Origin of the sequence: Paenibacillus barengoltzii G22, from assembly GCF_000403375.2 — a bacterium.
GTDB lineage: Bacteria > Bacillota > Bacilli > Paenibacillales > Paenibacillaceae > Fontibacillus > Fontibacillus barengoltzii.
In genome coordinates, this window is record NZ_KE159652.1 from 1,170,505 (window position 1) to 1,284,398 (window position 113,894).

General features: G+C 51.8%; 120 protein-coding genes, 1 riboswitch and 1 other annotated feature (1 of these 122 running past the window's edge). Of the genes, 108 read left to right on the top strand and 12 right to left on the bottom strand.

What is annotated here, in order from left to right:
• The 25 genes from C812_RS05430 to C812_RS05545 all read left to right on the top strand — a co-directional run.
• Window positions 1-902, top strand: the 3' portion of a protein-coding gene (locus C812_RS05430; RefSeq protein WP_016311669.1) for an ABC transporter substrate-binding protein. 484 nt of this gene lie to the left of the window's left edge; 902 of the gene's 1,386 nt are visible here — the last part of the coding sequence; the start codon falls outside the window, past its left edge; it ends in the stop codon at window positions 900-902.
• Between the two features lie 92 nt (window positions 903-994).
• Complete coding sequence (locus C812_RS05435) at window positions 995-1,879, top strand: carbohydrate ABC transporter permease (RefSeq protein WP_009225312.1); 885 nt, start codon at window positions 995-997, stop codon at window positions 1,877-1,879.
• The gene (locus C812_RS05440; protein WP_016311670.1) at window positions 1,879-2,706 is read left to right on the top strand and encodes a carbohydrate ABC transporter permease; all 828 of its coding nucleotides are present in this window, start codon (window positions 1,879-1,881) and stop codon (window positions 2,704-2,706) included. The genes C812_RS05435 and C812_RS05440 overlap by 1 nt, the downstream gene beginning before the upstream one ends.
• A gap of 51 nt (window positions 2,707-2,757) precedes the next feature.
• Window positions 2,758-4,608, top strand: a complete 1,851-nt coding sequence (locus C812_RS05445) for a cache domain-containing sensor histidine kinase (protein WP_016311671.1) — start codon at window positions 2,758-2,760, stop codon at window positions 4,606-4,608.
• Entirely contained in the window at window positions 4,583-6,190 is a 1,608-nt protein-coding gene (locus C812_RS22930) for a response regulator (RefSeq protein ID WP_016311672.1), read from the top strand. Before C812_RS05445 ends, C812_RS22930 begins: the two co-directional genes overlap by 26 nt.
• Before the next feature lie 34 nt (window positions 6,191-6,224).
• Complete coding sequence (gene nagZ / locus C812_RS05455) at window positions 6,225-7,832, top strand: beta-N-acetylhexosaminidase (protein ID WP_016311673.1); 1,608 nt, start codon at window positions 6,225-6,227, stop codon at window positions 7,830-7,832.
• 326 nt (window positions 7,833-8,158) lie between these two features.
• The gene (locus C812_RS05460; RefSeq protein WP_016311674.1) at window positions 8,159-10,348 is read left to right on the top strand and encodes a stalk domain-containing protein; all 2,190 of its coding nucleotides are present in this window, start codon (window positions 8,159-8,161) and stop codon (window positions 10,346-10,348) included.
• Between the two features lie 154 nt (window positions 10,349-10,502).
• A complete protein-coding gene (locus tag C812_RS05465) occupies window positions 10,503-12,098 on the top strand; it encodes a response regulator transcription factor (protein ID WP_016311675.1) in 1,596 nt (531 codons plus the stop codon).
• Window positions 12,091-13,854: a sensor histidine kinase gene (locus C812_RS05470; RefSeq protein WP_016311676.1), complete on the top strand. Its 1,764-nt coding sequence runs from the start codon at window positions 12,091-12,093 to the stop codon at window positions 13,852-13,854. The genes C812_RS05465 and C812_RS05470 overlap by 8 nt, the downstream gene beginning before the upstream one ends.
• 74 nt (window positions 13,855-13,928) lie before the next feature.
• Window positions 13,929-15,323 (top strand): extracellular solute-binding protein, encoded by a 1,395-nt coding sequence (locus C812_RS05475; protein WP_016311677.1) that lies wholly within the window; start codon window positions 13,929-13,931, stop codon window positions 15,321-15,323.
• Window positions 15,324-15,397: 74 nt separating this feature from the next.
• Complete coding sequence (locus C812_RS05480) at window positions 15,398-16,333, top strand: carbohydrate ABC transporter permease (RefSeq protein WP_016311678.1); 936 nt, start codon at window positions 15,398-15,400, stop codon at window positions 16,331-16,333.
• Entirely contained in the window at window positions 16,330-17,133 is an 804-nt protein-coding gene (locus C812_RS05485) for a carbohydrate ABC transporter permease (RefSeq protein WP_016311679.1), read from the top strand. Before C812_RS05480 ends, C812_RS05485 begins: the two co-directional genes overlap by 4 nt.
• 62 nt (window positions 17,134-17,195) lie before the next feature.
• Window positions 17,196-18,479: a cellulase-like family protein gene (locus C812_RS05490; RefSeq protein WP_016311680.1), complete on the top strand. Its 1,284-nt coding sequence runs from the start codon at window positions 17,196-17,198 to the stop codon at window positions 18,477-18,479.
• 148 nt (window positions 18,480-18,627) lie between these two features.
• Window positions 18,628-19,089, top strand: coding sequence for a Fur family transcriptional regulator (locus C812_RS05495; RefSeq protein ID WP_016311681.1), 462 nt, complete (start codon window positions 18,628-18,630; stop codon window positions 19,087-19,089).
• Between the two features lie 2 nt (window positions 19,090-19,091).
• Window positions 19,092-19,373 carry a membrane protein insertion efficiency factor YidD gene (yidD, locus tag C812_RS05500; protein ID WP_016311682.1) on the top strand — a complete coding sequence of 94 codons (282 nt, stop codon included), beginning with the start codon at window positions 19,092-19,094 and terminating at the stop codon, window positions 19,371-19,373.
• Window positions 19,374-19,484: 111 nt separating this feature from the next.
• The gene (locus C812_RS22935) at window positions 19,485-19,619 is read left to right on the top strand and encodes a hypothetical protein (RefSeq protein ID WP_279626208.1); all 135 of its coding nucleotides are present in this window, start codon (window positions 19,485-19,487) and stop codon (window positions 19,617-19,619) included.
• Between the two features lie 164 nt (window positions 19,620-19,783).
• A complete protein-coding gene (metG, locus tag C812_RS05505; RefSeq protein WP_016311683.1) occupies window positions 19,784-21,793 on the top strand; it encodes a methionine--tRNA ligase in 2,010 nt (669 codons plus the stop codon).
• A gap of 185 nt (window positions 21,794-21,978) precedes the next feature.
• The gene (locus C812_RS05510; RefSeq protein ID WP_016311684.1) at window positions 21,979-22,974 is read left to right on the top strand and encodes a metal ABC transporter substrate-binding protein; all 996 of its coding nucleotides are present in this window, start codon (window positions 21,979-21,981) and stop codon (window positions 22,972-22,974) included.
• 35 nt (window positions 22,975-23,009) lie between these two features.
• On the top strand, window positions 23,010-23,771 hold the full coding sequence (locus tag C812_RS05515) for a metal ABC transporter ATP-binding protein (protein WP_016311685.1): 762 nt from the start codon (window positions 23,010-23,012) through the stop codon (window positions 23,769-23,771).
• Window positions 23,772-23,783: 12 nt separating this feature from the next.
• Complete coding sequence (locus tag C812_RS05520) at window positions 23,784-24,587, top strand: metal ABC transporter permease (protein ID WP_016311686.1); 804 nt, start codon at window positions 23,784-23,786, stop codon at window positions 24,585-24,587.
• Window positions 24,588-24,613: 26 nt separating this feature from the next.
• A complete protein-coding gene (locus tag C812_RS05525; RefSeq protein WP_016311687.1) occupies window positions 24,614-25,327 on the top strand; it encodes a cytochrome c biogenesis CcdA family protein in 714 nt (237 codons plus the stop codon).
• Window positions 25,328-25,458: 131 nt separating this feature from the next.
• Complete coding sequence (mntR, locus tag C812_RS05530) at window positions 25,459-25,884, top strand: transcriptional regulator MntR (protein ID WP_016311688.1); 426 nt, start codon at window positions 25,459-25,461, stop codon at window positions 25,882-25,884.
• Window positions 25,885-26,018: 134 nt separating this feature from the next.
• Entirely contained in the window at window positions 26,019-27,656 is a 1,638-nt protein-coding gene (locus C812_RS05535) for a family 10 glycosylhydrolase (RefSeq protein WP_016311689.1), read from the top strand.
• Window positions 27,657-27,988: 332 nt separating this feature from the next.
• Window positions 27,989-29,695, top strand: a complete 1,707-nt coding sequence (locus tag C812_RS05540) for a proline--tRNA ligase (protein ID WP_016311690.1) — start codon at window positions 27,989-27,991, stop codon at window positions 29,693-29,695.
• A gap of 76 nt (window positions 29,696-29,771) precedes the next feature.
• Complete coding sequence (locus tag C812_RS05545) at window positions 29,772-30,746, top strand: patatin-like phospholipase family protein (protein ID WP_016311691.1); 975 nt, start codon at window positions 29,772-29,774, stop codon at window positions 30,744-30,746.
• Window positions 30,747-30,787: 41 nt separating this feature from the next.
• Here C812_RS05545 and C812_RS05550 read toward each other — a convergent pair whose 3' ends face one another.
• On the bottom strand, window positions 30,788-31,114 hold the full coding sequence (locus tag C812_RS05550; protein ID WP_016311692.1) for a hypothetical protein: 327 nt from the start codon (window positions 31,112-31,114) through the stop codon (window positions 30,788-30,790).
• Between the two features lie 5 nt (window positions 31,115-31,119).
• Window positions 31,120-32,118: a DUF1385 domain-containing protein gene (locus C812_RS05555; RefSeq protein ID WP_016311693.1), complete on the bottom strand. Its 999-nt coding sequence runs from the start codon at window positions 32,116-32,118 to the stop codon at window positions 31,120-31,122.
• Between the two features lie 187 nt (window positions 32,119-32,305).
• Between C812_RS05555 and C812_RS05560 the strand changes: the two genes are divergently transcribed.
• The 34 genes from C812_RS05560 to C812_RS05725 all read left to right on the top strand — a co-directional run bounded on the left by C812_RS05560 (window position 32,306) and on the right by C812_RS05725 (window position 61,023).
• Window positions 32,306-32,866: a YqhR family membrane protein gene (locus C812_RS05560; protein ID WP_016311694.1), complete on the top strand. Its 561-nt coding sequence runs from the start codon at window positions 32,306-32,308 to the stop codon at window positions 32,864-32,866.
• 68 nt (window positions 32,867-32,934) lie between these two features.
• A complete protein-coding gene (gene aroQ, locus C812_RS05565; protein WP_016311695.1) occupies window positions 32,935-33,378 on the top strand; it encodes a type II 3-dehydroquinate dehydratase in 444 nt (147 codons plus the stop codon).
• A gap of 50 nt (window positions 33,379-33,428) precedes the next feature.
• Window positions 33,429-34,502 (top strand): M24 family metallopeptidase, encoded by a 1,074-nt coding sequence (locus C812_RS05570; RefSeq protein WP_016311696.1) that lies wholly within the window; start codon window positions 33,429-33,431, stop codon window positions 34,500-34,502.
• Window positions 34,503-34,666: 164 nt separating this feature from the next.
• Window positions 34,667-35,224: an elongation factor P gene (efp, locus tag C812_RS05575; RefSeq protein WP_016311697.1), complete on the top strand. Its 558-nt coding sequence runs from the start codon at window positions 34,667-34,669 to the stop codon at window positions 35,222-35,224.
• A gap of 209 nt (window positions 35,225-35,433) precedes the next feature.
• On the top strand, window positions 35,434-36,687 hold the full coding sequence (locus tag C812_RS05580) for an aspartate kinase (protein WP_016311698.1): 1,254 nt from the start codon (window positions 35,434-35,436) through the stop codon (window positions 36,685-36,687).
• 133 nt (window positions 36,688-36,820) lie between these two features.
• Window positions 36,821-37,087: a YqhV family protein gene (locus C812_RS05585; RefSeq protein ID WP_009225772.1), complete on the top strand. Its 267-nt coding sequence runs from the start codon at window positions 36,821-36,823 to the stop codon at window positions 37,085-37,087.
• 129 nt (window positions 37,088-37,216) lie between these two features.
• Window positions 37,217-38,215, top strand: coding sequence for a stage III sporulation protein AA (spoIIIAA, locus tag C812_RS05590; protein WP_016311699.1), 999 nt, complete (start codon window positions 37,217-37,219; stop codon window positions 38,213-38,215).
• Window positions 38,208-38,726, top strand: coding sequence for a stage III sporulation protein SpoIIIAB (gene spoIIIAB / locus C812_RS05595; protein WP_016311700.1), 519 nt, complete (start codon window positions 38,208-38,210; stop codon window positions 38,724-38,726). The genes spoIIIAA and spoIIIAB overlap by 8 nt, the downstream gene beginning before the upstream one ends.
• 60 nt (window positions 38,727-38,786) lie before the next feature.
• Complete coding sequence (gene spoIIIAC, locus C812_RS05600; protein ID WP_009225775.1) at window positions 38,787-38,990, top strand: stage III sporulation protein AC; 204 nt, start codon at window positions 38,787-38,789, stop codon at window positions 38,988-38,990.
• 11 nt (window positions 38,991-39,001) lie between these two features.
• The gene (gene spoIIIAD / locus C812_RS05605) at window positions 39,002-39,391 is read left to right on the top strand and encodes a stage III sporulation protein AD (protein WP_016311701.1); all 390 of its coding nucleotides are present in this window, start codon (window positions 39,002-39,004) and stop codon (window positions 39,389-39,391) included.
• 32 nt (window positions 39,392-39,423) lie between these two features.
• Window positions 39,424-40,620, top strand: a complete 1,197-nt coding sequence (gene spoIIIAE, locus C812_RS05610) for a stage III sporulation protein AE (protein ID WP_016311702.1) — start codon at window positions 39,424-39,426, stop codon at window positions 40,618-40,620.
• A gap of 47 nt (window positions 40,621-40,667) precedes the next feature.
• A complete protein-coding gene (gene spoIIIAF, locus C812_RS05615) occupies window positions 40,668-41,498 on the top strand; it encodes a stage III sporulation protein AF (protein ID WP_016311703.1) in 831 nt (276 codons plus the stop codon).
• A 20-nt stretch (window positions 41,499-41,518) separates the two neighbouring features.
• Window positions 41,519-42,166 (top strand): stage III sporulation protein AG, encoded by a 648-nt coding sequence (gene spoIIIAG / locus C812_RS05620; RefSeq protein ID WP_016311704.1) that lies wholly within the window; start codon window positions 41,519-41,521, stop codon window positions 42,164-42,166.
• Window positions 42,167-42,228: 62 nt separating this feature from the next.
• Window positions 42,229-43,017 (top strand): SpoIIIAH-like family protein, encoded by a 789-nt coding sequence (locus C812_RS05625; protein ID WP_016311705.1) that lies wholly within the window; start codon window positions 42,229-42,231, stop codon window positions 43,015-43,017.
• A gap of 168 nt (window positions 43,018-43,185) precedes the next feature.
• Window positions 43,186-43,683, top strand: coding sequence for an acetyl-CoA carboxylase biotin carboxyl carrier protein (gene accB / locus C812_RS05630; protein WP_016311706.1), 498 nt, complete (start codon window positions 43,186-43,188; stop codon window positions 43,681-43,683).
• An 87-nt stretch (window positions 43,684-43,770) separates the two neighbouring features.
• On the top strand, window positions 43,771-45,114 hold the full coding sequence (gene accC / locus C812_RS05635) for an acetyl-CoA carboxylase biotin carboxylase subunit (RefSeq protein WP_016311707.1): 1,344 nt from the start codon (window positions 43,771-43,773) through the stop codon (window positions 45,112-45,114).
• A 112-nt stretch (window positions 45,115-45,226) separates the two neighbouring features.
• Window positions 45,227-45,634, top strand: a complete 408-nt coding sequence (locus tag C812_RS05640; RefSeq protein WP_009225783.1) for an Asp23/Gls24 family envelope stress response protein — start codon at window positions 45,227-45,229, stop codon at window positions 45,632-45,634.
• A gap of 105 nt (window positions 45,635-45,739) precedes the next feature.
• A complete protein-coding gene (gene amaP / locus C812_RS05645; RefSeq protein ID WP_016311708.1) occupies window positions 45,740-46,279 on the top strand; it encodes an alkaline shock response membrane anchor protein AmaP in 540 nt (179 codons plus the stop codon).
• Window positions 46,280-46,293: 14 nt separating this feature from the next.
• A complete protein-coding gene (locus tag C812_RS05650) occupies window positions 46,294-46,527 on the top strand; it encodes a DUF2273 domain-containing protein (RefSeq protein ID WP_009225785.1) in 234 nt (77 codons plus the stop codon).
• 276 nt (window positions 46,528-46,803) lie between these two features.
• A complete protein-coding gene (nusB, locus tag C812_RS05655; protein ID WP_016311709.1) occupies window positions 46,804-47,253 on the top strand; it encodes a transcription antitermination factor NusB in 450 nt (149 codons plus the stop codon).
• Window positions 47,254-47,297: 44 nt separating this feature from the next.
• Window positions 47,298-48,155 (top strand): bifunctional methylenetetrahydrofolate dehydrogenase/methenyltetrahydrofolate cyclohydrolase FolD, encoded by an 858-nt coding sequence (gene folD, locus C812_RS05660; protein ID WP_016311710.1) that lies wholly within the window; start codon window positions 47,298-47,300, stop codon window positions 48,153-48,155.
• Between the two features lie 140 nt (window positions 48,156-48,295).
• Complete coding sequence (xseA, locus tag C812_RS05665; protein WP_016311711.1) at window positions 48,296-49,678, top strand: exodeoxyribonuclease VII large subunit; 1,383 nt, start codon at window positions 48,296-48,298, stop codon at window positions 49,676-49,678.
• Window positions 49,653-49,937: an exodeoxyribonuclease VII small subunit gene (xseB, locus tag C812_RS05670; RefSeq protein ID WP_016311712.1), complete on the top strand. Its 285-nt coding sequence runs from the start codon at window positions 49,653-49,655 to the stop codon at window positions 49,935-49,937. The genes xseA and xseB overlap by 26 nt, the downstream gene beginning before the upstream one ends.
• Before the next feature lie 47 nt (window positions 49,938-49,984).
• Window positions 49,985-50,860, top strand: a complete 876-nt coding sequence (locus C812_RS05675) for a polyprenyl synthetase family protein (protein WP_016311713.1) — start codon at window positions 49,985-49,987, stop codon at window positions 50,858-50,860.
• A 177-nt stretch (window positions 50,861-51,037) separates the two neighbouring features.
• On the top strand, window positions 51,038-52,948 hold the full coding sequence (gene dxs, locus C812_RS05680) for a 1-deoxy-D-xylulose-5-phosphate synthase (protein ID WP_410055542.1): 1,911 nt from the start codon (window positions 51,038-51,040) through the stop codon (window positions 52,946-52,948).
• A gap of 12 nt (window positions 52,949-52,960) precedes the next feature.
• Window positions 52,961-53,824: a TlyA family RNA methyltransferase gene (locus C812_RS05685; RefSeq protein ID WP_016311715.1), complete on the top strand. Its 864-nt coding sequence runs from the start codon at window positions 52,961-52,963 to the stop codon at window positions 53,822-53,824.
• A gap of 155 nt (window positions 53,825-53,979) precedes the next feature.
• The gene (locus C812_RS05690; protein ID WP_084770650.1) at window positions 53,980-54,459 is read left to right on the top strand and encodes a hypothetical protein; all 480 of its coding nucleotides are present in this window, start codon (window positions 53,980-53,982) and stop codon (window positions 54,457-54,459) included.
• A gap of 57 nt (window positions 54,460-54,516) precedes the next feature.
• Window positions 54,517-54,966, top strand: a complete 450-nt coding sequence (gene ahrC, locus C812_RS05695; RefSeq protein WP_016311717.1) for a transcriptional regulator AhrC/ArgR — start codon at window positions 54,517-54,519, stop codon at window positions 54,964-54,966.
• A gap of 30 nt (window positions 54,967-54,996) precedes the next feature.
• Window positions 54,997-56,736 carry a DNA repair protein RecN gene (gene recN / locus C812_RS05700; RefSeq protein ID WP_016311718.1) on the top strand — a complete coding sequence of 580 codons (1,740 nt, stop codon included), beginning with the start codon at window positions 54,997-54,999 and terminating at the stop codon, window positions 56,734-56,736.
• A 99-nt stretch (window positions 56,737-56,835) separates the two neighbouring features.
• Window positions 56,836-58,167 carry a SpoIVB peptidase gene (gene spoIVB / locus C812_RS05705; protein WP_036624358.1) on the top strand — a complete coding sequence of 444 codons (1,332 nt, stop codon included), beginning with the start codon at window positions 56,836-56,838 and terminating at the stop codon, window positions 58,165-58,167.
• A gap of 302 nt (window positions 58,168-58,469) precedes the next feature.
• A complete protein-coding gene (gene spo0A, locus C812_RS05710; protein ID WP_009225798.1) occupies window positions 58,470-59,273 on the top strand; it encodes a sporulation transcription factor Spo0A in 804 nt (267 codons plus the stop codon).
• Window positions 59,274-59,516: 243 nt separating this feature from the next.
• Window positions 59,517-59,825: an ArsR/SmtB family transcription factor gene (locus C812_RS05715; protein ID WP_016311720.1), complete on the top strand. Its 309-nt coding sequence runs from the start codon at window positions 59,517-59,519 to the stop codon at window positions 59,823-59,825.
• An 11-nt stretch (window positions 59,826-59,836) separates the two neighbouring features.
• On the top strand, window positions 59,837-60,784 hold the full coding sequence (locus tag C812_RS05720) for a cation diffusion facilitator family transporter (protein WP_016311721.1): 948 nt from the start codon (window positions 59,837-59,839) through the stop codon (window positions 60,782-60,784).
• Window positions 60,785-60,813: 29 nt separating this feature from the next.
• Window positions 60,814-61,023 (top strand): hypothetical protein, encoded by a 210-nt coding sequence (locus tag C812_RS05725; RefSeq protein WP_036624710.1) that lies wholly within the window; start codon window positions 60,814-60,816, stop codon window positions 61,021-61,023.
• Window positions 61,024-61,084: 61 nt separating this feature from the next.
• Here the strand turns inward: C812_RS05725 and C812_RS05730 are convergent, their stop codons facing one another.
• A complete protein-coding gene (locus C812_RS05730; protein ID WP_016311723.1) occupies window positions 61,085-61,411 on the bottom strand; it encodes a DUF2627 domain-containing protein in 327 nt (108 codons plus the stop codon).
• A gap of 162 nt (window positions 61,412-61,573) precedes the next feature.
• Between C812_RS05730 and lpdA the strand changes: the two genes are divergently transcribed.
• The 5 genes from lpdA to lipB all read left to right on the top strand — a co-directional run bounded on the left by lpdA (window position 61,574) and on the right by lipB (window position 67,268).
• Window positions 61,574-62,995, top strand: coding sequence for a dihydrolipoyl dehydrogenase (lpdA, locus tag C812_RS05735; RefSeq protein WP_016311724.1), 1,422 nt, complete (start codon window positions 61,574-61,576; stop codon window positions 62,993-62,995).
• Window positions 62,996-63,122: 127 nt separating this feature from the next.
• The gene (locus C812_RS05740; RefSeq protein ID WP_016311725.1) at window positions 63,123-64,148 is read left to right on the top strand and encodes a thiamine pyrophosphate-dependent dehydrogenase E1 component subunit alpha; all 1,026 of its coding nucleotides are present in this window, start codon (window positions 63,123-63,125) and stop codon (window positions 64,146-64,148) included.
• Between the two features lie 2 nt (window positions 64,149-64,150).
• On the top strand, window positions 64,151-65,137 hold the full coding sequence (locus C812_RS05745; protein ID WP_016311726.1) for an alpha-ketoacid dehydrogenase subunit beta: 987 nt from the start codon (window positions 64,151-64,153) through the stop codon (window positions 65,135-65,137).
• An 18-nt stretch (window positions 65,138-65,155) separates the two neighbouring features.
• Entirely contained in the window at window positions 65,156-66,556 is a 1,401-nt protein-coding gene (locus C812_RS05750; RefSeq protein ID WP_016311727.1) for a dihydrolipoamide acetyltransferase family protein, read from the top strand.
• A 25-nt stretch (window positions 66,557-66,581) separates the two neighbouring features.
• The gene (gene lipB, locus C812_RS05755; RefSeq protein ID WP_016311728.1) at window positions 66,582-67,268 is read left to right on the top strand and encodes a lipoyl(octanoyl) transferase LipB; all 687 of its coding nucleotides are present in this window, start codon (window positions 66,582-66,584) and stop codon (window positions 67,266-67,268) included.
• Window positions 67,269-67,289: 21 nt separating this feature from the next.
• On the opposite strand, the gene prli42 is transcribed toward lipB, so the two are convergent.
• The gene (gene prli42, locus C812_RS22210; protein WP_127575074.1) at window positions 67,290-67,388 is read right to left on the bottom strand and encodes a stressosome-associated protein Prli42; all 99 of its coding nucleotides are present in this window, start codon (window positions 67,386-67,388) and stop codon (window positions 67,290-67,292) included.
• Window positions 67,389-67,463: 75 nt separating this feature from the next.
• Here prli42 and C812_RS05760 point away from each other — a divergent pair, with 75 nt between their 5' ends.
• Window positions 67,464-68,594, top strand: a complete 1,131-nt coding sequence (locus C812_RS05760) for a M20/M25/M40 family metallo-hydrolase (protein ID WP_016311730.1) — start codon at window positions 67,464-67,466, stop codon at window positions 68,592-68,594.
• Between the two features lie 197 nt (window positions 68,595-68,791).
• Window positions 68,792-69,265, top strand: coding sequence for an IS200/IS605 family transposase (tnpA, locus tag C812_RS05765; protein ID WP_016311435.1), 474 nt, complete (start codon window positions 68,792-68,794; stop codon window positions 69,263-69,265).
• A 178-nt stretch (window positions 69,266-69,443) separates the two neighbouring features.
• On the opposite strand, the gene C812_RS05770 is transcribed toward tnpA, so the two are convergent.
• Both C812_RS05770 and mciZ read right to left on the bottom strand, forming a co-directional pair.
• Window positions 69,444-70,007 carry a tetratricopeptide repeat protein gene (locus tag C812_RS05770; RefSeq protein WP_016311731.1) on the bottom strand — a complete coding sequence of 188 codons (564 nt, stop codon included), beginning with the start codon at window positions 70,005-70,007 and terminating at the stop codon, window positions 69,444-69,446.
• Between the two features lie 2 nt (window positions 70,008-70,009).
• The gene (mciZ, locus tag C812_RS05775; protein WP_016311732.1) at window positions 70,010-70,189 is read right to left on the bottom strand and encodes a Z-ring formation inhibitor MciZ; all 180 of its coding nucleotides are present in this window, start codon (window positions 70,187-70,189) and stop codon (window positions 70,010-70,012) included.
• 107 nt (window positions 70,190-70,296) lie between these two features.
• On the opposite strand from mciZ, the gene C812_RS05780 reads away from it, so the two are divergent.
• The 13 genes from C812_RS05780 to sigF all read left to right on the top strand — a co-directional run bounded on the left by C812_RS05780 (window position 70,297) and on the right by sigF (window position 81,607).
• Window positions 70,297-70,863 (top strand): NUDIX hydrolase, encoded by a 567-nt coding sequence (locus tag C812_RS05780; protein ID WP_016311733.1) that lies wholly within the window; start codon window positions 70,297-70,299, stop codon window positions 70,861-70,863.
• A complete protein-coding gene (locus C812_RS05785; protein WP_016311734.1) occupies window positions 70,860-72,068 on the top strand; it encodes an endonuclease Q family protein in 1,209 nt (402 codons plus the stop codon). The genes C812_RS05780 and C812_RS05785 overlap by 4 nt, the downstream gene beginning before the upstream one ends.
• A 100-nt stretch (window positions 72,069-72,168) precedes the next feature.
• Complete coding sequence (gene spoIIM / locus C812_RS05790; RefSeq protein ID WP_016311735.1) at window positions 72,169-72,795, top strand: stage II sporulation protein M; 627 nt, start codon at window positions 72,169-72,171, stop codon at window positions 72,793-72,795.
• A 228-nt stretch (window positions 72,796-73,023) separates the two neighbouring features.
• The gene (gene fur, locus C812_RS05795; protein WP_009225814.1) at window positions 73,024-73,497 is read left to right on the top strand and encodes a ferric iron uptake transcriptional regulator; all 474 of its coding nucleotides are present in this window, start codon (window positions 73,024-73,026) and stop codon (window positions 73,495-73,497) included.
• Window positions 73,498-73,672: 175 nt separating this feature from the next.
• Window positions 73,673-73,930, top strand: a complete 258-nt coding sequence (locus C812_RS05800; RefSeq protein ID WP_016311736.1) for a DUF4227 family protein — start codon at window positions 73,673-73,675, stop codon at window positions 73,928-73,930.
• 105 nt (window positions 73,931-74,035) lie between these two features.
• A complete protein-coding gene (gene xerD / locus C812_RS05805; RefSeq protein WP_016311737.1) occupies window positions 74,036-74,980 on the top strand; it encodes a site-specific tyrosine recombinase XerD in 945 nt (314 codons plus the stop codon).
• A 60-nt stretch (window positions 74,981-75,040) separates the two neighbouring features.
• Window positions 75,041-76,228, top strand: coding sequence for a phosphopentomutase (gene deoB / locus C812_RS05810; RefSeq protein WP_016311738.1), 1,188 nt, complete (start codon window positions 75,041-75,043; stop codon window positions 76,226-76,228).
• Window positions 76,229-76,279: 51 nt separating this feature from the next.
• On the top strand, window positions 76,280-77,116 hold the full coding sequence (locus C812_RS05815) for a purine-nucleoside phosphorylase (protein WP_016311739.1): 837 nt from the start codon (window positions 76,280-76,282) through the stop codon (window positions 77,114-77,116).
• A gap of 21 nt (window positions 77,117-77,137) precedes the next feature.
• Window positions 77,138-78,469, top strand: coding sequence for a pyrimidine-nucleoside phosphorylase (locus C812_RS05820; RefSeq protein WP_016311740.1), 1,332 nt, complete (start codon window positions 77,138-77,140; stop codon window positions 78,467-78,469).
• Between the two features lie 278 nt (window positions 78,470-78,747).
• Window positions 78,748-79,938: a D-alanyl-D-alanine carboxypeptidase family protein gene (locus tag C812_RS05825; RefSeq protein ID WP_016311741.1), complete on the top strand. Its 1,191-nt coding sequence runs from the start codon at window positions 78,748-78,750 to the stop codon at window positions 79,936-79,938.
• Between the two features lie 90 nt (window positions 79,939-80,028).
• Window positions 80,029-80,382, top strand: a complete 354-nt coding sequence (gene spoIIAA / locus C812_RS05830; protein ID WP_009225821.1) for an anti-sigma F factor antagonist — start codon at window positions 80,029-80,031, stop codon at window positions 80,380-80,382.
• Window positions 80,383-80,411: 29 nt separating this feature from the next.
• A complete protein-coding gene (gene spoIIAB, locus C812_RS05835) occupies window positions 80,412-80,840 on the top strand; it encodes an anti-sigma F factor (RefSeq protein WP_036624713.1) in 429 nt (142 codons plus the stop codon).
• Window positions 80,841-80,851: 11 nt separating this feature from the next.
• The gene (sigF, locus tag C812_RS05840; RefSeq protein ID WP_016311742.1) at window positions 80,852-81,607 is read left to right on the top strand and encodes an RNA polymerase sporulation sigma factor SigF; all 756 of its coding nucleotides are present in this window, start codon (window positions 80,852-80,854) and stop codon (window positions 81,605-81,607) included.
• Window positions 81,608-81,685: 78 nt separating this feature from the next.
• Here the strand turns inward: sigF and chrA are convergent, their stop codons facing one another.
• Window positions 81,686-82,228 (bottom strand): chromate efflux transporter ChrA, encoded by a 543-nt coding sequence (chrA, locus tag C812_RS05845; protein ID WP_016311743.1) that lies wholly within the window; start codon window positions 82,226-82,228, stop codon window positions 81,686-81,688.
• On the bottom strand, window positions 82,225-82,803 hold the full coding sequence (gene chrB / locus C812_RS05850; protein WP_036624716.1) for a chromate efflux transporter ChrB: 579 nt from the start codon (window positions 82,801-82,803) through the stop codon (window positions 82,225-82,227). Before chrB ends, chrA begins: the two co-directional genes overlap by 4 nt.
• Window positions 82,804-83,049: 246 nt before the next feature.
• Here chrB and deoD point away from each other — a divergent pair, with 246 nt between their 5' ends.
• From deoD to C812_RS05880, 6 genes are all read left to right on the top strand, one after another.
• A complete protein-coding gene (deoD, locus tag C812_RS05855; protein ID WP_009225826.1) occupies window positions 83,050-83,757 on the top strand; it encodes a purine-nucleoside phosphorylase in 708 nt (235 codons plus the stop codon).
• 137 nt (window positions 83,758-83,894) lie between these two features.
• On the top strand, window positions 83,895-84,536 hold the full coding sequence (locus C812_RS05860; protein WP_016311745.1) for a stage V sporulation protein AA: 642 nt from the start codon (window positions 83,895-83,897) through the stop codon (window positions 84,534-84,536).
• The gene (locus C812_RS05865; RefSeq protein WP_016311746.1) at window positions 84,536-84,958 is read left to right on the top strand and encodes a stage V sporulation protein AB; all 423 of its coding nucleotides are present in this window, start codon (window positions 84,536-84,538) and stop codon (window positions 84,956-84,958) included. The genes C812_RS05860 and C812_RS05865 overlap by 1 nt, the downstream gene beginning before the upstream one ends.
• A gap of 46 nt (window positions 84,959-85,004) precedes the next feature.
• The gene (locus tag C812_RS05870) at window positions 85,005-86,630 is read left to right on the top strand and encodes a spore germination protein (protein ID WP_425270074.1); all 1,626 of its coding nucleotides are present in this window, start codon (window positions 85,005-85,007) and stop codon (window positions 86,628-86,630) included.
• Between the two features lie 111 nt (window positions 86,631-86,741).
• Window positions 86,742-88,070 carry a diaminopimelate decarboxylase gene (gene lysA / locus C812_RS05875; protein ID WP_016311748.1) on the top strand — a complete coding sequence of 443 codons (1,329 nt, stop codon included), beginning with the start codon at window positions 86,742-86,744 and terminating at the stop codon, window positions 88,068-88,070.
• A 141-nt stretch (window positions 88,071-88,211) separates the two neighbouring features.
• Window positions 88,212-88,649 (top strand): peptidylprolyl isomerase, encoded by a 438-nt coding sequence (locus tag C812_RS05880; protein WP_016311749.1) that lies wholly within the window; start codon window positions 88,212-88,214, stop codon window positions 88,647-88,649.
• A 70-nt stretch (window positions 88,650-88,719) separates the two neighbouring features.
• On the opposite strand, the gene tlp is transcribed toward C812_RS05880, so the two are convergent.
• Entirely contained in the window at window positions 88,720-88,947 is a 228-nt protein-coding gene (gene tlp / locus C812_RS05885; protein WP_016311750.1) for a small acid-soluble spore protein Tlp, read from the bottom strand.
• 187 nt (window positions 88,948-89,134) lie between these two features.
• Window positions 89,135-89,297, top strand: a riboswitch (FMN riboswitch).
• Between the two features lie 294 nt (window positions 89,298-89,591).
• Here tlp and ribD point away from each other — a divergent pair.
• The 17 genes from ribD (at window position 89,592) to C812_RS05970 (ending at window position 105,860) form a co-directional block, all read left to right on the top strand.
• On the top strand, window positions 89,592-90,713 hold the full coding sequence (ribD, locus tag C812_RS05890; protein WP_016311751.1) for a bifunctional diaminohydroxyphosphoribosylaminopyrimidine deaminase/5-amino-6-(5-phosphoribosylamino)uracil reductase RibD: 1,122 nt from the start codon (window positions 89,592-89,594) through the stop codon (window positions 90,711-90,713).
• Window positions 90,713-91,387, top strand: coding sequence for a riboflavin synthase (gene ribE, locus C812_RS05895; RefSeq protein WP_016311752.1), 675 nt, complete (start codon window positions 90,713-90,715; stop codon window positions 91,385-91,387). The genes ribD and ribE overlap by 1 nt, the downstream gene beginning before the upstream one ends.
• Before the next feature lie 70 nt (window positions 91,388-91,457).
• Entirely contained in the window at window positions 91,458-92,699 is a 1,242-nt protein-coding gene (locus C812_RS05900) for a bifunctional 3,4-dihydroxy-2-butanone-4-phosphate synthase/GTP cyclohydrolase II (RefSeq protein ID WP_016311753.1), read from the top strand.
• A 60-nt stretch (window positions 92,700-92,759) separates the two neighbouring features.
• Entirely contained in the window at window positions 92,760-93,227 is a 468-nt protein-coding gene (ribH, locus tag C812_RS05905) for a 6,7-dimethyl-8-ribityllumazine synthase (RefSeq protein ID WP_009225836.1), read from the top strand.
• Window positions 93,228-93,345: 118 nt separating this feature from the next.
• Window positions 93,346-94,143, top strand: a complete 798-nt coding sequence (locus tag C812_RS05910; protein WP_016311754.1) for a segregation and condensation protein A — start codon at window positions 93,346-93,348, stop codon at window positions 94,141-94,143.
• Entirely contained in the window at window positions 94,112-94,777 is a 666-nt protein-coding gene (gene scpB / locus C812_RS05915; protein WP_016311755.1) for an SMC-Scp complex subunit ScpB, read from the top strand. The genes C812_RS05910 and scpB overlap by 32 nt, the downstream gene beginning before the upstream one ends.
• A gap of 361 nt (window positions 94,778-95,138) precedes the next feature.
• Complete coding sequence (locus C812_RS05920) at window positions 95,139-95,822, top strand: DUF2953 domain-containing protein (protein ID WP_016311756.1); 684 nt, start codon at window positions 95,139-95,141, stop codon at window positions 95,820-95,822.
• Complete coding sequence (ytfJ, locus tag C812_RS05925; protein WP_016311757.1) at window positions 95,795-96,286, top strand: GerW family sporulation protein; 492 nt, start codon at window positions 95,795-95,797, stop codon at window positions 96,284-96,286. The genes C812_RS05920 and ytfJ overlap by 28 nt, the downstream gene beginning before the upstream one ends.
• Before the next feature lie 139 nt (window positions 96,287-96,425).
• Complete coding sequence (locus tag C812_RS05930; RefSeq protein WP_016311758.1) at window positions 96,426-97,625, top strand: D-alanyl-D-alanine carboxypeptidase family protein; 1,200 nt, start codon at window positions 96,426-96,428, stop codon at window positions 97,623-97,625.
• 50 nt (window positions 97,626-97,675) lie between these two features.
• Window positions 97,676-98,305 carry a nucleoside recognition domain-containing protein gene (locus C812_RS05935; RefSeq protein WP_016311759.1) on the top strand — a complete coding sequence of 210 codons (630 nt, stop codon included), beginning with the start codon at window positions 97,676-97,678 and terminating at the stop codon, window positions 98,303-98,305.
• A 6-nt stretch (window positions 98,306-98,311) separates the two neighbouring features.
• Entirely contained in the window at window positions 98,312-98,845 is a 534-nt protein-coding gene (locus C812_RS05940; protein WP_009225843.1) for a spore maturation protein, read from the top strand.
• Between the two features lie 136 nt (window positions 98,846-98,981).
• The gene (locus C812_RS05945) at window positions 98,982-99,728 is read left to right on the top strand and encodes a pseudouridine synthase (protein WP_036624368.1); all 747 of its coding nucleotides are present in this window, start codon (window positions 98,982-98,984) and stop codon (window positions 99,726-99,728) included.
• Window positions 99,729-100,150: 422 nt separating this feature from the next.
• Entirely contained in the window at window positions 100,151-100,678 is a 528-nt protein-coding gene (locus tag C812_RS05950; protein WP_016311761.1) for a peroxiredoxin family protein, read from the top strand.
• 22 nt (window positions 100,679-100,700) lie between these two features.
• A complete protein-coding gene (resB, locus tag C812_RS05955) occupies window positions 100,701-102,374 on the top strand; it encodes a cytochrome c biogenesis protein ResB (RefSeq protein WP_016311762.1) in 1,674 nt (557 codons plus the stop codon).
• Window positions 102,371-103,636: a cytochrome c biogenesis protein CcsA gene (gene ccsA, locus C812_RS05960; protein WP_016311763.1), complete on the top strand. Its 1,266-nt coding sequence runs from the start codon at window positions 102,371-102,373 to the stop codon at window positions 103,634-103,636. Before resB ends, ccsA begins: the two co-directional genes overlap by 4 nt.
• A gap of 67 nt (window positions 103,637-103,703) precedes the next feature.
• The gene (locus C812_RS05965) at window positions 103,704-104,420 is read left to right on the top strand and encodes a response regulator transcription factor (protein WP_009225848.1); all 717 of its coding nucleotides are present in this window, start codon (window positions 103,704-103,706) and stop codon (window positions 104,418-104,420) included.
• Entirely contained in the window at window positions 104,421-105,860 is a 1,440-nt protein-coding gene (locus C812_RS05970) for an ATP-binding protein (protein ID WP_016311764.1), read from the top strand.
• Window positions 105,861-105,988: 128 nt separating this feature from the next.
• Here C812_RS05970 and serA read toward each other — a convergent pair whose 3' ends face one another.
• Both serA and C812_RS05980 read right to left on the bottom strand, forming a co-directional pair.
• A complete protein-coding gene (serA, locus tag C812_RS05975; protein ID WP_016311765.1) occupies window positions 105,989-107,578 on the bottom strand; it encodes a phosphoglycerate dehydrogenase in 1,590 nt (529 codons plus the stop codon).
• Window positions 107,579-107,797: 219 nt separating this feature from the next.
• Window positions 107,798-108,025: a binding site (T-box leader), on the bottom strand.
• Between the two features lie 181 nt (window positions 108,026-108,206).
• Window positions 108,207-109,124, bottom strand: coding sequence for a hypothetical protein (locus C812_RS05980; RefSeq protein ID WP_016311766.1), 918 nt, complete (start codon window positions 109,122-109,124; stop codon window positions 108,207-108,209).
• A 69-nt stretch (window positions 109,125-109,193) separates the two neighbouring features.
• On the opposite strand from C812_RS05980, the gene C812_RS05985 reads away from it, so the two are divergent.
• Window positions 109,194-109,787: a CPBP family intramembrane glutamic endopeptidase gene (locus tag C812_RS05985; protein ID WP_036624372.1), complete on the top strand. Its 594-nt coding sequence runs from the start codon at window positions 109,194-109,196 to the stop codon at window positions 109,785-109,787.
• Window positions 109,784-110,488: a hypothetical protein gene (locus C812_RS05990; RefSeq protein WP_016311768.1), complete on the top strand. Its 705-nt coding sequence runs from the start codon at window positions 109,784-109,786 to the stop codon at window positions 110,486-110,488. Before C812_RS05985 ends, C812_RS05990 begins: the two co-directional genes overlap by 4 nt.
• A gap of 58 nt (window positions 110,489-110,546) precedes the next feature.
• Here the strand turns inward: C812_RS05990 and C812_RS05995 are convergent, their stop codons facing one another.
• Window positions 110,547-111,371, bottom strand: coding sequence for a polysaccharide deacetylase family protein (locus C812_RS05995; protein ID WP_036624375.1), 825 nt, complete (start codon window positions 111,369-111,371; stop codon window positions 110,547-110,549).
• Window positions 111,372-111,542: 171 nt separating this feature from the next.
• Here C812_RS05995 and C812_RS06000 point away from each other — a divergent pair, with 171 nt between their 5' ends.
• From C812_RS06000 to C812_RS22500, 4 genes are all read left to right on the top strand, one after another.
• Complete coding sequence (locus C812_RS06000; RefSeq protein WP_016311770.1) at window positions 111,543-111,938, top strand: hypothetical protein; 396 nt, start codon at window positions 111,543-111,545, stop codon at window positions 111,936-111,938.
• 200 nt (window positions 111,939-112,138) lie between these two features.
• Window positions 112,139-112,759 carry a genetic competence negative regulator gene (locus tag C812_RS06005; protein ID WP_016311771.1) on the top strand — a complete coding sequence of 207 codons (621 nt, stop codon included), beginning with the start codon at window positions 112,139-112,141 and terminating at the stop codon, window positions 112,757-112,759.
• A gap of 85 nt (window positions 112,760-112,844) precedes the next feature.
• Window positions 112,845-113,537, top strand: a complete 693-nt coding sequence (gene prsW / locus C812_RS06010) for a glutamic-type intramembrane protease PrsW (RefSeq protein ID WP_016311772.1) — start codon at window positions 112,845-112,847, stop codon at window positions 113,535-113,537.
• Window positions 113,538-113,626: 89 nt separating this feature from the next.
• Window positions 113,627-113,779, top strand: coding sequence for a hypothetical protein (locus C812_RS22500; RefSeq protein ID WP_009225858.1), 153 nt, complete (start codon window positions 113,627-113,629; stop codon window positions 113,777-113,779).
• Window positions 113,780-113,894: the final 115 nt, after the last annotated feature.

Here is a 113,894-nt window from a genome sequence, read left to right on the forward strand (position 1 = left end):
GCAAAGTATACGGCTTGCCAATCGGGGGTTCTATCGAAGGGTATTTCTACAATAAAGAGTATTTTGAATCCAAAGGGCTGACGGTACCGAAGACGCTTGGGGAACTGGAGCAAATCGCCGAGAAAATTAAGGCGGACGGCAAAATTCCGTTTGCACAATCCTCGAAGGATGCTTGGATTCCGCTGATGACGACCAATAACCTGTGGTCCTATTATGCCGGTCCGGAGATCACTTACGGCTTCAAGACAGGCGCAACGAAATGGACAGACGAGAATATGGTCAAGGCGATTGCCAAACATCAGGAATGGGTTGAAAAAGGTTACTTTAAGAAAGGCGAGCTCGGCTTTGAATACGCGGATATGAGAAACCAAGTCATTACAGGCGAGGCCATCATGATGATGGACGGCTCCTGGGCGAACTCCGTATTCCGTGATCCGGCTCAAGCTGGCGACATGGTTGGCAAAATCGGCTTCTTCAACATGCCGCCATTAAATGAAGGGGATCCAGTTGTTGTCATGCAGGATGCCAATAACGGTTATGGCTTCTCCAGTGCCGTTGCGGAGGATCCACGCAAGCTGGCAGCCGTTAAGGAATTCATCAAGAACATGTGGACGGACGAAATGCAGCTGCGCGGTTTGAAAGAAGACGGCGTACTGCCAGCCATGAAGATGGATCTGGAGCAAATGAAGACGGCGTCCGACGACCCGCTGATGCAGGATATCTTTGCAGCGGTAAGCGAGATCGGCACTTCCTTCCCAGCGTTTGACGCGCTCGTACAAGCGGAAGTGAATACGGCGCTGAGCATGGGCATTCAGCAAATCATCGGCGGCGAAATCGACCCGGCGAAGATGCTGGAGAATGTGCAGGCCGCGCAAGATGCAGCCAATGCTGCGGCGGAATAATTGTGAAATCTCAAGTTTGATCATGAACAAGGGCGTCACCCGCCGGCAGCGGTTCTGGGGACGCCCTTGCTTCCAACTACGGAGGTATAGGCATGAATAAAGCGCTCAGAAGTCCTCTGATTTACAGCTTATTTGTTCTCCCGGCATTGATCTTGTTTGTTGCCTTTTTCATCTATCCGATCTTTAACGCCATCAACAACAGCTTTACCAGCTGGAACGGCATTTCTAAGCATATGACCTATATTGGTTTGGACAATTATGAGATGGCCTTCAAGGATCAAGCATTCTGGAAATCGGTGCGCAACAATGTGTACTTCATTCTGTTCTCCTGTCTGATTCAGGTTCCGCTGATCGTGTTCTTCTCCCTCTTAATCGCAAATGTGAAGAAGCTGAAGGGACTGTATAAGACAGCGGTCTTTATGCCGTCGATCATGTCCACCGCCGTCATCGGGATCTTGTGGGGGTTCATTTATAATCCTGATTTCGGGCTGATGAACCAAGTGCTTGGGATCTTTGGCATTCCTCCGGTGTACTGGCTGTCGGACAAAAATTGGGCCATGCTCTCCATCCTGATGACGAATGCTTGGCAGTGGACCGGGTTCTATATCGTAATGGTGCTGGCGGCGATTCTGGCAATCCCGCGTGAACTGGACGAAGCCGCGGCGATTGATGGAGCGAGCGGCATCCAACGGGCGATCCGAATTACCCTTCCGCTGATCATGCCGATCATCAGTGTCGTCGTGATGCTGTCGGTGGCCGGCGCCATGAAAGCGGCCGATATCGTATTAGTTATGACCAAAGGCGGGCCGGCCGGCTCAACGGACGTCATGGCAACGTACATGATCCGCTACGCGATCACCAGCTTCCGTCACGGATTTGGCAACGCCATCGCCGTGCTGATCTTTGCCTTTACGATCATTATTACTGCCTTGTACCAAATCCTGGTCGTTCGACGCACAGAAAGGATTGAATACTGATGAGAGTGCTGAAAAAGTCGATCCCGCATCTGTTCCTGATGGCGTATCTGCTCATCATTTTGTATCCGTTTCTGTTCGTGTTGTTCTCTTCGGTCAAAACCGATAACCAAGCGATCGCTTCTAATCCGTTTGGGTTGCCGTCGTCGATTATTTTTGACAATTACATTAATGCTTGGGTGAACGCCAAGATCAGCACGTATTTTTTCAATAGCTTATATATCGGTGTATTATCGGCGTGCTTGTCGATTCTGTTTGCGGCGATGCTGGCCTTTGCCGTGACTCGCATGCGGTTCAACCGGCTCAGTGCGGTCGTATTCCAGCTCATCCTGCTGGGGATGCTGATCCCCAACAACTCGCTGCTGCTGCCGATCTACAGCATGATGCGGAACCTGAACGTTCTCGACACGCACATGGCCTTGATTTTGCCTTATGTGGCGAACGCGATTCCGTTTTCAGTCATTATTCTAGCGGCGTTTATGCGCTCGATCCCGGGTGAAATTGAAGAAGCTGCCGTTATGGACGGCTTAGGCTCTGCGGGGGTGTTCTTTCGCGTGATGCTGCCGCTAACGGTGCCGGCAATCGTGACCGTGTTTATCATTAACTTCCTCGGCAACTGGAACGAGTTTTTGCTGGCAAACTATTTCCTGTCCAAGGATGAACTTCGCACGCTCCCGGTTGGGATGGTCGGATTCCGTGATGCGTACAACACCAACTACGCGCAGATGTCAGCTGGTATCGTGTTCAGCGTACTGCCGGTCATGATCATCTATGCAGTGCTTCAAGAAAAAATAATTGAAGGCGTTACGGCTGGCAGCGTTAAAGGTTAGATCGTGGCGTGGTAGAATAGGGTTAGTCTTACCAATTGGGAGCTGCCGCTGATGAATTTGCGCATTAAGCTGTTTACCGCCTTTTTGGGGTTAGTCATCATTCCATTGTTTATATTAGGCATTATCACGTTTTGGATTACGTTTAATTCGATTGAGAAGAAATACAGCCAGCAGGCGGAATATTCGCTGAAGGCCATCGGCTACAGCATTAAGAACGTCTTTCAGGAGATGGATAACGTCACGGATAACGGGATTGCCAAAGGGGTTTTTCAAGCTGCTTTATCCGCCAAGGATCCGGATTCCCAGGATTTGACTGCCACGACCCAGCTGGAGCTGAACGCCAATCAGCGAAATTTCCGTTCTCTGCTGTATAGCCATCCGGCCATTGACTACGCGTTTTTGTACAACATTCATGGAGGCCGGAAGTCCAATGTCATCGCGATCTTTAATAAGGAAAATTTCGAGACGCTGCCCTATGAAAAATTCAAGGAGCATCCTTTATATAACGAAGTGATGGCCCTGAACGGCCAGCCGAAATGGATCGCTCCCCACGAATATCCGGAATTAACCGGATCGGACAACGTGTTTACGCAAATCCGCCTGATCAAAGAGCTTAGCAACCTGGAGCGGGTTGGCGTGCTGGTGGTGCAGATCAAGAATTGGGAGTTCGAGAAAATTTTTCAGAACCTGAAGCTGGGCAGTCAGATGCGCGATACCCGGTTTATGCTGGTGAATGACAAAGGCCTGATTCTGTACGATTATCATTTGGAGTTGGATGGCCAGCAAATCAAGGCGTATCTGCCAAAGAAATTGAAATGGGAAAGCGACGAGAGGTATCGGAGTTTTAAAGGGAAATTTAACAACCAAGAGAGCGTCATCTCCATTTATAAATTGCAGGATTATCCGTGGAGCCTCGTTTCGGTTACATCCTGGAGCTATTTGTCGCAGGAGGTTACGACCTTTGCCAAATGGTTTGTTGCCATTATTTGTGTGTGCTTGTTGACGGCGATGTTATTTAATTTGATCTTTATGAATCGGATCACAGGGACCATCGGTGTGATTGTCCGATTCATGCGCAAGGTGGAGAGCGGCGACCTGAAAGCTCGGGTAGACGAGAAGGGCGACGATGAGCTGCTTCTGCTGCAGAAGGGCTTCAACAACCAGATGGATAAAATCAATGAGCTGTTTGAGCAAGTGAAACGGGAGCAACGGCTGAAGGCCAATGCCGAGCTGCGCGTGTTGCAGGCTCAGATTAAGCCGCATTTCTTATTTAATACGTTGGAGTCAATTAACGTGCTTGCCGTCCAAAACGAAGGGCGCAAGGTCAGCGAAATGGTGTTGCGGCTGGCGAATATTTTACGGATTAGTATTCAAGACAAGGAAGAGATCAAGCTTAGCCTTGAAATCGAGCATTTGCGCAGCTATTTGGAAATTCAGAAGTTCCGATTCGAGGAGTTGTTCGAATATTCGATCGATATTCCGGACGAAATGATGAACTGCCTGCTGTTGAAGCTTACGCTGCAGCCGCTTGTGGAGAACAGTATTCAGCACGGGTTTGAGGGCATCAATTATAAAGGCAGGATCGCGGTCACGGGGAAAATGGAGGAAGACCGCATTCTGCTGCGGGTTGAAGATAACGGAATTGGGATGACCAATGAGCAGTTGGCGAAGATTCAATATGCGGATTTGGACGATCCGGCATATCGGTCCTTGACACCCTACCCGAACCATGAACGTCGGGGCTTGGGACTTCGCAGCGTGTCGGATCGGCTGAGATTTCAGTATGGCAGCAGGTACGGATTATTTATTTGCTCGCAGCCCGGGTACGGGACGACGATTCAGTGTGTGATACCAAGATATGAGGCGGGTGTTCACGATGAAGTTAAAAGCGTTGCTGGTTGACGACGAAATTCATATACTCACGAACTTGTCGAAGGTTTTGCCTTGGGAGGAAATGGGGTTTGAAGTTGTTTTGTTGGCCAAGAACGGCAAGGAAGCGTTAGAGATCGCTTCAAAGCATCGTCCCGACTTGATCTTAAGCGATATCCGCATGCCAGTGATGGATGGCATTCAACTGTTGCAGGAGCTTCGGAAGCGGGAGATGCCTTGCGAAATTTTGTTGTTGACCGGATATCAGGAATTTGAATATGCTCGAACTGCAATACATTACGGCGTGAAGGATTACATTTGCAAACCAATCAACTATTTTGAGCTGGAGGAGACGGTTCGAGGGATTGCCAAGCAGATTCGCGAGAAGCGCAAAAACCTGAACAAGGAGCAGCGGCTGAACCAGGTGGTTGATCTAGCCAATGAAAACTTCCTCTTACATTCCTTGCTCGGACAAGAGACGGATGCGGAAGGGCTGCTGTGGGATGACGAGGATGGAAGTAAAGAGCAACGACGCTACGCCATGCTGCTCTTGGATTTGGAAGGTTATTCACACCGATCGATTGCCTGGACGCTCCATGAACGAAAAGCGTGGAATCTGCACATTAAGCATGTGTTGAAGGATGTTTTTGGCGAAGTATTACCCGGCTTAACCGTGCTGCAGATCCGGGAAGGAGAATGGTGCCTCGTGTTCCCATCCCCTTCAGGGGATCGGACCGTTGATGAGCAGGCATTGATGCCGGGCTTTGAGCGGATCCGACAGCTCATTCGCAGCAAGGAGGAGCTTCCTGTTCGGATGTGCATGGCGGCAGGACCTTATGGATTGCAGGAAATATCGCTGGTGTACCATCGCTTGCAGCATCGGTTGATTTTGGGAGCGGCGCAGGAAGGTTTCGTGAAGGCGGATGCGCTGCCAACGGACGATTTTGCTCCGGATCAGGACGCGATGGAAGTGCAATGGGGTTGGATCGAGCAGCTGGGAACCGGATTGCGCAACGGGAGCGGCGAGGTCTTGGAACGCATTGCCGGGGAATTGAAATCGTATATCGGAGGTCTGGATGAACGGCAGGCGTGTGCGGCGGAGAAGCTGATGCACTATTTGCTAATCCATTTGCTGCGTGAAATGCGCGAGCTGCAGATGCTCCCAGGGGAACAGGAAGAAGGGTTATGGAAGCGGCTGCGGGAGCCGATGAGTTTGAAGGAGCTGCTGTCCATTATCGTTTCGCTCATCGAGCATGCGCGCAGCTCCCTGTCCGCGAAGAAGTCCTCGGAACTGCTGATGATGTCTGCACAAAATTATATCCAGAACCATCTCGGCCGTGACTTTGGAATTGAAGACATCGCCGACTATCTGGGCATTAGCAGCAGTTACTTTTGCTTGCTCTTTAAGAATCATTTTGGCGAAACGTTTGTTGAGTATTTGACCAAACAGCGAATGGAAATGGCGAAATGCCTGCTGCGGACCAGCGAACGTTCGATCGCTCAAATCGGCAGCTCCATCGGTTATCAGGAACGGCGATATTTCACAAAGGTCTTTCAGAAGTACACCGGCATGACGCCGTCGGATTACCGACAGAAGGAATCAAACGTATCTTAAAACGAAATGGAGAATTCAACAAGGAGGACGGCTCGTGGACTTAACCGCATGGACGTTAGAGGAGAAAGTCGGGCAGTTATTTATTTGTGGATTCCATAGCTTGGTGCCGGACGAACAGATTCGGACGCTGGTGCAGCAGTATCATGTGGGCGGCGTCGTATATTTCCGCCGGAACATTGCTTCAGTGGAGCAGCTCGCTGAGCTGTCGCGGAGCTTGCAAAGCTTGCCGCGCAGCAAACCGGAGCTTCCACTGTTTATCTCGATCGATCAGGAAGGCGGGATGGTCGCTCGACTGGATCATGAAGGGATGAGCCAGATTCCCGGCAATATGGCGCTTGGGGCGGCGAATGACCCTGCGCTCACGGAGGAAGTGGCGCGGCTTGCAGCCAAGGAGATGCTGCAGCTCGGCATCAACTTCAACTTTGCGCCGTGCGTCGACGTCAATAACAATCCGGCCAATCCCGTGATCGGCGTCCGCTCGTTTGGGGAGCGGCCGGACCAGGTGGCCGTGCATGGCGCAGCGGCGGTTCGCGGTTATCAAGCCGAAGGCGTGATCGCGACGGCGAAGCACTTCCCCGGCCACGGGGATACAGCCGTGGATTCCCACCGCGGCTTAGCCAGCGTCCCGCACGGGAAGGAGCGGCTGTACCAGGTTGAGCTGGTCCCGTTCCGGGAGGCGATTGCCGAGGGCGTGGATGCGATCATGACGGCGCATGTGATCTTTCCGGCGTTTGAGCCGGAAGGGACGCCAGCCACATTGTCGCATCGGGTGCTGACCGGCTTGCTGCGAGAGGAGCTGGGCTACGGCGGGCTGATCGTCACCGATTGCCTGGAGATGCAGGCTATCGCGGGACATTATGGCATCGCCGAGGGTGCGGTGCAAGCGATTGAAGCCGGCGCGGATCTCGTGCTCGTGAGCCATACGCTGGCTGAACAGCGTGCGGCGATCGAGCGGGTGGCCGAAGCGGTGCGCAGCGGCCGGATCAGCGAGGCGCGCCTTGACCGCTCGCTCGAGCGCATCTTGGCGCTCAAGGCGATGCGGATCGGCAGTGCGGCGCAGGCGGAAGCCGCTGCAACCGCGACGACAGCGCCGCTGACGCCGGAGGCGGAGAGCGCTGCGCTGCTACGCCGAGCGGCTGAGCGCAGCGTGACGCTCGTGAAGGGAGCGGGCCGCTTGCCGCTCAAGAGCGACCAGCCGGTGCTGGTCGTCTGGCCGGAGCTGCGGCACCGCACCGAGGTCGATGAGCCAGCGGTGCATCAATATACGCTGGCGGACGCGCTGCGGCCGCTTCATGCTCAGGTGAGCATGACGGTCATTGGCACACAGCCCAGCGAAGAAGAGATTGCCGCGGTGCTGGAACAAAGTGAAGAGGTCGACCAAATCGTTGTGGCGACCTACACAGCGGAGGGAGAGATTCCTGAAGGCCAGCAGAAGCTCGTCCAGCGCCTTCAGCAGCTCCCGGGCAAACGTCTGATCGTCATATCTACGCGAAATCCTTATGACTTGAACGCCTTTCCTGAGATTGAGACCTATCTCTGCTTATATGAAAATCGTCCGTTTTCGTTGGATGCCGTAGCCAAGGTGCTGGTCGGTGAGCTGCAGCCGCAGGGAGTATTGCCCGTCAGCTTAAATCAGGATTAGTCCATCTTCTCATAGAAACGCCCGGGAGTGATTTCCGGGCGTTTTTTAAGATATCAGAAAGTATAAACTTCGGGGCATTGGCATCCTGATATCGCAAGAAAAACTTCCGCTAAACGCGGTCTGTCTACTTTGAATGTACGTCGACAGACGTTTTTCTTACGGGGATTTGTCAAAAATAAGTAAAATCGGGCAACGAGCGACGGAGTTTGTGGATATTTTGCGAATATATTGTTTTTAATTGTCAGCAACTTTTCTTTTATCTATGCGTTTAATACAGTGTGAGTTAAAGGGAGAAACACAAAATGGGAGAGTAAGGGAGTTTAGGCATGAAATTTAAGAGATTGTTGATCACCACGATGTTGGTTGCATCGCAAGTAGCTATGGTGCTTCCAGCCAGCGCAGAGGAAATCGGGCAAGGAAACGGTCTGGAACCTTCGGCCGAAATGCAACAGCTAGATGTGAACGGGACAACAACCGATGGGGTACAGCCTGGTGATCTGCCTGCAGATCAAGGAACAACCGATGGAACGATAGGGGATACGGTTCCAGAAGACGGGCAGGAAGGGACGGGAAGCGGGGATGAGATGATCCCGCCAACTAGTCCGGTGACGCCGCCTGCAGACCCAAGCATGAGCCAAAGTAACTCCGGTCAACTGATTCTGATGGTGAACAGCAATAAGATGTATCAGAACGGGAAGGAATACCTTGCCCCATATCCGATGGAAGTGAAGGACGGCGTATCTTACATATCGATCCGGGCTATTGTGGAGCGTGCCGGATTCCAGCTGTCTTTTGACAATACAACAAAAGAAACGATCATTAAGCGGGGGAACGACGAACTGCGCTTTAAGCTGAATACGACTTATTATAAAGTTAACGGTGTGACGCAGACGATGCGGGGGAAATCCTATTCTGTGGAAAACAACTTCATGGTGCCGTTAACGGCGATCACGAAGGCGTTAAACATCTCGTATTCCTATGATGCGGCAGGCAAACGAGTAATCGTGAATCTGAACACACTGCCGGTCGCTTCGTTTAGTATCGGCAACAATGAAGTGATTGCGGGCGAAACCCAGGTTCAATACATCACCAATGCGACCTCGCCTATCGGGCTTCCGATCGTGAACGAGGAATGGATTGGGCGCCAGGATATCTTCATGACGCCGGGGGATTATACGGTGACTTACCGGGTGCAGGATTCCAGCGGCCAATGGAGTAATCCGTTTACGCTGACCATTCATGTAGACAAGCCGCATACACCGCCGGTCGCGAATTTTACAACGGACAAAGACACCTATAAAATGGGTGAATTGATCACGTATACGGACCTCAGTACGGATGAAGTCGGCATCACCGAGCGGATTTGGGAAAATAAAGAACTGGCGTTCTTTACTCCAGGTCAAATGACGATCCGCCTGAAGGTTGTCAATAAATTTGGTTTGTACTCGACCGTCGAGAAGACGATTACGATTACGAACGAGACGCTATACACGCGGGATGAATTTAATAAGCTGTTCATTCCGGTTGGGGAAGAATATACGTTCGACGGAACCCAGGTCCCAAGCTGGGAGCGGATCCGATACGCGTTCACATCGGATGCGGTCACATTGATCCGCAGTAACAGCCCGGAAACGGTGTATTCCAAAGGGATTCTGTATAAGGAATCGGCGATTGGGAATACACGCTTCATGATCCACCACGCCAACTCGACCGGGATGCCGGTGAAAATGTACGTCATCGCGACGAACAACAATAGTGAGACAACGCGCTTGACGCAGAGCAATTTAGGCTTTGGCGGCCCAAGCAGTTATGCAACGGCAGCGGGGAAAGCTTCGGTTGCGCGCTATTACGAATCGATGCAAACCGGCAGTAAATACAAGGATACTTGGTTTGCCCCAGGGGAAAGCAAGATTATCCTGAACGAGCTGAGCGCGACGGCGATGAAGCAAGGGGATGTCATCTCCCTGTTTGCCGATTTGTACAGCGACCATACCTTAAATTACACCGTCATTATGGTCGGTCAGGATCAAGATCCATTTAAGACGTTGCCGTATCTCAGTGTCTTAAAACCTGACATCCATAACCGCGGTACTTATACGGAAGCTACGCGCAATATTGTAGTGACTGACCTGATTGGCAATACGCCATCCCGTTTGCTTATCGGCGACAATTCCAGCGATCCGTTCTTGATTGGATGGGACGGTCCTACCGGGGAATATCGCATGAACGCCGGAAACTTTGGCGTCTTGTACAAGGTTAAGCTCTACCGCGTTGCGCCAAACACGCTGATCACGTTTAACCCGCGCGGCGGTCATTATATGGGCTCAATTATGGTCAACGGAGATATTGTAGGCTTACCTTCTTCCGGCTCGCTCAGCGCACCTAACGAGAACGCGGTGCTGTTCCGGACCGGCGAGCGCGAGCAAACCGTAGATCTGGTGTTCACGGCAGCTCCGGGCAGCAACTTGTCCGTTAACCTGCTGTTCCAACAATTGCCGGAGAAGAAAAGCGAATAAACACGAACTGAACTTTAAGGCACGGCGCGGAAGCGCCGTGTTTTTTTTCGTCCAAAATCGGAAGATTCTCCATCAAATTGAGAATGAAATCAATTGTGTGAATTCGCGTTCTCCTGTAAGTTGAAAGAAAGCAGGGAAGAAGGAGGGGGTAACTGTGAACCATCTGAAGGTGATGATCGTCGATGATGAAATATTGGCCATCGAACACTTGAAGCGTTTAGTTCGTTGGGAAGAGCTTGGGTTTAAGGTGACCGGAGAAACTGTTCATCCGCGGAAGGGGTTGGAATTGGCGGCTAAGCTGAAACCGGATCTCATTTTTGTGGATATTCGGATGCCTGGCATGGATGGCTTGATCCTAAGCGAGAGGCTGGCGGAAGCCGGCAGTCAAGCCAAGATCGTAATTCTTACCTCCTATAAGGAATTCGAATATGTTAAGCAATCGCTGCGGATTGGTGTCCATGATTACTGGGTCAAGCACGAATTAACGCCGGAGACCTTAACGCTGGAGCTGGAGAAGCTGAAGGATACGATCAATAAGGATAAGGCCATGCAAAGAAAAATGAGCAGGACATTGCTTGAGCAGGCGAAGGCAGGCAAAGAACTCTCTAACGAAGAGTTGAAAGCGCTTGCTAATTATATGTCCTTGTTCGGATCCCAATATGTGTACATCGTTTTCGAGTTGGATACCCCTTATCCGGTTGTGGGGCGGCCTGTAGCTCCACAAGATGCGGGGATTCAAATGTCATGGGAGGCTGGGGACCGAGCGGAATACCGCTGGATTGAGACGTTTACAACCATTGCGGCGGGAGGAACCCGGATCGGGGGTTTGCTTGGATTTGACGGGATGGTCAGCCGAAGACAACAGCATGAGGAACTTTTTCAGAGGAGCACGCATTTGAAACAAATGTTTTCCGAGCAGATTGCTTCTAGTGGGGGTACGGTATCTGCTGCGTGCTCAACCGTGTTTCAGGAGGTAACAGAGCTGTTTGCTGCCGCGACGTGGGCGGAGAAGGCGTTGGATCTGCGTATTTTCACCGGGATGGACAGCGTGATCATGTGTACCGAAGACAAGGAAGGCACTGTCTTTACATTGGAGGCCATAGAGACCGATTGGGCAGCGTGGACCCAGCAACTCCGTCATGGTATTGAGGCGCATCGCCTTGCCGAAGTTGAAGAGGAGATCGACAACAGGTTTACCCGTATCAAGAAAATGGCCAGCCTTGAGGAATTGCGAATCGTTTGCAACGAATTGTCCAAGGAGCTGGATCAGCTTCGCACGAGCAAGGGAAAGCCGCCCTTTCGCGATGAACCGTACAGGGAGATTGAAGGCTCGGAGGAGTGGACTTCGGTGACCGGCATTGCGCGTTGGTTTAAAAACCAGTTCCGAGCTGTGATGGAGGACGAGCATGGGGATGTCTATTCAGCGAAGGTCAGGAAAGCGATCCAATATATTCACCGGCATTTTGCCAAAGATTTAAGCGCCGAACAAATCGCTGAGCATCTCGCCATTAGCGGCGATCATTTACGACATTGCTTCAAAAACGAAACCGGCCGTACAATCCTGGACTATATAACGGAGGTCCGCATGGAGAAAGCCAAGCGTTGCTTGGCGACAGGACAATACAAGCTGTATGAGGTGGCGGAAAAAGTGGGATACCGCAACAGCCATTATTTCAGTAAAGTGTTTCAACGTGTGACTGGACAGCATCCGCTGGAGTATTCGGAAAGGAAGCAAGTTCACCATGAGTAACTTATCCGGATTTAAAATGCGTGCTCGGATCCGCACCAAAATTATGGCTGTATGCGCTCTGATCCTGTCCTCGTCCTTACTCATCAGCAGTTGGGTCACTTATTCGTATGTCAAGGATATTATGCGGGAACAAGCCGTTCGAGATAATACGACGAAGCTGGAGCAGACGTCTTCTTTCATCAATCGGATGCAAGAGCAATTACGTGAAACCGCGGAATATATCATCAGCGACTCCGAGATGAATGCGTTGATGGTCAAGGATCCATACGATACGTACGAGCAAAGTTACTTCAAGAAAAATAAGGTTCGAGAGAAGCTGAAGCTGTTTCCCGTGATGAATTCCAGCTTGTTAAATGTGATGATTATTCGGCCGGACGGCGAGGTGTTTTCCAATTACCAAGGGTATGACAGCTACTATAAAGAGTATCTGAATCAGGCTTGGTTTGCCGCTTACCGGATGGGGCGCAGCGAATCGCGTTTTTCCGATCCCCATGATTTTATTTTTCTCAACCGTCGGCAGCAGGTGATTAGTTATGTTGTGGATTACAGGAACTTTAAGGACGATGGTGACGAACGGTATTACCTTGTGCTGGATTTCAATCAAAAAGATCTCGCGAGCTTATTTGAACAGAGCAACAAGGATTTTGAACGACTGCTTCTATTAAATCAAAACGGCGTTCCATTGTTCGACAGCAACCCTGAAGTGACACCTTGGACCGATAGCGATTCGCAAGGGGGAAAATATATCGAAATTGTTGACGATACCGTAGGGGAGAGATGGCAACAAGTTGCGGTGATCTCCAAATCACGCTTGTACGAGCGGATTAACAAGTTGTTGCTTTTTTACACGCTGATTGTGGCGGTAAGCCTCATCGTGGTGATGATGATTCTGCTTCCTCTGCTCGTGCAACTGACCCGGCCGATCTCGAAGCTGGTTCGAGCGATGAAACGAGTGTCCGCAGGCGATTTGAACACTGAATTGCAGATCCGGAGCGGAGATGAAATGGAACTGCTGGGGCTTGGATTTAACCGAATGATGAAGGATTTGAAATCATTGATCGAATCGCATGTGCAGGAACAGAAGGAAAAACGGAACATGCAGATCCAGCTGTTGTTGTCCCAGATGAACCCCCATTTTATATATAACACGTTAAACACTGTGATTTATTTAGCCCATGCTGGGCGAACGAAGGAGGTGGCCGACATGACCGCCTCATTAATCTATCTTTTGCAAAACACGATCAAAATCGGCGATGATGCCTGGTTTACGACCCTGGAGGATGAAATAGAACTGGTGAATAAATACGCTGCCATCCAGGACTGCCGTTATCCCGGACGGTTTCGAATCGAATGGGACATTCAGGAAGAGCTTTTGCCCTGCATGGTCCTAAGGATGATGCTGCAGCCGCTTATTGAAAACGCGCTTTATCATGGGATATTCCCCTCCGAACGGCAAGGTTGGATCGGGATCTCTGCACGGAGATCGGATCGGTTTATCGAGGTGTCCGTCCTCGACAACGGCATCGGTATCAGCACATCCCAAACGGTACTGCCAATCCAGAATGCCTCCACGGGAATCGGACTTACAAATATTCGCGAACGCCTGAATTTTCACTATGGTGTGCAGGCAGGCCTCGAGATCAAGAGCTTTCCGGGCGAAGGAACGGAAGTGCGGATACGTCTCCCTTTCACGATTGAGGACGGGGACTCCACTGCGGAAGACAGCCGATTTATGCGTAAAATAACCGGGTTGTGAGATTTTAACCCCATTGCCAGCGATGATAAGATCGCACTGTAAGCGGATACAAAAAGAATGTGGGAGGGGTTAATTTGAAGAACAGACGTCTGAAAAAGAGTTGGGTGACGCTCTTGGTGTTGGCGATGATGATCACGGTGATATTGGCGGGTTGTGCGAAGAACGATTCTGCCGCCAATCGGAACACAAGTGAGCCGTCGTCGAACTCAGGTGGCACTTCCGCCAACGCCGAAGGGGAAGCTCCGACGCTCGGCGGGATCCCCACAAGCATCGAAGGTGAAATCGTCGTATGGGACTGGGATGAAGCCTTCCTGACCACGATGGTGCCGGAATTTAACAAAGTCTTCCCGAATGTCAAAGTGAAATACACCGTCGTTAACAATAACGACTACATGCAGAAGCTGCAAAGCGGGATTGCATCCGGCTCCGAGGTGCCTGATGTCATATTGGGCGAAATGAACTTCCGCGGGCAGTTGTTTGATCTTGATGTGCTTGACAATCTAGAGCAAGCTCCTTATCACTTCTCCAAGGACCAACTGCTCGATTATTTGCCGCCGCTTCTTTCGAACACCAAAGGCGAGCTGGTGGGCGTCGATCAATCGATTACACCGGCTGGACTCGGATACCGGAGAGACCTGGCCAAGGAATACCTGGGCACCGACGATCCAAACGAATTGTCTACGCTGTTGCCGGATTGGAATGCCTTCATCCAAAAAGGAATTGAGGTCAAAGAAAAGAGCGGTGGTGCAGTGACGATGATCGCCAGTTTCGACGACGCTTACCGCGTGTTGAAAGGGCAGACCGAACAGCCATACATCAATGGATCCACGATTGAGTTAACGGAGCGAATGAAGGTACCGTTCGAGAAGCTGTTCGCCATGCGAGATGCCGGGATTCTTGGCAAATACGAGGGGTATACCCCGGGATGGAACGCGTCGTTTGCAAAAGGCGATAATATCTTCTACCCGATGGCGCCGCGGAGTCCCAAATGGAATGTGCAGGCTAATGATCCTGACGGCATCGGGCGATGGGGCTTGATGGCCGCGCCGGAAGGCGGCTTTACGTACGGAGGAACCTCTGTCAGCGTCTATAAGAACAGCAAGAACAAGGAAGTGGCTTGGGCTTACATTTACTTCTGTTATTTGTCCTCTGAAGGAATGGAGACGAACTACAAGAAGCTGGGAAATATGCCGGGGATCAAGAGCTTCTTCGAAGAGCATCGCGATTGGCTTGAAGCCGGAACGGAGCTCGATCAGTTCTTTAATCAAAACCTGAGCTTGACGTTCTACGACGATATCGTGCCAGAAGTGACGGGGTCGACCCAAACGAAATATGATTCGATTGTGCAGACGGCATTTAACTCGTTATTCCCGCTTTGGATGAAGGATACGAGCATCGGTGTAGACGGCGCTCTGGAGCAATTCAAGGAAGCCGTCAAAAATCAGGCCCCTGAGGCAACGATTAAATAATCGGGAGAATCGCCGGGGTGAGAGAACATCCTGTTTCTCACCCCAATTGATTCCTGAAAGGGGGACCTACTAGGATGAATGCTCAAACGGTCGTTAACAGCAAGCCGAGGAAGCGGCTTGGTCTTCGGCTGTGGCCCTACTTGTTTTCGCTTCCGTTCGTGCTTTTGTACTTGGCGTTTCAGTTTTATCCGGTCATCTATTCGTTTTTCCTCAGTTTTCACGAGTGGAATGGTGTCAGCGAGAAACGGTTTGTTGGGTTCGCCAACTATGTGACGCTGTTTACAAAAGATCCGTTGTTTTACAAATCGATTTTCAACACGGTTGTCATTATGCTGATGTCGTTACCGACCTTGGTCTTAACCGGCATGCTGTTGGCTTATCTCATTTTTAACATGGTTAAAGGGCGAATGCTGTTTCAAACGGCGAACTTTCTGCCTTATATTACGACGCCTGTTGCTATTGGCTTTATTTTCTCCTTTATGTTCGACTGGCAGACCGGGATCATCAACGCCTTATTCGTAAAGATGGGCTTGCTTCAGGAAGGAATTTACTGGTTACAGGACCCCTGGCTGTCCCGAATCATCATTGCGATTATGATCGTGTGGCGAAATTTAGGTTACTTTATCGCGATCTATTTGGCGGGGATGACGGCCATTTCCCAAGATGTCTACGAGGCAGCGAAGGTGGATGGAGCTACAGCATTTCATACCTTCACCCGCATCACGCTGCCGCTGCTCCGAAATATCTCTGTGTTCCTCATTGTCACTTCGATTATCGGAAGCCTGCAGTTGTTTGACGAGCCGAAGCTGCTGTACGGCGGCTGGACGGCGAGCCAGGTCGGCGGACCAGACAACGCGGCGCTGACGATCATTTGGAAGTTCGTCAACGATTCGTTTATGAATGTTCGTTTTGGATATGGTGCGACGATCGCTTATGCGTTGTTCATGCTGATCGTTGTGTTCTCCATCGCCAGCTACAAGCTCTCCATGGGGAAGGGGGACCAGGAATGAAGGTCGTAAAATGGGTGTTTCTCAGCATAGTTACCCTCGTATCGCTGTTCCCTTTTTATGTGATGTTGATGATGTCGACGTATTATTCTGAAGATATTTTCAAAGGCTTGCCGTTGATTCCTTCCGACTATTTGTTGGAGAACTTGAAAACTGTGTTTAAGACCAACTTCGTGCAGGTTTACTTGAACAGTATGATCGTTTCGGTGTCCGCAGTGGTTATCGGTGTCTTCACGGCTACGATGATCGGTTATGCGGTCGCTAAATACCAATTTAAGCTGAGGAATTTTCTTCGTTATTTCATTATCATTACGATGATGGTTCCCAGCCAGGTTGGGTTGATCGGTTACGTTATCGAGATGCGTACGCTGGGGTTTGGCAACACGCTTCTCTCCGTCATTCTGGTTTGGAGCGCATGGTCGTTTGGCGCCTTTTTCATGGTGCAGTTTATCAAGGATACGGTACCCAATGAAGTCATCGAGTGCGCGAGAATTGACGGGGCCTCGGAGCCGCGGATTTTCTTTAACATCGTTATTCCGTTAATTAAGCCGGGACTGGCTACGTTGTCGACGCTGGTGTTTCTTTGGTCATGGAACAACTACTTACTGCCGTTGGTGACGATCAATAACAGCGAGAATTATACGATCCCGCTGTTCGTTTCAACGTTAGGATTTGTCCACCGGACCGATTATGGCGCTCGGATGGCGGCGCTGGGGTTGTCGACGTTGCCTGTTCTCATCATCTTCCTGTTTGGCAGCCGCTCATTCATTAAAGGGATTACTTCAGGGGCCGTGAAAGGATAAGAGCTAAGCGGAACCGCCGAAATCAAGCTTCTAAATTTAAGAGGTTTTAAGAGGTGAATCGCATGAACAAGATCAGCGCGCATCTTCCCCGCAAACTAACGATTACGATGTGGGATTTCTCTTGGTATACGATGACGATGCCGGGGGAACCGTTTCACGATCTGGAGCAATGCTTCAAGGAGGCGGTGGAAAGGGGCTACAATACGATTCGAATCTGTGCGATGCCATTCCTGCTATTTACGGCAGACGGCCCGCGTCCTGACCGATTAGCCTTCTCCAATCTTGGTCAAGTGGGAGTGAGGACACGCTGGTATAACTGCACAGGCGGCGCGGAAATCGACGGTCATCAGCATTTATTAAATCTGTTTCGTCTGGCGAAGCAATACGACATGTTCATCATCCTCTCTTCCTGGGAGTATCAACAGAGCCCCAGCTTCTTGAGGACACCGGAGCTATTTGAAGCGCTGCAGGCGATTCCGCCGCAGGAGCGATTCATGGCTTTGGCTCGGTCGATGGATCAGTTAATTCGTTTCGTCAAATCAGCCGGACTTGGAGACCGTATCGCTTACGTGGAACTGCACAACGAAATCGAGTTTGGACGGTTGAGTCAGATGGCGCTGGAGGCGGGCATCTCGTCCCGGCAGCAAGGCAAGCTGATCCGCTATACGAAGTCCTATGTGGAGGAGGCACTTGCCTATTTACAGGAACAGCATGCCGATCTTCGGATCACCGGCTGCTACACGCTGAACGAGCCCTATTCCAAAGACTGTGTTCCGGATAACGAGCAGGTTGCCCATTTTCACATGTATATTAACGGTGTACTGCAGCAGTTGATGGAGGAGACGGGGATCCGTAACCCGGATCTCGAATTTCCCAATGCTTTGGTGCAATCTTTACTAAGAGATGACGCTCCGCCGTTCGAGGACTATAGGCTGCCCGATGGTGAGGAATGGCGAATGCATGAAAATCCGGTTGGCCTTAAGCTGATGTACGTCCATGATTGGTGTGACCCGGTGAAATGGGATTTGTACTTGTATGAGCATTACGGCATACACCAAAAGGCCATGCTGCAGAAGGTGGACGAACGGTTTGAAGAAACTGCGGATTGGGCAGAGAAGCACGGCATTCCGGTTGTTATTGGCGAAGGATATGTCGGCTATACGCCGCTGTTCGCCCAATTTGAAGAAGGGCCGGTTGGCAAAGCTATTGCAGAATATGCCATACGAAGAGGGATGGAACACGGCTTTTGGGGCATGGTGCTTTGCTCCAATTGTGCTCCTCATCATCCTTTTTGGTCTGACATCGCTTGGCAGCAGAAGTGGAACCGGTTTATTTTAAACAGTTGACATGGATGGTATCGCCCTTTTGCCTTCTTAAAGGTAAAGGGGCTTTTACGTTTGTGGAGTTGGATCCCGTCGAATTGACGATGCACTGAATTTGCGGCATTATTAGAAGAGACGCATGGAACGAAGGTGCAGACGGGAGGAATGTCACATGCTGTCGACCGAGGAAATTATTAAAGTGATGTCCAGCCGGGGACTGCGGATTACCGACCAACGCAAAAGCTTGGCCAAACTGTTCGCTGAGCGGGATGGTTATTTGACCCCTAAGGACGTCTATGAATATATGGGTAAAGAATACAGCGGCCTGAGCTTTGATACCGTGTACCGGAACCTCCGGGTAATGGAGGAGCTGGGGGTGTTGGAGCAGGTTGTCTTTGAGGACGGCTTGAAGTTCCGAGCCAGCTGCAGCAGTGAAGGGCATCATCACCATCATATGATCTGCTTGCAATGCGAGAAGACGTATCCGATTCATTTCTGCCCGATGCCGCTGACCGATGCGCCGGAGCAGTTCCAGGTTGTGAAGCATAAATTTGAGGTGTTTGGGTATTGCAAAAATTGCCGGCCGGATGGCAAGCCGCAGGATGCCGCGCCGGAACAACACGAGGTGCACTAAAGATGGGCCTTGTGCGTAAAACGTTTCAGGCACCAATCCACGTGTATCGCAAGTTTATTTCACCGCTAAAGCCGCCGACCTGCCGATTTTATCCGACCTGCTCGGCCTATGCCTTGGAGGCGATTGAGGTGCACGGACCGTTGAAAGGGTCCTGGCTGGCGGCCAAGCGGATCGTGAAATGCCAGCCGTTTCATCCAGGCGGGTATGATCCGGTTCCCCCCAAGGTTGAGAAGAAGCGTGGGGGAGAGCAAGGCACGCCGCCGCTGAGCGACGGACAGGCCTAATTGCATTGGTGTGCAGTGACCAACCCAGCGTGGCTTGACACGGTTTGGAAATTTTTTTAATATATTGTTTGAAATGAACAACCTCAACCTCAATAACTTTCCTGTGAACGGATGAGTACAAGGATTGAATCCAGTAACAGAGAGCCGGGGGAGCTGCAAACCGGTCTGGAGCGTCTTTGGAATATGGTCCGGGAGGAACCGTCTTTGAGCCGAGCAGCGTGCGCTTTATGCGCAACGCTTCGGTAAGGAGATGGCGTAAGTCCGGCGTTAACGGACGGTCGAATTTCGACCAATGGAGCCCGTAGCCTGTGAAGGAACGGGGAAATTGGGTGGTAACGCGTGAGAACTCTCTCGCCCCATATGGGGCGGGAGTTTTTTTGTTTGTCATGAATAAAAGGAGATGAATCGCGATGTCCAACAAACCAACATTCTACATTACGACGCCGATCTATTATCCAAGCGATAAGCTGCATATCGGCCATGCCTATACGACGGTGGCGGGGGACGTCATGGCGCGGTACAAGCGGCTGCGCGGCTTTGATGTCCGCTATTTAACGGGGACGGACGAGCACGGACAGAAGATCGAGCAGAAAGCGAAGGAAAAAGGCCAAACCCCGCAGCAGTTCGTGGATGGAATCGTGGCAGGGATTAAGCAACTGTGGGAGAAGCTGGACATTTCCTATGACGACTTTATCCGCACGACGGAGCCTCGGCATAAGAAGGTCGTAGAAGAGATTTTTGACCGTTTGCTGAAGCAAGGGGATATTTACAAAGGCGAATATGAAGGCTGGTACAGCATTCCGGACGAAACGTATTATACGGAATCGCAACTGGTGGACGTGATTCGCAACGAAAAAGGCGAAGTGATCGGCGGGAAAAGCCCCGAGAGCGGCCATGCGGTTGAGCTGGTGAAGGAAGAGTGTTATTTCTTCCGGATGAGCAAGTATGTAGATCGTTTGCTGCAGTTCTATGAAGAGAACCCGGACTTCATTCAGCCGGAATCTCGTAAGAACGAGATGATCAACAACTTCATCAAGCCGGGGCTGGAGGATTTGGCCGTCTCCCGTACGACATTCGACTGGGGCGTGAAGGTCAAAGGCGATCCGAAGCATGTCGTATACGTGTGGATTGATGCGTTGTCCAACTACATTACGGCGCTTGGTTACGGTACGGACAATCAAGAGTTGTTTGAACGGTATTGGCCGGCAGACGTCCATCTCGTAGGGAAGGAAATCGTGCGCTTCCATACGATTTACTGGCCGATTATGCTGATGGCGCTCGGGCTGCCGCTGCCGAAGAAGGTGTTTGGCCATGGTTGGCTCTTGATGAAGGGCGGGAAAATGTCCAAATCGAAGGGCAACGTCGTGGATCCGAACGTGCTGATCGACCGTTATGGGCTGGATGCTACCCGGTATTATTTGCTGCGGGAAGTACCGTTTGGTTCGGACGGTTCGTTCACGCCGGAAAGCTTCGTTCAGCGGGTGAACTCCGATCTGGCTAATGACCTTGGTAACCTGCTGAACCGTACCGTGGCGATGGTAGAGAAGTATTTTGGCGGCGAAGTACCGGCTTATGAGCCAAACGCTACGGCGTTTGATGCAGAGTTGGAGCAAGTGGCGCTGGAGACAGTCCGCAAGGTAGAGGAGGCTATGGAGAACATGGAGTTCTCCGTTGCGCTCACCCATATCGGAGCGTTTATCAGCCGCACGAATAAATATATCGATGAGACGCAGCCATGGGTGCTGGCCAAAGATGAAGCGAAGAAAGGCGAGCTCGCTTCGGTCATGGCGCATCTGGCCGAGTCGCTGCGCATCGCCTCGATCCTGCTGCAGCCGTTCTTAACGCAGGCCCCTGCGAAGATTTGGGCGCAGCTCGGGATTGCTCCCGGGGAGCTCACGACCTGGGAGAGCGCCAAGACGTTTGGCCTGATCCCGGTCGGAACGAAGCTCGTCAAAGGCGAGCCGATCTTCCCGCGGCTCGACGTCGAGCAGGAAATCGAGTTCATTTCGAACTCGATGGTGGGCAGTGCGCCGGCGGCGGAGGCTGCCGCGCCGGCGTCGGCACCAGCACCGGCTGTGGAGAAGCCGGAGCCGAAGGACGAAATCGGCATTGACGATTTCGCGAAGGTTGAGCTGCGGGTTGCGCAGGTGCTTGCCTGCGAGCCGGTGCCGAAGGCCGACAAGCTGCTGAAGCTGCAGCTGGATCTGGGCTATGAGCAACGCCAGGTTGTGTCCGGTATCGCCAAGTTCTATAAGCCAGAGGAGCTGGTTGGACGCAAAGTGATTTGCGTGACGAACCTGAAGCCGGTGAAGCTGCGCGGCGAGCTGTCGCAGGGCATGATCCTTGCCGCTTCGCAAGGTGATCAGCTGACGCTGGCCACGGTGCCGGATACGATGCCAAACGGTGCGATTGTAAAATAATCAGATGGATAAGCGATGACCTGCGGTATGTTCACCGCACGTCATCCAGGCCGCCAGAGGAACCTTCCTCTGGCGGTTTTGTTTGTTGTCCATGATTTATAGGAAGAATAATAGAGGTTGACATTCCAAGAGGAGGGTCCTATAATCCTTGTTGGTAATCATTACGATTAAGAGAGGGAGTTATGATGTTTATACATAGTTTCAAGCGAGGCTTCGTCGCAGCGGCAATGTTGCTTACGCTCCTGCTAGTTCTAGCAGGCTGCGGGAAGAGCGGAAGCAGCGGAACGATCGTTGAAGGCAAGGTGAACGTAATCACCAGCTTTTATCCGATCTATGAATTTGCCAAGGCGATTGGCGGCGAAGAAGCGAATGTCATCAACTTGCTGCCGACCGGCGTTGAGCCGCATGATTGGACGCCGCGCAGTCAGGATATTTTAAATGCATCGAAAGCTCAGCTGTTTTTGTATAACGGCGCAGGGTTGGAGGGCTGGGTCCCGAACTTTTTGAAAGGCTTAGGTGCAGATGCCAAAGTGAAAACGGTGGAGATCAGCCATGGCATTGATTTGATCGAAGCCGAGGGCGATGATGGTCACGGGCATGGCGAAGAAGCCGAACATGGGGAAGCACACTCGGACCATGATGAGGAAACGGAGCCTCACCATGTAGATCCGCACACCTGGGTCAGTCCGAAATCGGCGATGATCATGGCTGAGAATATTAAGAACAGCTATATTGAGGTCGATCCGGAGCACCAAGCGGCTTATGAGTCGCGGTATCAGGAGCTGCTGAGTCAGCTGCAGGCGCTAGATGCTAAGTTTATGGAGCAGCTATCCTCATTGCCGAAGAAGGAAATCGTTGTTTCTCACCAAGCTTTTGGTTACTTGTGCCGGGACTATGGATTAACCCAACATGCGATTATGGGGCTGTCGCCGGAGGCTGAGCCGCGGGCTCAAGATTTAGTGGCCTTGTCAAAGCTGGTGAAGGAGAAGGGCATTCGTTATATCTTTTTTGAAGAGCTTGTCTCGGATAAACTGGCCAAGACGCTCGCTTCTGAAGCCGGTGTGGATACGCTGGTGCTTAATCCGGTTGAAGGCTTGACGAAAGCCCAAGCTCAGGCGGGTGAAAATTACTTTACGTTGATGGAGAAAAATTTGCAAAATCTGATTCAAGCTCTACAATAAGAAGAAACTATATGTACCGGAAGGACGCTAAATAAATGAAATCCGACGCAACTACGGCACAGGATGCCGTTTGTCATGATAGTGTAATCGAGCTTGACCACGTTTCCTTCGCGTACCAGGAACAACAGGTGATCTCCGACTTCAGCTTTGCGGTTCGCGAGCGGGATTTTGTTGGCGTGATCGGTTCCAACGGGGCGGGGAAGACCACACTGCTGAGGATGATGGTGGGTCTGCTGCAGCCCACCGAAGGGGAAATTCGCTTGTTCGGCGAGCCGATCCGGCGCTTCCGCGATTGGGGGCGGATCGGCTACGTGCCTCAGAAGAACGCCTTCAATCCTCTGTTTCCTGCGACGGTACGCGAAGTGGTGTTGTCCGGCCTCTACAATAACAAGAAGTTGTTCCGCCGTATTGGTCGTGAGGATCAGCGGATGTGTGATGATGCGCTGGAAGTGATGCGGATCGGGGATATCCAGCATAAGCGCATCGGTCAGCTGTCCGGCGGCCAACAGCAACGGGTATTTTTGGCGCGGGCGCTTGTGAACCAGCCCGATTTGCTCGTTTTGGACGAACCTACTGTCGGCATTGACGCCCAGACGCAAGCCGACTTTTTTGAATTGATTTTTCATATGCACGCCCATCATCACATGACGTTTCTGATGGTCTCCCATGATATCGGCATGATTGAAGGGAAGCTGGGGAAGAACCCCCGCGAGCAATGCGGGGCAATTAAATTTTACGTGCGCCACTCGCACGAGCAGGACTGCGCGATCCCGGATCTGCAGCATTCGTTGGTTTAGGAGTTGTTTATTTTGGAGATATTGTCCGCTGATTTTTTTCAAAGAGCGTTGGCCGGCGGCCTGCTGATCGGATTGACTGCACCCTTGATCGGAATCTTTTTGGTGCTGCGTCGTCTTTCGATGATTGGTGATACGCTGGCTCATGTGACCATCGCCGGGGTGGCGTTAGGGTTCTTGCTTGGGGTCTATCCCGTTGGGGTTGGCCTTGCTTTTGCGGTCGTCGCCTCGTTTGCAATTGAAAAGCTGCGTAAAGCGTACCGAGGTTATGCCGAACTGTCGATTGCTATTATCATGTCAGGCGGGGTTGCACTAGCCTCTCTGTTCTTTACGCTGGGGATGGGTTACAATACGGATGTGGTCAGCTATCTGTTTGGCAGCATTTACACGCTGGATACAACAGATTTGTTTGTAACTTTTGGCGTCACCCTGGTGGTGGTGATCGTTGTCGTTGCCTTTTTCAAGGAATTTTTCCTGCTAACTTTTGAAGAAGATGCCGCTTCAGTAAGCGGGATTCCGGTGAAGCTGTTGAATCTGCTGCTGACGGTGATGACGGCACTTGTCATCAGCACCGCCATCAAAATCGTTGGCGCCTTGCTCGTTTCGGCGCTGCTGACGATTCCTGCAGCCTGCAGCCTGCTCATCGCCCGCAGCTTTAAAATGTCCGTGATATTCTCCGTCGTCATTGCGGAAATCGCGGTGATCGCCGGGTTGATTGTGGCGGGGGTCTGGAATTTGGCTCCGGGTGCGACGATTGTATTGCTGCTGATCTGCATGCTGATACTTACTTTGCTGGGCAAACGGGGATTTTCTGCCTAGCCCGCAAGGGTACATAGGGGGTACTTATGGCTGACATCCATCTCGGGATTGCCTTCGGCGCGGGGGTTGCTTCCTTTATTTCGCCTTGCTGCCTGCCTTTATATCCGTCTTACCTGTCCTATATTACCGGGATGTCCGTGCAGCAATTGAAGACGGAGCAAAGCAAACGAGACGTTCGCTTCCGGACGATGACGCATACGCTGGCGTTTATCCTCGGCTTCTCTGTTGTGTTCTATACATTGGGCTTTGGCGCTGGACTGTTTGGCGAATTTTTTAATCAATATCGCGGGCTCATTCGGCAATTATCCGCCATTTTGATCATTTGCATGGGTTTGTTTCTGATGGGGATCTTCCAGCCGCAGTTTTTACTCAGGGAACGGAAGATGGATTTGAAATTCAAACCGGCCGGATACATCGGTTCGTTTATTTTTGGCATCGGCTTCTCCGCGGGCTGGTCGCCATGCGTTGGCCCGATTCTGGCGGCGATTATCGCCTTAGCCGTTACGGAGCCGGGAACCTGGATTGGACTGATCACCGCCTATACTCTTGGGTTTGCCTTGCCTTTTTTTATCCTGGCGTTCTTTATCGGATCAACCAAATGGATTCTCCGTTATTCTGCCATGATGATGAAGATCGGCGGCGCGCTGATGCTGCTGATGGGCGTATTGCTGTTCACGAACCGTATGGCGCAAATCACGATTTGGCTGCAGCAAATTACGCCTGAATGGTTGAAGTTCTAGGGGAAGACGAAGGAAAGTGTGCCGATGCGCACTTGCCAACGGACAATCATAACATGTATCATTAACAGAGTAATGTTTAACATGCGTACAGGTTTGTCCGCGTCAACTCATGGAAAAGAGGGAATCGATAGATGCCAACGCCCAGTATGGAAGATTATTTGGAGCGTATTTACAAACTGATCGACGAGAAAGGATACGCCCGCGTGTCCGATATCGCGGAAGGTTTGGAGGTTCATCCTTCCTCCGTTACGAAGATGATTCAGAAATTGGACAAGGATGAATACTTGATCTACGAGAAATATCGGGGCCTTGTCCTGACCAATAAAGGGAAGAAAATCGGGAAACGGCTTGTAGACCGGCATCACTTGCTGGAGGAGTTTCTTGGGATGATCGGCGTTGATCACGAGAACATCTATAAAGACGTCGAAGGGATCGAGCATCATTTGAGCTGGGATTCCATTACGCGTATTGCGACGCTTGTGGAATATTTCAAACGGGACAGCAATCGAATTCGCGACCTGGAGAAGGTCCATCAGGAACTGATCAACGAATCCTAGAAGAAGCATCTGTCTTTTCAGAGAAGGCAGATGCTTCTTTCTTTTTGCCCGACGAGCGCAACTCTTGACCTCCGCATGACGTTTAAGAAAGTAGCACGGTTCGTCCGTACATAACGATGATGTGGAGGATACTGATGAAATTTTGCAAATGGTTTATTCCTATTCTAGTATTGCTCATCTTATGGCCTTATTCCGGGAATACACCGGCGGCCGCAGCGGCAACCGACATTCGGATTGTTTTAGATGGTGAGTTGTTATCCACCGATGCTTCGCCTTACATTAAGCCTGGGGCGAATGTCACCATGGTTCCGCTTCGGGTGATCAGTGAGAACCTGGGAGCCCATGTAGCCTGGTCCCAAGTTGATAAAACCGCGACAATTCAAAAAGACGGCACTACCCTCGTGCTGACGTTAGGTTCTCCTGCAGTCCAAGTTGACGGGAGCACGATCAACCTGGAAGCTTCTGTGGAAATCAGCTCCGGCCGGACGATGGTGCCGTTGCGTTTTGTCAGCGAACAGCTTGGCATTTCCGTGAATTGGAATCAGCTGACCCGTACGATCACACTGTCGAGCGGCTCCGAAGTAACTCAACCGGAACCAGGCGCAGGTGGGGAGGACCCGCAAACCGATCTGCCTCAGCCGCCGGTTGTGGATATATCGAATGGGCTGCGCGGTGTTTGGGTATCCACGGTTTCTAATCTCGACTGGCCGAGCAAAAGCTCGTACGGCAAGGTAGATGCCCAGAAAGCCGAATACGTCCAGTTGTTAGACGAAGTGCAAGCGATGGGAATGAACGCAGTGTTCGTTCAGGTGCGGCCGTCTGCGGACGCGATTTATCCGTCGTCCCTGGTGCCGTGGTCCTCTTATTTGACGGGAACCGCCGGGAAGGATCCGGGATACGACCCACTCCAGTTCCTGATCGAAGAGACGCACCGTCGCGGCATGGAATTCCACGCTTGGTTTAATCCATTCCGCGCCAGCACAGGCAGTGATGCCAGCAAGCTTCCGGCAAATCATGTCGCCAACCAACATCCAGAATGGATCGTGAAGTTTGACGGCAAGCTGTATATTAATCCGGGAATTCCGGAAGCCCGTGAACATGTGATTAAAGCGATTATGGAAGTTGTGAACGGATACGATATTGACGGGGTTCATTTGGACGATTATTTCTATCCGACCGGGGAGACGGCCTCGAAGAAGTTCGCGGATGATGCTACATTTAAGTCTTACAACTCCAAGAAAATAGCCACGAAAGGCGACTGGCGCCGGGACAATATCAATCAGTTCGTTCAGAATTTAGGCCAACGGATTGAAGCGTCTAAGCCGAAAGTTTCTTTTGGCATCAGCCCTTACGGAGTTTGGCGGAACAAGTCAACCGATTTGACCGGCTCGGATACGAAAGCCAGCGTTACGGCATACGACAGCACTTATGCCGACGTTCGGACCTGGATTAAGAATGAGTGGATCGATTATGTCGCTCCCCAACTGTACTGGAGCATGACGCGCAAGGAGGTTCGTTATGACCTGCTTGCCGATTGGTGGGCCGGGGAGGTAAGAGGGACGAACGTGAAGCTGTACATTGGTCATGCGCCGTATAAGCTGGGAACGCCGGAGATCGGCTGGTCCACCGCGCAGGAAATCATCAATCAGCTCGAATACAACCGGCAGATTCCTGAAATCAGCGGCAGCATCTTCTTTAGCGCCAAGGATCTGCGGAAGAATCCACTGGGATTGATCCCGCTGCTGCAGTCTTATTATGGAGTGCAGCCTTGACAGGAACAGTGAAATGCGTTAAATTCGTTGTCAACATGATTTAAATGATATTAATGTTCCATCAGCTGTGATCAAGGATTGAAATTAACGACTGCGTCCTCAGAGAGGAGACCCGGGAGCTGGAAGGTCTCTGTCGCACGTGAATTTTTCCCGCCTTGTGAGCTGTACGGGGAGATTTCCTCTGCGGAAATTGAACACGTGCCGGTCCCCAACCGTTATCATGGTTAGAGCACCGTTTGAGCTTGATCGACGGTGGAAATAGGGTGGTACCACGACACATTCGTCCCTTGACGAATGTGTCTTTTTGTTTTCAGATGAAGGAGGTCATTGAAATGCGCCAAAGCCGATTATTATCCCCAACCCTGCGGGAGGCTCCATCCGATGCAGAAGCGGCCAGCCATCAGCACCTGCTGCGCGCGGGCTACATCCGCCAATTGGCAGCGGGGATCTACTCCTACCTGCCTTTAGGAAGAAAGGTGCTGCTTCGAATCGAACAGATTGTGCGGGAGGAGATGAACCGGGCCGGGGCTCAGGAACTGCTTCTCCCTGCGATGCAGCCGGCGGAGCTTTGGCAGAGATCCGGTCGTTATGAACGCTATGGCCCTGAGCTGATCCGATTCAAGGATCGGCATGATCGCGAATTTGCTTTAGGTCCAACGCATGAGGAAGTCATCACTTCATTGCTGCGAGATGAGGTGAACTCATACCGCCAGCTGCCTCTAACGGTTTATCAAATTCAGACGAAGTTCCGTGACGAACGTCGTCCCCGGTTTGGTTTGCTGCGCGGTCGAGAGTTCTTAATGAAGGATGCCTACTCCTTTGACACCGATTGGACCGGCTTGGATCGCGCATATCAATCCATGGTTTCTGCTTACGAGAAAATCTTCCGCCGCTGCGGTCTGAAGTTCCGAGCTGTTGAGGCTGCCCCTGGAACGATTGGCGGGGACGGCGGCACCCATGAGTTCATGGCCTTAGCCGATATTGGCGAGGATGTTGTAGCTGTGTGCGGGAATTGCGATTATGCAGCGAATCTTGAAAAAGCGACTTCAGCGCTGCCAGACCCAAGCCTGCAAACTCAATCATCGGCAGCTGACCGTCCCGAAGTGGTTGATACGCCGGGCGTGCATACCATCGAACAATTAGGCCAGTTCTTTCAAGTGGGCCCTGAACATTTCCTCAAAACGCTGATTTACGTTCCTGAGGGGAAAGAGCCAGTTGCGGTCGTCGTACGCGGGGATCATGAAGTGAACGAGCTGAAGGTGGCTGCCTGGTTAGGCGTAGATCACGTGCAGCATGCTGATCATGAGACAGTAGAGAAAATAACCGGTGCCCCGGTGGGGTTTGCTGGCCCGATCGGCCTTATGATCCCGGTCTTGATGGACAGGGAGGCTTCAAACATGGACACAGCGATTGCAGGGGCAAATGCGCCGGACACCCATTTACGCTCGGTCTGCCCAACACGCGATGTAGCTGAAGCCTCCATCGGCGACTTTCGCAACGTGGTGAACGGAGATGCTTGCCCACGCTGCAAGGAGGGAAGGCTCCAATTGTTGCGGGGCATTGAGGTTGGCCATGTGTTTAAACTTGGAACCAAATACAGCGAGCGGTTAGGCGCCGTATTTTTGGACGCCCAGGGGCGTCAGCAGCCGATGATCATGGGATGTTATGGAATCGGCCTTTCTCGACTTATGTCCGCAATTGCCGAACAACATCACGATGAACATGGCCTCATCTGGCCGGTATCGATCGCACCATACCAGGTACACATCATCCCAATTTCCGCTTCAAATGCGCAGCAAATGGAACTTAGCCTCAAGCTTTATGAAGAGTTAACTCAAGCCGGCGTAGAGGTATTGTTGGATGACCGGGATGAGCGCCCCGGCAGCAAATTTAATGATGCTGATTTGATCGGGATTCCTTATCGGATCATCATTGGGAAGTCTGCTGGACAAGGACAAGTCGAATGGGTAGAACGAGCCTCGATGAAGCGAGAGCTGATCCCCATTGATGAAGCAATTCGGCGAATTCACACGCGCTAAGTTCTTTAGTCATACGTACACCTCTCCCAACATACATAAGCAGTAAACTGAATGTGGGTTGGGAGGAGGGCGCCGGATGCTGATTAACGGAGTGTTTGAGGGCGGCGGAGTCAAAGGGATATCGTTGGCTGGTGCGGTCCGGGCAGCCGAAAAGCATGGAGCGCAGTTTCATCGAGTGGCCGGAACCTCATCAGGTTCAATTGTCGCTTCAATGATTGCTGCAGGCTATACCGCAGACGAAATGAAAGAACTGATTATGACGACGTCCTTCACCAAATTTCTGAAGAGAGCGCCCCTTTTTAATTTGGCATTAATTGGCCCCGCTCTTCGGGTTTTGCTGAAAAAAGGCTTGTATGCCGGGGAAGCGTTGGAGGAGTGGATCCGCCAACTTTTACTGGTGAAGGGCATTCGGACGTTTGGCGATTTGGAGCGGGGGAAGCTGACGATCATCGCCTCGGATATCACCAGCGGGAAAATCATGGTACTGCCGGACGATTTAGAGAAGATTGGCATCGACCCAACGACGTTTGAGGTTGCCCGAGCGGTTCGTATGAGCTGCAGCATTCCGTATTTCTTTGATCCGGTGTTGCTGCGATTGCCGCCGAAGCTGGCCAGAGGGAAGCCGTTCACCGAGCAATTTCTGCATATTGTGGATGGCGGATTGCTCAGTAATTTTCCGCTATGGTTATTTGATCAGGAAGAACCGCGGCAAGGCGGGCGTCTTATTCCGACGGTTGGCTTTCAAATGGTCGGCAAAAATACGAATAAACCGCATCGAATCACCGGCCCCTTTACGATGCTGCAGGCGATCGTGGAGACGATGTTGTCGGCCCATGATGAGCGGTATATTGAGCAATCCAACCGCTATCGTACGGTGAAAATTCCGACGCTAGGCATCGGCACAACGCAATTTGATATGAGCGAGGAGGAAAGCCAGCTGTTGTTCGAATCCGGGTTTCTGGCGGGGAACCGGTTTTTCGCCAATTGGAGCCTGCAGCTATATGAAGAACAGTTTAAGAAGTACCAACAAGCAAATGGCACGTTCAAATAAAAGGAAAGGACGGAACCCCAGCGGTTCCGTCCTTTTGCATTTTAATGATATTTCGGCAAATCGTCGTCGTTTTTGCCTTTGTTGCCTTCGATGACTTGAAACGGATAAGTCTTGCGCTTCTCCGTCCGGGGATTCTTCCGTTCCGCGGCCACTTTGGCCATCGTACGCGCGGAAGGCTTGATCTTCGGCTGTTGCGCCTTCCGATATTTCTTCGGCGGATATTTATAAAGCAGGAAGACGATACCAAAGACAGCCACCGGAACAATGATACTACTCCACTCGATTTGATGCTTGATAAACAAACCATCAATAATATAGAACGCGACAAGAAGGACGATGATCCAAAACATGATGCCTTGTTTTCTCATGTTACTCATCCTTTCAAGGGATCCAATGATGTACCAATCGGCGTCTCCATCACGCCGACTTGTTCCAACTGCGCATCCAGCTCGCGCATCCGGTTAAAAGAAGCGATCGATACTTCGACCATATCATCGGTCGGCTCCTTTGTTGTCAACAACTGCAGCCACAGCCCTGGATATCCCAGAAACCGCAGCACCGGAATGTCGCGAACCGCATTCGTGAACCGCAGCATTTCAAAGGAAAGTCCAATCACAAGCGGGAGCAGCAAGATTCGAATGTAGATCCGTTCCCAAACCGTGTCCCAACTGAATATCGGCAGGGAATAAATGATCACGCCAACGATTACCGTTAAGATGATAAAGCTGCTGCCACACCGGTAGTGCAGGCGGGAATATTTTTGTACATTGGCCGGGGTTAATTCTTCGCCTGCTTCATAAGCAGAAATCACTTTATGTTCCGCTCCATGGTATTGGAACAGCCGTTTGATCACAGGGGTCTGGGACATGAGCCACAGATATCCGAGAAGAAGAACAATTTTAATGACACCTTCAACCAAGGAGTGCAACGTCTGGCTGGCAAACGCATGCTGGAACAAATATTGCTCCAAGAGCGCCGGTACCAATGTGAAAATGAGCTTTCCTACGATAAAGGACAAGATCCCTACGACGGCAACTCCAAGCAGCATCGTGAGAGAAAAGCCTGACTCTTCTTTTTCCTTCTGTTTGGCGCGTTCTTCGGGGTCCATCTCGTCATCGGCCATCGCCTCTGCCGAAAAGTTCAGGTGCTTGGAGCCTTTGGCACTTGCGTCAACGATGCTGACGATACCGCGGATCAGCGGGATTTTGCGCAGCTTTTTGACCCATTCCTTATCTTCCTTAGGGACCTCTAAGAAGCTGATTTCCCCGTTTTTCCGGCGCACAGCGGTCACATTCACATATTTCCCGCCAAACATGACGCCTTCTATAACGGCTTGGCCGCCGTAAATCGTCGGTGTGGATTGTTCAGGCAAAACTTTCACCTTCCTATAATGTATAAGTTTGGTTTGGTATAAGCGGCAAGACATCGATAATTTGTAATGATTCCATTGTAACGGACTTTGCGGGCAAATTCTAGTTGGATTAGTCGTTTTGGAAATGTGCATACTAATCTTCAAAAAAAAACGCAGGAACTTATTCCTTTGGAAAGGAAGGATGCGAATGAAAGCGGATAAGGAGAAGAAGCAGAACCGGGTTCAACCGTGGCGCCAGCAACACCGGGAACATACGAATATCTGGCTGTATACGCTGGAAATCGGGTGTTTTGCTGGATTAATTTGGGGCGGCGTGAAGGGGGTATTCTTCTATATGAGATTCACCTCGGTGCTGCCGGGCTACTTGTTGGAGCCGTTCTTCAAAAATTCGTTCTTGCATAGTCAAGCCGGGTACTATTTGGGCTGGCTGTCGTTTATCGGATTATCGATTCTGGCCACGCTGATTTATGTGTTGGCGTTCCGCAAGCTCAAAGGGCCAGGTCCGGGCATTCTATATGGCATTGCCTGGTGGGGAATTTTGTTTGGAGTGCTGGGCCCGTTGCTTGACCTGATCCCTCCGCTGCGCGAATTGTCGCGGACGACGATCATCAGCGAGTTTTGCTTGTATTTGCTGTGGGGGTTGTTCATCGGTTATACCACGGCTGAGGAATACACGGATGAGCGCGCACGTGAACCTAAAAAAACCGGCGAACAGGCGCTTTCCATGGAGGGCGGGGCAAAAAGTTAAAGCTTCTCAAGCGACTCCTACCTATGTTAAAATTATTTTTGGTTATTTTTCGGAAAGGGGGAGCCGCCATGTACCGCATCTTAGTGATGAACGGACCGAACTTAAACATGCTTGGCGTGCGCGAGCCCGGCGTCTATGGTTCCGAGAAACTGGTGGATATCGAAAACCATCTGAAGGAACTGGCTGCGCCAAACGGGCTGGAGTTATCCTTCTTTCAGTCCAATCACGAGGGCGAGCTGATCGACCGGATTCATGCCGCCTACGGAAATACGGATGGAATTGTGTTGAATCCAGGTGCACTCACGCATTATAGCTATGCGCTTCGGGATGCCTTGACTTCCGTAAGCATCCCCGTGGTTGAGGTCCATCTGTCCAATATCCACGCCCGTGAGGCGTTCCGGCACCACTCGGTCATCGCACCGATCGCTGTCGGTCAAATCTCTGGATTCGGATCCTACGGATACGAAATGGGACTACTGGCCTTAAAACGTCACTTGGAGCGGGCAAAATAACGGAGAGATCGTAAGAAGGTTATTACCTTTATAATAAGGGAGAGTTGGTTATGGCGAGTACACGTGTAGCCCGGCTCCGTGAGGCGATGACATCGCAGCAAATCGAAGCCGTACTCATCACCGGAGAAGTGAACCGCTGCTATTTGACGGGATTTACGGGAAGTTCCGGCTATGTCTTGATTACCGATCAGAAGGCTTGGTTGCTCACTGACTTCCGCTATTTAACCCAAGCTGCCGAACAGGCGCCCGGGTTCGAAATCGTGGATCATGGGCCGTCGGTCACTGGAACGATTCAAAGCTTGCTGAAGCAAGAGGGCATCGAACGGCTTGGTTTTGAAGAAGATCAGTTGGTCTATGCCACCTATCGAACTTATGAAAATGAACTGAAGCCGGTGAAGCTGGTACCGCTTAGCGGGTTGGTTGAAGAACTTCGGATGTTCAAGGATGCCGAAGAATTAGCAATTATGAAGGAAGCGGCGGAGTTGGCTGACCGGACCTTCCTGCATATGCTCGACGTTCTGAAGCCGGGGATGAGTGAGTGGGATGCCGCTCTGGAACTGGAAACGTTCATGAAGAAGAACGGTGCTTCCGGGCCTTCGTTCGATACGATTATGGCTTCGGGAGAACGCTCCGCATTACCGCACGGGCGAGCGAGCGAACGCATTATGCAAGCGAACGAACTGGTCACGATGGATTTCGGCGCTTTGTATAAGGGCTATTGCTCTGATATTACGCGGACGGTGGCCTTGGGAACGCCAAGCGCCAAGCTGCGTGAAATCTATGATATCGTTCTGGAAGCCCAGCTGCATACGCTGGAATTCCTTCGTCCAGGAATGACTGGTCGGGAAGCCGACGCCTTGGCACGCGACGTCATTACCCGTTACGGCTATGGTGAACAGTTCGGACACAGTACCGGACACGGCCTTGGAATGGAAGTGCATGAGGCTCCGCGCGTCTCCAAAGCAAGCGACACGGTGCTGAAGCCGGGGATGGTTGTCACCGTTGAACCAGGGATCTACCTGCCGGGAATCGGCGGCGTTCGCATCGAGGACGATGTCGTCATCACGGAAACCGGAATTCGCCGGTTGACGGAATCGACAAAGGATTTTATTTCACTAGGCTAAAATAGGGTTGCCGCCGGTTTTTATAAAGGACCGGATGCCCGGCTGTAGTGCGTGGTTTCGCAGGGTTTCCAAGCGTGGGGGAACAGCAGCTAACGTGAGCAGCTTGAAATTTGGGTATTTTTCAATTTTAATATAGGTGTTAACCCACTTGAGGAGGTACTTTTGTGATTTCAGTAAACGATTTTAAAACAGGCTTGACCGTCGAGGTGGACGGCGACATTTATACGGTGCTGGAGTTCCAACACGTAAAACCGGGTAAAGGTGCAGCGTTCGTCCGCTCCAAGCTGAAAAATCTGCGGAACGGTAACATTGTAGAGAAAACGTTCCGTGCCGGCGAAACCATCAGCCGGGCGATGATTGAAAACCGCGATGTATCCTATCTGTATGCCAGCGGCCAAGAGCATACGTTCATGGATAATGAAACCTTTGATCAATTTACATTGACGTCAGATCAATTGGAATGGGAACTGAACTTCCTGAAAGAAAATATGAACGTAAAAATCGTCAGCTACCAAGGCGAAATTATTGGGATCAACCTGCCAAACAGCGTCGAGCTGAAGGTTATTGAAACGGAACCGGGAATCAAAGGTAACACGGCTACCGGCGCAACGAAGAACGCTAAAGTCGAAACCGGCTTGAACGTTCAAGTACCGCTCTTCATTAATGAAGGCGATGTACTCTTGATCGATACACGCGAAGGTAAGTATATTTCGCGGGCATAATCCCTCAGCAGTTGTTTGGTACAAGGCTCCGCTCCAGGCGGAGTCTTGTACTAATAGGCATCCTCCACCTACCTGGGTGGAGGAATTTTTGTTAATATCGGCAAAACCATTGACGAACTTCGGGTCTTTCGTATTATACTGGTTTAAAGCGTTACTGGATTCAATGGGTTGAACGCTCCGACTTGGAGCACCATTAGGGAGGGTCTGACTTGGCTTTATACGTGATGAAATTTGGAGGCAGCTCTGTAGGCGATACGGAGCGTATACAACGCGTCGCCCGGCGGGTTGTAGACAAACAGCAGGAAGGGCATCAGGTGATGGTGGTCGTCTCCGCGATGGGCGATACGACGGACGATTTGATCGATCAAGCGAAGCTGATCAATCCGGACCCACCTTTGCGGGAAATGGATATGTTGATGACGACCGGCGAGCAAATCTCGATCGCATTGATGGCAATGGCTATCGATGCGCTGGGCGCTAAGGCCGTTTCTTATACCGGTTGGCAAGCAGGCTTCCGCACGGAGGCAGAGCATGGTAAAGCTCGGATTACGGATATTAAGCCGGAGCGGGTGCTCAAGTCATTGGAAGAAGGGTATATCGTGATTGTAGCCGGCTTCCAGGGCTTGACTGAGGACGGAGAGATTACGACGTTCGGGCGCGGCGGTTCGGATACGACGGCCGTCGCTTTGGCTGCGGCGACAAAAGCGGATTATTGTGAGATTTATACCGATGTGGACGGGGTGTATTCAACGGACCCGCGGATTGTGAAGAATGCCCGCAAGCTGAACGAAATCTCATATGACGAGATGCTTGAACTCGCGAACTTAGGTGCGGCGGTTCTGCATCCTCGTGCGGTGGAATATGCGAAGCACAATAATGTACGGCTCGTTGTCCGCTCCAGCTTTAACAATCATGAAGGTACGGTCGTGAAGGAGGAAGTCAATATGGAACAAGGTGTGGTAGTCAGCGGGATCGCCTATGATAAGAACGTAGCCCGAATCAGCATATTGGGCGTATCGCACGTGCCTGGCGTACTGGCGAAGGTGTTTGGCTCTCTGGCGGAGGCCAAGATCGATGTGGACATCATCGTCCAAAGCGGGGTAACGAATGGGAAAGCGGATTTCTCCTTTACCGTAGCCCTGTCCGATTGCGATAAGGCAGTGAAGGTATTGGAAGGGATCCGTAACGAGCTGCCTTATGAGAAGGTAACCTCCCAGGAGGGGCTTGTGAAGGTTTCGATCGTAGGCGCAGGGATGGTCAGCCATCCGGGCGTTGCAGCTCAAATGTTTGAAGTGATCTCCAAGCAAGGCGTTAATATTGAGATGGTCAGCACCTCGGAGATTAAGGTATCTTGCGTGATTGAAGGAAGCAAGCTGAACGATGTCATGAAGGCCTTGCATACCGCATATGGTTTGGACGCGGAGACCACCGCATTTGTTGGCGGTCCGCAAGAACGGCGCTAATCCGTATATCAATTAACTGAAGAACGGTACAAAGGAATCCCTCGAAGCGAATGGCTTCGGGGGATTTTTTTTAATAAATAGAGAGTTTCAGGCATATCGTTAAGAGAACAGATGGGACAAGAAGGAGGTATATATGCTTGATAAATTCGTGACTAGCATGGCGGCCTTGCGAATTTTTTCGGGGACGATCGAAATTCTCGCAGCGCTGCTGATGCTGAAGCTGGGCAGGGTGGACAAGGCGCTGGCCGTTAATTCGGCGCTGGCGTTCGTTGGCCCGACCATACTGCTTGTCACCACGTCGATTGGACTTGCCGGTATGGCCGACAAGCTATCGTGGGGAAAGATGGCATGGATTGGGTGCGGTGTGACTTGTCTCTTAATCGGCATTTTGAAGAAATGATAGAGTTCCCTAGCATATTGACCAAGTACAAGCATACACATGTGATATAGCAAAAAACAATCCAAATAAGAGAAAGCAAATCAGGCGATATGGACCTGCGTGAAAAGTAAGAGTTTTGGGGGTACGCCTATGAACCCAAGTTGGTTAACCGTATTTCCCGACAATCTCCGGGACTTGCTGCTGAAGCTTCCGCCTTCTATCTTTACGGCTTTGGAAGAAATTCGCATTCGCGAGGAACGCCCGCTGGAGATTAATACGGGCGGCCGCTACTATTTTCTAACGCCGGACGGGGAGATGACGCGAAATCCGAACGCCGCATACAAGCCATGCAAGCAGGACGGCAAACGGCTGCTTGACCTGATCACCAACCATTCGCTGTACACGATGGAAGAGGAGCTGCGCAAAGGGTTTATTACGATCGCTGGCGGCCATCGGATCGGACTAGCCGGGAGAACCCTGCTCAGCGGAGGAAGGGTGGAGCACCTGCGTGACATCAGCGGGTTTAACGTGCGGATTGCCCGAGAGATGAAAGGCATTGCGGATCCGATCCTGCCGAGGTTGCTTGATTTCAAGCACAAGACGGTGTATCACACCTTAATTCTGTCTCCGCCCCAACAAGGAAAGACGACGCTAATTCGCGATTTAGCGCGCCAGATTAGCAGCGGCACCTGGGGACATCCCGAGGCCTCCTGGCCGGGGCTCAAGGTTGCGGTCATCGACGAGCGCTCCGAAATCGCCGGCAGTAAGCGGGGCGTGCCCGGCTTTGACATGGGTCCGCGAACCGATGTGATGGACGGCTGCCCGAAGGCAGAAGGAATCATGATGATGATTCGCTCCATGTCACCGGACGTCATCATCGTTGATGAAATCGGTCGACCGGAGGATGCCGAGGCTTTGGCTGAAGCGCTGCACGCCGGCGTTAGGGTCATTGCCACGGCGCATGGTTCAAGCGTGGACGATTTGGTCGCCCGTCCGGCATTGTCCAGGCTGGCGGAGAGCTCTTTCTTCCAAATGTACGCGGTGATTGCGCGGACGGATAAGGGACTTGCCTTTAAGCTGTGGGACGGCAAACGCCGCGGAATTCCGGCGCCTGCCCCTGGATGGAGAGGCAGGGAAGAGCATGCTTAAGATGTTTGGAGCCGCCCTCGTCCTGCTGACTGCCACTTTGGCGGGCTGGCTGAAAGCAAGACAATTCGCAGCGCGGCCAAGCCAGATCCGCAGGCTGATCCTCGCACTAAAGCGGCTCGAGACAGAGATTATGTACGGCTTTACCCCGCTGCCGGATGCCCTCCGAAGAATCGGTGAGCAAAGCGGGGAGCCGATCCGGGGGATCTTCGTTCGGGCGGCAGACCATATGAGTTCCGCTCACCCGCTGACCGCCCAGGAGAGTCTGGAGCAAGCTGTAACAAAGCTGTGGAGCTACACTGCGATGAAGGCGCCCGAGCAAGAGGTCATCAGGCAGCTCAGCATCACGCTCGGGACAAGCGACCGGAAGGATCAGCTGGGTCATATCGCAACAGCGGTGCGGCAGCTTGAGAGCGAGGAATCCGCAGCACGGGAAGAACAGGCCCGCTATGAAAAAATGTATCGAAGCTTGGGGCTATTGTGCGGAGCGTTCATCGTCATTTTGTTCTACTGAATATCATTTCCCTCCACGGCTGATTGACGCCTGTGAAATCGTTAGTGAGGTGCCAAATCAATGAACATAGAAGTGAACGCCATCTTTCAGATTGCTGGCATCGGTATCATCATCGCCATGATCCATACGGTATTGAAGCAGATGGGCAAAGAGGACATGGCGCATTGGGTGACCCTGATCGGGTTTGTGGTCGTTCTGTTCATGGTCATCCGATTGCTTGACAGTCTGTTTCAAGAAATTAAATCGATCTTTTTATTCCAGTAGGTGAGCGCTCCGTGGAAATCATCCAAGTTGTAGGGCTCGGGCTTATCGCAACCGTGCTGGTCCTGGTCGTCAAGGAACAAAAGCCGATGTTCGCATTCCTGATTGCCGCAAGCACGGGCGTTCTGATCTTCCTGTACCTGATCGGAAAAATCGGGGGAATTATCGAGGTGCTGGAGGATCTGGCCGAGAAATCCGGCGTCCAGATGATCTATCTGAAGACGATTCTGAAAATTATCGGCATCGCCTACATCGCCGAATTTGGGGCACAGATCGTCCGGGATGCCGGTCAGGAGAGCATCGCCAGCAAAATCGAAATGGCGGGTAAAGTGCTCATTATGGTGCTAGCCATACCGATTATCAGCATTATTATCGAGACGGTCATCAAGCTGCTGCCGGCTTAGCAGGCGCATTGCATCAGATTGGGGAGAAAGTTATGCCAGCAACGATTGAACGATGGCGCGGGTCTACGCTGCTCTTGATCATCCTAGGGGTCCTGCTGTTTTGGTACATGCCCGTCATCGCCTCCGCTGAAGGGGAAGGGGATAACTGGATCCAACGCCAGGCCAAGGAGCTTCCCACCGATCAGGTCGAAACGTATTGGCAGCAGCTGATGAAGGAGTACGGCGGGTTCTTCCCGGATCAGAAGCTCCCTTCCTTTATGGATATGCTTCTGCAGCAGGACCAGAGCTTTAGTCTTAAGGCGGGGCTAAGCGGCCTGATGCGATATATGTGGCACGAGGTGCTGTATAACGGGCACATCTTAGTGACCATCGTGCTGCTCTCCATTTTTAGTATGATTCTGGAAACCTTGCAAACCGCATTCGAGCGCAAACAGGTCAGTAAAGTGGCTTACTCCATCTGCTATATGGTGATTTTGGTGCTTGCAATCAACAGCTTCCATGTGGCGATCACCTATGCGACGAATGCGATTAGCGGAATGATTGACTTCATGATGGCGATGGTGCCGCTGCTGTTCACGCTGCTAGCTTCTCTGGGCAATGCGGTAACGGTAACCGTGACTCACCCTTTGGTTGTGTTTATGGTCCATGCGGTAGGGACAGCGGTACATACGGTCGTATTCCCGCTGTTGTTCTTCTCGGCGGTGCTGCACATCGTCAGTTCTTTGTCAGACAAGTATAAGCTTACTCAGCTGGCCAATTTACTTCGCACCGTGAGCATGGCTTTGCTTGGGGTCCTGCTCACCGTATTTCTTGGCGTCATCTCGGTGAAGGGCATCGCCGGATCCGTGGCCGACGGGGTCACCCTGCGAGCAGCCAAGTACCTGACCGGCAACTTCGTTCCTGTCGTCGGCAAAGTGTTCGCCGATGCAACGGACACGGTGATCTCGGCTTCCCTGCTCGTCAAGAATTCGATCGGCCTGGTTGGAGTGATCATCCTGCTGTTTCTATGCGCCTTCCCGGCAATCAAGATCATTACGCTGGCACTGATCTTCAACCTGGCTGCGGCGGTGATGCAGCCGCTCGGCGATTCACCCGTGATCGCATGCCTGGAGACGATCGGCAAGAGCATGTTGTATGTCTTCGCAGCGCTGGCCGCGGTGGGCATGATGTTCTTCCTGGCGATCACGATCATGCTGACCGCTGGAAACATCACCGTGATGATGAGGTGAGCCGTCCTAAGGGGACCCAAACGATATACAAGGGGTGGTGATCATGCGTGGACTGGCTGGCGGGGTGGCTAAGAGAAATCATTTTCATCGTATTAATCGCCGTGTTTATCGATTTGCTGCTGCCCAACCGCGCGATGGAGCGTTACGTCAGATTCGTGGTCAGCCTGCTGATCCTGCTAACGTTAATATCCCCGATCATGCGTTTCTTCTCCGCCGATGCCAAAGATCAGCTCGAGGCAGCATTCTCGACGAGCTGGGATGGACTAGAGAGCCATTCCCAGGTTCAAAGCACAGAAGCGATCCTGCAACAGGGCGAGAAGCTGAGGGAGAAGCAGGAATCCGAAGCCTTGGCCTGGGCAGGCGAGGAGGCGGCAAGGCAAATGAAGCAGCAGATCGAGCGCTCGACGGGACAGCAAGTTCAACGAGTAACGGTCAAGCTGAAAACGAAGCCAACGGACAAATCCGGAGCCGGAGGAGTCGCTCCGCTGGCTGCTGAGCCGGTCATTTCCGCGGTAGAGGTTGTCATGGCACAGGTGAAGTCGGAAGAGCAAACCGCAAAGGCCGGTGGAGCCGGACGGGGGCCGGAGGTATCGATCGCACCGGTTGAAAAAATAAAAATCAGCGTAAACACAAGCGATTCCGGCAAGACCAAGGACGCTGAGGGGGAATCCGAAGCGCAGAGCCAAGCGGTGATGGCCGGTACGCCTGAAGAGCCAATGGGCGAGAACGGCTCTGGGGGAGAGGGCAAGACGGTCGCAAGCGATGCCGAGCCAGCCGCAGACCGGCTGGTCTCGCAAATCGAAGACCTGCTCCAGGAGAACTGGGGCGTTGATCGAGAGGCAATCACGGTCCTAAGGGCCGAGCATCTAAATGATTAACACGCCGGGAGGTGAAGAAAGTGCCGGGATGGCTGAAGAAATTGGAGCAATGGTTAGGCAAGGGGACGGACGGCAAAAAGGCCGCAAGTACGTTCCGCTGGCTGTTGATCCTCGGGTTGGTTGGGATTGCCATCATGTTGTTTAACTCCTTCGTTAACGTGAAGCAGCTGGATAACAACGGCGAAGGGAGCCGCGAACCGCCGATGATGCAGGACCTATCGAGTTCGACAGGATCTGCGGGCATCGCGGGTGACGATGATTTCAGCAGCATCGAAACGGCGCTCGAAGGCAAGACCAAAGAGATTTTGGAGAAAATCGTGGGCGTTGGTGCGGTAGATGTGCTGGTTACCATCGATTCGACCGAGGAAATCGTGGTCCAACGAAATATCAAAGATTCGCAGGAGCTGACAGAAGAAAGCGATGCGGATGGGGGGAAACGGCATATCACCCAATATACCCGAGACGGACAGATCGTCACCTACGAAGCTTCCGGCAGCGAGCAGCCGATCGTTACCAAGAAGATCAAGCCGAAGGTTCGCGGCGTGCTGGTTGTCGCCCGAGGAGCTGAGAACAAAACGGTGAAGAGCTTGATCGTCGATGCGGTTGAGAAGGGCCTTAACGTACCGGCCTACCGGATCTCTGTCGTCCCGCGCAAGCAATCTCAATAAGGAAGCAATCGAAAATGAAGGAAATGTTTCGTTCGAATACATTTTGAGGAGGAAAATCCATTATGAAATCCAAAAGACAAACGATTTGGCTGGTTTCCATGCTGAGCTTGATGGTGATTTTATCGGCTTACTACTTATTTACGGAAGAAGGACCGCAACCTGCAACAACAGCTGACGGACAACAGGTGGCTACGACAAATAACGGCATGAATAGCACAGAAGGCGATGACGTGATCCTGTCCGAAGTGACAACGGACGGCACTGAAAACAGCAGCACGATCACGGACGATACAACGGTCGCAGATCAAACGGAGCAATCCACCGATGAGAGCAACAACGAAATTACAGATGTAGCTCAAGAAGACGATACCGCAACCTCCACGGATACGCAAACGGCTGATGCCGGTAAAGCGTCGGGAAATACGGCAGCTGCGGACAATGGCCAGAAGGAAACCACTACAGATGAGGATGTGCTGAGTCAACTGGAAGCTCAAGGCGTCTCCTCTACGGACACGCTGAACGCTTACCAATTCGCTCGCGCTCAGGAGAACATGAAAAAGCAGGAAGAGCTGATGAAAGCGATCAATGAAAACGAATCTCTCGAAGAAGCTGCAATGGCTCAACAAGAATTAAGCGCTTTGGAAGAGAAGGAAGCAAAAATCTATGACATCGAAGAAAGATTGAAACAGCAATATGCCAATGCTGTTGTACAAGAAGCGGACGACAAATATAAAGTCGTGGTGATCAGTGAGAAGATGGAAGCAAAAGAAGCCGTCAGCATCATGGACCTCGTGATCAAGGAATTGGGTGTATCTCAGGATAAAGTCAGCGTACAATATGTGAAACAATAAGGTTATAGGCTCAGTTGAATAGCAACCGAGGAAGGGAAGGGTCCGAGGCAACTTGGACTCTTTCCATTTTGATCGATTATGATATAATACATAAAGTTATGAGCCGAGAAGGCTTATGGTTGAAGGCCAAGGCTTTTCCTACAAAGCTGAAGGAGAGAGAGTGAAGATATGTTTAAGCTGAGTGAAATTAAAGAATTGATCGAGCTGCTGGACCAAACGTCCGTGCATGAACTAGAAATCGAAAATGAAGGCGCTCGCTTGTCCATTCGTAAGAACGGCGCGAGTGAAGTTGTTCACGTGCAGCCGCAAGTTGTTGCCGCTGTACCGCAAAATGTCCAAGCTGCCGCATCGGCTCCGGCTCCGCAAGAAACGGTATCGGCTCCTCAAGCGACAGACTCGGCTCCATCGGCGGCACCTGCTGCGAATTTACATACCATTGTTTCGCCGATGGTCGGGACGTTTTATCGTGCTTCGTCGCCGGAAGCTCAGCCTTATGTAAATATCGGCGACAAAGTCGGCGAGAAGACGACGGTCTGCATCATTGAAGCAATGAAGCTGATGAACGAGCTAGAGGCGGAAGTGAAAGGCGAAATCATCGACATCCTGGTGGAGAACGGGCAGATGGTCGAATACGGTCAGCCTCTCTTTTTGGTGAAGCCGGAGTAAACCAAGGATTACGCCCTTAACGCATCACGTATGTTGCAGCTTCAAGGGCCGTTACCCTAGCTTTCCAAAGGAGGATACGAGTATCTCATGAAATTTCATAAAATATTGATTGCCAACCGCGGCGAGATTGCTGTGCGGATCATTCGTGCTTGCCGTGAACTCGGGATATCTACCGTAGCGGTCTATTCCGAAGCGGACAAGGATTCGCTGCACGTCCGTTTGGCTGACGAAGCTTATTGCATCGGACCTACGCCGTCGAAGGACAGCTATTTGAATCTGACCAATTTGATGAGTGTAGCGACGTTAACGGAGTGCGACGCGATTCATCCCGGGTACGGGTTCCTGGCTGAAAATGCCGACTTCGCGGAGATCTGCGGCTCCTGCAATATTACGTTTATCGGCCCTTCCCCGGAAGCGATTACCCGCATGGGAGACAAGGCGATGGCGAAGCAAACGATGAGAGAGGCTAACGTGCCTGTTATTCCGGGCTCGGACGGATTGATTGAGGACCTCGAACAAGCCGTGATGATTGCTCGGGACATCGGATATCCGGTCATCATCAAAGCGACAGCTGGCGGCGGAGGCAAAGGGATTCGTATTGCCGAGGACGAGGAATCGCTGATTAAGCAAATTACAACAGCGCAGCAGGAAGCGCAAAAAGCTTTTGGGAATGCCGGCGTGTATCTCGAAAAATATTTGACCGGCATGAAGCATGTGGAGATCCAAATCATCGCCGACAAGCACGGCAATGCTGTATACTTGGGCGAACGCGATTGCTCGGTGCAACGTCGCCGCCAGAAGTTGTTAGAGGAAGCGCCATGCCCCGTGCTCTCGCCTGAGAAACGGCAAGAGATGGGAGAAGCGGCGGTTCGGGCTGCATTGGCGGTAAACTACTCCGGTGCGGGTACGCTGGAATTTCTTCTAGGTCCGGACGGACAGTTTTATTTCATGGAAATGAATACGCGAATTCAGGTTGAGCATCCGGTTACCGAGATGGTGACCGGCGTTGATTTGATTCAAGAGATGATTTCCGTGGCCGAAGGCAATCCGCTTTCCTTCACCCAAGAGGACATCAAGCTGAACGGTTGGTCGATCGAATGCCGGATTAATGCAGAGGATCCGACTCGCAACTTTATGCCGTCTCCGGGGAAAATCGGCTTCTATTTGCCTCCGGGCGGTCCAGGGGTTCGTGTCGACAGCGGGGCTTATCCAGGGTACATGATCTCGCCTCATTATGATTCAATGATTGCGAAACTGATCGTTTGGGGACCAACACGGGAGGAAGCGATTGCGAAGATGAAACGGGCTTTGTCCGAATTCGCGATCGAAGGAATTCATACCACGATTCCTTTCCATCAGAAGCTGCTGGAGCATCCGACCTTTATTAAAGGTGACTTTGATATCAAATTTTTGGAAGAAAACGAGATATAGAAAGCCGCCTCGTGTTTGTCATAATGAACCCAAAATGATATAGTATGTATAATAAGTGCGCGGTATCTATCGATAGAGCAGCGTCATACTTATTGAGAGGTGGATGAATAGAATGAGCACATTGCCAACGGAATTCGAACGTACGGATATTGGTGAAATTCAAATTGCCCCTGAAGTCATCGAGGTGATTGCTGGACTAGCTACCGTCGAGGTCAAGGGGGTTGCCGGAATGAGCGGCGGATTTGCCGGCGGAATCGCCGAACTGTTGGGAAGAAAGAACCTTTCCAAGGGTGTGAAGGTGGAAGTCGGTCAACGTGAAGCTGCGGTGGACGTATCCGTTATCGTCGAATACGGCAACCGTCTCCCGGAAGTCGCCTCGGAAATCCAACGTAATGTGAAACGCTCCATCGAAAACATGACGGGACTGAATGTCGTTGAAGTGAACGTACATATTCACGACGTCATTTTCAAAGCAGCCGAACGTGTGGAAGAAGTGGAAGCGACCCATCGCGTTAAATAACGATTTGTCATGAACCCCTTGACCGCTTCCTTGGTCAGGGGTTTACTGTAATTTTCAGCTGGGACAAGCTGAAGCAACCCTCTTTTTAAGGAGGCAATACCTGTCGTGGCCAAAATTTTAGATCGAATTTTGATGTTTATTTACAGCTTGAGCATTGCCATTCTATCCGTATTTGTCATTCTTGTGCTCACGGATGCCGTTCCTATGGAGCTGAAGGTTCTGGAGCAACAACCGATCTATATCGGTACCTGGGTAGCGGCAATCCTGCTGCTCTTGATCAGCATTCGGGTATTTTACATATCCGTCAGCAGAGATCGCAGTGCGGCGACCTCGATTGACCAACGCAACGAATACGGTGATATCCAGATCTCGGTGGACACCATTGAGAACTTGGCGTATAAAGCTGCTTCCCGCGTGCGCGGTATCAAGGAAGTGAAGACGCGGATTCGGATCACGGAGTCCGGCCTTGAAATCGTTGTGCGTGCGTTGGTGGACGGGGAGACATCGATCCCTGCGCTGACGGAAGAAGTTCAGAAGCAAGTCCATGACCGTGTCGAGGAAATTACCGGGATTCCTGTCTCCTACGTATCGGTGTACATTGCCAATCTGGTCCATTCCCCGGTTCTCAAAGGCCGGGTTGAATAGGGGTGAGCAGCGGGGTGTTCTGGAAACAATTGTGGGAGAGTCACAAAGGACGCCTGCTCGGGATAGCGGCGGCCGTGTTTTTATGCCCGATCTATCTGTTTTTCGGATTCTGGAATATGTTGTTCTGCGCCTTGCTGCTATTTATCGGGTATACGATTGGTAAGCAGAAGGACTTGGAGGGAGGCCCGCTCCTACCTTGGGGCACGATTTGGGAATGGCTGTCCACGCGTTGGCGTCCCTTTAAATGAGATTTTTGAATTTTGAATTCCTCATTACCCCTTCCTGTGATATGCTTACTCCGGAAAAGAGCTAGGAACGTGTTCTTGCCCCTTTTGTGGAGTAAGCCTATTACGGGTCTTTTTTTGTGTTAAAGCGAGTCGAGAAATGTGAAATGTCCGGTGATGTTTAAGCCGGTTTTGGTCTATGCTTATGGGTAAGTACTGAGGGATAGGAAATGAAGCATAGCAACTTAAAAGTAAGCCATGATGGAAGAGTAAGCGTAGAAATTGGTTAGGAGGAAACAGATGAAACGGCGTTTGGCGAGAGAGATTGGTGTGCAGAGCATGTACCAGATGGAAATGAATGAGGTGGACGCAAACGAAGCGGTGACGATGCTGCTGACGGAAGCGATGGAAGAGAACGAAGGTGAAGTTGAGCTGTCGGATGTGGATGCGACACGAGCTTTCGTGCTGGAGCTGGTCAATGGCACTTGGAGCCGGAAGGATGCGATCGATGGCTTGCTGGAAGATTATTTGAAGGGATGGCAGATCAGCCGTTTGTCCAAGGTGGACCGGCAGGTGTTGCGTCTGGCAACCTATGAAATGATCTTCCGCGATGACGTGCCAGGGAAAGTCGCTGTAAATGAAGCGATCGAGCTGGCCAAGCATTTTGGATCCCCGGAATCCGGCAAGTTCGTCAACGGCGTACTTGGAAAGATGATTCAAGACATCGATCAGCTGAAGAGCAAACGATAATTTTTAATACAATATTATTTTTTATAGAAGAGGAGAGGACGAGCATGACAGCACCAATTATTAACGGTAAACAAATTTCGGAGGATATCCGCAAGGATTTGCGCGCAGAGGTAGAACAGCTGGTGAAACAAGGCTTTACGCCAGGACTGGCCGTCGTGCTCGTCGGGGAAGATCCGGCTTCGCAGGTGTATGTGCGGAATAAGGAGAAAGCCTGCCATGAGTTGGGCTACTATTCGGAGGTTCACCGTCTGCCAGCCGATACGTCGCAAGCGGACTTGCTCGCTTTGGTGGACAAGCTGAACCATCAGGCGAATATCCATGGGATTCTGGTACAGCTGCCGCTGCCTAAGCATATTGATGAGAAAGCCGTTATCGATGCCATGTCGCCGGAAAAAGACGTTGATGGATTCCATCCGATTAATGTTGGGAACTTGATGATCGGCGACGACAGCCTCTTGCCTTGCACACCGGCAGGGGTGATTGAGCTGATCAAACGCACCGGCGTGGAGATCGCCGGGAAGCATGCGGTTGTTATTGGCCGCAGCAACATCGTCGGCAAGCCGGTTTCCCTGCTCCTGCAACGGGAGAACGCCACGGTCACGATGTGCCATTCGCACACGGCGAACATGAAAGAGTTGACTCGCCTCGCGGACATTCTTGTCGTTGCGATCGGACGCGCCAATTTCGTAGACGCCTCCTATGTGAAGCCGGGTGCAGTCGTGATTGACGTAGGGATGAATCGTCTGGATAACGGCAAGCTGGCTGGGGACGTTGACTTTGAGAGCGTAAAAGAGATATCCGGACCCATCACACCGGTACCTGGAGGCGTTGGCCCGATGACGATTACGATGTTGATGCAAAATACGCTGATTGCAGCGAAACGCCTGCAAGGGCTGGCTTAAGCGGAGGTGCCAAGTAATGGCTGGCCTGTGTGTGTCGTTGGACCGTACGGCTTTAAGTTCCCTTGTTTTCATCAGCAGCGACTACGAGAAGTGAATTAGGGCATGATTTTCCCTTAGTTCTCGGAAAGGAGGCGGCACCTTTGGATCAGCAACGGATTTTAACGGTGAAGGAGTTAAACCGCTACATCCGCATGAAGCTGGAATCGGATCAGGTGCTCACCGACGTCTGGATTCGCGGTGAAATCTCCAATTTCACGCATCATTCCAGCGGGCATATGTATTTCACGCTGAAGGATGCGGACAGCCGAATCAAGAGCATTATGTTCGCATCATACAACCAGCGGTTGCCGTTCCGACCCAAGGAAGGCACGCGCGTGATTGCACGCGGCAATGTTTCCGTCTACGAACGGGACGGGCAGTATCAATTTTACGTGACGCATATGCAACCGGACGGCGTAGGCAGCCTTTATCTCGCCTTCGAACAGCTGAAGCAGAAGCTCGATGCAGAGGGCTTGTTCGCGCCGGGACGCAAACGGCCGTTGCCGCGGTTCCCGAAGACGATCGGCGTGGTCACCTCGCCGACCGGAGCAGCGGTCCGCGACATCTTAACGACGCTGGGGCGGCGGTACCCGCAGGCCGCGGTGATCCTGTACCCCGTGCTTGTCCAGGGCAAAGGGGCAGCGCCGTCGATCGTGAGAGCGATTCGCACGCTGAACGCGATGGGCGAGGCCGACGTGCTTATCGTCGGCCGCGGCGGCGGCTCGCTCGAGGAGCTGTGGGCATTCAACGAGGAGCAGGTCGCGCGGGCGATCTATGAATCGGCGATTCCCGTCATCTCGGCCGTAGGCCACGAGACGGATTTCACGATCGCCGATTTCGTCGCCGACCTGCGGGCTGCCACGCCCACTGCGGCCGCCGAGCTGGCCGTGCCGCACACGGCCGAGCTGCGCGTGCACTTGCGCCAGCGAGAACAGGTGCTGCAGCAGAGCTTGCAGCACCGCCTGCAGCAGGCGCGCGAACGGCTGCGCCGGCTGCAGCGCTCGCCGGCGCTGACGCAGCCGCGGCGCAGCCTGCTCCAGCACGCGGAGCGGCTGGACCGGCTGTCCTCGCGGCTGACGGGGCACATGCAGACGCGCCTGCAGCTTGCCGGCGCAGCGCAAGACCGCCTGCACCAGCGCCTGCTGCGCTTCCATCCACGGGATGCGCTGCAGTTCGCGGGACGCCGGCGGCGGGAGGCGGATCGCCTGCTGCGGCAAGCGATGCAGGGCATCCTGCGGGAGAAGTCGAGTCAGCTGGCGGCGGGCATTCGCCATCTGGATGCGCTGAGCCCGCTGAAAGTCATGGCGCGAGGCTACAGCCTCGTCTACGATGAACGCGGGGATCGGTTGATCAAGTCGTTATCGGACGTTGAACTGGGTGACCGGATCACGGTGAAGGTGACGGATGGAGAACTAGATTGTCAAGTTTGGGGCATGAGGCCGGAAGGAGCGGGGGAAGATGAAGGAACAGGAAGCCAAGCTTAATGCAGCAGACGCGCAGCAAGTGGAACTTAATTTCGAAGATGCGATGAACCAGCTGGAGGATATCGTGTCTCAGCTGGAGCGCGGAGATGTGCCGTTGGAGAAAGCGATTGACCTGTTTCAGCAGGGCATGAGGCTCTCGCAAATCTGCGGTCAAAAGCTGGCACAAGTGGAACGAAAGATCGAAATGATCGTAGAAGAAGACGGGGCGGTTGAGAAGCAGCCGTTTCAGCCGCCGCTAAGCGATAGTTCGGACTTCTGAAGAGAGCGGTGATCTTGTTGCAGCAGCATTTAACGATAGAGGCATACATGAAGGAGATTGCTGAAGCCGTGTCCACGCGCTTGTCCTCCAGCCTTCCGGCGGCATGGAACGTGCCGGAAACGCTAAGTCAGGCGATGGATTATTCGCTGATGGCGGGTGGGAAACGGCTTCGGCCGCTGCTCGTCGTGGCTGCGGCGGAGGCGCTCGGCGGCAGCCGAGATGCGGCAATGCCCGTCGCCTGCGCCGTGGAAATGGTACATACGTACTCGCTGATCCATGACGATCTCCCGGCCTTGGACAATGATGACTTTCGTCGCGGAAAACCGACGAACCACAAAGTGTTTGGGGAAGCGATGGCCATTTTGGCCGGGGATGGGCTGTTAACGCATGCTTTTTACAGCGTGGTTCAAGCGAGCCGCCAGCAAGGGGTGTCGGCGGAGTCGGCGCTGGCGATCGTGGAGGAATTGTCGCGATTTGCCGGGCCGGGCGGCATGGTGGGCGGCCAAGTGGCCGACATGCAAGGCGAGCAGGGAGTGACCGATCTCGAACAGCTGCGCTACATCCATGAGCACAAAACCGGAGATCTGATCGTATTTTCAGTCAGAGCGGGCGGACATATTGCTTCGGGAAACACGGAGCAGCTTGAGGCATTGGAACGGTATGGCCGGGCGCTGGGGCATGCGTTTCAAATTCAGGACGACATCCTGGATCTGATTGGGGACGAAAGCAAACTCGGCAAAAAAACGCAAAGCGATGTCATCCAACAGAAGGTGACTTACCCTTACTTTATCGGCATCGAGGCTTCCCAAGCGGAAGTTGAACGGCTGACGAGTGAGGCGAAGCAGGCGTTACAAGACGGAGCGATTCCGCATCCGCAGCGGCTGCTGGAGATTGCGGATCTGTTGCTTCGCCGGGATCATTAACGTATTTGTCTCATCGAGGTGTTGGTCGAAATCAGGGAAAAATGACTTACGTATCTGCCGTAAGTGATTTCGACATCGCGATGACATATGGTATAATGAAGGCTATTATCAACAAGTGTAAGAAAAGGCCGGACTTGGATGTCGGCTTTTGGAACCATACATTTAGGAAAGCGGGGAATGGCTGTGCTGCTTTCGCAAATACATGAGCCTGCCGATCTGAAAAACTTGTCCCTGGAGCAATTGACGCCGCTCGCTGAGGAGATCCGTCAGTTCTTGATTGAGAAGCTGTCGGTCACCGGCGGGCATTTGGCATCGAATTTGGGCGTGGTGGAACTGACGATCGCCCTGCATTATTGCTACAACAGTCCGCAGGATAAACTCATCTTTGACGTAGGACACCAAGCTTATGTACATAAAATCTTAACCGGGCGGAAGGACCAGTTCGACACGCTTCGTAAACATCGGGGATTATGCGGATTCGTCAAACGAAGCGAGAGCGTGCATGACGTGTGGGAAGCAGGGCACAGCAGCACCTCCCTCTCCGCGGCCATGGGGATGGCGCTGGCCCGGGACATGAAGGGCGAATCGAACCGCGTAATTGCGATCATTGGGGACGGTGCGTTAACCGGCGGGATGGCATTTGAAGCGCTGAATCATATCGGCCATGAGAAGAAAGATTTGATGGTGGTTTTGAACGACAATGAAATGTCGATCGCGCCAAACGTTGGAGCCTTGCATAATTACTTGACCAAAATTCGTTCGGACCGCAATTACCTGCGGGCCAAAGACGAAGTGGAACAGCTGCTGAAGAAAATCCCGGCCATCGGCGGCAAAGTTGCCAAAACTGTGGAGCGGGTGAAGGACAGCCTGAAGTATTTGATGGTATCCGGCGTCTTATTTGAAGAGCTCGGATTCAAGTACCTGGGACCAGTCGATGGCCATGACTTGCCGGGTCTTATTGATGCCTTCAAGCAGGCGAATAACGTCAGCGGACCAGTGTTGGTGCATGTGCTGACGACCAAGGGCAAAGGTTATACTCCGGCAGAACAGGATTCGCATAAATGGCATGGTATTACGCCGTACAAAATTGAATCCGGCCAATTGTTAAAGGCTGTTGGGAACCCGATGTATACGGAGGTGTTCGGACAGACCTTGATTGAGCTGGCTGAACAGGATGAACGGATCGTGGCCGTCACTCCAGCGATGCCAGGCGGTTCCGGATTGGTGAAATTCGGTGAACGTTTTCCGGGCCGCATGATTGACGTGGGGATCGCTGAGCAGCATGCCGCGACGATGTGCGCTGCCATGGCGATGGAAGGCTTGAAGCCGGTTTATGCGGTATATTCCACGTTCATGCAGCGGGCTTACGACCAGATCGTGCATGATATTTGCCGTCAGAACGCCAACGTCATGTTCGCGATCGACCGGGCTGGATTCGTAGGAGCGGACGGGGAAACCCACCAAGGGGTTTACGATATCGCCTTTATGCGTCATATTCCGAATATCGTTCTCATGATGCCGAAGGATGAAAATGAATTGCGCCACATGATGAAGACGGCGCTGGAATATAACGACGGGCCGATTGCATACCGCTATCCGCGGATTAATGTCCCTGGGGTTCCGCTGGACAAAGAGCTGGTGCCGATTCCGATCGGAACATGGGAACTGCTGCGGGAAGGCGACAACCTGACGATCGTTGCAGTTGGCCCGATGGTACAGGTTGCCGAGGAAGTGGCGGAAAGACTCAAGCGGGAAGGCGTGTCTGCTGCCGTGGTGAACGCCAGATTCTTAAAGCCGCTTGACGGAGAAATGCTGGTTCAACTGGCGCAAAGCAGTGGAACGATGATCGTGCTGGAGGAAGCGTCGCAAGCGGGAAGCCTGGGGAGTGCGATCCTGGAATTCTATGCGGAGCAAGGAATTACGGGCCTGGACATCCGATTGATGGGAGTACCCGACCGGTTCATCGAGCACGGCAGCATCAAGGAGCAATTGGAAGAAGTCGGCTTGACGGCTGAGAACGTTGTTCGTGAGGTGCACAAGCTGCGGAGCGAACAACATTTGACGCTCGGCAAGAAAGTAAATTATTGACGGGAGATTGGCATGTCGGTTTCCAAGGAACGCGTAGACGTCCTGCTCGTGGAGCAGGGGTATTTTGACAGCAGAGAAAAAGCGAAAGCGGCGATCATGGCCGGACTGGTGTTTGGCGGACAAGAGCGGATCGAGAAGGCGGGGACGAAGATTCCTCGGGACACGGTGTTGTCCGTCAAGGGTGAGATTCACCCCTATGTCAGCCGGGGCGGACTTAAGCTGGAAAAAGCAATTAAGCAGTTTAACCTGGATCTGACCGGTCGAACGATGCTGGATATTGGATCGTCAACCGGCGGATTTACGGATTGCGCTTTACAGCACGGCGCGGAGTATGTGTACGCGATTGACGTGGGATACAATCAGCTCGATTGGTCGCTGCGCAACGATCCGCGGGTGAACGTCAAGGAACGCACCAACTTCCGTTATATGACCCCGCAGGATTTAGACGGTCCTACGCCGGATTTTGCCAGTATCGACGTTTCCTTTATTTCGCTAAAGATCATTTTGCCGCCGCTCCTTGCGTTATTGAAACGGCCGGCGGACATCGCTGCGCTCATCAAACCGCAGTTTGAGGCGGGGCGTGAGAAGGTTGGCAAATCGGGGGTCGTCCGTGATCCCAAGGTACATCAGGAAGTGTTAGAGACGGTGCTGAGCTTTGCGGTGGAGCAAGGCTACGAAGTGGCCGGATTAACTTTTTCTCCTATTACCGGCGGGGAAGGGAACATCGAATTTTTAGCTCATCTCAGATTGGAAGAGGAAGCTGCGGCTGGTGCGGCAGGGGAGCTAGATGTGGATCGGTTTACCCGGATCCGCGAGCTGGCGGCCAGCGTGGTTCATGAAGCATCAAACACTTTTACAGGAGGCCCATCCAAGTGATGGGTCTTTTTTCATTGGAGCATCTTGCAAATCGAACGCTTGTTCCCTATAATGGAATCAAAACCGTGATGTTTCCACATCCCCTTCTAAATTTTGTGCTTCTCAAGACAGGAGCTCATCGCAGAAGCGTCGAAATAAGGGATGAGGTGATATCGGTGGGAGCTTATTCGGACGGTCTTCTGATGATCGTGATCGCGGGAATCGGCGCGTATTTGCTATACCGCGGTTTTCGTTCCTGGGTCCGCAAGCCGTTTACTTTACGATCCAGCATCGGATTTGAGATGAATGAGGAGATTATAGAGCACCCTGCGGTGGACATGCTGGAAGAAGCAGGGTATGAAGTCGTCAGCGATAAACTGAAAGTTCCGCTCACCTTCCGTGTGGACGGAGAACTTCTGCACAGCCGTCTTTTTATTGACTATATTGCAGTCAAGAATGGGGAATTCTATCTAGTTAGAACTGCGCGAGAGCGCCGCCCGGTGGAATGGACGGGCAGCGGTTTGCGCCGGGACCTGTTGCCGTTCCTGCTGTTATATCCGGAGTGTGCCGGCGTGTTGTACGTGGATCCGGAGCAAGGAGAGCTGAAGGTCATATCCCTAACGACGGATGATAACGAAGAAGATGAATCCGCCTAAACCGATAAATACTGATTTCAGACTAAATACGATCTTGCAGGGGTAATGGAGGGCACAATGAAAGGGCATAGACATATCAAGATAAGGGAAATTATTTCGGCCAGGGAAATCGAGACTCAAGATGAGTTGGTAGAAGCATTACGCGAGGCGGGATATCAGGTCACTCAGGCGACGGTCTCCCGCGACATTAAGGAATTAATGCTGATTAAGGTGCCAACAGACGACGGAAGATACAAGTATTCCATGCCGACGGCTCAACGTTATAATCCGGTGCAGAAGCTGCAGCGAGCGCTGGTCGACAGCTTCGTGCATATCGACTATACCGGCAATTTGGTTGTGATGAAGTGTCTTCCGGGGACTGCGAATGCGGTAGCCGTGCTGCTGGACAATATGGAATGGCCGGATCTGCTTGGCACGATTTGCGGTGATGACACCATCTTGCTGATCTGTCGCAACGAGGACTATAGCCGGTATTTGATTGATCAGATCATGGGATACATATCTTAATTGATTTGGGAGTAGGGGAGGAGTGCCCGGATGTTGGTTCATTTATCCATTCGTAATCTGGCAGTGGTTGAAGCGGTTGATGTATCATTTGGTTCCGGTTTTCATGTCCTTACAGGGGAGACGGGGGCAGGCAAATCGATCATCATTGATGCCCTGGGCCTAATTGCCGGCGGCAGGGGATCAGCCGATTTAATCCGTTATGGTTGTGATAAAGCCGAGATGGAGGCTTCCTTCGATCTGCCGGCAGATCATCCGGTTTGGACAACCCTGGAAGGGTTCGGCATCGCGGGCGACCCCGGAGAGCTTCTAATAATTCGCCGGGAAATCAGCGTTCAAGGCAAGAGCTCAGCGCGCATCAACGGGCAGCTGGTGAACTTATCGATGCTGCGCGAGGTTGGAGAGAAGCTGATCAACCTGCATGGCCAACATGAACACCAAACGCTGCTTCGACCGGAACGTCATTTAGAATTGCTGGACGCCTACGGCGCCGAAGCGATTGATCCGGTGAAGGCGGCTTATCAAGCGACCTACGCCGAGTTTGTACGGATTGACAAGGAATATCATGAGCTGCGTAATACGAGTCAACAGGCGTTGCAAATGCTTGATTTATACCGTTTTCAATTGAGTGAAATTTCTGCAGCCGAGTTAAAACCGGGGGAAGATGAATTACTCGCGGAGGAAAAGGTCAAGCTATCCCATAGCGAGAAAATGATGGAGTCCATTTCGAAAGCCTATGATTTGCTGTACGGTCCTCAGGGACTGGACGCGATTGCGAAGGCTGTCTCGAAGCTAAGTGAAGTATCGGCTTATGACAGCAAAGGAATATCTCCGCTCCTGGAGCAGCTTCAATCCGCGTATTATCAATTGGAGGATGCGTCCTTCAGCCTGCGGAATTATCGTGAACGGATCGAGTTTAATCCGGAACGGTTGGAAGAAGTCGAAGAACGTCTGGATCTGATCTCGACGCTGCGCCGTAAATACGGTGATGATATTCAAGGGATCCTTGCGTATTATGAGAAGATTCGCCAAGAAGTGGATGCCTTGGAGAATAAGGATGAACGCCTGGAGCAGCTTCAGGTGCAACGGGAGAAATTAACCGAGCGACTGATGAAGCAGGCTTTCGAGCTAAGTGCAGTACGGCAGCAGAAGGCCGTTGAACTCGCGGCCCAGATCGAGGCGGAGCTTAAAGACCTGCAAATGGGTCGGACCTCTCTGGAAGTGAAGTTAAGCCTTATGGAGGATGCCAACGGATTGGAATGGGAAGGAAAGAAGATCCGTCCCGGCAAACACGGTATCGACAATGCTGAATTCCTCATTTCGCCAAATCCCGGAGAGCCGCTCCGACCGCTTAGCAAGATTGCATCCGGCGGTGAGCTGTCCCGCATGATGCTGGCGCTGAAGAGCATCTTTGCCCGACATGAACAGGTTCCTGTACTCATTTTCGACGAAGTGGATACGGGTGTCAGCGGGCGAGCCGCTCAGTCGATTGCCGACAAATTGTCGCGATTGTCTGGATTGTGCCAAGTTTTCGCCATCACACATTTGCCGCAGGTGGCTTGCATGGCGGATCGGCAGTACCTCATCGAGAAAGTCGTTGAAGACGGCCGCACCATGACACGCGTTGCTTCCTTAGATGAAGCCGGACGAGTGAATGAACTGGCCCGCATGCTCGGCGGGGTAGAAATCACGGAAAAGACCCAGCATCATGCCCAAGAAATGCTGAAGCTGGCACAGGCACAAAAGGATGTTTTATTAAGTCTGGCACAATGATTGACAGTAATAAAACACCTGACCCGGGGTATCTTATAGGTACGCAATTGGCGACCACCGTTTCGTCAAGCGAAAGAAGCTAAGGGAGCGTGACAGCCATTGAACCCGAACCTCAGGAATCGAATGCTCGGTCTTTTTCTTGCCTTCTTCTTTTGTTTTCTCGGCACGTCTGCCGCTGAAGGGCGGCTTCCTGTACTGCCGGACGAGTTACGCCTGTTTCAGGGTCAGGGAACACAAATTTCATTTGCTTTACCCGTGCAGGCCGAAGTCAGCGTAGATCGGCCTGATGTAGTGATGGTCAACGGGCAAGCGAACCCATCCATGAAAGTATCGTTAGGACATCCGCTCAAGCTTTCGTCGCTTCGGAGTGGAGAAGCCAACCTCCGCATGAAATTATTCGGTCAAATTCCTCTAAAGACCGTCAAGGTCAATGTCATCCCGGACCTTAAAGTGATTCCCGGCGGACAAACCATCGGTGTCAAGGTGAAATCCGCCGGGATCTTAGTGGTCGGGCATCATCAAGTTGTAACGGATACCGGCAAAGTTTCACCCGGCGAAGCGGCCGGAATTCAAGCCGGTGATTTGATCACCCACATTAACGGAATGAAGCTCCACGATGTTCGCGAAGTGGCGGAAATTGCCGCTGAAGCGGGCAAACATCAACGACCTCTTAAGATCACCTATATGCGGAACGAGAAGGAATTCACCACGTCCTTAAATCCAGCATATGATCAGCAGGATCGAGCCTGGAGACTTGGTTTGTATATCCGGGATTCTGCTGCAGGGGTAGGCACACTGACGTTTTATGCCCCGGATCACGGCGTCTACGGGGCCCTCGGTCACATTATTACCGATATGAATACCCAAACGCCGATCGTCGTCGGCAGCGGGCAAATTCTGCAATCCAGCGTCACATCCATCTCCAAGAGCGAGAGCGGTGAACCCGGGGAGAAGCGGGCTCACTTTCTCAAAGAAGGTAAGACCCTAGGCAATATCGAACGCAATACGAATTTTGGGATCTTCGGGAAGATGTCACAAAATCCAGAGCATAGCCTTTATGAGAAACCGATTCCCGTCGCTTTTTCAGAAGAAGTGAAGGAAGGACCAGCAGAAATTCTGACCGTCGTTGAAGGTCAACGCGTAGAGCGGTTTAAAGTCGAAATCGTCCATGTTTCCAAACAGAGTGCACCGGAAACGAAAGGATTAGTTATTCGCATTACCGACCCGCGTCTCGTGGAGAAGACCGGCGGTATCGTTCAAGGCATGAGCGGTAGTCCAATTCTTCAGAACGGCAAGCTCATCGGTGCTGTGACTCATGTGTTCGTCAACGACCCGAAATCAGGATATGGTTGCTTTATCGAATGGATGCTGCAGGATGCCGGTATTTTACAAAGCACGAAAGACTCGATGCAAAATCTTAAGGCGAGCTAAACGCTGCCTTAAGATTTTTTTAGATATCACAAAGTATAAAAATGGGGGATTGGCATCCAAGAAGGGAATTTCCTTAAGCATAGGTCGACAAACACAGCTTTCAATCTGTATGCAAATGTCGAATGTATCCGAATTAGATCGCTTTGTGTAAATAAATAATTTATTATATATCAATCATGCAAAAAAATAAATAAAAATAATTTTCGACAGAAGGAATTTACTTTTGCATGTCGAATCCTTATTCTGGTAAGAAGAGAAGCAATGAATAAACCTATCCAATTACCTGAAGGAGGAAGTAGGCAGTGCAGAAAATCGAAGTGTTGTTGGCAGATGATAATCGTGAATTTACAAATTTGCTCGCGGAATACATTTCGGAGCAAGACGATATGGTCGTCTCGGGAATCGCCTATAACGGGGAAGAAGTACTGGAGATGATCGATCAAGCAGCAAGAGTTCCCGATGTCTTGATCCTTGACATTATTATGCCTCATCTGGACGGACTCGGTGTGCTTGAGCGCATTCGCGACCTGAACCTGACCCCTCAGCCTAAAATCATCATGCTGACCGCCTTTGGTCAAGAGAACATCACGCAGCGTGCCGTTCAGCTTGGAGCTTCTTACTACATCTTGAAACCATTTGACATGGAAGTGTTGGCGAATCGCATTCGTCAGCTCGTGGGTGTCCAAACCTTGAGCAACAGCGCACCTTCTACTTCGTTTGCCAAATCGAATGTGGTGCCTTTGGGCAAAGGGAAGAACCTCGATGCGAACATCACATCGATCATACATGAAATCGGAGTTCCGGCGCATATTAAAGGGTATCAATATCTGCGCGAAGCGATCACAATGGTGTATAACAACATTGAAATTTTAGGCGCTATTACGAAAACACTGTATCCAGCAATCGCGGAGAAATTCAAGACGACGCCTTCCCGTGTAGAACGTGCGATTCGTCATGCGATTGAAGTCGCTTGGACCCGTGGCAATATCGACTCCATCAGCCATCTTTTTGGTTATACGATTAATATCTCCAAATCCAAGCCGACCAATAGTGAGTTCATCGCCATGGTAGCGGATAAGCTGCGGATCGAGCATAAGGTGTCTTGAAAGTCTGAGGACACGAATAGTGATAACGACGGGAGCAAATAAGCCGTTGGTCGTTCACTTATGCAGCGATCCAGAAAGGATAAATGAAAGGCGGTCCCTCTCGGTGTATACCGGGATGCGGCCGTTTTTTATTTTGCCTAAGACGAAAATCCGCACTTGTCGATTGACAATATAGGACCGTTAGGATTATTCTGTATATGAGCATATGTTCATATACAGTTATTTCGAGAGGGGAACGACCAGGTGGATAAAAAATTACACGTTGATCTGAGCCCGGATACACTGGAGAAGGTTTCTACGATATTCAAAGCATTATCCGATCCGACCCGAATCAAAATTCTTCATTTGCTGTCGGAAGAAGAATGTTCCGTGACGCATATGTCGGAGGTGTTGAATTTGTCGCAGTCGGCGGTATCCCACCAGCTCAGTTTGCTGCGAAATTTGCGGCTGGTCAAGTTCCGGCGAGAGGCCAATACGGTGTACTACAGTTGTGACGACGAGCATGTGATTTCACTCTTAAAACAGGCGATTCAACACGCTTGTTGCGAATAGGAGGGAGATTCATGGGACATCCTCACGCTCATCATCATCACGGTCATGACCATAGCCATGCCGGCCATCTCCACGATCATCATGCGGCACGTTCGGGAAATAAGAAGGGGCTGTGGATCGCTTTATTGATTACGGCTTCGATCGCCGTTCTTGAATTTTGCGGCGGTTTGATTACCGACAGCCTAGCTTTATTGTCCGATTCCGGTCATATGTTAAGCGATGCCAGCTCGCTGCTGCTTAGCCTGATTGCCTTTTGGTTTGCCGCTCGACCTGCTTCTAAGCGAAATACGTACGGATACCACCGTATGGAGATCCTGGCGGCGCTGCTGAATGGGGCAGCCCTGTTTGTGATCGCCGGGTTTATCTTTTGGGAAGCTTACGGGCGATTGCTTGATCCGCCAACTGTGTCCAGCAATACGATGATCGTGATTGCAGTGATCGGTTTATTTGCGAATTTAGCTAGCGCAGCGGTATTGCTGAAGAAAGGCGACGTCAAGGGCAACTTAAACCTGAAAAGCGCTTATCTGCATGTACTTGGAGATGCTTTGGGTTCGGTTGGGGCTATTCTCGCGGGGATCGTGATGTCGTTGTTTGGCTGGTATATTTTTGACCCGATTATCAGTGTTCTGGTCGCTTTGTTAATTCTTCGCAGTGCCTGGAGCGTCATCAGCCAATCGGTGCACATATTGATGGAAGGCTCTCCCGCATCGATCGATCAAAGTCAGGTGAAGCAGTGTCTGGAAGGGATTCCAGGGGTTGTGGAAGTCCATGATTTGCATATTTGGACCATCACTTCGGGGATGGATGCGTTAAGCTGTCACTTAACAATAGAGGATGGCAGTCAAAGCCAAGCCGTGTTACAGGAAGCAATTACTGCCTTGGAGAAGACGTTCCACATCGGTCATACCACCATTCAGGTGGAAACCTCACACATCCAGCATCGGGAGCTTATGGTATAATGCCATCAGGAGAAAGGATGAGCGTTAATATGACGAACGATCTTGAGCCGGCAGCTTACCGGGAATTGTTGGAGGGCACGAATTTGGAAGAAAATCAACGGCAGGCCCTTATGGAACTAATCCAACGTTACGAACAGCTTCGCGCAGAGAACGCTAGACTACGCAAGGCATTGCTTCGTGCAAATGCCCATCAAGGCTCGCGGATGTCGACCAAACTGAAGGAAGCGTTATATGAATAAGCTAAAAAACCTCTTACGCTGAAGACAGAGCGAAAGAGGTTTTTTCATATGATTCTATAGGTTAGTCGTGCTGTACCACAGCGGGTTCTGGTTCTTTCGCAGCGGCTTGGGCAGCTTCGTCTTTTTTGCGAAATCTGGGACCTAGGTAATTCCGCTTGCGATCCCGGAAGAAGATCCACCCGCCCAAAAATCCGGCGCCGGCCGCAAACAGAACAACGCCTAACCCGAAGTTTAACCAGTCAAATGTGACTCGGGTTAACGAATCGTCGCCGTGTGCTGACATATAATCAAATAAGGTGTCTTTGATTTTTATAAATCCGATCATCGCTGCAATGCCGGGAATCACCAGCAAAATAATCGCAATAAACCGGGAGAACTTGAGCCTCATGCGCTTGATCTTCCTTTCTCTCTCGAAATGGCTATGTATTGTTAAAAATATCATACCTTTTTCCTGAGGGGATGTCTATTTACGGCTTTGATTTGTAATAACGGAAAAACAAGGTAAAATAGGGGAAAGTGACTGAATTGATAGAATGGGTGGAGATGAATTATGGCAATTACTTGTGATGTAGCGGTGCTTGGAGGAGGGACCGGCGGATATATCGCAGCCATTCGCGCGGCACAGTTGGGGAAAGACGTTGTCATTATTGAGCGGGACAAGCTGGGTGGAACCTGTCTGCATCGCGGATGTATCCCAAGCAAAGCGCTGCTGCGCAGTGCGGAGCTCTACGCGCAAATGAAGGACAGTGCAAGTTACGGCATCGAGACAAGCGGTGTGACGCTCGTATTCCCGAAAGTGCAGGAACGAAAGCAAAGCATCGTGGATCAACTGCATAAAGGGGTCCAATATTTGATGCGTAAACATAAAATCCGCGTGATTGAAGGAAATGGGCGAGTGATCGGGCCGTCGATTTTCTCTCCCAAAAGCGGAGCCGTTGCCGTGGAGCTTCCGGATGGTGAAATGGAGACGGTTGTGCCTACGAACTTGATCATCGCCACAGGCTCACGGCCGCGCATGCTGCCAGGGCTTGAGCCGGACGGGAATTATATTCTTAGCAGCGATGAAGCGCTGCAGCTATCCGAGCTTCCCGGCTCGATGCTGATTGTGGGAGGCGGCGTCATCGGGGTTGAATGGGCCTCCCTATTAAATGATTTTGGGGTGCAGGTGACTGTGGTAGAAGCCGCGAATCAGCTGCTGCCGGCAGAAGATGAGGATATCGCCCGTGAATTACAGAAGCAGTTGCAACGGCGCGGCATTCAAGTCATCACTGGGGTTACGGTTGATCCGAGTTCTTTAGAAGTTGGTCATAACCGGGTGCAAATCTCCGCAAAACGAGGGGACGAATCGATCCGGCTCGAAGCGGACAAGCTGCTCGTATCCATAGGACGTCAGGCCAACGTGGAGAATATTGGGCTCGAAAATACCGACATCGGGTTAGAACGCGGCTTCATTCGGGTAAATGAATATATGCAAACCACGGAACCGCATATTTACGCCATCGGCGATTGCATCGGCGGGCTTCAGCTCGCACATGCTGCCAGCCATGAAGGGTTAACTGCCGTCCATCATTTGGCCGGGGAAGCCTCGCATGGTTATCAAGAAAGCCAAGTTCCGCGCTGCGTGTACACCCGTCCTGAAGTCGCATCGGTTGGAATCACCGCCAAGGAAGCAAAGGCTAAAGGGCTGGAGGTTAAAGTTGGCAAAGTTCCGTTCTCGGCGATTGGCAAGGCACTGGTGCATGGCGAAACGGAAGGATTTGTGAAAATGGTGGCCGATGCCCGCACCAATGATATTCTTGGCGTGCAGATGATCGGGCCGCATGTGACGGAGCTGATCAGCCAAGCGGCACTGGCCCAGGTGCTGGATGCGACGCCTTGGGAAGTTGGACAAGTCACCTTTGCCCATCCGACGCTGGCAGAAATTATCGGGGAAGCAGCGCTGGCCGTGGACGGGAACTCCTTAAACGCTTGAGGTAATGGGCAAAATGATGAATATTTTCCTTTTCGCTGCAAAACGATTATAATAAACTTATTCCAAGTCTTAGTACCTGGTGTTAAGATTAAGGTATGTAACGCCCCAATCAAAGGAGGTAACTCCCATGAATGCCAAAAGTGTAGTTCAAACCGAGCCAAAACATAAGCAACTCGGACTAACAGATGCAGAAGTCATTGAGATGTACAGATATATGGTGACCGCACGCAAATTCGATGAGCGTAACCTATTGCTGCAGCGGGCCGGGAAAATTAATTTCCACGTTTCCGGGATCGGTCAAGAAACCACGCAGGTTGCTGCGGCGTTTGCGCTTGATCGTGAGCGCGACTATTTCCTGCCTTACTACCGGGACTACGGCTTTGTGCTGGCCGTGGGCATGTCGCTTACGGAATTAATGCTCTCAGCCTTCGCCAAAGCGGATGATCCGAACAGCGGCGGCCGTCAGATGCCAGGACATTTCGGCAGCAAACGGCTGCGTATCGTGACCGGCTCCAGTCCGGTAACCACGCAGGTTCCCCATGCCGTAGGTGTTGCGTTGGCGGCCAAAATGCAGAAGAAAGACATTGTTTCTTACGTCACGTTTGGGGAAGGCTCAAGCAATCAGGGGGATTTTCACGAAGGGTTAAACTTTGCCGGGGTTCAGAAGCTGCCGGTCATCTTCCTGTGTGAGAATAACCAATACGCCATTTCTGTGCCGGTGAAGAAGCAGTTGGGCGGTCGTGTGGTGGATCGGGCTCAAGGGTATGGCTTCCCGGGGGTTCGCGTCGATGGCAACGATGCCCTGGAGGTGTACCGAGTTGTGAAGGAAGCGCGGGAACGCGCGATTCGCGGTGAAGGGCCTACACTGATTGAAGCGATGATGTACCGCTTGTCCCCGCACTCGACGTCGGATAATGATCTGGCGTATCGGACGAAGGAAGAAGTAGAAGAGAACTGGAAAAAAGACGGTATCCCTAAAATGAAGTCGTACCTGATCGAAACCGGCATTTGGAGCGAGGAGCAGGACGAAGCGCTGTTGCGGGGTATCCAACAACAGCTGAAGGAAGCGGTGGAAGCGGCTGACAATGCGCCGTTCCCACGGCCGGAAGACACGCTGCTGCATGTCTATGCCAGCGAAGGGGAGGATCAATAATCATGCCGGTGATGGAATATATCGACGCGATTCGTCTGGCCATGAAGGAAGAAATGGAGCGGGACGAAAGCGTGTTTGTTCTGGGGGAAGACGTCGGCGTTAAGGGCGGCGTGTTCACCACCACGAAAGGGCTGCAGGAGCAGTTCGGTGAAATGCGCGTCATCGATACGCCGCTGGCGGAATCGGCCATTGCCGGTGTTGCGATTGGTGCAGCGATGTATGGTCTGAAGCCGATCGCAGAAATGCAATATTCGGACTTTATGCTGCCGGCGACGAACCAGATTATTAACGAAGCGGCGAAAATTCGCTATCGTTCCAACAACGACTGGAATTGCCCGGTTGTGGTCCGCGCTCCAATCGGCGGCGGGATTTTTGGCGGGTTGTACCATTCCCAATGTCCGGAATCGATTTTCTTCGGTACCCCGGGGCTGAAGATCGTTGCCCCTTATTCCGCTTATGATGCCAAAGGGTTGCTGAAGGCAGCGATCCGCGACCCCGATCCGGTGTTGTTCTTTGAGAATAAGAAATGCTATAAGCTCATCAAGGAAGAGGTGCCGGAGGACGATTATATCGTTCCGATCGGCAAAGCGAAGGTGCTGCGGGAAGGCGATGACATTACGGTTATAAGCTACAGCTTGCCGCTGCATTTTGCGATGCAGGCTGCGGAAGAGCTGGCGGCAGAGCAAGGGATCAGCTCCCACATTCTTGATTTGCGCACGCTGCAGCCTCTGGACCGCGAAGCTATTATTGAGGCGGCCCGCAAGACAGGCAAGGTCCTGATTATCCATGAGGATAATAAAACCGGCGGTATTGGTGCAGAAGTATCGGCGATTATTTCTGAAGAGTGCTTATTCGAGTTGGATGCTCCGATTGCAAGACTGTGCGGACCGGACGTTCCGGCGATGCCGATTAGCCCTCCGATGGAAAAGTTCTTTATGCTTAGCAAAGATAAGGTCAAAGAAGCGATGCTTCAATTGGCGCTTTATTGATTGGGAGTGAGGATACGAATGTCATCCAATAAAACATTGATAGACGTGCAATTACCCCAGCTCGCCGAATCGCTTGTCTCGGCGACGATCGGGAAATGGCTGAAGAAGCCGGGGGATCCCGTTGAACAATACGAGCCGATCCTTGAGGTTATTACGGACAAAGTTAATGCGGAAATCCCTTCGACGGTCGACGGTGTAATGGGCGAGCTGCTAGCAGAGGAAGGGCAAGAGGTTCAGGTTGGTGCCGTGATCTGTCGGATCGAGACGGCGAACGCGGCTGCTGATACGCCAGCCGGCGACTCAGCGGTGAAGGAAGCTGACCGTTCTGCTGCCGGCGCGGCGAGTGCGGGGGAACAGCCCGATCAGTCGCAGCGCCACCGGTATTCGCCGGCCGTGCAGACGTTAGCTGCCCAACACGGGATTGATCTGCGGCAAATTACGGGCACTGGGCTTGGCGGACGGATTACGCGGAAGGATGTGCTGGCTTACATCGAGCAAGGCGGCCGCGGCAGTGTTGCTGCGCCACCAGCACCGGCGGCAACGACGGCTGCTGCACCGTCCGTGCCGCTGCAGTCAGCGCCAGCAGCGTCTTCAGCTGCACCGGTGTCACAGCGCGTCATTCCGGCCGTGATCAACGATGCTCCGGGTCCGGTGCGTCATTCCGGCTTGCACTTGACGGAGAACCCGCCGATCCCAACCATCGAGGTGGAAGGGGGCGACCGTTCCGAGTATTTTATCGACGTAACCCCGATCCGCAACACGATCGCAACCCGGATGCGCCAAAGTGTGTCGGAAATTCCGCACGGCTGGATGATGATCGAGGTCGACGTGACCAACCTGGTCCAGCTGCGTAACAAGATCAAGCAGGAGTTTATGCAGAAGGAAGGCGTCAATCTGACGTACCTGGCTTTCCTGCTGAAGGCGGTTGTAGGAGCCATCAAGGATTATCCGATCATGAACTCGGTATGGGCTGTGGACAAAATCATCGTCAAACGCGATATCAATATCTCCCTTGCCGTTGGGACCGAGGATTCGGTACTGACGCCGGTCATCAAGAAGGCCGATCAGAAAAATATTGCCGGTCTGGCACGGGAAATCGAGGAGCTGGCAACGAAGGTCCGCTCCGGCAAGTTGAAGCTGGAAGACATGCAGGGCGGCACGTTTACGGTGAACAATACCGGTTCCTTTGGTTCCATTTTGACGCAACCAATTATCAATTACCCGCAAGCCGCGATTCTGACGTTTGAGTCGATCGTGAAGCGGCCGGTTGTGATCAACGATATGATTGCCGTCCGTTCGATGGCTAATCTGTGCCTGTCCTTGGACCACCGGATTTTGGACGGCGTAATTTGCGGCCGCTTTATGCAGCGGGTGAAGGAAAATATGGAAAGCTACAATTTGGACACGCAGGTATATTGAACGTAAGAATCGAGGCGACAATGCGATGAACGAAGGCTTGACAGTACGCTATTATCCGATGATGGAATATGGGGAAGCCTGGGATTTGCAGAAACGGCTCATTAAAGAGATGGATGCACAGCAGCAGGGAGAACACCTGCTGCTGTTGCAGCATCCGCCGACCTATACGATAGGCTCCCAAAACCATCCTGAACATTTGCTCCTAAGCCCTGAGCAACTGCAGGAGCGGGGCATTGCTGTGTTTGAAATCGATCGCGGGGGAGATATTACATACCATGGCCCCGGGCAGCTAGTTGGCTATCCGCTGCTCCGGTTAGAGGCCGGGCGCGGGCTGGATTTGCACGGTTATTTGCGCCAGCTGGAGCAGGTGATTATCGATTATTTGGCCGAGTTTGGCATCGAAGGCTCACGTAAACCGGAATATACCGGGGTGTGGGTTGGTGACGTGAAAATTTGTGCGATTGGCGTCAAGTTCAACAAATGCAGGCATCATCGAGGTTTTATTACGAGCCACGGCTTTGCTTTTAATGTGAAGTCTGGTATTCAAGAGGAAGGCTTTCGCGGAATAATACCTTGCGGGATTCAAGAATACGGGGTGACCTCGCTCGAAGACGTGACTGGCAGCTCATTTACGGTTGAGCAAGTCGCAAGGGAGATCGTTCCGAAGTTTAACGCGATATTTGGGCGTTCGGGGGCTTGGGTCGAGGCTTAAACAGCCCCCAAAGCGGGTTGGTTAGCGAATGAAGAAGGGTTCTAGGAAAGCGATCAGCGTTGAAGCCAGCATGGCAAACAACATCAAATATACGACGATTCTCATTGTATTTTTGCGCATCATGGTAACTCCTTTGACTTAAACGTATATTATTCTCACTCTTATTATCGTATCGAAGAAAGCGAGGAAAGTCCAATGATTAACGAGGAACGCCTCATCCGACAATTTCTGGAGCTGGTGCAGGTGGACAGCGAAACGAAACACGAGCGCCAAATTGCCGATGTGTTAAAACAGAAATTCAGCGAATTGGGACTGGACGTTGTAGAGGACGGTTCGGCGGCGGAGACGGGACATGGCGCCGGGAACCTGATCGCTACGCTGAAAGCCAGTGAAGGCGTGTCCGCGGAACCCTTCCTGTTCACCTGCCACATGGATACCGTTACTCCGGGCAAAGGGATTAAACCGATTGTTGGGGAGGACGGATGGATTCGCAGCGACGGCACGACGATCCTTGGAGCGGACGACAAAGCGGGTGTAGCGGTGCTGCTGGAGCTGATTCAAGTTCTTCAGGAGAAGCAAATTCCGCACGGACAAATCCAGTTTGTCATCTCGGCTGGCGAGGAATCGAGCCTGCGCGGGGCACGGGCGCTGGAGGCGCAGTATGTTGATGCGAAGTTCGGGTTCGCGATCGACACCGGCGGTGAAGTAGGCACGATTTGCATTGGCGCCCCCACACAGGCGCGAGTAGAAATCGAGATTTACGGCAAAGCGGCTCATGCCGGTGTCAATCCGGAAGACGGCATCAGCGCAATTCAGGTGGCGGGCAAGGCGTTGGCACGTATGAAGCTCGGGCGTATTGACGCAGAGACAACCGCCAACATCGGCAAGTTTGAAGGCGGCGGTGCGACGAACATCGTACCGGATCACGTCATCTTATATGGCGAAGCACGCAGTATGTCCCAAGAGAAGGTCGACAAGCAGCTTCAGGACATGAAGGAAGCGATGGAATCTGCATGCCGTGACTTTGGAGCCAAGGGAGAATTCCGCAGCGAGGTGCTGTATCGGGCATTCCGGATCCCGGAGGAGGCCCCTGTGCTGCGGATCGCCAAGCAAGCGGCGGCTGCGCTCGGGCTTGCGGGAACGACGTTTACGACCGGCGGCGGCAGCGACGCGAATGTCTTTAACAGCCTGGGGATTCCAACGGTGAATCTGGCGATCGGCTATGAGGACATCCATACGACCAGCGAAAGAATCAAGAAGGACGATCTCGTAAAAACGGCTCAGTTTGCGCTGGAGATCGTACGCCAATCGGTATCCTCCTCTTGATCCCTTAAAGAATGTCAGAATGCCCGGTGCGACCATGGCGCACCGGGTTTTATTATGGCTTTAGCCAGTTGAGCTCGCGAAGCGTGCGAAACAAAAAACCACCCGCTATGCGGGTGGAGGAACGAAGGTTTGACCAACTAGACCATTCCCATAAAATTGAGATGTTCAGGCTCAATAAAAGAAAGGAATGGTCTTAGATGGCAAACAAGAGCTATAGTTTAGCTCACACGAAGTGGATGTGCAAATACCATATCGTGTTCACCCCGAAGTATAGACGGAAAGAGATCTATAATCAAGTGAGGAGAGATTTGATCGAAATATTTAAGCGTCTGTGCAAATACAAGGGAGTGGAGATCATAGAAGGCCACATGATGCCGGATCATGTACACATGCTGGTAGCGATACCACCCAAAATCTCAGTATCCTCATTTATGGGGTATCTGAAGGGAAAGAGCTCACTAATGATATTCGAAAAGCATGCCACCCTAAAGTATAAATATGGAAATCGGAAATTTTGGGCGGAGGGATACTACGTAAGCACAGTGGGCTTGAATGAGGCCACTGTCGCAAAGTATATCCGCGAGCAGGAAGCACATGACCAGGCAATCGATAAACTGAGCGTCAAAGAGTATGAAGATCCATTTAGCAGAAACGGTAGCAAGAAAAAGTAAACCAGTTTAACTGGTAAGTGAAAGTGACAAAAACACTGAGCCTGAACAATTTTATTGTCAGGCTAGCGTCTTTAGGCGCAGTTTGGCAACAAGGGGTTATACCCCAAGAGCAAACCACCCGTTGGACGGGTGGTTATGATTTTGTAGGATACAGGTAGTTCTCTACCATTAATTCACATTAATGCAGCCGAGTAGACGAGTTGGCCGGGAAGTGACGAACCTGCGTAGTACTCCACTTGGTATGCCAGCCTGAAGCTTGAATCAAGTTCAGAGCTTGGTGGAAGTCGTCTAAATATTTGCATATTTTCTCCTGCTCTGATTTTGGCGGGTGATACAGTTGGATTCGTCGCTCGAGATTGGTGATCGCCAGTTGCAAGTAACAGGAGGCTGCACCGAAACGAGCTGCTGCGAAATCGGGATTCTGCTCAGCAAGTGCTTCAAAGATGGGAGCGGCTTCTTCGTAATTTCTCTCATCATAACAAATCTCTGCCCAAATCAGACTTAGCTCCAAGAAGGGGGGAGTGGGCTCGCGAAGCAACCGAGGTTCGATCTGCAGCAGCCGTTCTTTGGCTAGTGCGACATAACCTTCTTTATATAAAGACTGGATCAGCTCGCTAAGCAAATAGTTGTCCATCTGCCCCGCTAGCTGTTCAGCAACGTCAATCCGACCTGTGGATACGGCATTCTGGATCATTTCTACGAGTTTTCCCATATTTTTAGGCTGTCCGGTAGGACTGCGCATTTTCACCCCCTCCTTTTATTAACCGATTTTCCCTTAACTGAATAACTATTTTGATAGAAATGAATTAAATCCGTGATTTTTACGTCACGTCCTGATTCTTTTTTCCATTGGGACAGCAGAAGGCGAATCTGCCAAGCTTTACCCTGAGCGCGTACACGGTCTTCCGTAAAATAGCTTTTCATAAGGGGCTCCTTTCCGAACGGTTTGGTATAATAACACCATATGTCTCGTGTGGACAAGTTATGTATGATTGGAACGGTTGATGACACGATTAAGGGAGGAACAAGAAATGGCGGCTAACGATAAATTAAAGGAAACCACGGTTTCCACAGAGTCGATCTTCCAGGGGAGAGTGATCTCCTTGCAATTGGATACCGTCAAACTGCCGGACGGAACGACGGCAACCCGCGAAATTGTGAAACATCCGGGTGCGGTCGCTGTGCTGGCAGTGCATGAGGGACGCTTGATACTGGTGGACCAATATCGCCAGGCGATGGGACGATGTGAATTAGAGATCCCAGCGGGTAAATTGGAGCCAGGTGAAGATCCTGCGGAAGCAGCGGTCCGTGAGCTGCAAGAGGAGACCGGGTATCGCTGCGATAAATTGATACATTTACATTCCTTCTATACTTCGCCGGGGTTCGCAGATGAAATTATTCATCTCTACTTGGCTGAGCAGTTGAGTCCGGGAGAAATGTCGCTGGATGCGGACGAATTTCTTGAAGTTCAGGAAGTGACGCTGGAGGAGGCGCTTGACCTCATTTCGGAGGGGCGGATTGCGGATGCCAAAACGATTATGGCGGTATATATCTGGCAGCTGAAGGTTGTGCGCGAACAGGCAGGGGCAAGCTTATGATCTCGAGTTCCACGACCACCTCGGCCGAGCTTACGACCGTATTCGCCGATTTGCATATTCACATCGGACGAACCGGGCGGGGGGAGCCGGTGAAGATCAGCGGCAGCCGTGATCTGACCTTTGCAGGGATCGCCAAGGAGGCTGCAAAGCGCAAAGGGATCGGGCTGGTTGGTATCATTGACTGTCATGCCCCAGGGGTGCAAGAGGATATCGACCGGTGCCTGGAGCAGGGGGAAATGCAGGAGCTGAAGGAGGGCGGCATCGCCTATCAAGGGACGACGATTCTGCTGGGATGTGAACTGGAAATCCGAGAACCGGGGATGGGGCCGGCGCATTTGCTTGCTTATTTCCCACACTTGGAGACAATTCGCGGCTTTACTGAATGGCTGAAAGCAAGAATGAAAAATGTGGGGTTAAGCTCGCAGCGCGTGTACGCTCCGGCGGTTACGCTGCAGGAAGAGGTGTATGCCCGCGGCGGTATGATCATTCCGGCCCATATTTTCACGCCGCATCGCAGCATTTACGGGAGCTGCGCTCCTCGAATGTCGGATGTGCTGGATCTCTCCCTGATCAGCGCGGTGGAGCTGGGGCTCAGCGCGGATACGGAGATGGCCGGATTGATCAGCGAGCTTGATCCTTTTCCGATCTTAACTAATTCCGATGCGCATTCTCTGGGCAAAATCGGTCGGGAGTACAATGAGCTGCGGTTGAAGGAAGCGAGCTATCTTGAATTCGTGAAGGCACTTCGGCGTGAAGAGGGACGCTTGGTGGCCGGCAACTACGGACTAAACCCGCGTCTTGGCAAATATCACCGAACGTACTGCAGCAACTGTAACTATATCATCGATGAGGTCGAAGCCAATGTAGAGCGATGTCCTTATTGCGGCAGCCCGAAGCTGGTGCGAGGCGTGCTGGACCGCATTCGCTCGATCGCCGATCGCTCTGAACCCAACGTACCGCCGTATCGTCCGCCGTATCATTACCAAGTTCCCCTGGAGTTTATCCCGGGCCTGGGACCGGCAAAATTAGAGCTGCTGCTGGACAGGTTCGACACGGAGATGAACATTCTACATCACGTGCCAGAGGAGGAACTCGCTGAGGCGGTGGGAGCGGACCTGGCCAAGCTTATTGGCATGGCTCGCAGCGGCAGGCTCGAACTTAGTGCAGGCGGCGGGGGAATATACGGCAAAGTGAAAAGAACTTAATCTAACGGCAGCGGTCTTGACATGCGGAAGGCATAAGCAGGCAGGCTTGTTCATAGGGATAAGATAAGACCTTATAGAACAAGCTAGGAGGCAAAATTCGATGCTGCACCCTATTCGCCATGCGCTCAAAGATCAAACGCCGCTATATGTTTTTGTTTCCGTGCTGTTTTTAATGGGCGTCGTATTCGGCGCGCTCATGGTCAACGCATTAACATTGGAACAACAACAGGATATCTCCCGATTTTTGGGTGATTTCTTTCTATCGATCAACGAAGGCGGGTCCGAGTTTCAACCGATGACGTTCTGGCAAGTTGCCGGTTTACATCTAAAATGGCTAGGTCTGATCTGGCTATTGGGATTATCCGTAATTGGACTTCCGGGGATCTTGGTTCTCGATTTTCTAAAGGGGGTATTAATTGGCTTCACGGTCGGCTATTTGGTTGGCCAATATACATGGAAGGGGCTGCTGTTTGCCCTCGTTTCCGTAGCGCCGCATAATCTGATTGTGATTCCGGCCCTGCTGATCGCCAGCGTCGCAGCGGTGAGCTTCTCGCTCAACATCATTCGCTCACGTGTGTTGATGAGCCGTCCCGGCCAGGCGACCCGGCCTTTCCTGTCGTATACAGGGCTGACGCTGGCCATGGCTGCGGTGCTGCTCGCCATCTCCTCCTTCGAAACGTGGGTGACGCCGGTGATGATGAGTTGGGTAACGCCGTTGATTGCTTGAGTTTGTGCCTGTGTAGAAAAATACATTCCCCGCACTTGGCTGCTGGCCTAGACGGGGATATTCGTTTTTCTAGCACGTTCTACTAATTTTTAAAACATCCTGGTGATAAGGATTCCTTCAGATTTTGCAATCTACCAAAATGTTTGACTTTGTTGAATATCTCCCCCTATAATGAAAGAAGTGGTCATGAACTTATTGGATGTGCGGCAAGGCTGGGGGAGGGATAACATGGAAGCAAAGATCGAAAAAATCAAACAGCAGTTACAATCCCACGGTTACAAATTGACGCCCCAGCGGGAAGCCACGGTACGCGTTTTGCTCGAAAATGAAGATGATCATCTGAGTGCGGAAGATGTTTTCATGCTCGTCAAAGACAAGGCACCGGAGATCGGCCTGGCCACGGTCTATCGAACATTGGAATTGCTCAGCGAGCTTCACGTTGTGGAGAAGATCAACTTCGGCGACGGTGTAGCCCGGTACGACTTGCGTACCGATACGACTAAACATCATCACCACCATTTGATCTGTGTTCAGTGTGGGGCAATGGATGAAATCCGCGAGGATTGGCTTGGACCGCTCGAGGAACGCTTGGAGAAGGAATTCAATTTTACGGTGCTCGATCACCGGTTGGATTTTCAAGGCATTTGTTACCGATGCAAGGACAAGAACAACGATTCGCCTGGAACAGACAATAAGAAATAACTTCGTTAAGCCGAGCTCTTTACGGCCCTGCCGTAGGGAGCTTTTTACGTTGCCTTGCACGAGGGAACGCCGCGTAAGCCGCATCATCTATGAAGTCATTTCCGCATACTCCCTAGTCTCTCTCTATATACTTAATACATAGGGTGTCCTAGCAGACAAGCAGGCGCCTCCACAAATGATAGAGAGGATGGGGTTCATGGTCATCTCGCTTCGAAAATGGCTCAGAACAGGGAAATATTTGATCCTGTTTGTTGCTCTTGCGTATACTTTTTATAAGGCGTTAGGACTGCTGGACGATGTTCTCTTTCGTGAGGACAAGTACCGCGTACCCGAAGGCTCTGCGGTGAAAGTATTTTATGAAGGCGTACCCGGAAATAACATGATGGAGAACATGACGGAGCGGCTGAAGTTATTTTTCTGGTATGGAGAGTAGTTCATTAGCAGGGCAGCAGGGAAATTTAGGAAGAGTGTGGAAATAGTAATCAAGGCGGATGGCTTGGGATATTGCATTTGATAACCAGGAAAGGAGGCGCAGCGCATGGAAAGGGATGCGGCCTCTTTTATTTCGTTTTTGGCCGGGCAACGGGCATTAAGTGAAGCAACGCGGGAGTCCTATGCGCGGGATCTCAAGCAGTACATAAGCTATTTGCAATCGAAGCAGATCAGCGATTACCGCCATGTGACTCGTGCGGGCATCTTGCTCTATTTCGCTTACTTGAAAGATCTCGGCAAGGCGCCGGCAACGATTCAACGCGTATCTGTCACCCTTCGCGCTTTCTTTCGGTATTTACTGCAGGAACGGCGGATTGACCAGGATCCCTTCATCATGCTGGAGGTGCCCAAAGTCGAAAAAAAACCGCCGCAAACCCTCACCATAGAGGAAACCGAACGGCTGCTGGAAGCCCCAAAGCCCGACACGCCATTAGGCTTAAGGGACAAGGCGATGCTTGAGCTGCTCTATGCAACCGGCATCCGCGTCTCCGAGCTGATCGCGCTCAACCAGAACGATGTGAACCTGGAGCTTCACTTTCTTAGGTGCACCGGGGATCGAGGGAAGGAACGCATTCTTCCGTTTGGAGAAGTCACCGCAGAATGGCTTGATATGTATTTAAGGGAAGGACGCAGCCGTCTGATTTTGGAGGATAAGGAGACCCCGGCTCTTTTTCCGAATCGTCGGGGCGGGCGGATTAGCCGGCAAGGCTTCTGGAAGATAATGAAGAAATATGGCCAGGAAGCCGGGATCACGGCCGATATTACGCCGCATACCTTGCGTCATTCCTTCGCCGTCCATCTGTTGGAGCGGGGAGCGGACGTGAGGTCGGTCCAGGAGCTGCTCGGGCATTCCGATGCCTCCATGATTCAAATGTATGTAAGTCGTTCAAGGTCCAATCTGAAGACGGTTTACGACGCCTTTCATCCGAGGGCCATGCGGGAGGCGAAAGCGCCGGAAGCCTTACATGAAGGGGAACCGAAGGATCATTAGAATGGTTTCCCTTCTGGGAAGGGATAACTATAGCTGCATAGATTAAAGGAGTGATAGAAGATGGAAAACGGAAATCGTTTTAGAAAAATGACCGTCATCGTCCTCGACAGCGTGGGGATCGGTGAACTGCCGGACGCCAAAAAGTTCGGTGACGAAGGTGCACATACCCTGGGGCATATTTTGCAAACCGTTCCTGGTACGAAGCTGCCGAACTTGCAAAAATTAGGACTTGGCAATATCGCGGCGCTGCCGAATCTGGATCCGGTGGACGAGCCGCTGGCTTACTTCGGGAAAATGGCAGAGATCTCTGCGGGCAAAGATACAATGACCGGCCACTGGGAATTGATGGGCCTGAAGATTGAAACGCCGTTCCAAACGTATCCGAATGGCTTCCCGCGCGATTTGATCGCTCGCTTCGAGCAGGAAACGGGACGTAAAATTATTGGCAACAAGCCAGCCTCCGGGACGGAAATTTTGGTGGAGCTCGGCGAAGAGCATATGAGAACTGGGAGCTGGATCGTCTACACCTCGGCGGACAGCGTATTTCAAATTGCAGCGCATGAAGAGATCGTTCCGCTGCCAGAGCTGTACCGGGCTTGCGAAATCGCTCGTCGGCTGACGCTGGAGCCGGAGCATTCCGTTGGGCGCGTTATCGCCCGTCCGTTTGTTGGTCAACCAGGGAACTTCCAACGTACGCCAAACCGCCACGATTATGCGGTGAAACCGCCGGAACCAACCGTACTCAACGCGTTGAAAAATGCGGGCAACGAAGTGGTGGCCATCGGGAAGATCGGCGATATTTTCTCCGGGGAAGGAATTACCGCTTCGTATCCAACGAAGAGCAACCAGCACGGGATCGAAGAAACGCTGCAGCGAATCGGCCAGGACTTCACCGGCATGCTGTTTACGAACCTGGTGGATTTCGACTCCTTGTACGGCCATCGCCGTGACCCGCAGGGCTACGCACGTGCGCTGGAGGAGTTTGATGCGGCAGTACCAGATTTGCTGAAAAATGTAGGCGAGAACGACTTGCTAATCATTACGGCTGACCACGGTAACGACCCGATTCATGCCGGAACGGACCATACCCGCGAATACGTGCCATTGCTTGTTTATGGGCCAAGCTTGAAGAAGCCAGGCAGCCTGGGCATCTGTGCGACGTATGCCGACTTGGCCGCAACGATCGCCGACAATTTCGGGGTCCATGCCACCGAGCACGGAAAGAGCTTCTTACACGAACTCGTATAAGCGCAGAAGCTCAACTGTCATCTATAGCTTGTGAACCAGGAGGATTACGATATGACGACGACATTTAACATTGGAATGATCCGGGAAGCAGCAGATTATATCCGTTCCCGGTCGGCGCTTACGCCAAAGGTAGGATTAATTTTGGGCTCTGGATTAGGCGTACTGGCCGATCATATTGAAGAGCCCGTCAGCATTAACTACAGCGATATCCCGTTTTTTCCGCAGTCGACGGTAGAGGGCCATGCAGGCGAGCTGTTGATCGGGACGGTACAGGGTACGCCGGTTGTACTCATGAAAGGCCGCTTCCACATGTACGAAGGGTACGGGCCGGAGATGACGGCTTTCCCGGTACGGGTCATGAAGGAGCTGGGCGTCAGAACGCTGCTGGTCACGAATGCAGCTGGCGGGGTAAACACCTCCTATGAGCCGGGAGATTTAATGCTGATCTCCGACCATCTGAATCTCACAGGCCGTAATCCGTTGGTAGGGCCAAACGACGAGGAGCTGGGGCCGCGCTTCCCCGACATGTCCCAAGCGTACAGCCGCCGTCTGCGCGAGATTGCACGGAAAGTCGCTGCCGACAAGGGAGTACCTCTGCAAGAAGGCGTCTATGCCGGCTTGCTGGGCCCAACCTATGAGACGCCAGCGGAAATCCGCATGCTGCGGACGCTGGGTGCCGATGCCGTCGGGATGTCCACGGTTTCGGAAACGATCGTTGCCCGTCATGCAGGCATCGAGGTGCTGGGGATTTCCTGCATCAGCAACATGGCGGCAGGTATTTTGGACCAACCGTTGTCCCATCAGGAGGTTATGGAGACGACCGAGCGCGTGCGTGAGAAGTTTCTAAGCCTTGTGTTGTCCATTATCCCGGAGATTGGCGAAGCTTAAGAAGAACGGAGGCAGGGAGCGATGAGAGCGGTAGATCTGATCCGTAAAAAAAGGGACGGCCAGGAGCTGACGAGCGAAGAAATCGCCTTCTTGGTCAAAGGGTACAGCGAGGGGCAAATCCCCGATTACCAAATGTCCGCATGGGCGATGGCCGTTTATTATCAAGGGATGAGCGCCCGGGAGACGGCCGACCTGACGATGGCAATGGCTGGTTCCGGAGATACGATTGACCTTAGCTCCATCCGCGGCATCAAGGTCGATAAGCATTCAACGGGCGGAGTTGGCGATAAAACGACCGTCGTGTTAGGTCCGCTTGTGGCGGCTGCCGGCGTACCGGTTGCGAAGATGTCCGGCCGGGGGCTCGGGCATACCGGCGGGACGATCGACAAGCTGGAAGCGATCTCCGGATTCTCTGTGGAGCTTACGAAGGAGCAATTTTTCCGCCAGGTGAACGAAATCGGCCTTGCGGTCGTTGGCCAAAGCGGCAACATGACACCAGCCGACAAGAAGCTGTATGCGCTGCGGGATGTCACCGCCACTGTAGATTCCATCCCGCTGATCGCCAGCAGCGTCATGAGCAAGAAGATCGCCGCCGGTGCGGATGCCATCGTGCTGGACGTTAAGACCGGCAGCGGCGCGTTCATGAAGACGCTGGAGGACTCGATCCGTCTAGCCAAAGCCATGGTGGATATCGGCACGCAGGTCGGCCGCCGCACGGTTGCCGTGATCAGCGACATGGACCAGCCGCTGGGTCATGCCATCGGCAATGCGCTGGAGATCAAGGAAGCCGTGGCAACGCTGCGAGGGGAAGGACCGGCCGATCTCGAGGAGGTCTGCCTGATCCTGGCGTCCCATATGCTGATTCTCGGCGGCAAGGCATCAAGCGAGGAAGAGGCGAAGGCGATGCTAGCCGGGCAGATTAAGAGCGGTCAAGCGCTGGAGAAGCTGAAGCAAATGGTTGCAGCGCAGGGCGGTAATACGGAGCAAATCGACCGCCCAGAGCTGCTGCCGGAAGCAGAGCTGAAGGTGGACGTGAAGGCAACCGCGGGCGGATATGTTGAATCGATTCAGGCCGAGGAGATCGGCCTCGCCGCCATGATGCTCGGAGCGGGCCGGGAGACGAAGGAATCTGTCATCGATTTGGCTGCCGGCGTAGAGCTGCGCAAGAAAATCGGCGATCCGGTTGAGGCAGGCGAAACGCTGGCGGTGCTGCATCTGAACCGCAGCCATGAGACGGGCCTCGCGGAGGCACAGCGGCGCATTCTTAACGCGTATGGCATTTCCAGTACGAAGGTGCCGCGTCGCCCGCTGGTGTTCGCACTGGTGACGCCAGATGGGATTAAACGGTTCTGAGCGAGGGACGCGGACGACGTAGTCATATTCATAAGATAGCGGAATCATATGGCCTTATTTTGGCTTAACGACGGGGTGTGGGCATACGCGTCAAATGATCAAAATAAGGCCATCAACTTCTCTTATTTTAGAGGGTTGGGGCATTCACGCCAAAGAAATCAAAGAACGCCGAAGAACGCCGAAGGGCGTTTTTTCTTTTTGCACAGGAATATTATTCCTCTTTCATGCCGATACTAGGTTAGCAGAATCCAGACTTATGTCTAGAAGGAGGATAAACCTTGAAAAGACGGATGTTGACCTGGTTTGCCGCGTTCGTATTGGCCGTATCGGTGTGGCCGACCTACACCAGTGCTAATCATGGCGGTCCGCATGACGGGGATGATGAAATCGCATTGGCGGAAAATGCGCTGTCCGCCGTCTTAATCGATGCTGATACCGGAACGGTAATTTTCGAGAAGAAGAGTCATGAGAAGCTGCCCCCTGCCAGCATCACCAAGATCATGACGATGTTGCTGACGATGGAGGCGATCGATAACGGCACGCTGAAGCTGACCGATAAGGTGACGACTAGCGAATATGCGGCATCGATGGGCGGCTCGCAGATCTTTCTGGAGCCGGGCGAAACGATGACCGTGGATGAGCTGCTGAAGGGCGTGGCCATGGCTTCTGGAAACGATGCGTCCGTGGCTCTTGCCGAGAAGATCGCCGGCTCGGAGAAAGCGTTCGTCAAAATGATGAACGAGCGAGCGCAGCAGCTGGGGCTCAAGGATACGCATTTTGCGAACTGCAACGGCTTGCCGGTGGCTGACCATTATAGCTCGGCTTACGATATTGCCATCATGAGCCGGGAGCTGCTGAAGCATGAGGAGATTACGAAGTATACCGGCGCGTATCAGGATTATTTGCGCCAAGGCACCGAGAAGCCGTTCTGGCTCGTGAATACGAACAAACTCGTGCGCTTCTACAGCGGAGCAGACGGCCTGAAAACCGGGTATACCTCGGAAGCGAAGTTCTGCCTGGCCGCTACCGCGAAACGTGACGGACTTCGCCTGATCGCTGTAGTGTTGGGCGAGCCGAATACCAAAACGCGGAACAGCGAAGTCTCGGCGATGTTCGATTACGCCTTCTCGCAATACGCGTTGCTGCCGATTTATCAAGCGGGAGAAACGATTGGCAAGGTGAAGGTGCAGAAGGGGATGAGCGCCCAGCTGGAGCTGACCGCCGCCAAACCGCTGAATGTGCTGGTCAAAAAAGGTGTGAAGCAAGACAGCATCACGCATAAGTTAATCGCACCAGAAAAGCTTGCGGCACCGATTAAAGCCGGTCAAACGATCGGCAAGCTGGTCGTCTATCAGGATGGCCGCACGTTGACAGAGTTCGAGCTGACCGCCCCTGCTGATATCGATAAAGCGGGCTGGTGGACGTTGTTCAAGCGAACCGCGGCACACTTGTTTTTTGTAGATTCATAGGGCTTTTCTTCTAGTTTTGTCAGGCGGCAGGAATCCGGCCTGAGGTCGTAGAATTGTTGTGTTCATGTCTAGGGAGGAGAGTGAACAGGCGTGAATTTGCATGTGGAAATGGTAAGACACCGCGAGACATTAATTGTACGCTTGAGCGGGGAATTGGATCATCATACGGCGGACAACGTCCGCATGCGGATGGATGAAGAAATCGCCCGCGGGAACTGCCGCAATCTGGTGTTAAGCCTCAAAGAGCTGCAGTTTATGGATAGCTCCGGCATCGGCGTCATCCTCGGAAGATATAAGCTGATCAAGCAAAAGGGCGGGAAGATGGTCGTCTGCGACGTCAACCCGCCGGTATATCGACTGCTGGAAATGTCGGGACTGTTTAAAATTATGTCCATCTTCGAAAACGAGGATCTGGCGCTGACGGAACTGGAGGTGGCCCTGTGAGTACCAACGCGAATCAAGCCGGGAATTTCATGAAACTTCAATTTGCCGCGAAGTCCGAAAATGAATCGTTTGCCCGGGTGACCGTCGCTGCCTTCGTTTCTCAGCTGGATCCTACGATGGATGAAATCACCGACTTGAAGACGGTGGTTTCGGAAGCGGTCACCAATTCCATCATCCACGGATATGACGGGAACCCGGAAGGGATTGTCACCATCTCTGCTTCCATTGAGGGCGATACGGTGACCCTGATCATCGAGGATCAAGGCCGAGGTATTGAGGATGTGGAATTGGCGAAGCAGCCGCTTTATACGTCGAAGCCGGAACTGGAGCGCTCGGGGATGGGCTTTACGATTATGGAAAATTTTATGGATGAATTCGATGTGACCAGCGAGATTGGCGGGGGCACGCGCATTCGGATGAAGAAGAGGATTGTATCCAAGAAAGCTTTATACAATTAGGGGTTGGAGCTATGGATGCCGAAGTGAAGCAAATCTCGAGAGAGTTTTTGGACGACACGGAAGTGAAACGGTTGATCGCCCTGAGTCAATCCGGGGACAACGCTGCTAGAGACCGGCTGGTGAACTGCAACATTCGACTTGTCTGGTCCGTCGTGCAGCGGTTTATGAATCGGGGATACGAACCCGAGGATTTGTTTCAAATCGGCTGTATCGGCCTGCTGAAGTCGGTGGACAAGTTTGATCTCAGCTATGATGTGAAGTTTTCTACGTATGCGGTGCCGATGATCATCGGGGAAATTCAGCGGTTCCTGCGCGATGACGGGACGCTGAAGGTCAGCCGTTCGTTGAAGGAAATGGCGAACAAGGTTCGCAAGAAGAAGGATGAACTGTCCAAGCTGCTGGGCCGGCTTCCAACCGTCAAGGAAGTTGCCGATGAGCTGGGAGTTACACCCGAGGATGTCGTGTTTGCCCAGGAGGCGAACAAACCGCCGGCATCTATTCACGAAACAGTATTCGAAAATGACGGCGATCCGATCACACTGATGGATCAAATTGCCGATGAGACCCAGGAGCGCTGGTTTGACAAGCTGGCGCTGCATGAAGCGATCGACGGCTTAACCGACCGGGAACGTCTTATCGTGTACCTTAGGTACTATCGCGACCAGACCCAATCAGAGGTGGCGACCCGGCTTGGGATATCCCAGGTTCAGGTGTCCAGGCTCGAGAAAAAAATATTACAAAGCATTCGCGATCAGATCGCGCAATGAAAGGGCAAGCCCTTCGGGCAGCGTCAGCCTTCAACGGCGCGCTGAACCGAGGGGCTTGTGTATTGATACAGACCGCGCTTAAACATAATGTTGGAGCACTACTCCACCGTAAATGAACGCCGCTACGATGACAATGGCTGGATGGATTTTACGGCGCTCCATTGCCCAGAACGCGATGGCTGCGATCACCAGCGTCTGCCAGATGCCGATCGTGCCCATGGGCTCCTTGGCCATCTGCCACGTGAGGGTGATCATCATAACCGCAATCACCGGCTGCACGAGCAAGGTCATCCCTTTGACGATGCTGGATTGGCGGTATTTGGCAAGCAGGCGCAGCAGCAGAATGAGGCCAATTGCTGAGGGCAGCACGGTGCCTATCAACGCGAGTCCAAGGCCAACCCAACCGCCGACCTCAAAGCCTACGTAGGCGGCGATTTTGGTAGCGATGGGGCCTGGTAAGGCGTTGCCGAGGGCAAGCATATTGGAAAATTCCGCATCCGACAACCAATGGTAGTGGGGCACGATCTCCTGATACATTAACGGGATGGAGGAGGGGCCTCCACCATAGCCCAACAGATTGGCGATCAGGAAGCCAATCAACAAGTTCAGCCAATCAATCATAGATGATCTCCTTCCCGGTCCGACCGTTTCCGCTTGTTGCGGAAACGTGCGATCGCTCGGAAATGTACAGCCCCATAGCCAAGGAACAGCACGATCACGAGCGCTGGATGAACTTCTAAGATCTCCAGCAGCAATAGAGCCAGAAGCATAAACAGAATGCCGGCGATGATGCCGAGGCCTTTGATTCCTTTTTTCGCAAACTCATAAGCCATCACTCCGAGCATGACGGCGATTACGGGCGAGACAGCGGCGATCATGCCTTTTACGACGCGAGACCCTGCTAGAAGATTTACAGCTGAGAGCAGCAGAAGCATCGCCAGGACACTAGGTAAGATGTGCATGATCACTGCATAGGACGCGCCCAGGATCCCCCTGCGTTTATAGCCCAGGTAGGCAGCCATCTTCGTTGCAATAGGGCCGGGCAAAGCGTTAGCAATGGCGAGAATTTCGCCAAACTCTTCATCACCCAGCCACTGATAACGCTTGACGGCATCGTGCCGGATCAAGGGGATGACGGAAGGCCCGCCACCGTAACCTAACACGCCGGTTCTAACCATGGATACACCTAGGTCCATATAATCTTTCAGATGAGGTTTCAAGCGGTTCCCTCCTTTGTACTTAAGTTACCCGACTTCGTCCAATCCTAGAATAACCAATCAATCCTATTATAGAGGCAAGGGGAGGAACGCGGTGAAAAATGTGCATTAATACATCAATACGGTTCTGCGGTGATTGCATCCATGTACGTGGTTTGTTGCATCCTATATAATAAAGAGCGTTGATAACAATACCAAAATTGGAAGCAAGGGAGATACCAGAACATGAGTGTACATATCGCAGCCAAACCGGGAGAAATTGCCGAAACGATTCTGCTGCCTGGAGATCCGCTCCGGGCTAAATTTATCGCCGAGACGTATTTGAGCGATGTCATCTGTTATAACGAAGTGCGCGGCATGCTCGGCTTTACCGGAACGTATCAAGGAAAACGAATTTCCGTTCAAGGGACCGGTATGGGCATCCCATCGATCTCAATCTATGTGAATGAGCTGTTGAAGGAATACGGTGTCAAAAATCTGATCCGCGTGGGAACTTGCGGCGGCATGCAGCCGCATGTACATGTGCGTGACGTGATTTTGGCTCAAGCTTCTTGTACCGATTCCAGCATGAACCGCCATGTCTTTAGCGGATACGACTTTGCGCCGATTGCGAACTTCGAGCTGCTGAAGGCGGCCTATGAACGCGGCGTGGAAAAAGGGTTGAAGCTGCATGTCGGTAACATTTTCAGTTCGGACATGTTCTATCGCGACGATACCAGCGTAACCCAGCTGCTGATGAAATACGGCGTGTTAGGCGTTGAAATGGAGACCACCGCTCTCTACACCTTGGCTGCCAAATACGGCGTGAAGGCATTGACGATTCTGACGGTCAGCGACCATCTGCTGACAGGCGAGGAGACGACGGCGGAGGAACGGCAAACGACGTTTAAGCAAATGATGGAAGTGGCTCTGGATACGGCAGCATCGCTGTAATCCCAGAACCATCGAACTAAGCATGGGAACGGATGCGTGAGCATACGTCCCATGCTTTTTTTGCGTGTAAGAGTAAGAGTAAAGCCCCCCCTCGCTTGGCATACTATGGGCAATACGCTAGTGGAAGGGTGGTCAGCATGGAGAATGAGTCTGCGTCCATCGTCTATTTGCGTCTGCGCAAGCAGGTCGGGATTCCCGTCGGGGCGCCGATTCGGCTGCGGGACGTAGCCCGTGTGCTGGCAGAGCCGGAGCTGGAGGGCAAGCTGCTGGGGCTGGAGTTGGACCGGCCGGAGCAACGGGACGGGAACTTGATCGTGATTGATACGCTGCAGGTCATTTCGGCGATTCAATCGAAGTTTCCCGGGCTGCGGATTGAGTTGCTTGGCGAGCCCCATGTTCTTGTGGAAATGATCAAAGCCGAGAAGAAGCCGTCTCTGCTGCTGTTTGCCTTAGTATGGCTGCTGCTCTTCTTCGGAGCGGCCTTAACCATCATGAACTTTCACGCCGACGTCAGCATGCCCGAGGTTCAGGTCCGAATCGTGGAGATGATCACGGGGGAGAAGGACGAGCATCCTTACCTGTTTCAAGGAGCCTATTCCGTAGGCATCGGTTTTGGGATGATCGTCTTCTTTAATCATTTATTTAAGAAAAAATGGAACGAGGAACCCACCCCGCTCGAAGTTGAAATGTTCCTCTATCAGGAGAACCTGAACCAATACGTCGTTGCCGAAGAGTTAAAAAAAATGCACCGTGCCGATTCGTCGGCAAAGCGAAACTGATGTCACCATTAGCTGCGGGGTTGGCGATCTTCCTAGGCCTGGCCGGCGGTGTGGCCATTGGCAGCGGCGTGATCGCTTTATTTATCGTGCTGGACATGATTCCGCGCCTGGCCCAGGTGACAAATTCCTATGACAAGGTGCATTGGTACGAAGGGGCGATGATCGCCGGAGCGGTGATTGGTACGGTAGCGGACTTCTGGGACTGGAAGGTGGCTGGGCCATGGCTGATTACCGGCATCGTTGGCTTGTTTAACGGCGTTTTTGTCGGGATGTTGGCGGCGGCCTTGACCGAGGTGCTGAACGTGCTTCCCATACTTGCCAAGAGACTGCATATGCAGCGATACCTGTTTGGCTTCTTGCTCGCGATGGTGTTTGGCAAAATGGCAGGCTCCCTGTTTGAGTGGTTTATTTACAGACCGTGATTTGAAGAAACGGAGGTAGATCTGGATGGAGCAAGATACGCAGGATATGATGCAGGACGGAAAGGATCAGCCGCAGGCGATCCCGGATTTCGTGCCTGAGGAAGAAGAAAATTTTCTGCAGGAGAATTATCCGGAAGAGGAAGCGATTCGACGAAAACGCGAAGCGGAGCGGTCCGACAACGTTGAGGAGTCGGTGATCTATTGGCAGCAAAGCGATGCGATCAGCCGCAGTCTGACGACAACCAAGCATACGTTGAAGGAAGTCATCGGTGCGGGCGAGAGCTTTGACGTTGTATTTCGAGAGATGACTTATGGCGGCAAACGCACCTGCTTTGTCTTCATCAATGGGTTTGCAAACACCGAAGTCATGCAGGAGATCATTAAACGGCTGACGTATTTGACACCGGAGAATTTCACAACCGGAGCACTTCGCTCCTTCTTCGAACTCTATATTCCTCATATTCAGGTGGAAAAAACGGAGAAGCTCAGTGACGCCATCAATAAAACATTAGCCGGCATGAGCGTGCTGTTTATCGAAGGCGAGCAAACCGCATTGATTATGGATACGCGGTTGTACCCGACTCGCAGTCCGGAAGAACCATCGCTGGAGCGCGTCGTCCGCGGCTCGCGGGACGGATTCACGGAGACCTTGGTGACCAACATTACCTTAGTTCGCCGTCGGCTTCGTGACCCGGGACTGAAGTTGGAAATGGTCAGCGTCGGCCGCCGGACCCGCACCGACGTCTGTATTGCCTACATCGATGATATCGTCGATAAGACTCAAGTTGATTCGATCCGTGAGAAGATTAAAGCCGTGAACATCGACGGGATACCTCTGGCGGACAAGCAGTTGGAGGAAGCAATCATTCACCGAGGCTGGAATCCGTATCCGCTGGTACGCTACTCGGAACGGCCGGATGTCGTTGCTTCGCATTTGCTTGAAGGCCGGGTTGTCGTGTTTGTGGATACATCGCCCAGCGTGATGATTTTGCCGACGACCTTTTTTGATCTCTGCCAGCATGCGGAAGAGAACCGGCAAACCCCATTCATGGGGACTTATTTACGTTGGGTTCGCTTCTTTGGGATATTCGCCTCGCTCTTTCTGCTGCCCATTTGGCTGCTGATCGTTGTTCATCCCGAGTTCAAACCGGCGGGACTTGCCTTTATCGGACCTCAGGAACAAGGTAAAATCCCTCTTATTGCCCAATTCCTATTAGTCGAGTTTGGTGTTGATTTGATGCGGATGGCAGCTGTCCACACGCCAACGCCGCTGGCCTCCGCGATGGGCTTGATCGCTGCGATCTTGATAGGCGATATCGCCGTACAGACGGGGTTGTTCGTCAACGAGGTTGTTCTTTACATGGCAGTAGCGGCTATCGGGATGTTTGCAACGCCAAGCTATGAGCTGGGGCTAGCCAATCGGATCGTGCGGCTCGCATTGCTTGTGGCCGTGGCGATATTCGGCGCACCTGGATTTGTGGTAGGGGTTACGGCGTTTATCGTATGGCTGACCCTGCGCCGCTCGAATAATTCGTCCTACTTGTGGCCGTTTATACCTTTTAATGCAAAGGCGATGGCCGGGGTAATATTCCGCGTTCCAGTCTTGACCTCCAAGCAAAGACCGTCCTCCAACAAACCGCGGGACAACACGCGAATGCCGGGCAAAAAGTAGGCCTAGGCTTGTTTAACAAATAACACAAATGATAATCCGAAAAATCCATTTTTCAGTTTCCCGGTTGTTTGCTATACTGGTGTAAAATTGTGAAAGTGGAGGACTGCATAGATGTATTTACACGGTACCAGCAAAATTAATGCAAAAGGCCATCTCGAAATCGGCGGCTGCGATACGGTCGAGTTGAAGCAAACCTATGGAACGCCGCTGTATGTCGTAGATGAAGCCCTTGTGCGGCAAAGATGCCGTGAATATATGGATGCTTTCCGTGCATCGGGCCTGTCTTTCCAGGTCGCTTATGCCAGCAAAGCATTCTGCGTCATGGCGATGTGCCGGCTGGCCGAGGAGGAGGGCTTGTCCCTGGATGTTGTCTCCGAGGGTGAATTGTATACGGCCCTTCAAGCGGGATTTCCTGCGCAGCGAATCCATTTTCATGGCAACAACAAGACGCCAGATGAATTGGAGATGGCAATTTCCGCCGGGATTGGCTGTTTCGTAGCAGACAATTTTACGGAGTTGCATATGCTGCAGGCGCTTGCCGCTGAGAAAGGTGTTACGGTGAATGTCCTGCTTCGCGTAACACCAGGGGTGGAAGCCCATACGCATGAATATATTTCAACAGGTCAGACGGACTCGAAATTCGGGTTTGATATCGGCAACGGTTCGGCGTTGGAAGCCGTTGATTTGGCGAACCGCAGCTTGAATCTGCATTTGCTTGGCGTGCATTCGCATATCGGCTCGCAAATTTTTGAAGTGGAAGGGTTCCAGTTGGCCGTTGAGCGTGTTGCGGCTTTTGCGATGCAGGTGAAGGATCAGCTTGGTGTGACCTTCAAGGTGGTTAACCTGGGCGGCGGCTTTGGTATTCGTTATACGGAAGGCGACACGCCGCTGAAGGTGTCTGATTACGTAGGAGCGATTACGGATGCAGTGAAACGGGAGTTCGCGAATTATCCGCAGCTTCCGGAAATTTGGGTTGAACCGGGGCGGAGCATCGTTGGTGATGCCGGCACGACGCTGTATACGGTAGGTACGAGCAAGGATATCCCTGGCGTGCGTAAATATGTGGCCGTTGATGGTGGGATGACGGACAACCCACGTCCGGCGCTATACGGCTCGAAATATGAGGCGATGTTAGCCAACCGCGCCAACGATGCCAATGAGGAGACCGTGTCGATCGCCGGTAAATGCTGTGAAAGCGGCGATATGCTGATCTGGGACGTAGAGCTGCCGAAGGTGAACAGCGGCGATCTGCTCGCCGTATCTTGCACCGGTGCGTACAACTACGCGATGGCCAGCAACTACAACCGGATTCGTCGTCCGGCCGTCGTATTCGTGCAAGACGGACGCAGCGATCTCGTCGTGAAGCGCGAGTCGTTGCAGGATCTGATCGCTTGTGACGTGATTCCAGAACGGATTGCAAAGCAGCCATCGCTGAAATAAGCAGGAACTTATGAAACAGCAAGGCCTGAGAGGGAGCGAATTGTCGTTTCCTATCAGGCCTTGCTTTGCTTGTATGCGGATTTTCTAGTAAACTGTAAGAGGTTTGTCCTAGACGTTTATGAAGAAGGGTGTGTATACGATATGAAAAAAGGTAAAATCGTTTTGGAAAAAGGCGGAGAAGTCGAAATTCAGTTCCTGCCTGAAGAAGCTCCTGGAACGGTCGCAAACTTTGAGAAGCTGGCCAACTCCGGATTTTATAACGGACTTACGTTCCATCGCGTGATCCCAGGGTTTGTTGCACAAGGCGGCTGCCCGATCGGCAACGGCACAGGCGGCCCAGGGTATACGATCAAATGCGAAACGGATACCAATGTGACGAAGCATGAGCGCGGAGTATTGTCGATGGCACATGCCGGCAAAGATACCGGCGGCAGCCAGTTCTTTATCGTCTATGAACCGCAGCCGCATTTGGACGGCGTGCATACCGTTTTTGGTAAGGTGACATCGGGGATGGAGTACGTGGATCAAATTCGTCCCGGGGATAAAATGAAAGAAGTTACTGTGTGGGACGAAGCTTAATTTAATTCGCAAACTTAAAAGGGACCTCGCTATGCCAAGCTGGCTTGAGCGGGGCCCCTTTTTCATTGGATTAGGAATTTCTTTGGTGGGCGGCTTCGTCTTTCACTTCTTCACGGAAGCCTTCGATGGCACGCAGACGTTTCTCGTTCTTCTCCTCGATTTGCTGCTTCTCCTGAGGGGAGATTTCATCAGCATGCTCGCTGAGATAATCTTGTCCTTCACGGAAGTTCTTAATGGTGTTTTGGATGTTGCGTTGAATCTTTTCCACATTGTCGGAGCGATTATCCGGTTTTGCCACGTTCATTCCTCCTGAGAAATAGAATTGGTATCGATATCGTTCTTAAGGTTGGCTCTTTGGGCCGGTTTTTATGCATGCTGCAAGAACCTGTGAGGTAAAGGGGGATTGGCGGTGTGACGGGTGTGCTTGATTTTTTACAAAATTAGTGCTAACATTCGTTTTGCAGTCATGCAAAATCTAATAATTAGCAATCCTTCGGGGCAGGGTGAAATTCCCTACCGACGGTGATGGCTCATTGGACGTCTGTTCGATGAAGCACAAGTCCGTGACCCGCAGTGCTTACGTAAGCATGCGGCTGACCCGGTGAGATTCCGGGACCGACAGTATAGTCTGGATGGGAGAAGGAAACGCGAGAGCACGTACGTTATTTTATTTGCGAAGGTGTTCGTACCTAAAGAGCTTCAAACGATCAAGTTATATTTTTCACATGCCTTGGGTGGTGAAGAGTCTTGACGTTGCCAAGCTTTCGTTTTGGTCTATTTGTCGTCTTTGTACGATTTTAGGGTCGTGTCTTGGCGACAGTGGGTAGACGAAAGTGCTCTTTTTGATAGGCGTAAAACTACTCTCATGTTCAGCCCTGCCGGATTGCGGCAGGGTTGTTTTTGTATTCTTCGCTTCACGGATTGGCGTAAGGAGGACCGCGGATGAAGGTGATTGACGACGAATATTACATGGCGCTGGCGTTAGATATGGCGGAGCGCACACAAGGACAAACCGGGACCAATCCAGTCGTTGGTGCCGTTGTCGTGAAGGATGGGGCCTTGATTGGGCTGGGCACGCACTTGAAGCGGGGGACTCCGCATGCCGAGGTACATGCCTTGAATATGGCCGGTTCCCAAGCAGGAGGGAGCACCGTATATGTCACCTTAGAGCCTTGCAGCCATCACGGACTAACCCCGCCTTGTGCCGAGCGATTGATTCACGAGAAGGTGCGGCGCGTCGTAGTTGCTTGTGAAGATCCGAATCCGCTGGTCGCCGGCAAAGGCATTGAAATGCTGCGTGCTGCCGGAATTGAAGTTGAAGTGGGTGTGTTGCGTGAACGAGCTTTGAAGCTGAATCGCCGCTTTATTAAGTTCATCACGACAGGCATGCCTTATGTGACGATTAAATCCGCCAGCACGCTGGATGGGAAGCTGGCAAGCCGGACAGGGGATAGTAAGTGGATTTCCAATGAGAAAGCGAGAGAAATCGTCCACTCGATGCGCCATCAACACCAAGCTATAATGGTGGGCGTTTCGACGATCCTGGCGGATGATCCGCAGTTGACTACCCGATTATCCGTTCCGGGTCTGTCACCCATTCGTATCATTGCTGATTCAACGCTCCGTATTCCAGAGACGGCCCAAGTCCTGCGGGACGGGCAAGCCCCCACTTGGATTGTGACGACGGAACAGGCCGATCCGGACAAGGTTGAACGCCTCACTCGCCTTGGGGCGGAAGTTCTCCGCTGTGGCAGCGGCCCGCAGGTTGATCTGCGGAATGCGCTTGTTCAAATCGGTCAACGCGGGATATCTTCTATCCTCGTTGAAGGAGGCGGACGACTTAACGGTTCGCTGCTGGAACAACAGCTGGTGGATGAGATCGTACTTTTCCTAGCCCCTAAGCTGATTGGAGGCGTGGATGCCCCCGCAAGTTTTAACTTCGCCGGATATGATCTCATGCGGGATGCGGTGACCTTGCGCGACATGGAAGTCGAACAAATCGGGGATAATGTGTGCATCAGAGGAGTACCGGTCTGGGCGCAGGTGAAGGAGGGAGATCACTAATGTTTACAGGACTTGTGGAAGAAATCGGCACGATGAAATCGATTAGCCGCAAAGGAGAAGCGATGATTCTGAACATTGCGGCAAAGATAGTTACCGAAGGCATCAAGCTGGGTGACAGCATCTCAGTGAACGGCGTCTGCTTGACCGCCACCTCGTTTGATGCCTCCTCCTTCTCGGTTGACGTGATGCCGCAAACGTTCCGCAACACCAATCTGAAGGACTTGAAACCCGGCAGCCGTGTGAATTTGGAGCGTGCCATGGCGGCGAATGGACGCTTCGGCGGACATATCGTACAGGGTCATGTCGACGGCGTCGGCACGATTGTTGGTACGAGTCAGGATCAGAATGCGGTTGTGTTTGAAATTCGACCAAGTAAGCCTTCCTTATTCAAATACATTATTCCTAAAGGCTCCATCGCCGTGGATGGCATCAGCTTAACAGTGGTCGAAGCGGAAGGCGGGACGTTCACGGTATCTATCATCCCGCATACGTTAGCCGAGACAGTGCTCGCCTTTAAGCGGGCGGGAGACACAGTGAATCTCGAATGCGATGTGCTGGGAAAATACGTGGATCATCTCCTCAAGTACGGCAGAGGCGGCCAGGATACGGATGAAGCGAGCGGCGGCGAGTTGGGAATTAATCTCCCGTTTCTGGCTGCGAACGGGTTCGTGTGAACATACGAAATAACGTCTCTAAGTTCCGTTACATCGGACGATCAACATTTATTTTAAGGAGGGGAATGTGATGAGTGACATTGTATTAGACCGGGTCGAGGAAGCGATTTACGAACTAATGCGCGGGAAGGTCATTATTGTCGTCGACGACGAAGACCGGGAGAATGAAGGAGATTTCGTGGCACTTGCGGAAAAGGCGACGCCCGAAGTGATCAACTTCATGATCACCCAAGGCCGCGGACTGGTCTGCCTGCCGATTACGGCGGAACGGGCAGAGGAGTTGGATTTGCAGCCGATGGTGGCGCAAAACACAGATAATCATGGGACGGCCTTTACCGTCTCGATTGACCATAAAGATACGACAACGGGCATCTCGGCATATGAGCGGTCGTTAACGGTAAAGGCGATCATGGATCCCAATGCCAAGCCGTCGGACTTCCGCCGTCCAGGCCATATGTTCCCGTTAATTGCAAAGAAAGGCGGCGTGCTGCGCCGCGCTGGACACACGGAAGCCGCGGTTGACCTGGCCCGGATGTGCGGTGCCTATCCAGCCGGCGTCATCTGCGAGGTCATCAAGGAAGACGGGACGATGGCCCGGCTGCCGGATTTGGTGGAGATCGCCAAAACTTATGATCTCAAGCTGATCAGCGTTAAAGACCTGATCCATTACCGCAATGAGAAAGAGAAGCTGGTTAATCGCGAAGTGGAAGTGCGCATGCCAACGGATTACGGCGAGTTCCGTGCTGTCGCTTATACGAATGACGTGGATAATAAAGAACACGTTGCGCTTGTCAAAGGTGAAATCAACGGCGATGAGCCGGTGCTGGTTCGGGTGCACTCCGAGTGCTTGACCGGGGACGTGTTCCATTCTCACCGCTGCGATTGCGGACCGCAGTTTGAGGCCGCTCTGCGCCAGATTGAGGAAGCGGGCAGAGGCGTGCTGCTGTATATGCGACAAGAGGGCCGCGGCATCGGCTTGATTAACAAGTTGAAGGCCTACAAGCTGCAGGAACAAGGCTTTGATACGGTGGACGCCAACCTGAAGCTTGGATTTCCGGCAGACCTGCGCGATTACGGAATTGGAGCGCAGATTCTCAAGGATCTGGGTGTCCGCAAAATTCGCTTGATGACCAACAATCCACGTAAAATCAAAGGCTTGGAAGGCTATGGCCTGGAGGTTGTCGAACGGGTACCCATTCAAATGAAAGAGAACGAGGATAACACCAAGTACTTGCATACCAAACAAGCGAAATTAGGGCATTTGCTCAAATTTGACGATGTGGAGCAGGATGAGTCTTCCACTCGCGTTTAATGGCGAAGCGAATTCCCTTAGCAATGATCTAACTCTACTAATAGAAAGGTTTGATGAATCATGGCAAACGTATTTGAAGGGCATTTAGTATCGGACGGGTTAAAATATGCGATCGTAGTCAGCCGCTTTAATGAATTTATTACAAGCAAGCTGCTTTCCGGCGCCTTGGATGCATTGAAACGGCATGGAGCCAAAGAGGAAGAAATTTACGTTGCCTGGGTACCGGGGGCGTTCGAAATCCCGTTTGCGGCACAGAAGCTGGCGGAGAGCGGCAAATACGATGCAGTCATTACGCTGGGTACGGTCATCCGCGGCTCCACCACTCATTATGATTATGTCTGCAACGAGGTTTCCAAAGGCGTTGCCGCCGTTGGCCTTAAAACCGGCGTGCCTACGATCTTTGGCGTCGTAACGACCGAAAATATCGAGCAGGCGATCGAACGTGCCGGTACGAAAGCCGGAAATAAAGGCTGGGATGCCGCATTGGCAGCCATCGAAATGGCGAACTTGACGAAACAGCTGCAATAATGCTTATCTTAATGTAGTACCCCTGAGCCGAAGGGGTACTACATTTTTCTTTTGCAACAACCGATTTTTAAGGTAAACTTATGTACATACATGTTTGCTTACGGGTGGAGGATGTTCATTGACGACAGTAACGTATAAGCTGGAAACCTTCGAGGGGCCGCTTGATTTGCTATTGCACCTGATCGATAAAGCCGAGATTGATATCCATCAAATCTCCATCAGTGAGATTACCGATCAGTACCTCGAATATTTGCAAGACATGCAGGAGCTTGAGCTGGAGGTCACCAGCGAGTTTCTGGTCATGGCTGCGACGCTGCTGTCGATCAAGAGTAAGCAGCTGCTGCCGAAACCACCCGTCATCGAAATGGACGATGATTTCGATTACTTGTTTGAGGAGGAAGAAGATCCTCGGGACGAGCTTATCCGCAAGCTGATCGAATACCGTAAATATAAAGGGATCGCTGCGCATTTGCATGAACGCGAGTGGGAGCGCAGCTTGATTTTCTCGAAAGAACCGGAGGATCTGACGCCGTTTATGCCGGAGGTGCAGGAGAACCCCGTGAAAGGGCTGCATGCTGCTGATTTGATTGCCGTCTTCCAGAAGGCGATGCGTCGGGCAGCCAAGCGCAACACGGTAGCGCGGATTCACCGCGACGAAATTTCCGTTAAGGATCGGCTGAAGGAAGTCGTGTCTGCGTTCGAGCATGTGGGGAAAGGCGGCAGGTTGCTCTTTTCCAAGCTGCTGCATACGGAGATGAGTCGGCACGAAATCGTCGTCACGTTTTTGGCCGTGTTGGAACTGATGAAGATGAAGCAAATCGTCTGCTATCAGAACCGGCTTTTCGACGATATTGTTATGGAGTGGAGAGGGGAAGGAAGTATCGATGAATTTTCAGGAATTGAAATCGATTATTGAGGGGTTGCTCTTCTTGGCAGGTGAGGAAGGCTTAAGCCTCAAACAGCTGGCTGAAGTGACGGAACAGCGGCAAGAGGTGGTGTCCGATGCCCTGCTGGATATGAAATCGTCCTTCGAGCGAGCCGGCAGAGGACTGCAAATCGTGCAAATCGCCGGCAACTACCAGCTGGCGACGCTTCCGGAGCATGCCCCTTATTTCGAACGGCTGGCTTATTCGCCTTCGCGTTCGACCTTATCCCAGGCTGCGCTTGAAACGTTATCGATTATCGCTTATCGTCAACCGATTACTCGGGTGGAAATTGAGGAAATCCGGGGGGTGAAATCCGAGCGGGCGATTCATTCTCTGGTCAACAAGGATTTGATTGAGGAAGTGGGCCGCGCTGAAGCGATCGGCCGTCCGATTTTGTATGGGACCACGAAGGCGTTTCTGGACTATTTTGGACTGGCCAGCTTAAAGGATTTGCCGGACTTGGCCGATTTCGAAAGTGCCGAGGAGCTGGAGGAGGAGACGCAGCTCCTGTTCCAGCGCTTAGAGGAACAACAGCTGACGTTTGATGATGTAAATCAGGATTTTGTGGCGAAGGAGGAGTCACCGGGGGAAAATCCCGATGATATGGAACCAGGGAATTTATGAGGACATTTCCCGGTAGGCGGTTGAGCGAGGCGCCAGCCTCGCCTGACTTCGCGATGCTAATCACCAGTGTTGCAGTGTCCGCCCATTTTCCAAACCATATCGCAATCCACGACCCCACCTGCTCATCACCAATCTCTCTAAAAAGCCTCCCACCGCATTGCCGCTTACATAACCCCATCACCCGGCCAAGTGTGCCCGGGTATTTTTTTCGCTCAATTAAGTCATCGCAATTGCCGGTAACCGGCCAAACAGATCGTTGTCGAGCACTTTGCTTAAAACGTGAAACGTATCGAATGATTTCCTTTTGGAATAGCCATACTACGATGGAGTATTTTATCTGATAGGTATGGAGGGCTTTCCCGTGTGGATTTGGCTCGGAGGCATCCTGATCCTGCTGCTGCTAATAGCTGCCTTGATTTTGCTGTCTACCATTACGTTCAATTTGACCCTGCGCAAGAAAAATCGGGATGACACGGTGTTGCTGGAAGTTACGATGCTCTATGGCTTTGTTCGCTTACGTTACCAGGTACCTACAATCCGGATCAAAAATTGGCGTGACGGTGTGCAGATCGAGAAAAATCAGCCAGAGAACGTGCTGCAAAAGGAATCCACCAGCGTCGACCACGAGGTGAACAAAGACAAGGTCGAGCTATGGATGGATCAGTTCGAACGTTTGCTTCAAGCGACCAGCGGGCTGCGGGTCTGGCTTCAATCCACACTTCGCCGCGTCTCCTTCCGCAAGCTGGAATGGTCAACGAACATCGCGTTAGAGGATGCGGCCCATACCGCGACGTTAACGGGGGCACTATGGGGAGTTAAAGCGACGATTGTTGGCTGGCTTACCCGTTATATTTCTTTGAAGCAGAGACCTAAATTGTTTGTCGTTCCTGTATTCGGCAGCAAGCCGTTATTTTCCACGGAATTGCGCTGCATAGCGCAAATTCGCTGCGGTTATGCTATCTATGCTGGACTGGTACTTATAGTTCGCGTGCTAAAAGTGAAGGGAGGAGTTAAGAAATGGCTGACCATCCTATTAAAGGGCTAATGCAAACCGCTATGGAAAACATCAAGGAAATGGTTGATGTCAACACGATCGTGGGTGAACCGGTCGAAACGCCGGACGGCAGCGTGATTTTGCCAATCAGCCGCGTGGGCTTCGGTTTTGCTGCCGGGGGGAGCGATTTTATTGTTGATGACGAACACAATAAATCGACCACAGGCTCTTCTGAGAACAGCAATGTCCGCCCGTTTGGCGGCGGTAGCGGCGGCGGGGTTTCGATTAATCCGATCGCGTTCCTCGTCGTAGGAAAGCCGGGCGTACACATTGTGCCGCTGGATAACCAAACACATCTTGTCGAAAAAATCATCGATACCGTACCTGGTATCATCGACCGAATCCAGTCCATGTTCCCGAACCAGAATGCAACTGCGAATGCAGCGATGGCAACAGCGCAAGCTGCCCAGATGCAGGAATCGGCCGTCCGAACCGGCATCAATCCTTTTGCATAACTGCCTTTTGACCGTTGATCCTTTCCGGGCTGCCGGGAGGGGTCTTTTTCTTGATTTTAGGTGGGACATACTCTCTTGCAAAATTGCATATAAGTAAACAAGTACCTGCTATAGTACCTGTTACCGGAGGAATCAACTTATGAAGAAAGATTCACATGACCGCAGATTACACTCCTTTTGCTGCTTATTGGCCGCGGTTCTGCTGTTCGCCTGGTTGAATCCGCAGGCTGTACAAGCTGCTCCCGATGCGCCCTCGATCCATGCTCAGGCCGCTGCGGTCATTGACGTGACCTCGGGTCGCCTGCTGTACAGCTTGCACGGAGATGACGAGTTGCCCATCGCCAGCTTGACCAAGATCATGACCGCCATCGTCGCGATCGAGCACGGCAAACTGTCGGATATGGTTACGGTTGGAAAGAACGCATACGGGAAGGAGGGCTCATCCCTCTATCTCCATTTAGGGGAAGAGATGAGTCTGGAAAATATGCTATACGGGCTGATGCTCCGTTCAGGCAATGATGCAGCGACCGCGATTGCAGAGCATGTGGGCGGCTCGGAGGAAGGCTTCGTTTATTTGATGAATGAAAAGGCCAAGCTTCTCGGATTAACGCATACCCATTTTCAAAATCCGCATGGTTTAGATGCCGAAGGGCATTATTCTTCAGCCAACGATTTGGCCAAGCTGACAAGCTATGCATTGAAAAATCCGCACTTTAAGGAGATCGTTCGAACACCCAGCAAAACCGCGCCAAACCCCAATGATCCGTGGGATTATAAGTGGTTAAACAAGAACAAGATGCTGCGTTTCTACGACGGGGCAGACGGCGTGAAAACCGGCTATACGAAGACGGCAAGACGTTGTTTGGTGAGCTCCGCGACCCGCAATGGACAGCAAATCGCCGTCGTCACATTAAACGACGGGGATGATTGGAATGATCACCGCAAGCTGCTGGATTACGGTTTTGCGAACTTTCCTCTGACAACGTTGATAGGCAAAGGGCAAGCGATTGAAAACGGTCTGGTGACCGGGGCGGATTTCAAATATGCGCTGGCCCCGGAGGAAGTCGGCAAAGTTGAGAGAAGGCTGAAGTTAGTGGAGGCGCGTACAGGCTCGTTTGGTTATCGCGGGCGAATAAGCGTTCGATTAAATGGAGAAGAAATCGGCACGGTGCCGGTGTACGATAAGGCCAGCTTTAACCCGACCATCCTGGAGAGGGGCAACGAGCCGAATGTCGGCGGAGCCTATGGATCCGCCTCGGAACATCAGGTGATTCAATGGCCTTCTGATTGGTCTGCGGCGTTAAAGAAGGTGCTGCAAACCTTGTTGTTTGATATTTGATGTGGGGTAAAGGGAGAGAGGCAAGACTGGGCGAAGGAGGGGCAGAACGAATGGTCAACAAAATATGGCTTGCACTTATTTTGATTGGGTTTCTCTTTGCAGCTATTAAAGGGGATATCGGTACGGTGACGCAAGCGGCGTTTGACGGGGCTGCGACCGGCGTAACCGTATGTTTTGGATTAATCAGCGTGTTGGTGTTTTGGCTTGGGATCATGCGACTGGCGGAGGATTCTGGCCTGGTGAAGACGATCTCCAGGCTGCTTGGACCGATTGTTGCTTATTTGTTCCCCGACGTGCCGAAGAACCATCCGGCGATGGGGTATATTTTATCGAACATGAGCGCAAATTTACTTGGCCTTGGGAACGCAGCTACGCCGATGGGAATCCGCGCCATGCAGGCGTTGCAGGAGCTGAACCCAGACAAACAAACGGCCTCCCCGGCCATGTGTACTTTGCTGGCCCTGAACACCGCCAGCATTACGTTGATTCCCACCACGTTGATTGCGATCCGCATCAACTTCCATTCTGCGAATCCGGCAGAAATCGTGGGGTCGACGCTGCTTGCGACAGCCATCGCCACAGGGGCGGCTATCGTCGCTGATCGCTGGTATCGCAGACGGAACACGTATCGTACACCGCCGCGGATCTCGGCGCCACCCGATATTTCGCTGAAAGGGTGAGGCATTTTGCTCGATTGGGTGAATCTTATTTCGGCTTGGGCCGTACCGGTGATGATTGCCTTTATTCCGCTTTATGCTTATTTCAAAAAAGTACCGGTCTATGAGTCGTTTGTCGACGGAGCGAAGGATGGGTTCTCAACCGCCATAGGGATCATCCCGCATCTGGTTGGCATGATGGTGGCAATCAGCGTGTTCCGCGCTTCTGGGGCGCTCGATTTCTTTGTCGGGTGGATGACGCCCTTTCTATCCTGGCTTCATGTTCCGCCGGAAGTGCTGCCGCTTGGGTTTCTTCGGCCTTTGACCGGGACGGGCTCACTGGCCTTTACAACTGACCTGATCAAAACCTATGGTCCAGATTCGATGATCGGCCGGATCGCTTCCACTATTCAAGGAAGTACCGATACAACGCTCTACGTTTTGACGGTGTATTTCGGGGCCGTGGGGATCCGGAACGGCCGTTATGCCTTAAAGGTTGGATTATTTTCGGATGTTGTTGGCTTTATCGCTGCGATCGTCGTTTGCTTGCTCTTATTCGGTTAAATAACTACATACCTTTTATGATCGTTGAACCGCCTGCAGCACTTCGCTGATGGGGCGGTTTTTGCGGTTTATGGGGGCTGCTATTGTGATTTTTCCATGAGGTGGGTATCATGTGTATGAGGTGACTAATGCAAATATGGAAAGATTACAGAAAATTTTGGCCGCTGCCGGTGTGGCATCGCGCCGTAAATGCGAGGAATTAATTCTAAGCGGCAAGGTTCAAGTCAATGGTGAGACCGTTACGACGCTGGGCACGAAAGCTGATCCGTCCGTGGACGTGATTACCGTTGAGGGCAAGCCAATCGGCGCGGAGAAGAAGCTGTACCTGATGTTCAATAAACCGAAAGGCGTCATCACGAGCGCTTCCGATCCCCAAGGCCGGAAAATCGTCACCGATTACTTAAAAGGAATCAAGGAGCGGGTTTATCCAGTAGGCCGGCTCGACTACGATACGGAAGGTCTACTGCTGCTGACCAATGACGGCGAATTTGCACATTTGCTGACGCATCCAAAGCATCATGTACCGAAGACGTATCTGGCAACGGTCAAAGGGGTACCGCATGGTACCGCGCTGGACAAGCTGAAGCAAGGTGTGATGCTGGAGGATGGGATGACGGCACCAGCCGAGGTCGAGTACTATGACATTGACCCGGAGGAGAAGTACGCAACCATCTCGATCACGATTCATGAGGGCCGAAACCGTCAAGTGCGCCGCATGTTTGATGCAATTTCGCACCCGGTGACACGGCTCAAGCGAATTTCTTTTGGTGATTTGGTTCTGGGCAACCTCAAACGCGGTCTGTACCGCCATTTAACCAAAGAAGAAGTCGACAGCCTCTACAAACTCGCTCGCACTACTACTCCCCACACTCCTAAGCGCTAGAAATGTGGTGAATAGTGGTAAAGAAGCGGTGAATTTGAAGATGAAGCAACTGTAGATTTTAAGGAACGATCAGTATCCGTTGACCTTCATAAGAGTGGAAAATGGCATAGTGTGAAATGATTCTGGAGAAACGGCAGTGGTCGCCTTTGTGAGCGGATTTCACCCTTAGTATGAGTTTAGGATATCAATGAAATCCGCGAGCAACAGCGATCGTAAGAACATTTCACACGTCGCCCCAACCCATGAGCTCCTTAGTTCAATCTGAAATTATCCATCCGAAGATATCCCCCTCATTTCTTGCGCGTCACATAATATTCATATTTCCCCGGGCTGAAACTGCGGCATTTTTCGTTATAATGTTCATAGAGTGTTCACGAATTGTTCAACACTTCATGACAATTTTCATAGAAAGGAAGTTAACTATGGGGAAGGCGAGACGGCCGATCCAAATCGTCATCTTGCTGTTGATCGTCATCCTGGGCGGATATGCGATCGGGACTGCAGTGTCCGGCGGTGAGGCCGATAAACCTAAGCAAGGCGGGAATCCGCCAGCGTTTAAACTGCTCGGTTTGGATGGACAGGTACATACGTTGGACGACTATAAGGGCAAATCGGTGGTCTTAAACTTTTGGGCTACCTGGTGCACCTATTGCGTCAAAGAAATGCCTGCATTACAAGCCCAATGGGAAAAATGGCGCGATCAAGGCGTCGTCGTTCTAGGCATCAACACGGGCGAAGACGAGATGACCGTACAAAATTTCGTCAAGCAGACAGGTGTGGATTTTCCCATTTTATATGATTCCAACAATACGACAACGCGCGATTACGGCATCGTGCCGATGCCAACGACGTTCTTTATCGGCAAGAACGGCAAAATTACCTCTATTCATCAAGGCGAGCTGAATTTGGATACGTTGGATGACCAAATCAGGCAGCTGGTGGGGCTTTGACGTCGAGAGGAGGACATAATCGGTGATTGAAAACACAAAATGCGAATGCGGCCACCAGAACCGGGTGGGAACCGTATTGTGCGAAGCCTGCGGCAAACCGCTGCTTGAGGAAGATCAGCAGCAAGGCGGGCTTTTGGAGATGCGTTATGACGGGGTTGCTCGGCGCTCGCAGCGGGCCAATCCCAATTTTATTGATCGGGTCTGGAACTTCTTCTCCTCCGTCAAGGTCGCGATTTATTTGATCATCATCACCTTGATTGGTGCGATGTTAGGGACGATCTTCGAGCAGGAGAGCAACTTCATTAATTTTGACCCTTCAACCTATTACAAGAACAAGTATGGAACGATCGGCGAAATTTATTACCGACTGGGTTTGTCCCATACGTATGAGTCCTGGTGGTTTATTCTGCTGCTGGTGATGATCGGTGCTTCGCTTGTCATCTGCAGTCTGGATCGGGTGCTTCCGCTTTACAAAGCGCTTTCAAAACAGAAAGTGCGCAAGCATCTGGCTTTCCTCACCCGTCAGAAAATCGTGTATCAAGGGGAAATCAATGAGGATGGCGAGGAATGGGTGCAACGTGCCGTTCAACCGCTGCGGAAGAAGCATTACCGGGTTTATACAGATGGCAGCGCCTTGCTGGCAGAGAAACAAAGGTTTAGCCGCTGGGGCCCTTACATTATTCATATCGGGCTGATTGTTTTTCTCTTGGCGGTTCTGTTCCGCGGATTGCCGGGGCTGCATCTGGACACACATTACTGGTTCCCTGAAGGCGAAATTACGCATATTCCCGAAACGAACCTTTACTTGAAAAACGAGAAGTTTACGGTTGAATATTACAGCGAGGACGAAATGTCCGAGGATTTCAAAGCGAGAGGGAAGGTCGTACCGAAGCTGTTCGAGACCCAAGCCGTGCTGTATGAATGTACAGCAGATTGCGACGATCCTTCCAAAGAGCCGCAGCTTCGCGAAGTCAAGCGACATGCCATTCGGGTGAACGATCCGCTCAGTTACAAAGGACTACAAGCGTATCAATTTGATTTTGATCTCACCCCGAAGCTTAGATCGGTGCAGCCCGCTTTAGTAGATGTCAAGACCGGAGAATCCTACGGCAAGTTCAAATTGGACATGAGAAATCCAGAGCGTGAGTATGAAGTAGGCCCTTACCGGTTAACGCTGCAAAATAAGTATATGGATTTTTCCCTGAACGACGAGGGAAAGCCGGTATCCATTTCCGGCGAGCCGAACGCGCCTGCCTTTTTATTTTTGATCAAAGGACCGGATCTTCCGGAGGATGGCGCACAGTACATTTATTTCCCTAAACAGATTGACAAGGAGCGGTTCCAGCAAGATGCGATTAACGAGCAGCTTGGAGGCGTGCAATCGAAGCTGCGGCTGGACGTCCTTGGGATGGAAGACGTCGACTTTATCGAAGCGTCCAGTTATTTGAACATCCGGGTCGACCGGGCGATGCCGTTCGTTTGGGTGGGCCTTGGGATCGTGATGCTTGGACTGGTCATAGGATTTTACTGGCAGCATCGCCGCATCTGGCTGCGTGTTGATGGCCGCCAGCTGACGCTGGGCGGACATACGACCAAGAATTGGTTTGGCATGCGCCGCGAAGTTTCCGCATTCCTCCAATCGATGGGGGTTGAAGCGGATGAGAAGTCATTGGAAAATAGGGGGAAACATCCATGAACTTTTTGGAAATCAGCAGAGTCGCATTTATGACGGCCTTTTTGCTTTATTGTGCGGCTTTTATTTTTTATGTGGTGGCCGTAACCGGCAAGACGTGGCGCAATCGCGACCCGAAGCGCCATGAGAAGAAATGGGGACGCATTTCATTTGCCGTTTCCTCGCTTGGGTTGCTCTCGCATTTTGTCTATTGCGGAACCCGCTGGGCATACAGCGGACATGTACCCGTCAGCAATATGTACGAATTTATGACGTTCTTATCTATGATGATTATGGTGGCTTTCACCATCGTTTTTATCATTTATCGCAAAATATTGCTGGGGATGTTCGCCCTCCCGCTGGCGATCATTATTATGGCGTACGCTGCTGTATTCCCGCGGGACGTTCAGCCGTTGATTCCATCGCTGCGTTCCATTTGGCTTTATATCCACGTAACGCTGGCGGCTACCGGCGAGGCGTTCTTCGCCGTTGGTTTTGTGGCCGGGTTGATGTACCTGCTGCGGGCCGTGGATTTTAAGGCGACGGACAAGGCAGGCCGCCGTCAAAAATGGTGGGTTGAATTTACGCTTTTTTCTATTATTATAGTATTGGGCTTCATTGTTTCCGTCTTTGCCTTCCGGGCAGCCGGATATGAAGCTGTGTTCGTACAAAATCAGACAACGATTGACACCCAAGTGGAGCAGAATAGTACAATAGAAGATAAAGAAGTTTATAATCTGCCACCGATCGTTGGTCCGCATCAAAGTGAGCCGGAGCACATTCAGCCGTTCCTCGGGATGAAAAAGCCTTTGTTTGATGCACCTTCCTGGATGAGAGGGGAAACGGCCGGCCGTAAACTGAATACAATAATTTGGGCAATACTAACAGGTATCGTGCTTTATTTGCTGCTCCGGTTAATCTTGCGTAAGCCGCTTGGCACCGCGTTATCTCCTGCAGTTCGGGGCATCGACCCAGATGATTTGGATGAGATCAGTTACCGGGCAATTGCGATCGGATTTCCCATCTTTACGCTGGGGGCGCTCATATTTGCCATGATCTGGGCGCAGCAGGCTTGGGGCAGATTCTGGGGCTGGGATCCGAAGGAAGTATGGGCGCTGATTACCTGGCTATTTTACAGTGCTTACCTCCACTTGCGCTTATCGCGCGGCTTCCAGGGACGCAAGTCTTCGTGGCTGGCTGTACTTGGATTTCTTGTGGTGATGTTTACGCTGGTTGGGGTAAATCTGATCATAGCGGGGCTGCACTCTTACGCGGGTACCGATTAACTCAGGCAATAATACCATATGGACTGCTCAACTGATTGGGTAAGATGATGAAGGGGTTGTTGTTAAAATGTCAGATCAAGCAAACCGCATTCTGGTAGTCGATGACGAGGAGCGGATTCGCCGGCTGCTAAAGATGTACTTGGAAAAAGAAGGCTACGAAATCGATGAAGCCGAGGATGGGGAGACTGCCCTGAAGTTGGCGACTTCCAACGACTATGGTTTGATCTTGCTCGACGTCATGCTTCCGGGGATTGACGGGGTCGAGGTCTGTAATCGATTGAGACAAGTTAAAGCAACACCGGTACTAATGCTGACGGCCAAGGGAGAGGAAATTAACCGTGTACAGGGCTTTGAAGTTGGAGCGGACGATTACGTCGTGAAGCCGTTCAGCCCACGCGAGGTCATCTACCGGGTCAAAGCGATCATGCGCCGCGCTTCCGCTACGGCTTATTTGACGAAGGAAAGCGGAACTAGCAACAATATTGTGTTCCCTCATCTGGTGATTGAACATGATGCCCATCGGGTAACTGCTAACGGGCAGGAGGTCAGCTTGACTCCCAAGGAGTATGAACTGCTGCATTATCTGGCCGTTTCGCCGGATAAGGTGTTTTCCCGGGAAGAGTTACTGAAGGATGTATGGAACTACGAGTTTTTCGGTGATTTGCGTACGGTGGATACCCATGTGAAGCGGCTTCGGGAGAAGTTGAACAAGGTGTCGCCGGAGTCCGCTGCCATGATCACGACCGTATGGGGCGTCGGATATAAGCTGGAGGTTCCAAAGTAAGTGAACTTCTGGAGAACGCTCGTTGGTAAGCTGTGGATTACGATCATTTGCTTGGTAGCTTGCGTCCTGATGTTAATGGGACTGTTCCTGCTGCCTTACATCGATACGAACTTTACAAACTCCGGAGCGGTCAAACGATTATTTGTGATCGTCGCAATGATCGGGTTTTCGCTCACAACGTTTTTTGCTTTGTTTCTGTTCACGAAGATTACACAGCCGATGCAGCAGCTGATTCGGGCTGCGGATGCGGTGCGCAAAGGCAAGTACGACACGCGCCTGTCTCTGCGCACGAGTGATGAAATCGGTGAGCTTGCCATTACGTTTAACCATATGGCGGAAGAACTGGAAAATACGATCCGCAGCTTAAAGCACGAGAAGGAACATCTTTCCAGTGTGCTTAGAAGCATGAATGATGCGGTAATTACGTTGGACCGCGAGGGTGCTGTCATTTTAACCAACCCGCCGGGTGATCGGTTATTACAGCTTTGGGGAGATCTGACAGAGGAGAGCGAGGAAGAAATACCTGCCTCTGCTGACGAAAAACAGATGGTACCGAAGCCGCTCTTTCCGTTATTCCGTCGTTTGCTTGATCAAGAGAGCGACCAGAAGATGAACGTCCACGTTATGAAAGGGGTATGGTCCGTACATATGGCGCCGCTGTCCTCAGACGGTGAGGTTCGCGGAGCCGTTGCCGTACTTCGGGATGTAACTGAAGAAGTGAACTTGGAGAAGATGCGCCGCGATTTCGTGGCGAACGTGTCTCATGAAATTCGGACCCCGCTCTCGATGATGCAAGGGTACAGTGAAGCGCTGCTTGACGGTATGGCTTCTTCGCCGGAAGAGAGCGCGGAGCTCGCCCAAGTTATTTATGAAGAGTCCCTGCGGATGGGACGGCTCGTTCGTGATTTGTTAGACTTGGCTCGGATGGAGGCAGGTCATACGGATATGGTTATGCGCAGGGTCGACTTTCGTGAGTTGGCAGAGAGGGTGGACCGCAAATTTCAGGTCCGAGCCAAAGATAACGGGGTTGAGCTTGTGTTGGAGCTGGAAGACGGGGAGCTGCAGCTGCAAGCCGATGAAGACCGTTTGGAACAGGTGCTGACCAATTTGCTGGACAATGCTTTCCGGCATACGCCGGAAGGAGGGAAGGTGACGGTCAAGGCTTCCATGGAAACCGGCGAAATGGGCAAGCAGCTTCACGTCGCCGTATCGGATACCGGTGTAGGCATTCCGAGCGAAGATTTACGGTATATCTTCGACCGCTTCTATAAAGCCGACAAAGCACGGGTTCGCGGTGAGAACGGCGGGACGGGATTAGGTCTTTCGATCGTCAAAAATATCATCGCAGCTCATCAAGGTTCCATTTGGGCCGATAGTGAAATTGGCAAGGGCACCGTATTTCACTTTCTGCTTCCTGTCGAATCGGGACAAACTACGTAATCACAAAAAAACATCCTTCGCGAAGAAGGATGTTTTTTTGTTGAATGCCGCAGATAAATCTTGTTCATCGTGGAACAATGATTGATCTGACGGCGGAATGAATATTCGTGATCTCGTGGTTCGCGCCGTTACGCGAAAATGATATGTTGGGCTTTATTGATTTCCGGAAGCTTCGTCAAATCGTCCAGAACTTCCTTCGTTACGGTTTTATCCACAGTGAGTACCATGATTGCTTCACCGCCAACCAGCTTACGTCCAACCTGCATGGAGGCGATGTTGACATCGTTCTTCCCAAGCAAGGTACCCACATGCCCGATGATCCCCGGTTTGTCGTTGTGCGAGATAAAGATGAGGTGGCCTTCTGGCGCGACGTCAACCGGGAACTTGTCGATTTGCACAATCCGTGCACCGTAACCGTTCAGCAGCGTACCTGCGACCCGGCGCTCCGTTCCGTCCTGAGCCTTGAGAGTCACGGAAATCAGGTTGGTGAAGCCCTTGGTAGCCGAGGCTTGCGATACCACGACATTAATGTCGCGGACCTTCGCGAGGTGCATCGAGTTAACGATATTCACGTCGTTGCCGAAATGACGGGACAGCACGCCTTTGATAATGTAACGAGTCAGTGGCTGCGTATCCACTTCCGCCAGGTCACCGGCATAATCCACATGGATTTCTTTGACGGCCTGATTGTTCAGCTGGGACAGGAAGACCCCAATTTTCTCACCAAGCCCGAAATAAGGCTGCAGCTTGTTCATGACGCTGGCTGCAACCGGCGGCATATTCACCGCATTTTTAAACGGTTCGTTGCGCAGGATATGAAGCACTTGCTCGGAGACGTCGATGGCCACGTTCTCTTGAGCTTCCACGGTAGAAGCACCAAGGTGCGGTGTCACAATGATCTTCGGATGATGAAGGAACGGGTGATCCGCTTCCGGCGGCTCTTTCTCGAATACGTCGAAGGCAGCCCCAGCTACGATTCCTTGATCGATGGCTTCCACCAGCGCCAACTCATCAATGATACCGCCGCGGGCGCAGTTGATGATGCGCATGCCTTTCTTCATCACTTCAAATTGCGGACGGGCGATCATATGCTTCGTCTCTGGCGTGAGCGGCGTATGAACAGTAATAAAGTCCGCATTCCGGATGATTTCGTCCACCGTGGCTAGCTTCACGCCCAGCTTCTCCGCCCGATCTTCAGTAAGGAAAGGGTCGTAGCCGAGAATGTCCATGCCAAACGCTTTGGCGCGCTTCGCAACCTCGCTGCCGATCCGGCCCATCCCCAACACGCCCAACGTTTTGTTGCGCAGCTCGACGCCAAGGAATTTGCGATCCCATTCGCCTTTGATCGTCTTCGCATAGGCTTGCGGAATATGACGGGCCAGCGCCATCATCATGGCAAAGGCATGTTCACAAGTCGTAATCGTATTGCCGTCCGGAGCATTAATGACAATAATTCCGCGTTTCGTCGCCGCTTCCAGATCGATGTTGTCGACCCCAACCCCAGCACGGCCGATAACTTTCAAGCGGGTTCCAGCTTCCATGATTTTCTCGGTGACTTTCGTTTGGCTGCGGACCAGGAGACCGTCATATTGCGGAATAATCTGCACCAATTCATCTTCGCTGAGACCTGGCTTCTTATCGACCTCAACGTCGGCTGCATCCATCAGCTGCTGAATCCCCAAGTCGCTGATCGGATCCGATACTAAAACTTTAAACATGTTGATTTGACCCTCCTAAAAGTTTTATATAGCAAGGCCTCCTTGAAAGACAGCAAGTGTGGCTATCTTCGGAAGCATAAGCTGATGTGGTTAAGTTGAGTTTCTTCATTGACGCTGTGCCCGATTACCGCACCAAAGAATAAGGTACCAAGGACGCCTGGGAGGCAGTTGGCGTCGCTAAATAAATCAAAAACTCTCAATCCGCACACTACTTCCGTAGTAAGGGACGAGAGTTATTCGTGGTACCACCCTAATTCGCTGCCCCTTCGCAGAAAGCAGCCTCAGTTGTCATTGCTGACAAGAACGATAACGGGTTCACCGGCTACGCCTACTTTCATTTCGACGCAGCGACTCAGGAGCGCTAAAGCCATTCGTTCCGCTGCCGGTTTGCAGCACCACCGACTCTCTGGAAGCTTTCCGAAGGCTTCTTTCCTTCAAAGTGTTTCATGAGATGTAATTTTTCATAATGTAACACGGGCCTTGGCCAAGTGTCAACACTAACCTGAACATTTTTACAAAGTTAGGTGTTTGTCGTTCGGGTTTTGCCCAAACTTGAATCCGTCTAAAATTTTGGTTATGATTTTACTAATGTCGAAAAGCGTCTCTTAACGGCGGACAGCGAAAGAGCTTAGTACTCCGCAAAGAACGGCAACTCCGGCAACGATTCGGAGGCGTAATACGTTGACTTCCATTTTACAAATTCTTTGCTCTTCACGGCATCCGTTTCAATTAAAACCTTAACAATGGAGCCGATGGAGTTCAATTGAAGCGCCTCAGCTTTTCCGCTGCTGATTAACTGATCAATCTTGGCCGTGAAGTCCTGCGGCAAATAGGATACATAAAGCTGCTCGTTCACCATCATATCGGTGACGGCTTTGTTTTTTACCGCAAGCGTATAACCGGACCATTCTTTAGTTCCGATGTTCTCTTTGTATGTATAGTCAGCAGAAACGCCGCTCTTGGTTTTAGCGGTCCATTTCAGCATCGAGGCATAATATTTCTTTTGCGCCTGCAGCCCGTACTTTTTGGCGTTTACCGTGAACTCATCTTGATTGACGATTTTGGCGAGTTCCATGCCTTTTCTGTTTCCTGCCTTAGATTTGATCTGGTCCATGCTTTCCTCAAACAGCTTCAGGCTCTTTAAATAGTCCGTTTGGGCCTCCTTGAGCAACGGGGAGGAGTCGGCAATAGAATGTACAGCAATTTGCTCATAGCTGGCCTTAGCTTTATCTCGGATATCTTTCAGCTTATCCGATGATACCGGCTTGGAACTGTGGGTGATGTTTTCGATCAGAGTGAGGTAATTTTCTTTAAATTGCTGATACGGCTGAAAAACCACATAGTAGAATGTGACCAAATCCTGTTGCTGGTAGGAGGTTTCGTTTTCCTCTCGAATCGTGATCGCTTTGAGATTCGCGTATTTGGCTTCCGTCTTGTCGATGCCAAGATTAAGTCCAAGAAAGAACGTCCCAAACGCAGTAATCAGCAAGGCGAGAAATCCGAGCGAGAACAGCATCTCAAATTTGGTGTTATTTTTCCGAATCATACTTATGCTCCTTACTATATTGGTTTGAATGCGTTAAAATATTATAAAGGACAGGGTTTGACAAAAACTATGAAAAAGTTCAAATTGCGCGATGTAAAAATACAAAAAGTCGACCCCGGTCAGTTAAACGATCGATTGTTGCTCATTAATTTATATCTCACGCAAGGGCTTACATTACTTATCGGTCTTGTGATCTTGTTATTTCAGAAAAGAAACCCATTTCACCTGTTCCAATTTCCGAATAGTGTCGAATTTGTGTACTGGGGAGCAGGATTTGCTGCGGTGATGTTCGGAGCGGATATGCTTTTGTCTCGGTTCATCTCGGAGGAAAGTATGGATGATGGGGGCATTAATTCCCTGCTCTTCCGTCATCGACCGATTTGGCATATCGTCGTGATTTCGGCGGTTGTTGCCGTCTGCGAGGAGCTGTTGTTCCGCGGGGCAATCCAGTATGGGCTGGGTTCGTATTGGACGAGCATCCTGTTTGCAGCGATCCATGTCCGGTATCTTCGGCATTGGATTCCGACGGCATGGGTGTTTGCAAGCAGCTACGGCCTCGGATTCATTTATGTTCAAACGGGGACGCTTTGGGCGCCGATCTTATGTCACTTCTTGATCGATCTCGTATCAGGCCTGGTGATTAAATTTCGGAGGGAGTCATGAACGAGCATTTAAGCCGATTGGACCGATATGGTCAGCAAAATCGAACGAAGCAAAGTGCTTCCATACAATCGCGGAATCTGGCCTCCGGGATGGCGGCGGCTGAACTCAAGCCGGAACCTGCGGCGGTGAATGCCGAACCGACGTATGCCGCTGTCCGATCCCGGAGCAGCTTAAAGGTGGAGCCGTTTCCCCTGATCGCGGATGAGGAGCGTTATGCAACACCTGTTAAGAAGAAGCCTGCCATTGGCGATGAGACGATGGTTCGGCTGCTGATTCCGCGTAAATCGGAGGAGCCGGTTCGTCAAGGGACGGAGACGCTGCCAGCGGCAACGGAGCCGACATCTCCCAAGACGGTTGCGGCGGATGATAATAAGTTTGATAATAAGTTTGAGTCTGCAGCGGTTGCAGCATTGGCGAAACTGAAAGAGCCGGTTCAGCGACCATCCCATTCAACGAAGGGTTCTCCACTTCTGAGTGAACTCGACCATTTTGGGGATGAGCAGGGGCCATTATCAACCATGCTGGAAGTAGAACCCGATTTGGCTAAGCTGCCTACGCGCAAGGAGTTGTATCCGTCACAACGTGTTAAAATGACCCGGTGGTTTTATAATTCGCTTCTTTATGCTTTTGTTATTATTTTGATTTATCTGTTATGGTGGGGCTTAAGCGATTCGCCGTGGGGAAAAAGCCATGGATTATAAAAAAACATGTGCAACATTAAAAAACCGTCAGGAAATCTCCTGACGGTTTTTTGGGGATTCATAATTTTTTTGGTGATTCGGCATCCGCAGGCTCAGGAGCCGGTCCGATAGTACGAGGGTCAACGAAGCCGTACCCTTTTTGTTCCAGTTGGGTGAGCAATTCATCCAGTGCCTCCACAGTCCAAGGCAGCTCGTGCATCAAGATATTGCTTCCAGCGTGAAGCTGTTCGAGCACATTGGCGATGACCGCCTCGGGCTTGTTTTTGTTTTTGCTGTCCCAGTCAAGAGATCCGTTGGACCAGGTCATGTAGATGAGCTCATTGTCGTCGGCAATTTGATGTGTTGTATCGTTCCCTGAACCGAAGGGAGGACGGAAGAAACGCGGGGCTTCGCCAATCGTTTCCTTTACGATATTTTGCACATCTTCAATTTGCTTGCGCATTTTCGCAGCGGGCTCTTTCTTTAAATCGATGTGATCCCAGCTGTGGTTGCCGATGATCTGCCCGCGCTCATGGATCAGCTGCAGCAGCTCGGGATGGGCTTTAACCCGATATCCGTTAACGAAGAAGATCGCTTTGGCCTGGTGTTTATCCAACGTATCGATCAGTCCGTCAATCAATTCCTTCTCCTTCGGCCCGTCGTCAAACGTCAGGAGAACCACCTTCTTGTTCACAGTGTCATCATTTGGCACTACGTTATATGCCTTATTAATGTGGTACAGCAGGGGAGGGGCAGCCGTTTCGGTTGAGGTTGGCTCATCATCTGAAGGGTCCTCAGGCTGCAGGTCTACCTGACCGGATTCATTGGTGCCATCGTTGGTGCCATCCGGTGCGGTTACTTCGGAAGATGCGTTGGTGTTTTGGTTAGATGTGGTTGGTGTCATAATTGCATCAGTTTGGCCGCATGAGCTAAGAATAAGACAAGCGGCGGCGATGGGCAGGAGTTTCTTGTGGAGCAAAGAAGTCAACTCGCTTTCCTGTATTTATGCCGCATGAGTTCAAGGAAATCCGCGAACACTACAGATGATTTTAACATAACCAAGGAGGTTTTTTACGTGAAATCTTCCTCATTTTTAGGCGGTTTATTGGTTGGTGTCTTCGCCGCGATGTGGGCTTCGCGACGGAAGCAAAGCCTGATGTCCGTGATGAGCGGTGCAGGCTCGGCCCTGAAGTTTGCAGGGATGACCTCGAAGCGTAACGACAGCCCTACCGAAGATATTTCAGCAGCGCTGAAGACAGAGGATACAGGGTCTGCATCTGTCACAAAGGCTAAAGGGGCAGACAACGCCCAGGTGTATCCCAGTTCCGGCACGGTATCAACGTCCGGTTCGAATCATTCGAAGGAATACAGTCTGAAGCAGCTGACCGACTTCATTAAAGGCGATCCGGATGTGCGCCGTGAAGTTGAGAACATTCTCAAAGAGGCGAAAACCCCGATTCCAGGGTTGTAATTCGGCTCAAACCCTCATTCAAGAGTCATTTTCTGCCCCCTTGACAGGGCCGCAGAAAATGATTCTTTTTTGTTCTATTTTAAAGCGTGCATTTAGATGAAATAAGTGATAACATACATACAAAGAACCATTTTCAGCACACTTGACAGCAGGTTTCATAATCTGTTTTATAACAACGTATAGAGAGAGGAGGATCCTGTATGAAGATAGAAAGACTAGGCCAGGATAAGATACGGATTTTCCTCACGTTTGACGATTTAAGCGAACGCGGTATACAGAAAGAGGACATGTGGCAGGAGATTCCCAAAGTCCATGACCTGTTCACTGAAATGATGGATCAGGCTTATAATGAAGTGGGCTTTGACGCCACCGGGCCATTGGCTGTGGAAGTGTTCGCCCTTCCTGCACAAGGAATGGTCGTCATCGTTACGCGCGGCAAATACGATCACCATCAACATGGGATCGGCTCGCCTTATGAGGATGAACTGCCGGAAGAAGTTTATGAGATGGAAGTTACGCTGGAGCAAAGCGATACGATTCTCTATTCCTTTGACGATTTCGAGAATGTAATCGAAGCGGCACACGTGCTGAAGTCGATGCTTCACGAAGCCGGCAGACTGTATAAATATAATGGGAAATGGGTTCTTCAGCTGGAGCCGGAGGAAATTGAGGATGGCAAACATCCTGCTCTGATCGCAGTATTAGCTGAATTCGGCGAAGCGACATCGGTAACTACGGCGATGCTGGAAGAGTACGGGCAATTAATCATGGCTGATCATGCGGTGGATACGATTTGCAACCACTTCAAACGCCAGGATTGATGACGTCTCGTATGAAGGCAGACCCATGTCAAATCAGAAGAGAGAGAGACAAGGAACGGAAGCAGCCAATAAGGGGGGATAACCGTTGCTCTTTTTCTCGATTTTAAGCGCAGCGGTTGCTCCCGGTATTGCACTGCTTACGTATTTTTATCTCAAGGACAAGTATGATGCGGAACCGCTGCATATGGTCATCAAGGTGTTTTTGCTTGGTTTCTTGATCGTATTGCCGGTCCTGATCATCCAGCGAGGGTTAACGATGTGGCTGGGTGAAGGACCGCTGGTTACAGCTTTTGGCATTTCGGCCGGTGTGGAGGAAGTGCTGAAGTGGTTCGTATTGTTTCATATGATTTACAACCATACCGAATTTGATGAACCGTATGATGGAATATTATATGCGGCGGCCATTTCATTGGGATTCGCAACGGTTGAGAATGTATTGTACGCTTTTGCGAGTCACGCTTCGATTGGCACCATGCTCGTTCGAGCTCTGCTCCCCGTATCGGGCCATGCGATGTTCGGCGTGATGATGGGGTACTATCTGGGGCGGGCTAAATTCTCGAGCGGCGGGCAATCTCGAAAGTTCCTGATTTTTTCGTTAGCTTTCCCGCTGTTCTGGCATGGGGTATACGATTGGATTCTTAACAATACGACGCAGTATTGGATTTGGTTTATCGTCCCCCTCATGGCTTTCCTCTGGTATGGAGGGCTCGGGAAGATGTATCGGGCCAATAACCGTTCCCCGTTCCGTTTAACGCCGGGGGCGAAGGGGCAAGATTAATTTGCTTTAGAATAGGGCATCCTGATTCTAACATTTGCATGTCTACGCCAAGGTAGGCTGCAGGATCGTTAGAAAGGGGTGCCTTTTTCGTGCGCGTCAAGGTGCGAATTACTTGTAAAGCGTGCGGCGAGCGGTTTGTGTTACGCGGCAAAAAAGAGCGCGACCATATTGAAACCGGCTTTAAGCAATGTGTATGCAATAATCAGCATGATTTTGAGATCGAAGAAGAAGTGATACAGTAGGGCCGTGATCGGAAGCCAGCTTTTTGAACTGCCGTTCCAATAGAGGTTCAAAAAGTGGGTTTCGAGCACCGAGGAGGTTGGATGAAGCTAGGGATCGAGCAGCGGAGCGTAGCCG

Bases quoted from the DNA above. Each gene is read 5' to 3' on its own strand.
- C812_RS05515 (WP_016311685.1), top strand. From the start codon at position 23,010: ATGAAATCCGACGCAACTACGGCACAGGATGCCGTTTGTCATGATAGT.
- C812_RS06005 (WP_016311771.1), top strand. From the start codon at position 112,139: ATGAAGATAGAAAGACTAGGCCAGGATAAGATACGGATTTTCCTCACG.
- spoIIIAC (WP_009225775.1), top strand. From the start codon at position 38,787: ATGAACATAGAAGTGAACGCCATCTTTCAGATTGCTGGCATCGGTATC.
- C812_RS05625 (WP_016311705.1), top strand. From the start codon at position 42,229: ATGAAATCCAAAAGACAAACGATTTGGCTGGTTTCCATGCTGAGCTTG.
- scpB (WP_016311755.1), top strand. From the start codon at position 94,112: ATGAATTTTCAGGAATTGAAATCGATTATTGAGGGGTTGCTCTTCTTG.
- C812_RS05460 (WP_016311674.1), top strand. From the start codon at position 8,159: ATGAAATTTAAGAGATTGTTGATCACCACGATGTTGGTTGCATCGCAA.
- C812_RS05780 (WP_016311733.1), top strand. From the start codon at position 70,297: ATGGCGGCTAACGATAAATTAAAGGAAACCACGGTTTCCACAGAGTCG.
- C812_RS22935 (WP_279626208.1), top strand. From the start codon at position 19,485: ATGAGTACAAGGATTGAATCCAGTAACAGAGAGCCGGGGGAGCTGCAA.
- lysA (WP_016311748.1), top strand. From the start codon at position 86,742: ATGTATTTACACGGTACCAGCAAAATTAATGCAAAAGGCCATCTCGAA.
- C812_RS05730 (WP_016311723.1), bottom strand. From the start codon at position 61,411: ATGAGGCTCAAGTTCTCCCGGTTTATTGCGATTATTTTGCTGGTGATT.
- C812_RS05750 (WP_016311727.1), top strand. From the start codon at position 65,156: ATGTCATCCAATAAAACATTGATAGACGTGCAATTACCCCAGCTCGCC.
- C812_RS05720 (WP_016311721.1), top strand. From the start codon at position 59,837: ATGGGACATCCTCACGCTCATCATCATCACGGTCATGACCATAGCCAT.
- C812_RS05545 (WP_016311691.1), top strand. From the start codon at position 29,772: ATGCTGATTAACGGAGTGTTTGAGGGCGGCGGAGTCAAAGGGATATCG.
- C812_RS05930 (WP_016311758.1), top strand. From the start codon at position 96,426: ATGAAGAAAGATTCACATGACCGCAGATTACACTCCTTTTGCTGCTTA.
- C812_RS05585 (WP_009225772.1), top strand. From the start codon at position 36,821: ATGCTTGATAAATTCGTGACTAGCATGGCGGCCTTGCGAATTTTTTCG.
- C812_RS05535 (WP_016311689.1), top strand. From the start codon at position 26,019: ATGAAATTTTGCAAATGGTTTATTCCTATTCTAGTATTGCTCATCTTA.
- spoIIAB (WP_036624713.1), top strand. From the start codon at position 80,412: ATGAAACTTCAATTTGCCGCGAAGTCCGAAAATGAATCGTTTGCCCGG.
- C812_RS05935 (WP_016311759.1), top strand. From the start codon at position 97,676: ATGGTCAACAAAATATGGCTTGCACTTATTTTGATTGGGTTTCTCTTT.
- nusB (WP_016311709.1), top strand. From the start codon at position 46,804: ATGAAACGGCGTTTGGCGAGAGAGATTGGTGTGCAGAGCATGTACCAG.
- C812_RS05785 (WP_016311734.1), top strand. From the start codon at position 70,860: ATGATCTCGAGTTCCACGACCACCTCGGCCGAGCTTACGACCGTATTC.
- C812_RS05470 (WP_016311676.1), top strand. From the start codon at position 12,091: ATGAGTAACTTATCCGGATTTAAAATGCGTGCTCGGATCCGCACCAAA.
- C812_RS22930 (WP_016311672.1), top strand. From the start codon at position 4,583: ATGAAGTTAAAAGCGTTGCTGGTTGACGACGAAATTCATATACTCACG.
- dxs (WP_410055542.1), top strand. From the start codon at position 51,038: ATGGCTGTGCTGCTTTCGCAAATACATGAGCCTGCCGATCTGAAAAAC.
- C812_RS05490 (WP_016311680.1), top strand. From the start codon at position 17,196: ATGAACAAGATCAGCGCGCATCTTCCCCGCAAACTAACGATTACGATG.
- C812_RS05440 (WP_016311670.1), top strand. From the start codon at position 1,879: ATGAGAGTGCTGAAAAAGTCGATCCCGCATCTGTTCCTGATGGCGTAT.
- C812_RS05725 (WP_036624710.1), top strand. From the start codon at position 60,814: ATGACGAACGATCTTGAGCCGGCAGCTTACCGGGAATTGTTGGAGGGC.
- C812_RS05870 (WP_425270074.1), top strand. From the start codon at position 85,005: ATGATGCAGGACGGAAAGGATCAGCCGCAGGCGATCCCGGATTTCGTG.
- chrA (WP_016311743.1), bottom strand. From the start codon at position 82,228: ATGATTGATTGGCTGAACTTGTTGATTGGCTTCCTGATCGCCAATCTG.
- prli42 (WP_127575074.1), bottom strand. From the start codon at position 67,388: ATGCGCAAAAATACAATGAGAATCGTCGTATATTTGATGTTGTTTGCC.
- mciZ (WP_016311732.1), bottom strand. From the start codon at position 70,189: ATGAAAAGCTATTTTACGGAAGACCGTGTACGCGCTCAGGGTAAAGCT.
- C812_RS05640 (WP_009225783.1), top strand. From the start codon at position 45,227: ATGAGCACATTGCCAACGGAATTCGAACGTACGGATATTGGTGAAATT.
- deoD (WP_009225826.1), top strand. From the start codon at position 83,050: ATGAGTGTACATATCGCAGCCAAACCGGGAGAAATTGCCGAAACGATT.
- tnpA (WP_016311435.1), top strand. From the start codon at position 68,792: ATGGCAAACAAGAGCTATAGTTTAGCTCACACGAAGTGGATGTGCAAA.
- C812_RS05740 (WP_016311725.1), top strand. From the start codon at position 63,123: ATGAATGCCAAAAGTGTAGTTCAAACCGAGCCAAAACATAAGCAACTC.
- C812_RS05965 (WP_009225848.1), top strand. From the start codon at position 103,704: ATGTCAGATCAAGCAAACCGCATTCTGGTAGTCGATGACGAGGAGCGG.
- chrB (WP_036624716.1), bottom strand. From the start codon at position 82,803: ATGGACCTAGGTGTATCCATGGTTAGAACCGGCGTGTTAGGTTACGGT.
- C812_RS05945 (WP_036624368.1), top strand. From the start codon at position 98,982: ATGGAAAGATTACAGAAAATTTTGGCCGCTGCCGGTGTGGCATCGCGC.
- ribD (WP_016311751.1), top strand. From the start codon at position 89,592: ATGAAGGTGATTGACGACGAATATTACATGGCGCTGGCGTTAGATATG.
- C812_RS05800 (WP_016311736.1), top strand. From the start codon at position 73,673: ATGATAGAGAGGATGGGGTTCATGGTCATCTCGCTTCGAAAATGGCTC.
- C812_RS05815 (WP_016311739.1), top strand. From the start codon at position 76,280: ATGACGACGACATTTAACATTGGAATGATCCGGGAAGCAGCAGATTAT.
- C812_RS05510 (WP_016311684.1), top strand. From the start codon at position 21,979: ATGTTTATACATAGTTTCAAGCGAGGCTTCGTCGCAGCGGCAATGTTG.
- C812_RS05980 (WP_016311766.1), bottom strand. From the start codon at position 109,124: ATGATTCGGAAAAATAACACCAAATTTGAGATGCTGTTCTCGCTCGGA.
- C812_RS05990 (WP_016311768.1), top strand. From the start codon at position 109,784: ATGAACGAGCATTTAAGCCGATTGGACCGATATGGTCAGCAAAATCGA.
- C812_RS05985 (WP_036624372.1), top strand. From the start codon at position 109,194: ATGAAAAAGTTCAAATTGCGCGATGTAAAAATACAAAAAGTCGACCCC.
- C812_RS05540 (WP_016311690.1), top strand. From the start codon at position 27,989: ATGCGCCAAAGCCGATTATTATCCCCAACCCTGCGGGAGGCTCCATCC.
- C812_RS05745 (WP_016311726.1), top strand. From the start codon at position 64,151: ATGCCGGTGATGGAATATATCGACGCGATTCGTCTGGCCATGAAGGAA.
- C812_RS05570 (WP_016311696.1), top strand. From the start codon at position 33,429: ATGGCGAGTACACGTGTAGCCCGGCTCCGTGAGGCGATGACATCGCAG.
- ytfJ (WP_016311757.1), top strand. From the start codon at position 95,795: ATGGCTGACCATCCTATTAAAGGGCTAATGCAAACCGCTATGGAAAAC.
- C812_RS05525 (WP_016311687.1), top strand. From the start codon at position 24,614: ATGGCTGACATCCATCTCGGGATTGCCTTCGGCGCGGGGGTTGCTTCC.
- C812_RS05480 (WP_016311678.1), top strand. From the start codon at position 15,398: ATGAATGCTCAAACGGTCGTTAACAGCAAGCCGAGGAAGCGGCTTGGT.
- C812_RS05560 (WP_016311694.1), top strand. From the start codon at position 32,306: ATGAAAGCGGATAAGGAGAAGAAGCAGAACCGGGTTCAACCGTGGCGC.
- fur (WP_009225814.1), top strand. From the start codon at position 73,024: ATGGAAGCAAAGATCGAAAAAATCAAACAGCAGTTACAATCCCACGGT.
- xerD (WP_016311737.1), top strand. From the start codon at position 74,036: ATGGAAAGGGATGCGGCCTCTTTTATTTCGTTTTTGGCCGGGCAACGG.
- C812_RS05900 (WP_016311753.1), top strand. From the start codon at position 91,458: ATGAGTGACATTGTATTAGACCGGGTCGAGGAAGCGATTTACGAACTA.
- spoIIIAE (WP_016311702.1), top strand. From the start codon at position 39,424: ATGCCAGCAACGATTGAACGATGGCGCGGGTCTACGCTGCTCTTGATC.
- recN (WP_016311718.1), top strand. From the start codon at position 54,997: ATGTTGGTTCATTTATCCATTCGTAATCTGGCAGTGGTTGAAGCGGTT.
- C812_RS05435 (WP_009225312.1), top strand. From the start codon at position 995: ATGAATAAAGCGCTCAGAAGTCCTCTGATTTACAGCTTATTTGTTCTC.
- mntR (WP_016311688.1), top strand. From the start codon at position 25,459: ATGCCAACGCCCAGTATGGAAGATTATTTGGAGCGTATTTACAAACTG.
- C812_RS05860 (WP_016311745.1), top strand. From the start codon at position 83,895: ATGGAGAATGAGTCTGCGTCCATCGTCTATTTGCGTCTGCGCAAGCAG.
- C812_RS05485 (WP_016311679.1), top strand. From the start codon at position 16,330: ATGAAGGTCGTAAAATGGGTGTTTCTCAGCATAGTTACCCTCGTATCG.
- ribE (WP_016311752.1), top strand. From the start codon at position 90,713: ATGTTTACAGGACTTGTGGAAGAAATCGGCACGATGAAATCGATTAGC.
- C812_RS05880 (WP_016311749.1), top strand. From the start codon at position 88,212: ATGAAAAAAGGTAAAATCGTTTTGGAAAAAGGCGGAGAAGTCGAAATT.
- accB (WP_016311706.1), top strand. From the start codon at position 43,186: ATGTTTAAGCTGAGTGAAATTAAAGAATTGATCGAGCTGCTGGACCAA.
- C812_RS05445 (WP_016311671.1), top strand. From the start codon at position 2,758: ATGAATTTGCGCATTAAGCTGTTTACCGCCTTTTTGGGGTTAGTCATC.
- folD (WP_016311710.1), top strand. From the start codon at position 47,298: ATGACAGCACCAATTATTAACGGTAAACAAATTTCGGAGGATATCCGC.
- serA (WP_016311765.1), bottom strand. From the start codon at position 107,578: ATGTTTAAAGTTTTAGTATCGGATCCGATCAGCGACTTGGGGATTCAG.
- yidD (WP_016311682.1), top strand. From the start codon at position 19,092: ATGGGCCTTGTGCGTAAAACGTTTCAGGCACCAATCCACGTGTATCGC.
- sigF (WP_016311742.1), top strand. From the start codon at position 80,852: ATGGATGCCGAAGTGAAGCAAATCTCGAGAGAGTTTTTGGACGACACG.
- C812_RS05950 (WP_016311761.1), top strand. From the start codon at position 100,151: ATGGGGAAGGCGAGACGGCCGATCCAAATCGTCATCTTGCTGTTGATC.
- ccsA (WP_016311763.1), top strand. From the start codon at position 102,371: ATGAACTTTTTGGAAATCAGCAGAGTCGCATTTATGACGGCCTTTTTG.
- C812_RS05820 (WP_016311740.1), top strand. From the start codon at position 77,138: ATGAGAGCGGTAGATCTGATCCGTAAAAAAAGGGACGGCCAGGAGCTG.
- C812_RS05685 (WP_016311715.1), top strand. From the start codon at position 52,961: ATGTCGGTTTCCAAGGAACGCGTAGACGTCCTGCTCGTGGAGCAGGGG.
- ahrC (WP_016311717.1), top strand. From the start codon at position 54,517: ATGAAAGGGCATAGACATATCAAGATAAGGGAAATTATTTCGGCCAGG.
- C812_RS05495 (WP_016311681.1), top strand. From the start codon at position 18,628: ATGCTGTCGACCGAGGAAATTATTAAAGTGATGTCCAGCCGGGGACTG.
- spoIIIAA (WP_016311699.1), top strand. From the start codon at position 37,217: ATGAACCCAAGTTGGTTAACCGTATTTCCCGACAATCTCCGGGACTTG.
- lipB (WP_016311728.1), top strand. From the start codon at position 66,582: ATGAACGAAGGCTTGACAGTACGCTATTATCCGATGATGGAATATGGG.
- metG (WP_016311683.1), top strand. From the start codon at position 19,784: ATGTCCAACAAACCAACATTCTACATTACGACGCCGATCTATTATCCA.
- ribH (WP_009225836.1), top strand. From the start codon at position 92,760: ATGGCAAACGTATTTGAAGGGCATTTAGTATCGGACGGGTTAAAATAT.
- C812_RS05675 (WP_016311713.1), top strand. From the start codon at position 49,985: ATGAAGGAGATTGCTGAAGCCGTGTCCACGCGCTTGTCCTCCAGCCTT.
- lpdA (WP_016311724.1), top strand. From the start codon at position 61,574: ATGGCAATTACTTGTGATGTAGCGGTGCTTGGAGGAGGGACCGGCGGA.
- aroQ (WP_016311695.1), top strand. From the start codon at position 32,935: ATGTACCGCATCTTAGTGATGAACGGACCGAACTTAAACATGCTTGGC.
- accC (WP_016311707.1), top strand. From the start codon at position 43,771: ATGAAATTTCATAAAATATTGATTGCCAACCGCGGCGAGATTGCTGTG.
- C812_RS05550 (WP_016311692.1), bottom strand. From the start codon at position 31,114: ATGAGAAAACAAGGCATCATGTTTTGGATCATCGTCCTTCTTGTCGCG.
- spoIIM (WP_016311735.1), top strand. From the start codon at position 72,169: ATGCTGCACCCTATTCGCCATGCGCTCAAAGATCAAACGCCGCTATAT.
- C812_RS05760 (WP_016311730.1), top strand. From the start codon at position 67,464: ATGATTAACGAGGAACGCCTCATCCGACAATTTCTGGAGCTGGTGCAG.
- C812_RS05995 (WP_036624375.1), bottom strand. From the start codon at position 111,371: ATGACACCAACCACATCTAACCAAAACACCAACGCATCTTCCGAAGTA.
- C812_RS05865 (WP_016311746.1), top strand. From the start codon at position 84,536: ATGTCACCATTAGCTGCGGGGTTGGCGATCTTCCTAGGCCTGGCCGGC.
- deoB (WP_016311738.1), top strand. From the start codon at position 75,041: ATGGAAAACGGAAATCGTTTTAGAAAAATGACCGTCATCGTCCTCGAC.
- C812_RS05770 (WP_016311731.1), bottom strand. From the start codon at position 70,007: ATGCGCAGTCCTACCGGACAGCCTAAAAATATGGGAAAACTCGTAGAA.
- xseB (WP_016311712.1), top strand. From the start codon at position 49,653: ATGAAGGAACAGGAAGCCAAGCTTAATGCAGCAGACGCGCAGCAAGTG.
- spoIIIAB (WP_016311700.1), top strand. From the start codon at position 38,208: ATGCTTAAGATGTTTGGAGCCGCCCTCGTCCTGCTGACTGCCACTTTG.